Genomic DNA, 115,343 nt, shown 5'->3' with positions numbered 1-115,343 from the left:
CGGGTGCTGATGTTGAAGACGCGGCAAAAGTGACGTACATATCTTCTGCCGACAAAGTAGGGACAAGCAGTATCAGCTTACAGGCAAGGGAGTCTGCAACATCTAATGGAACAGGTACGGCTACCTGGCTGAAGAGGCAGGATTTGTTCCGGGTGGATGGACTTCATAAATATTACCCAGTGAAAAAAAGCTTCCTCGGTCGGAATGGTGCTTCCATTCGCGCGGTGGATGATGTATCGTTTTCGATCCGTCAGGGAGAGACCTTTGGATTGGTCGGTGAATCCGGCAGTGGAAAGTCAACCTTGGGTCGGCTGCTGATGCAGCTCGAACGGGCGACCTCCGGGCAGGTATGGTTTCAAAATCGGGAGTTGACTCGTTTAGGAACCTCTGAATTACGATCCGTTCGCCGTGATATACAGATGATTTTTCAAGACCCCTACGGGTCACTTGATCCACGGTGGAATGTGGGAGATATCATCGGGGAGCCACTTAAGGTTCATGAAGGGTTGAGTGGCAAGGCTAAGCAGGAACGGGTTGAGGAGCTGCTGAGCGCAGTTGGATTATCCCCCTCGCTGCTTACGCGTTTTCCGCATGAATTTTCGGGAGGTCAGCGTCAGCGGATTGCCATTGCCCGTGCGATTGCGCTGCGACCCCAATTTATTTTGGCAGACGAGGCAGTGTCCGCTCTGGATGTTTCCGTGCAGGCGCAGATTGTTAATCTGCTCCAGGATTTGCAGCGTAAGCTGAAAACGACCTATTTGTTTATTGCGCACGGATTACACATTGTCCGACATATTTCGGATCGAATTGGGGTTATGTACTTGGGAAAGCTCGTAGAAATTGCGCCTAGTGAGGAGCTATTCAGGCACCCGGTTCATCCGTATACCCGAGGACTTGTTGCTTCCATTCCCAATCCCAATCCGAAAATTCGACGGGAGCTGATTACGATACAAGGCGAGATTTCTTCGCCTGCGAAGCCACCGTCCGGCTGCCGTTTTCATACCCGCTGCCCGCTGGCGACTTCGCGCTGTCGTGAGGAATCCCCGGAGCTGACAGCGATCAGTACAGGACATTATGCTGCTTGTCATTATCCGGCTTGAACAAAAGAACTGACTCTGGTCTGATCGACTGATTGGCACGATAGGAGATTATTCCAGCAATCCGTGTTAAGCTATAGATAGAATCATATCAAATCAATAGGAAAAGAGGGTATTATGCTTGAAAAATGGTTTCAGGAACTGAAAGACAGCGAACAGGAGTTAATTGCGTGGAGAAGACATCTGCACCAGCATCCCGAGCTTTCTTTTGAGGAAACGAAAACATCTGCATTTATCGCCGATCAATTGCGCTCTTTTGGTATTGAGGTAAGAACGAATGTGGGCGGGAACGGTGTGCTCGGATTTTTAGAAGGTGGCCAGCCGGGTAGAACGATTGCGTTCCGTGCTGATTTTGATGCGCTTCCCATTCAGGATGAAAAGGATACGCCTTATAAATCGACTGTTCCCGGTGTTATGCATGCATGCGGACATGATGGTCATACGGCCGCCCTTCTGGGAGTGGCCCGCGTATTGAGTCATAATCGTAGTGCGTTGAAGGGGAAGCTTGTGTTTATTTTTCAACATGCAGAAGAAAAACCGCCGGGCGGAGCCAAATTTATGATTGAGGATGGTTGTCTCGATGGGGTGGAAGCGGTATATGGAATTCACCTCTCCTCTGAAATTCCTTTCGGTAAAATCGGTTTAAAGAGTGGTCCGGCAATGGCGGCTGTTGATGCTTTTACGATCCAGATCAATGGCAGAGGCGGACATGGTGCGCGCCCGCATCAGACGGTGGATTCGATCGTAATTGGCAGTCAAATTGTCAACGGATTGCAGCAGGTGGTCAGTCGCAGGGTGGACCCTATAGAGTCAGCCGTGCTGACAATAGGCGTGTTTCAAGCGGGAACTGCCTTCAATGTGATTGCGGACAAGGCAAAAATTGAAGGAACCGTGCGTACGTTCAATAAAGAAGTGCGCAAGGAAATCGAAAATGAAATCCGCAGTATCGTCAAGGGGCTGTCGGAAGCCTATCACGCCGGATACGAAATTGACTATCTGAACGGCTATCCAGCTTTGGTGAATGCTGAAGCCGAAACTGAACGTGTGCGGGAGCTTGTCGGCAGGTTGTACGGAGCAGACGCTTTTCTGGATTTGAAGCCTGTCATGGGGGCAGAGGACTTTGCTTATTATTTGGAGCATCGACCGGGAGCCTTCATCCATGTTGGTGCCCGTAATGAGGATGAACGAACCCATTATGCCCATCACCATCCTCATTTTGATTTCGATGAGCGTGCTCTGCTGGTGGCGGGCAGCATTTTTTTAGCATTGGCGCTTGAGTATATGTAATAATATGGAATTAATTGAATTCAGCCGGGGTATCAGCTACGGCCGAGAATCGCTTAAACCGCGCTATGCGCGGTTTTTTTGCATTTATCGAGGAATTTTGACATATGCAAAAACAAGAAATTTAAATGATTATTTCAATATATGAAAAATTATAAATAGAGAAAAATAGGTGGAATAAGCGGTAAATGGGGCGATTTAGCAGGAGTAAAAGTACATAAATTATATAGGTAATATTACATATTCTTGAATTTTTACACAAGGAAATAGGAGAAAAATGACGAATGTATTGAATGAGATGCACAATGTAAGCCCTTATTTGGAAAGGAAAGGCTTCTTTGGTGACTTCTTTTTACTATTTCATCGCATGATTGGAGGTGCAGTCGGAAGAAGTCAGTTTGAGTTGTGGGCTGAAACGAGATGAAACGGAGGATCGAATTGGCTAATTTTTGACAACAAGTATGAAGTATGTTCAAACGAAAAGGGAGGATGGCATTCATTGAAAAAGGCAAAAAGCAAATTGGGCGTTGCGTGTCTGGCGCTCATGATCGCAGGAGCTTCCTGGCCGGGGATAGCAGCGCAGGTGCATGCGGCACCAACAAGCGATGAGTACAGCTGGAAGAGTGTAGTTACAGGCGGAGGCGGCGGGTTTGTGCCCGGTATTATTTTTAATGAAAAGGAAAAGGATCTGATATATGCCCGTACGGATATCGGAGGGGCTTACCGCTGGGATGCTGCCAAAGAGAGCTGGATTCCGCTGACGGATTCCGTCGGCTGGGATGACTGGAACAAAAATGGGGTAGACGCGCTGGCCACCGACCCTGTCGATCCCAATCGGGTATATATTGCCACAGGTACGTATACCAATTCCTGGGACAAGGAAAATGGGCAAATTATGCGTTCGACCGACCGGGGCAATACGTGGAAGACAACCAAGCTTCCTTTTAAGGTCGGGGGGAACATGCCAGGACGTTCGATGGGTGAACGGCTGACGATTGACCCGAATAAGAACAATATTTTATTCTTCGGGGCACGCAGCGGCAACGGTTTGTGGAGAAGCGATGATTACGGGGTGACCTGGAGCAAGGTGGCCAGCTTCCCGAATCCCGGGGACTTCGTGCAAGACCCTTCAAATGAGTATACAAGTGATAACATAGGCTTGGCCTGGATTACGTTTGATAAAAAAACAGGCTCTTCCGACAAAGCGACTCAGACGATTTATGTGGGTGTAGCCGATAAGAAGGAAAGTGTGTACCGCAGTACGGACGGCGGGAAGACCTGGTCTGCTGTAGCGGGACAACCAACAGGTTATTTGCCGCATCATGGCGTTTTGTCCTCGGACGGAAATTTGTACATTACGTATAGTGATGGAGCCGGTCCTTATGACGGGACAAAGGGCGAAGTGTGGAAATTGAATACCGCGAGCGGGCAGTGGACCAACATAAGTCCTGTCGCCAGTAGCAGTTCGGACAATTATTTTGGATATGGCGGATTGGCAGTAGATGCGCAGAAGCCGGGTACTCTGATGGTGTCTACGTTGAATTCCTGGTGGCCGGATGCACTTATTTATCGCAGCACAGACAGCGGGGCAACCTGGAGCCCTATTTGGGAATTCGAATATTATCCAAATCGCAAGCTGAGATACAATCAGGATATCACAGCCGCGCCTTGGCTGACCTTTAATACGATTCCTGCCCCGCCCGAGGTTTCTCCGAAGCTTGGCTGGATGATCGGAGATCTGGAGATTGACCCATTCAATTCAGATCGTATGATGTATGGTACGGGGGCTACAATTTATGGCTCCAAAAATCTGACCAACTGGGATAAAGGCGGAAAGATTGACATTTCGGTGGCAGCCAAGGGGATAGAGGAAACGGCCATTCTGGATCTGGTGAGTCCTCCAAGCGGTGCCCCTTTGGTGAGCGGAGTCGGTGATGTCTCCGGCTTTAGACATGACGACTTGTTCAAGGCTCCAGCTAAAATGCTGGATAATCCAACCTTTACAAGCAGCGAAAGCATAGATTATTCAGAGTCAAATCCCGGCTTTATGGCACGGGTTGGCAAGGCGGATTACAAAAAAGATCCAAATGCCAAATCCATCGGATTCTCCCATGATGGCGGAGCGAACTGGTATAAAGCCAACAGCGAGCCTTCCGGAACTGCAGGAGGAGGCAGCATTGCCGTAGCTGCTGATGGCAACAGCTTGCTCTGGAGCACATCTGACAAAGGAGTATTTTACTCCAAGACATCCGGTAATTCGTGGACAGCGAGCACAGGTGTTCCGGCAAATGCCAAGATCGCGTCTGACCGGGTGAACCCGAACAAATACTACGCATTTGCGGCTGGAAAAGTATATACGAGCACCGATGGAGGGGCTTCCTTCAAGGCTTCTGCGGCAACTGGATTGCCAAACCAAGGCAATGCGGATATCGGTGCTGTCCGTGGTGTGGAAGGAGAAGTGTGGTTGGCCGGGGGCTCCGAGGATGGAGGACCGTACGGCTTGTGGCATTCCAAGGATTCCGGCGTCACTTTCACCAAGCTGGATAATGTTGAGCAAGCAGACTTTGTCGGCTTCGGCAAAGCGGCTCCGAACCGGACAAATGCAGCCGTATTCATCGTCGGCAAAATCGATGGTGTACGTGGATTTTACCGTTCGGATGATAGCGGCGCGAACTGGGTGCGCATTAATGATGACGAACATCAGTATGCACGGGTGACGACGATTATCGGCGACCCACGGGTATATGGACGGGCGTATCTGGGAACCAATGGACGGGGAATTCTCGTGGCGGACCGCTTGAGCGGCGAAGAGCCTCCGGCTCAGTCCACGATTACTCCTACGGCTGCAACCTATGGGCCGGACGACAGCTATGCTGATATTTCTGTCAAACTTACACTGAATGGCAATACGCTGGATGAAATCCAGCAGGGCAGCACGGTTTTAAAGAAAGGTGAGGATTATAAACTCGACGGCGAAAAGGCAACCCTTTCCAGTAAGTATTTGTCCACACTCCCAAAAGGAGACACATCATTGACGTTCCATTTCAATACAGGTGGCGATGCTCAATTTATCGTTACAGTGAAGGACAACACACCTAGTGACCCGGGAACTGATCCAGGGACGGACCCAGGTACTGATCCGGGAACCGATCCAGGAACAGACCCAGGCACTGATCCCGGTACTGATCCGGGTACTGACCCAGGGACTGAGCCTGGAACAGAGCAGGGCGTTCTGAAGGTACAGGCATACAACGGCAGTTTGATGGATACAACAAATACAATTAATCCTAGAATTAAAATCTTTAACACAGGCACTTCCCGCGTTTCATTAGCGGATGTGACGCTGCGCTATTACTTTACCATAAACGGGGAGAAAGACCTGAATTTCTTCACGGATTGGTCTAACTACGGCGCATCCAATGTATTCGCCAGCTTTAAGAAAATATCCAATCCAAAAGCAGGAGCGGATACTTACGCGGAAATCGGCTTTAAATCTACAGCAGGTTATTTAGAGCCTGGTCAAAGTGTCGAGGTGCAAACCCGGATATCCAAGGTGGATTGGACCAACTATTCACAGCTCGATGATTATTCCTTTGACAGTGCCTCAAGCAGCATGAAGGATTCAAGCAAAATAACCGCTTATTTATCTGGCAGCAAACAGTGGGGAATTGAACCGTAAATCTAGTTAGACATATTAGAGGCACACAAGGCTAGTTTTTCAGCAATAAGCCTTGCAAGTCCTGCAACTGTTTAAAGTTCGCAATGAAGCCGGCCACTCTGTATGAGTGAGCTGGCTTTTTGCGGTCCAGCCATTATTGCAGGCTTCGGACGGTAAACATTTTGGAGCATGTACAGCTTTTGAACGAGGCAAAATAAGAAAGTGTCAAGCTAGCCTTACCAATGTAAAAAGAGACGGTTGCAGATTTCTGTAATAACTATTTCACTATATGAAAAATTCAGAATAGAAAAATCATCTCTTGTTGCCTCATATCTCCATAAAACACACATCCACCATAAGAAAAAGAGAGAGAAGAACAGAACATACGTTCTTTATTTAGTGAAAAAAGAAACGCCCTCGTTCGAAAAGGCGTTTAAACTGTGGGATGGGAATACCCGTCATACAAGGTACCGGGATGCTGAAATTAACAGCGTCATCGTTATGACATTTACAATCGTGGAAAGCAATACCGTTTGTGCGGCAAAATCAGGTTCATTTTTATATTCTTCCGCCAGAATACTTGTATTAACACCAGTAGGCATACCGGATGCAATGAGCAGTGCCTGAGCTGGAATTCCTTTGAGACCAAGCAGCGATACAATCAGAAAACCGACTATGGGACCTGCGATCAGGCGCAGTATCATACTGATATACACGGCTGTACGGCGCAAGCGGAAGGGGTATTGCACAATTTGCGCCCCCAAGGTAAGCAGAGCAACGGCAACCATCGATTGGCTGATATAATTCAAAGGCTCAGTTAGTAAATGGGGCAATGGACTATGCAGCACATTCAGCAGCAAGCCCAGCGCAAGCGCGTAGGGTACAGGCATTTTCAAAAAATTAATTAAAATTCTTCGGGTATTGGCTTTGCCATTTTGTACAACAAATGTACCGTATGTAAACGTAACAAAGCTTTGAAAGGTCATGATCAGAGCTTGAACAGAAATGGCCAGTGGATCACCTTTGAACACCAATTGGTTGATTGGCAGACCGTAATTTCCTGAATTATCTAGCATAACGCTGTTCGTAAAGGCTCCGCGCATCCCGGGGGTGTATTTCAGAGATCGGGCGACGGTTGTGCTGATCACGTACAGAATAGCTATGTATAAGGCATAAAAAATCGAAACCTCACCCATGAGCATCAAGGATATTTCCGAATTATAAAGGCCCGTAAACACTACCGCAGGGGTGATGTAGTAAAAATTGATTTTAGCCAAGGTGTACAAATCCAGCCGGAAATAATATTGCATGATACACCCCAAGCCAATGAGTACAAAAATAGGTAAAACAACGTCCAAAAGAATAGTGCCAAACATGTCTGTTTCATCTTCTTTCTATTATGCGAATGTAAAGGCTGATGCTTAAAAATGCATGTGTAATTTTCATTATACTGTGGAAATCGGTTAGGCGTATAATAAAATTTTAGACTAGATTGGCAATCTACGCTGCGGCTCTATCGGCGTTTCACCCATTAGTTAAAAAATAGATAAAGAATCAGCTTATAGAAGCCGTTAATACATCTAGGGACATTGAAGCCCGGTCTTACTATAAGGAGGAATCGCATCATGAGAAACACTTGGACAGCCTTATTAGCGTGTATACTGGTCTTGGGATTGACAGCAGGAACCGCTGCAGCCAAGCAGGGGCGCGGAAATGGTCAAGAGAACAAGCAGGAAGCAAAGACGACTGTTAAAGACGTGAATGAAAAGAGCAGGGAAAAAGTAAGCAAACCGCATGATTTAGGCAATGATCAGTCCAAAAACCTCAACGATAAAGCACCTGGCAAAAAGGGTGAAGCTGCACCTGCTGCAGTAACGGATGATACATATGGGGAGCCCAAAGGCCACAATGGTCACAAGGGACACAACGGGTACAAGGGTCTGCTTAATGCGGTAGAAAATACGAAGGACAAGCTGGCAGGGGCGGTTATTGCGAACCTGCTGCTTACGAAATACCCGGACCGATTGACTCAGGAGCAGATTGCTGAACTCGAATCGATCCGGAATTCAGGTAAAGCACTGACTGAGGCAGCTGATCTGCTGGCTCAAAATGGAAATGTAACAGATGCCGTTTACATGCAAGAGGAGGCGGTGCTGGCTGATGTGACTGATCTGGACAGCTACAAAAAGCTAGGTGAATTCTCGAAGAAAGCTGGACGGCAGTCGGGTATGAAGCTGTTCGTGAACGGTAAACAATACGACACCAAACCGATTAATCGCAATGGAACCACACTGGTTCCGTTTAGAACAGCTTCCGAAGCTTTGGATGCGAAGGTTGCCTGGCTTCCGAAAGAAAAGGCTGTTATTGTCACTCGTAACGGCGTAACTGTCAAATTATTTGTTAACAGCTCCAACGTATATATTAACGGTCAGTCGTATTCTATCGAGCAGCCGGCATCCATAGTGGATGAGATGACAATGGTGCCTGTAAGGGTAATCGGAGAGGCCTTGGGAGCCAATGTTAAATGGGAGCCTGAGAGCCAGTCTGTGGTCATATACGAGCAGCCAACATCATCAACGCCTACATCAACACCCTAATGTGCTGTGAACACAAATTCTTGTAAAAGCGAAAAGGCTCTTGACTAAATCGTCAGAGCCTTTTCTATTTGATCTTGGAATCAAGGGTTTCGTCATTCCCTTTACTGGCGAAAAGCTAGTTTGACATCAAAGAATTTTCTGTGTTCAAAAGGAAAGGTTACTCGCATTACGTGCTCGGCATGTGTACAATTAAATTGAGATAACAGAGAAAAGGAAGTGGCAAACATGGATTTGGGATTGACGGGAAAGGCTGCCTTTGTTGCGGGTTCCAGTAAAGGGCTTGGCAAGGCAAGCGCACGGGAGCTGGCGCGTGAAGGAGCGAATGTCGTGATTTCGGGACGGAACGAAGCCGAGCTTCAGCGGACACAGGCCGAATTACAGGCAACAGCGAGTGGCCGGGTTGAATATGTAGTTTGTGATGTAACAAAACCAGAACATATTTCCGAGGCCATCCGCCGCACAGTGGATTTGTATGGTACCATCGACATTTTGGTTAACAATGCGGGTGGGCCTCCAGCGGGAACTTTTGATGACTTTACGGATGAAGTTTGGCTGCAGGCCTTTGAGCAAAATTTACTTAGTCATATCCGATTGATTCGCGAGGCTCTGCCATATATGAAAAAACAGCAAAGCGGCAGAATTTTAAATATTGCTTCCTCTTCGGTGAAGCAGCCGATTCCTGGCCTGATTATCTCGAATACGCTGCGCACTGGGGTTGCTGGACTGGCGAAGACATTGTCTATGGAATTAGCTCCTTACAATATTCTGGTACATACTGTAGCACCTGGGAGAATTGCAACAGATCGTGTTCGCAGCCTGGATGAGCTTCGGGCAGAGAAAACTTCCCAAACGGCAGATCAGGTTCGCAGGCAAGCAGAAGAGGGCATTCCGTTGGGACGATATGGGGAGCCTGAGGAGTTTGGTAAAGTCGTTGCTTTTCTGGCGTCGACAGCTTCATCCTATTTGACAGGCAGTACCATTCTTGTTGATGGCGGAATGATTAAATCGTTATAAAAATAAAAAAAAGCGTGCCAGCAGCGGAGTTCATCGACTGTTAGGCACGCTTTTTTGAAGCTTTATTTCTGGCGAGGAATTTCACAACCGTCGTCAGTACAAACACCGCCTGCATCATGTTCGGAGGAGTTTGCGCTTACCATCGTAAATGGGGAACGTTCGCTCCATGCTTTTTGCAGAGCATCATGGAACACTTCCTCCGGCTGAGCGCCCGAAACCGCAAATTTCCGATCAAACACAAAGAACGGCACACCTCGAACGCCCAACTCAGCGCCTTCGGCTTCATCGGCACGAACCTCATCCGTAAAGCGGTCGCTGGCCAATATAGCAGCAGCTTCTTTCTGATCCAAACCAACCTCGGCAGCCAATGCCGCCAGCACTTCATGGTCGCCGGTATGCTTGCCTTCTATAAAGACAGCCTGGAATAAACGCTCGCTCAGCTCCAGCATTTTGCCCTGTGTTTGAGCCCAATGTGTCAAACGGTGAGCATCAAGAGAGTTAGTCGGCACCATCGCGTGAATGTTGTATTCCAAACCTGCAGAGCGTGCATTTTCGTTCATACGGTCATTCATTGCTTGTGCTTCTTGCAGACTGACGCCATATTTACCTGACAGCTCTTCATTAATCGTCTTACCACTATCTTTTACAGCATCCGGGTTTAGTTCAAAGCTCTTAAACGTTAATTTCACCTCATCGCGGTGTGGAAATTGCTGCAGTACTTGTTCCAAACGGCGTTTGCCAATATAGCAGAACGGGCACATAAAATCTGACCAAACTTCAATATTCATAAGGAAAAGCCTCCATATCAAAGATGAAACTTATTCGGTTACAATATGGATTATAAGCCCAAAGTGTTTAACGTGCAAATAAATAATGCTTGTAAAAAAATAAATGCTGTGATATTTTATATCTGTAACCGGTTACACATTGGAGTTGAAACTACATTATGACAACAATTAAACAGGTCGCCAGCTATGCAGGTGTTTCTGTAGCGACCGTATCCAGAGTTATTAATGAAACCGGATATGTGCATGAGGACACACGCCGGAAGGTTGAGGCGGCTGTTAAGCAGCTGAATTACAAACCCAACGAGGTCGCTCGTTCTTTGTATAAAAAGAAATCCAGATTAATTGGTCTGCTTTTGCCGGACATTACGAATCCTTACTTTCCCTTGCTGGCTCGCGGGGTGGAGGATCGAATGCAGGAAAATGATTTTCGAATTATTTTTGGCAATAGCGATGAAGATCGCCAAAAAGAACTGGATTACATGGACACGTTTACGCAAAATAATGTTGTTGGAGTCATTTCATCTACCAATGATCCAGACGCCGACTGCTACGCCAAGCTGAAAATTCCTGTCGTTTTTCTTGACCGGACTTCCAGTGACAACCTTTCCGTATATGCGGACGGGGCCCATGGTGGTCGACTGGCTGCTCAGGAAATGGTTGCACGTGGCAGCAAACAAATTACAGTCTTGCAGGGTCCCGCACATATTCGTCCGGCGCAGGATCGTTTTCGTGGAGCGGTTGAAGAACTTCAGCAATTGAACATTACTTATCATGTCGTCGAGACAACGTCCTTTTCGTTCAAGGATGCGGAATCGTGGGCCAAAGAGCTGTTCAGCAAGCATCCGGATACGGACGGGGTTATCGCCAGTAACGATATTGTGGCTACAGCGGTGATGCATGAGGCACATCGATTAGGTAAAAAAATCCCGGATGATGTTCAAATTATCGGGTTTGATGATATACCATTAAGCAGCTTGCTGTTCCCGCCTTTGTCAACGATTCGCCAGCCTGCTTATGAAATGGGCTGGGAAGCGGCAGGTTTGCTGATTCAACTGATTGAGCAATCGCAAGCAATGAAGCCAAGCACACCAAATCTTCATTCAAATATACTTACTCATTCAAGCATACAGTTGCCCGTCAAATTCATTGAGCGGGAAACGACGAGAAAGGTGGATTTTCATGGCTAAAATTTCGATTATCGGAAGCAGTTCAATGGATCTCGTAGTTACTTCATCCAAGCGCCCTGGTGCAGGGGAAACCGTGTTGGGCGAAAGCTTTACAACCGTGCCTGGAGGCAAAGGCGCTAATCAGGCAGTAGCTGCAGCCCGTCTTGGAGCGGACGTAACGATGATTGGGCGTGTAGGGGATGATCATTTTGGACAACAGATTTTACGCAATTTTGAGGAAAATAATGTCCATATCGGCTGTGTGAAACCGGTTACACATATGGAAAGTGGTACAGCACATATTGTGCTGGCTGAGGGCGATAACAGTATTGTCGTGGTAAAAGCAGCCAATAATGAAGTGACGCCCGCCTATGTGGAAGAAGCGCTCGATGTCATCCGAAGCTCGGATATGGTGTTGATTCAACAGGAAATACCGGCGGAAACGGTTGTTTATGTAAGCGAAATTTGTGCAAAGTACCAAATACCGTTCTTGCTCAATCCTGCTCCGGCTCGTGAAGTGGAAGAAAGTGTGATTGCGAACGCGACATACATTACGCCAAATGAGCATGAAGCTGCCATCATGTTCAAGGATATGAGTCTTCAAGAAGCCTTGCGCAAGTATCCAAACAAGCTGTTTGTTACTGAAGGCAGCAATGGAGTACGGTTCTTCGACGGTGAACAGGAAGTTGTAGTTCCTACTTATAAAGTAGAAGCCGTTGATACGACAGGTGCTGGAGATACATTCAACGCTGCATTTGCGGTGGCACTGGCTGAAGGAAAATCGCTGGCTGACAGTGTGAAATTCGCTAATCGCGCTGCTTCATTGTCCGTTACCAAATTTGGAGCCCAGGGTGGTATGCCGACCCGACGTGAAGTGGAGGAGCAATTATAATATGAAAAAACACGGAATCCTGAACAGTCATATATCCAAAATTTTGTCGGATCTCGGCCACACGGACTATATTGTCGTGGCCGATGCCGGTCTGCCTGTTCCTGAAGGCGTTCCCAAAATTGATTTGGCCCTTAAGCTGGGCGTCCCTTCCTTTCAGGACGTCGTAGATGTCATCGCCGCGGATATGGTAATCGAAAAGGTAACGTTGGCTGAAGAAATCAAACAAGGAAATGAACAGGCATTACAGCAGATTACCCGTACGTTTTCAGGGGAGCAATCAGAAAATCTGCAGCTTGCGGCACAATCTGCAGTCATTGAATTTTGCTCACATGAACAATTCAAAGAGCTGACCCGGCATGCCAAGGCGATTATTCGCACAGGTGAAGCCAAGCCGTATGCCAATTGTATTTTACAAGCAGGGGTTAACTTTGGATAATCCATTTCGGCTAAGATATTTTTTGAATAAAAAGGAGGGTGCAGCATGCAGATTCAAATGAAGGGAATTCACAAAGCCTTTGGAACCAATCAGGTGCTGAGTGGAGTAGATTTTGATCTCCGTGAAGGAGAAGTACATGCCCTCATGGGTGAAAATGGTGCAGGCAAATCAACGCTGATGAATATTTTAATCGGATTGCATCAGCGTAATGAGGGAACGATCATGATCGACGGTCAGGAAACGTATTTTACTAATCCCAAGGAGGCCGAGCAAAAGGGAATTGCTTTTATTCATCAGGAATTGAATGTGTGGCCGGAGATGACGGTGCTGGAAAATCTGTTTATAGGCAAGGAAATGACATCCAAGTGGGGATTACTGAACAGTACTAAAATGAAAGCGTTAGCAAACACGCAATTCGCTAAGCTTGCGGTAAATCTTCCTTTGAATGGTGAGGCAGGCGATTGCTCTGTAGGCCAACAGCAGATGATTGAAATAGCCAAAGCACTGATGACGGATGCAAAAGTTATCGTAATGGATGAACCAACAGCCGCCTTAACCGAACGGGAAATTCAAAAGCTGTTTGAGGTTATTACTTCCTTGAAAAAGGATGGCGTTTCAATTGTATATATATCACACCGGATGGAGGAGATATTTGCGATCTGCGACCGGATTACCGTCATGCGTGACGGGAAAACAGTGGATACCCAAGCCATTCCAGATACCAATTTTGATGAGGTTGTACGTAAGATGGTCGGAAGAGAGCTGACCGAACGCTACCCGGTAAGAACACCTGCTTTGGGGGACGTGGTATTGGAGGTCAAAAACGCCTCGCATAAAGGTCTGTTTGAAAATGTGAATTTTTCGGTAAGATCGGGTGAAATTGTAGGTTTCTCAGGTTTGATGGGCTCGGGACGGACCGAGATCATGCGGGCACTTTTTGGACTGGATACTTTAGACAGCGGAGAGATACATCTACGTGGAAAAAAGGTGTCTATCCGCAAGCCGGATGATGCGGTGAAGTTGGGAATTGGCTTCATTACTGAAGACCGTAAAGATGAAGGCTTGGTGCTGGATTTTTCGATCAGGGAAAATATGGTGCTGCCCAATCTGTTTAGCTTTACATCAAAAGGATTGATCTCAGACAAAAAAGAGCTGGATTTCGTTAACACATTAATTAAGCGCTTACAAATTAAAACCCAGTCGGGCGAAACGCCTGTCCGCAGTCTGTCAGGTGGGAATCAGCAAAAGGTAGTTATCGCCAAATGGGTAGGCATTGGACCCAACGTTCTCATCCTCGATGAACCAACGAGGGGCGTGGATGTGGGGGCCAAACGGGAAATTTACCAGTTAATGAACGAACTGACTGAACGAGGAGTCGCCATTATCATGGTATCCTCAGAGCTCCCCGAAGTACTCGGCATGAGCGACCGTATTGTCGTGGTGCATGAGGGAAAGATCAGCGGAGAGCTGAGCAGGGAAGAAGCCACACAAGAAAACATTATGACGTTAGCTACAGGAGGACAGTAATATGACAACTATGAATGAAGCAAAAGGCAGCAAAGGCTTTTCGATGTCACAAATTACACAAAAGCTTGGTCCATTATTGGGACTCATTATTCTGGTGATCATCGTCTCTGTCTTGAATCCCAGTTTTTTGGAACCGCTTAATATTTTGAACTTGTTACGACAGGTGTCCATTAATGCGCTGATTGCGTTTGGTATGACCTTCGTTATTCTCACAGGTGGAATTGATTTGTCAGTCGGCTCCATATTAGCACTGTCCAGTGCCTTTGTTGCCAATATGATGCTGGCCGGTTTTGATCCAATTCTGGCGATTATCATTGGCTGTGCATTGGGTGGCGTGATGGGGATGGTCAATGGCTTGATGATCACGAAAGGCAAAATGGCTCCGTTTATCGCTACACTGGCAACCATGACCATTTTCAGAGGATTGACACTCGTCTATACCGACGGGAATCCCATTACAGGACTTGGGGACAGTCTGATTTTTCAATTGTTCGGTCGTGGCTACCAGTTTGGTATTCCGGTTCCAGCAATTACGATGCTCATTACGTTTGCAGTCCTGTGGATCATTTTGCATAAAACGCCGTTCGGTCGTAAAACGTATGCCATCGGGGGAAATGAGAAGGCTTCCATCATATCCGGTATTAAAGTACCGCGCGTAAAAATTTGGATTTACTCTCTCGCTGGAATGCTGTCTGCTTTGGCGGGTGCTATTTTGACCTCACGTTTGAACTCGGCGCAGCCGACAGCAGGAGCCTCTTATGAACTGGATGCCATTGCGGCCGTCGTACTGGGTGGAACAAGCCTGTCAGGAGGACGCGGACGAATCGTAGGTACGTTGATTGGTGTGCTTATTATCGGTACGTTAAACAATGGCTTGAATTTGCTGGGTGTTAATTCTTTTTATCAAATGGTGGTAAAAGGGATTGTCATCGCCATTGCTGTATTGATTGACCGTAAGAAATCCGCATAAACCACCTAATCTGTATAAAAGGAGACCACAACTATGAAAAAGCTTACATTAATCATGGCAGCCCTGCTGCTTGTGCTCATGACAGGCTGTTCCCTGGAGCCGCCGGAGTGGGCGAAGCCTAAAGCAGCCGCGAGCTTAAAGGACATTAAAATCGGCTTGTCGATCTCCACACTGAATAATCCATTCTTTGTTTCTCTCAAAGACGGAGTCGTTGCAGAGGCCAAAAAACAAGGACTGCAGGTCATAGTCGTCGATGCACAAAATGATTCGGCAAAACAAAGCAATGACGTGGACGATCTGATCCAGCAGGGAGTAAACGCTTTGCTCATTAATCCGACGGATTCCTCGGCAATTTCTACCGTGGTACAGTCTGCGAATGCTTTGAACATCCCGGTCATTACGCTGGATCGTTCTGCTGACAAAGGAGATGTAAAAGCGCTCGTAGCCTCGGACAACGTTGAAGGAGGACGAATGGCAGCCAGATACGTGATTGATCAGGTCGGAAAAGGTGCCAAGGTCATTGAGCTGGAAGGTGTGCCGGGCGCATCGGCCACACGTGAACGGGGGAAAGGCTTCCACGAAGTAGCGGACAAGGACTTGAAGGTCATTGCCAAGCAGTCGGCCGATTTTGACCGAACCAAAGGCTTGAATGTCATGGAAAATCTGCTGCAAGGCAATCCGGATGTTCAGGCGGTATTTGCCCACAATGATGAAATGGCACTGGGGGCCATTGAGGCCATCCAAAGCTCAGGCAAGAAGATTCCTGTCATCGGCTTTGACGGTAACGAGGATGCGCTTAAATCTATTAAAGAGGGCAAGCTGACAGCCACGGTAGCTCAGCAACCCGAGCTAATTGGGCAATTGGCTGTTCAGGCAGCCAAGGATGTACTTCAAGGCAAAACCGTGAAAAAATCAATTCCCGCGAAGCTGGAGTTAGTGGATCAATCGAAATAAAACGGGTGTATACCCGACATAGTTAAGGTCTTGGACTGATGCAAACATGTGCATCAGTCCTTTTTTATTTTATATTATTCCAAGTTAACTCATGAGGTTAGTTGACAAATAAAAAAAGCGGAATTATAATGACCTAAATTCCAAGTTCAGTAACAAGTAAACGGACACACAAGCAATTCGTTTTTTAAAGCTTTTAAGTTAATCATCACTGATTAGTAATAATGATTCAGATAAGCAACCGAACGATAACACAAAGGAGAAACGAATGAGAGCAAAGGAAATGGAACAGTTAAGAATGGAACACAAGCTCCTCTCTTACCTGGAGAAATATGATACTCCCGTAGGTGCTACGACACTGGTACTGGTTTTAGGCAAGGAATTTGGATTAAGCCAGGCTTCCATTGGACGGAAGTTGATGGAATTCGATGCCTTGGGCTATACGGAGAGCAAGGGGCGAAAGGGCAGGTTGCTTGCTCCCCCGGGAAAAGACCGCTTGACGGATATCGAGCGTCAACTTAATCAGTGGCGTGATCAGTCCAATTTGCTCGATGCGCTCAATGTTTCTGATGAGGATTCACTGCTTGATATGCTGATCGCAAGACGCGCGCTGGAGCGGGAAACAGCTTGGCTGGCAGCATCGAAGGCCAGTGGACAGACGATTCAAGAACTGTGGCATTCAATTGAAGCACAGGAAGAGGTCATTGCAGATGGACGTGTTCCGATTGAGGAGGACCGGGAGTTTCATGAACGGATCGCTCTGGCATCCGGCAATCGCGTGCTGCTGCATGCTTTGCGTCTTGTATGGGGAGAAGGGGCTCATCTTCCTGCAACAGCGCTGATTCGGAAAGCCGTTGGCAGCGAGCTTGTGGTAGACCATCGGCAGATTGTGGAGTGTATAGCACGCCATGCTCCTGATGAAGCGGCATCTGCGATGGTAACTCACATCAATCAACTGATTGAGGATGTTCGCATTTATTTTGATAAAAGCAAGGCATAAAAGAATTTCAATATCTTGAGGCGGGAAGTCGATTTAAGCAGGATACAGGTTATTCAACAGGGGAGGTAGTTATATGACAGTTACATATCGGCTCGGTATTGACATAGGTGGAACGTTTACGGATGTCATGCTAACGGATAACAACGGGATGGTAGCTGCCACATTAAAAACGCCGTCCGTCCCCTCCGCGCCGGAGCAGGCTATTTTAAATGCAATAGAACAATTGAAGGCCATCCCGATTGATATAGAGGCCGTTGAATTATTTGTACACGGGACAACGCTGGGAGTAAACACGCTTATTGAACGCAACGGAGCGACGACAGGACTTCTCGTCACTCGCGGATTTCGGGATGTTCTGGAAATTCGTAGACTCCGTCTGGAAAATACGACTAATCTTTATGGCGACAAGCCTGATCCACTTGTTCCGCGCTATCTTGTAAAGGAAATTGATGAGCGCTGCTTGGCTGACGGACGGATCTATCGACCTCTTGCAGCCGATGATCTGCGTCAATCTGTACAGGAACTGCTTGCCGAAGGTATTACGGCGATTGCCGTATCCTTTCTGCATTCATACCATAACCCGGAGCATGAGCGGCAGGCCGTGGAACTGATTCGCAAGGAATTTCCCGGAGTTTTTGTCTGCTCCAGCAGCGAGGTGTGGCCACAGCAACGAGAGTATGAACGTACTCTGGTAACGGTTATGAATGCGTATATTGGTTCCAGGATGAATGGATATTTCCGTAAACTGGAAGTTGGGGTGAAGGAGCGAGGCTTGCATGCCCAAGTGCTTTCCACGATGTCCAATGGGGGAATCATGACAGCGCAGCGGGCGGCTGATGAGCCAGTTAAAACGCTGTTGTCTGGTCCGGCATCGGGCGTGATCGGCGCGACCCATGTAGCCAGATTGGCTGCGATCAACAAAGTCGTCACCTTTGATATGGGTGGTACCAGTGTGGACGTGGCTGTCATTGATGGTGAACCGGCCTATTCAAGCGAAAATCAGATTGGCGATTTTCCCGTTATTATCCCGGCGGTGGACGTAACCGCCATCGGTGCGGGCGGTGGATCTATCGCCTGGGTTGACGGTGCAGGCGTGCTCAAGGTCGGGCCGCGCAGTGCAGGAGCAGATCCGGGGCCAGCTTGTTATGGCAGGGGAGGGATGAATCCGACGACCACCGATGCCTATGTGCATTTGGGGATTATTCGCCCTGATCGGTTTCTTGGAGGTCGTATGCCGCTGAACGAAGAACTGGCGGCAGCAGCTCTGAAGCGTTTGGGAGCAAGGCTTGGGCTGGATTCCAAAAAAACGGCTCAGGCGATTCTGGATGTGGCGACCGCCAATATGTACGCACAATTCACACCCTTGATGGCGCGCAAAGGGATTGATCCCCGTGATTTTACGCTTCTGGCATACGGTGGAGCTGGCCCGACACATGCCTTCCTGCTGGCGCGGGAAGTCGGTATACGACGGGTGCTTGTGCCACCATCTCCAGGCACGCTTTGCGCAACAGGCTGTGTCGTGGCTGATCTGCGTAATGATTTTGTATATACGCTGTACAAAACCGGACAGCAGCTTCAGGAAGGCGAGCTTGAACGTATTTTTAAGGATCTTGCCGAGCGGGGACATCATTGGCTGGAGACAGAGAGCAGCCGAGGAATTGAGCTGGAGTCCACCTATATGCTGTATAGCGCAGATATGCGCTATGAAGGACAGGCTTTTGATATTGAAGTATCCATCCCAAGTGAAAATCTGGAAGCAAACTCTGTTGCAAAGACTGCAGACGGGACTGCCTGCTTTGTTCAGGAAGCGGAGACGCGTTTTCATCGCCAGTATGAGGCCATCTTTGGAGTAAGCCAGCCGGAGTCTTCCGTCTCCTTTGTCAATTTGAGAGCAACGATTGTTGGGGTAACTCGCAAGGCGGATACGATGCAAATCCCCGACCATAACGATTTGTCCCATCAGCCCGGTCACGTTCCAGTTACGGAAGCCAGAACCATAAATTTTGATGGCGTGGAAATGAAGGCGCACATTGTTCGGCGTTCAGATCTGCCCACTACAGAAGCCTGGTCTGGTCCGGTCATTATTGAAGAATATGATACGACGGTCTTTGTTCCACCAGGTTACAGCGTTAAGATTGACAACTTAGGGAATATAATCGGGGAGGTGGAAGGATGAACAGTGAGCTTAAGACGGATCGCGTATTTCTGGAGATTTTCAAAAACAGGGTACAGGCGATCGTCGAGGAAATGGCTAATGTTGTTTTGCGCACCGGATTTACCGCTTTTGTCAAAGAAACAGGTGATTTCGGTACGTATCTGCTTTCACCCCAGGGCGAAACCTTTGGATGCCCACTCGATACAGGTTACAACCTGTCGTTAGGTATCCCCGCAGGGGATGTGATTTCATCCATCGGACAATGGAATGAAGGCGACATTGTCATTTGTAACGATCCGTATTCGACGGGCGGTATGGCGACACATCTACCGGATGTCTATCTGCTAAAGCCTTTTTTCTATGAGGGACAGATTATAGCCTTCGGGCTATGCTTCATTCACTCTTCTGACGTAGGAGGCAAGGTGCCGGGCAGCGTGTCGCCCAGTTCATACGATATTTATCAGGAGGGGCTGCGCCTTGCGCCGGTAAAGCTTTATGAGGCCGGTGTACTGAATGAAGCCATTTTGCGTATTTTTCTTGATAATTGCCGAATTCCTGACCAAAACTGGGGCGATCTGAGAGCTTTGATGGCTGCACTGAACCGCGGAGAACGACGGCTTCAAGAGCTGGTAGAGCGCTATGGGATATCCCGAGTAGAGAGTGGCATCGAAGATGTGCTTGTTTACGCCGAGACACGGGTTCGTCAGATGATTGAGGATATTCCGGACGGAGAATACGAGTTTTGGGATTATATTGAGAAGGGTCCGGGGGGCTATCCGGTTCGGTTGCGCTGTAAAATGGTGGTTCGGGGCGACGGAATATTTTTGGATTTTAAGGGGACAGACCCGCAAGTGAGAGCATCCTTTAATATTCCGACCCTTAACAAACAGGGGCATTACTATCTGGTGCCAGCACTCATTCGATATTTCAGGACACTGGACCCCTCGATTCCATGGAATTCGGGGATGGTGCGGATGATTACGAATGATGCGCCGTCGGGTACTCTGTTGAACCCGGAAGCTCCGGCTGCGATCGGAGCGCGTGCGGCTACATTTATCAGGCTGATGGATGTGCTGACAGGTACGCTAAGTCAAGCCCAGGAGAACAAGCTGCCCGCTGCTGGTGCCGGACAAGCGGCAATCGTCATGCTGGCTATGACTGATCCAGTCACTGGTGGGCGGAAAGTAGGCGTGGTGCAGCCGATATGTGGAGGCTCAGGAGCCAGACCGATGAAGGACGGCATTGACGGGATGGACTTTGCGGTCGGTCATCTGCGCAATATTCCTGCAGAAACGGTTGAAGCGGATATGCCTATCCTGATCGAACGGTACGGCTTGCTGCCTGATTCGGCTGGAGCGGGAACCTATCGGGGAGGCTGCGGAATTGATTTACAGTTGAAGGTACTTAGCCCCGACACGGTACTGACTGCCCGTAATATGGAGCGGATGGAATTTCAGCCGTGGGGCAGACTTGGCGGGAAAGCTGGTGCCTATGGAACGGCTGTTAAAAATCTGGGACAGCCATCTGAGGAACGTACCGGGCGAATCGACGAGCTTTTATTACAGCCAGGAGACACGGTGTCGTTCTTTTCCCAAGGCGGAGGCGGGTATGGAAGCCCTTATAAAAGATCCCCTCAGGCCGTCGCACGGGATGTACGCAACGGATTAGTATCCAAGGACGCCGCTTATGAACAGTATGGAGTCGTATTCCATGAAAGTAAGGTAGATTTGGACGCTACCCAAAAAAGACGCAGTGCCGTTTATGGTTCAACGGATGAACAGCAATCTTTTCATTTTGGCTCGGCTCGTGAACAATTTGAGTCCATCTGGAGTGATGAAATGCAGTTGGCTATCGGGGCGGCGCTAACGGTGTATCCACTGGCTCTTCGGGATTACCTGAAACGATGTGCAATGAAAGAGATTGATGATCGGTTCCACAGAGGTGAACAGGTCCAAGCTATTGAGGTGGCAGAGATTATGGCAGCCATTCATCGTACGATTGCTGCTCTCTAGGCAGGGAGCAGTGTTTTTTACAGTTAATAATCATACTTTACCGGGAGGTTTAATCAAATGAAACGATTTTCAAAAACGTTAGGTTCCGTCTCTGTGATTTTAGCTGCGTCCATGTTACTCCTGACAGCATGTGGAAGCTCGACATCCACTTCGCAGGCTACCAATGGAAATTCGGATGGAGGGCAAAAAATCAAGCTCAGCATGTTTATATGGGCGGGTGCCAATCAGGATGTGGTTCCTAAAGAAGTGGTTGCGGATTATGTGAAGAAACACCCGAACGTTCAGGTTGATTTTGTGGAATCATCCAATTCTGTTATGTACCCAAAAATGGTAGCAGGGCAAAAGGCTGATCCCAACAACCCGGTTGTCAACTTCGGTTACTTTAATGCAGATGCTTCTGCCAAGGGGCTGAACGATGATATGTGGGAGCCGCTGGACCCGACCATCGTAACCCATATGAAGGATATTCCCGAGCAATACCATACCAAGGACAATCGTGGCATCGTATGGGGAGTAACGAATTTTGCACTCGTATATAACAAGGATTTGGTTAAAACTCCGCCGACAAGCTGGAACGATCTTTGGGAAAATCCGCAATTTAAGGACAAAGTAGCTCTTTGGGATTACATGTTCTATTCCTACATCGCTCCAGTCATCGAATTGAAGGGCAAGGAGCTGGGTGCAACCTATGATAAGCCAGAGGCTGCCTTTGATTTCTGGGGAAAACATACGGATCAGGTACGCACGCTCGTAAACTCCAACGACCAATTGAAAAACTTGCTTATTTCCGGCGAGGCGCTGGTAGCACCATTCAGTTCGCAGACGGCCCAAACGTGGATTAATGATGAAGATGCTCCACTCGCAGTAGCTATTCCGAAGGAAGGTTTCGTTTCCTTCCCGTATTCCTTGCAAGTGGTCAAGGGCTCGACGCCGGAACAGACGCGTGTCGCTAACGAGATCATTAATGAGCTGTTGAAACCTGAGAATTTGACCAAGTATGCTGGGGCAACAGGTACTCCGGTAACAAGCACTGCTGCACAAGTACCTGATAAATATAAGAATGATCCATCTTTCTCTGTAGCTGAGCAGAAAAAAGGTCTGAATCCGGATTGGTCAGCCATGGCTCAAGGGGCCTCTGAGTGGAAGGACCTGTGGGATCGTCTGGTCAAAACAAAACTGCAATAATATCAGGCCATAGTTATAGAGGTGCCATTCGTGGCTAACCTACTAGGAGGGAATATATCCATGTCCGGAGTTGAACACCAGATTGCGATTGAAGTACGGGATGTCGTGAAGAGGTTCGGCGATCATGTGGCCGTCAATCAGGTATCCTTTCGCGTAAGACAGGGGGAGTTCATTTCTCTGCTCGGTCCCAGCGGCTGTGGTAAAACAACGTTACTGCGGATGTTGGGAGGACTTGAGATGCCGGATCAGGGTACTATTCTTCTCTCTGGAGCAGATGTGACCCGAATTCCGGCGTATGGACGAAATACGAATATGATTTTTCAACAGCTTGCACTGTTTCCCCATATGGACGTATTTAAAAATATTGCCTATGGCTTGAAAATGAAAGGAGTATCAAATGGCGAAATTCGGAAAAGTGTGGAGCGGGTTCTGGAATTAGTCCAGCTTCCCGGTTTCGGCACCCGCAAGGTTTCGCAACTGTCCGGGGGGCAGGCACAGCGTATAGCGATTGCACGCGCCTTGGTCAACCAGCCCCAAGTGCTGCTGCTGGACGAGCCTCTGTCTGCGCTGGATGCGCAGCTACGACTGGACATGCAACGGGAGCTAAAGCGGATTCAGCGGGAATCAGGGACCACCTTTATATTCGTGACCCACGATCAGGAGGAAGCCCTGAATGTGTCGGACCGGATCGGTGTTATGCGTGACGGAGTCATGCTGCAATATGGCACGCCGGACGAGATTTATGAGCGCCCCGCTGACCGATTTGTCGCAAAATTTATCGGCGATACCAATTTGTTGCCGGCCTGTGTGCTGGCGCATGAAGGAGATCTGACGATTGTGGAAACGGCAGGGGAAGCCATTGCCATCCACATTGGGCAGGATCAACAAACGCTGTCGTTGCGAGATCAAGGCCATATCTCGATCCGCTATGAATATGTGAGGATTGGTTCAGAGGCCGAGGGCTTGCGCAATCAGCTCACAGGCGTGATTCGGGATGTGCGCTATGGAGGCACGACGCTGCGCTACACTTTAGAGTTGGACGGTGTGAGCGAATTCCCGCAGTTAACAGCGCATGTCCCTCATTTTCCGGGCAAACCGCGATTTTCTCCCGGTGAAACGGTAACTATCGGCTGGGACCCGCAGGACGCTGTCTTTTTATCTGACCAGGGGGAGGGAGGCGTGTGAACCGACTGGCTCACCGTGTAATCGACTTAATTACGCCCAAGGGCAGATCATGGGTCACACCGCTATTGCTACTGCTGCCGTCCCTCCTGCTGATGGGATTCATTTTTAGCGGCTCGTTGCTTATTTTCGCTCGATATAGCCTGGATTCATTTGAAGGTGGGCGGTTGCAATCCGCTTTTCAATGGACAGCGTATCGCACATTTTTGACCGATCCTTACTATTGGAAAGTCATCAGGGATACCTTTTGGTTGACGATCAGGGTGACACTCATAACCCTGCTGCTTGCTTACCCGTTAGCGTATTATACAGCACATATTCGCAGCAGTGGCTGGAGACAAACTGTGCTATTAATTACGTTTCTTCCCCTGCTGGTCAGCGCGGTGGTCAAGTCTTATGCGTGGCTTGTTCTTTTGTCCAGGCAAGGGCTTTTGAACTGGTTGCTGATACGGACAGGCATTACAGAAACAGGGCTGGAAATGACCTTTAATGAGACGGGGGTCATTATTGCGCTCGTTCATATTTTTCTTCCTTTTATGGTTATACCGATTTTGAGCGTGCTGGTGCAGCAGGATCGTACGCTCAAGGCAGCAGCTCATGATCTTGGTGCTAGAAGCTTGCGCACATTCCTGACGATTATGCTGCCTTTGTCGGTACGCGGAATCGTATCCGGTGTGCAGATCGTATTTACGTTGTGTCTGACTGCTTTTACGACTCCGGCACTGATAGGAGGGGGGAGAGTGATGACCTTGCCTACCTTTATTTATCAGCGAACGCTGGATACCAATTGGCCGATGGCCGCAGTAGCGAGTCTGTTTCTGATTATCGCTTCGACTTTGGTTGCATGGCTGCTGAATCGGCTCGGAGACTTTCTTACGTTTCAACGCTCCGGAAAAGGAGGTGCTGCGGATGCGCCTTAAAGGTCTATCCTCATGCGGATATCATCTAATTCTCTTTCTCATTGCGATGATTGTGTGCCTGTTTCTCGTGCTGCCGCTCGTCATTGTTGTGATTACTTCACTCAATGCTGCTGCCTACAGCGTTTTCCCGCCCACAGGCTTGTCGTTGCGTTGGTATGAAAATTTGCTCTCGCAGCCCCAGTTTCTCCATGCGTTTGGCAATAGTGTTTTTTCTTCCGCTTGCGCCACATTGCTTGCGTTGGTTGCAGGTACGCTGGCTGCTCTGGCCATTCAGCGCTTTGAGTTTCCTGGACGCAGTCTGTTGCGTGCCATATTTATGTCCCCGATGGTGGTGCCTAAAATCGCACTGGGCATTGCCTACTTGATTTTGTTTTCAAAGCTTCGGATTGCGGGCGGTTTATTTGCCCTCATTTTAGGAGAAGCGGTCACGATTATGCCATTTGTATTGAGTATCATAGGCAGCACGCTGGCTAATGTACGCCGGGAACATGAGGAGGCTGCCTCTGATTTAGGTGCAGGTCCGCTGCGCGTATTTTTTACAGTAACACTGCCACAAATACGACTGGGGCTGCTAATGAGCGGGGCAATCGCTTTTATATTTACATTTGATCAGGTAGAGACGGCGCTGCTCATTTTGCGACCTGAAAATAACACGCTGCCCATTGAACTCTTCCTGTACATGGAAAAATGGCAGGACCCGACCATCGCGGTTGTTTCAACCCTCATGCTGTTGATTGCACTGGCGCTGTTTTTTGGCTTAAAGCTAATCCTGCGCTCTGTGCCTGAGGTACAGAGGGTGCTGGGACGGAAAGAAAATGAGTAACAAAATGAGTAACAGGTATTATTCATATCTAAAATGAATTCCAAAGGAGGAAGCACGATGACAAACACAAATACGGCCAACCGTGAACGGGCCCTACAGATTATGAAACGTGAAGGCTTACAAGCCCTTGTGGCTACAACACCCGAAAATGTCTCGTACGTAATCGGTTCCCAATTACGAACCACGAATTGGACGATGCAAATATATGCTGTTTTACCGCAACAGCCGCTCGCCCGGACACGCCTTATTTTACCGACTAACCGACTGGGCGTGATTGCCCAAATGGGCTTGCCGGATGCGGAGCTGTACTTGTACAGTGATTTTTTTCTGGAAGGATCACCGGAAGGCAAAGCTTCGACCCCTGACATTGATCTGTTTTACGATCTTCTCGGTCGTGTGCAAACTTATGCGGGACCTATTGAAGCGTTACAGGCAGCCCTGCGTGATCTGGATATTTCCCAAGGCCCGTTGGGAGTGGATGAAATGCGTATTGCACCAGCACTTTATGCAAGCTTGATAGAAGAACTGCCAAATGGAGCGATCAAGCCTGCCTATGCGCTGTTCAGGGAAGTTCGGCAAGTGAAAACAGAGGAAGAAATCAGACGGCTACGCCGTGTAGCTGAGCTTAACGAGCGTATTGAGCTTGAAATGATCCGCAAAATCGCTGAAAATGTGCATGAAGAGGAACTGGCCGATCATTATCGTCTGGAGATGGTAAAAGCGGGTGCGGTTCCGGCAATGGTTGCTGTGGGAGCTGGTCCACGCAGTGCGCTGCCATTAATAGAACGTTACTTTCACCGTGTACAGCCTGGAGAGCAGGTACGGTTTGATCTATGCTGTCACCTGGACGGCTATTGGGCGGATACCGGGCGCACAACTGTGCTGGGAGAACCGACAGACTGGCAGAAACGTCATTTTTCAGCTATTTATAGCGGTTGGGAGCGAGCGCTGGAACGGGTACGACCCGGAGCCAAAGCATCGGATATTTTCCAGGCTGCAGTTCAAACCGTCCAAAAAGAAGGCATTCCGCACTATCGTCGTCAGCATGTGGGACATGCTATTGGTCTGGAGCTGTATGATGATATTGTCCTGGCTCCCGGAGATCACCGAACGCTGGAGGAAGGCATGGTATTTTGTATTGAGGTACCATATTATGAGTTGGGTGCAGGCGGTTTTCAAATCGAAGATACGGTAGTTGTAACCAAGGACGGGTATGAATTTTTAACTCATATGGAACGAAAACTATATCGGCAATAAAGAGGGATTCTTATGACATATATTCAAAAAGGGTCCCGTTCGTTTCGCAAAACGAGCTTGGCTATGTTCGCGGGAGGATTCAGCACATTTGCCTTGTTATATTGCATGCAGCCGCTGATGCCCGAGTTTTCAAAAGATTTTGGCATTTCCCCAGCCACCGCAAGTCTTTCACTATCCATGTCAACCATCGCCATGGCGGTAACGATGCTGTTCGTTGGTGTTTTATCGGATCAAAAAGGAAGGAAAATCATCATGTGCTGCTCCTTAGTCGGAGCATCTGTCGTGGGGTTGCTGTTAACGGTTAGTCCGGGTTTTCTAACGCTGCTTATTCTTCGATTGATCCAAGGGATGATTCTCGCGGGTCTTCCCGCCATCGCCATGACCTATCTTAGCGAAGAAATAGATCCTGCTCATCTGGGCTATGCCATGGGTTTGTATATCAGTGGGAATTCCATTGGCGGGATGGGCGGGCGAATTTTGACCAGCACCTTAACCGATTTGGTGAACTGGAGAACTGCTTTGGGAATTTTGGCCTTGCTTAGCATCGTATCTTCTGTATTGTTTTGGCAGTGGCTTCCGGCTTCGCGTAACTTCAAGCGTCGAAAGGTCCGCTTTTCAGATACCATTCGTACGCTTTTTGTTCCCTGTAAAGACCCGGCGCTACTGTGCCTGTATGGGCTGGGCTTTGTGTTTATGGGCAGCTTCGTTACGCTGTTTAACTACATTGGATATCGTCTTTCTGCGCCTCCTTATCTGCTCGGATCCGGCCTGATCGGCTGGATTTTTGTTGTGTATATTATGGGAACGGTCAGCTCCACCTGGATGGGGAGACAATCTGACAGATATGGCAGATATGCCGTTATGGGGGTTGCGATTGGAATTCTGCTGTTCGGTGCCTTGCTGACATTAACAGGCAGTCTGTGGGTGATGATTATCGGTATTGCGTTGTTTACGTTTGGTTTTTTCGGGGGACACTCGATTGCAAGCAGCTGGGTGGGTCTTCTGGCGGTTGAGCACAGGGCGCAGTCGTCTGCGCTCTATCTGTTTTTTTATTATGCCGGCTCCAGTATTAGCGGTACCTTGGGCGGTATATTTTATGCAAGTTTCGGATGGAACGGTGTTATTCTGATGATTACGGGATATATGACGGTTGCTTTGATTCTGAATGTTGTTTTAAAGCACCGGGGAGCATCCAGAAATACAACAGGTAAACAGCCCGATGCTACGCATACAATATAAAAATGAACAAAGGCTGCCTGTCGAAGGCAGCTTTTGTTTTATACCATTTTATAGAGAGAAGGGAAGAGATTGAATAGAGCTTATCATTATACCAAGAAAAGGGTCAACAGATTATGGATTAAATAAATCTATTGCTGTATTTAAAGGTTCTATGGAAGTCATTCTCTAAAATTTGTATTGTAAGAAGGGTCGGTAAAATATAGAATAACAGTTATGTGATAATGAGAATCACTATCATTTTTTTGATGTATATATATTTAAGGGGGATTTATATCGTGCAGCAAAATAACAGATCGAAATTGGGAATCACGATTTGTCTGGTTGTACTGTTGACGTTGCTGTTGGGCGCATGCGGGAACGCAGGTAACAACAATCAGACGAACAAAGAGACGGGTACTAATGATTCTTCCGGGCAATCGAAAACGGTTGCTACGCGTGAATATACAGATGCTACTGGCAATAAGATCCGTATTCCTGTCAATCCACAGCGAGTAGTCACGACGCAATATTTGGATGCTATGCTGGCTTTGGGTGTTAAGCCAGTGGGAGTTACTTCTTATTTGCTGGAAGGTGACTATTTAAAAGGAAAGATTGATGGGATTGCTGGTATTGGGAACCCGACCAATGTTGAAAAGGTGTTGGAGCTCCAACCGGATCTGATCATTGCAACAGAAGATACCACGCCAGAAGTGAAGGAGCAGTTGGAAAAGATTGCCCCAACCGTGGTCGTTTCTTTTGGAAACGGGGATGTATTCAAGCAATTGCGGGATGTTGCAGCCGTGCTGGGTAAGGATAAGGAAGCTGAGCAGTGGATCGCCAGCCTCAATAAAAAGGCCGAAGAAGGACGAAAGAAGCTGGCCGGGAAATTTAAGAAGGATGAAACAATAACGATTTATATGACCTATGGCAAGGATGTGCTGAGAGTGTATGGGGCGCGAAATGTAGGGCATGTCATTTACCGTTCACTGGAATTGAACCCGCCCGAGTACATACGTCAGAAGCTGGCCCAGGACCCGAAATTTAATTTTGTTTATGATTCTATTTCGATGGAAAAGCTGCCTGAACTGTCTGGAGACCGGATTATTATGCTCGTTTATGATGAAGCGACTAAAGACGGGATACTTAAGGAAATTGAGCAAAGTGCTCTGTGGAAAAACCTGCCGGCTGTCCAAAACCACAAAGTGTATTTCATCAAGGATGATCCATGGTTTACATATTCACCTCTTGCTATTGATAAATCACTGGATGAAGCCATTCAAATGTTTTCTGCCGATCCTAAATGATCGGTGCAATTGAAATAAGAAGGGAGAAATCATAACTATGCTTAGACGATTTTTTGAATATTACCGTCCTTATCGGACTTTATTTATCATTGATTTCTCTTGTGCCTTGCTGGCTGCGCTGCTGGAACTAGCTTTTCCCCTTGCGGTTAACCGGGTGGTCGATGATTTGCTGCCCAGCGGGAACTGGAAATGGATTTTATTTGCCTGTCTAGCTCTGCTTGGGATTTATGTCGTGAGTGCCGGACTGAATTACGTGGTTACCTATTGGGGGCACAAGTTGGGAATTAACATTGAGTCAGACATGCGCAAAAAGCTGTTTGATCGGGTACAAAAGCAATCCTTTCGTTTTTTTGACAATAACAAAACAGGGCATCTGGTCTCCCGTATGACCAACGATCTGATGGATATTGGAGAAATTGCCCATCACGGCCCCGAGGATTTGTTCATCGCGCTGATGACTCTGGGCGGGGCCTTCGGTATCATGCTCAGCATTAACTGGAAGCTGGCTGTGCTGACATTTATTATTGTTCCGCTGATGATTTACTTGTCTTTGTATTTTAGCCGTAAAATGAATGCTGCTTTCCATCGTATGTTTTCTGATATTGCGGATTACAACGCCCGGATTGAAAACAACGTTAGCGGTATCCGCGTTGTTCAAGCTTTCTCTAACGAAGCACATGAAATGGAGCGGTTTGCTGAGAATAACGGACGGTTTCGTAAAACAAAGCTGATTGCTTATCGCATTATGGCGTGGAATTCTTCGATTAGTTTTATTCTGATGAAGCTGGTCTCATTGTTTGTACTTGTATGTGGAACATGGTTTGTTATTGAGGGGCAGATGACCTATGGGGAATTTATCGCATTTGTAATGTTGTCCAATGTATTTCTCGCACCAATCAAACAAATTAACTCTGTTATTGAAACATATCCCAAAGGGATTGCCAGCTTCCGACGTTACCTGGATTTGTTGGAGAGCGAATCAGACGTAGAGGATCTGCCAGACGCCAAGACCGTTAACCATCTTAACGGAGATATTAAATTTGAAGGTGTAACGTTTGGCTATGAAAACAAAGATAAGGTACTACGCAAAGTGGACCTATCTATTCATGCAGGAGAAACCGTAGCACTTGTTGGTCCTTCAGGAGCAGGTAAAACGACACTTTGCAGCTTGCTGCCTCGCTTCTATGATGTCGAGGAAGGCAGCATTACGATTGATGGCATGGATATCCGTGAAATGAAGCTGGATTCGCTGCGATCTATGATTGGTATCGTACAGCAGGATGTATTCCTCTTTGATGGAACGATTCGTGAAAATATTGCTTACGGCAAGCTTGATGCTTCAGAAGATGAAATTTGGGATGCTGCCCGGCGGGCTCAGATTGAAGATCTGGTTCGCTCATATCCGGAAGGGCTGGATACGATGATTGGCGAACGAGGCGTGAAGCTGTCCGGCGGTCAAAAGCAACGCTTGTCTATTGCCCGGATGTTTCTCAAAAATCCGCCAATTCTCATTTTGGATGAAGCGACATCGGCATTGGACACGGAGACAGAGGCCGCGATTCAGCAGGCACTGACGGAGCTGTCGCAAGGCCGCACAACACTCGTGATTGCCCATCGTTTGGCAACGATTAAAAATGCCGACCGTATTATCGTAGTCGCAGATCAGGGTATCGCCGAGCAAGGCAGACATGAAGAATTGCTGAGCGCAAAGGGGGCATATAGCCGTCTGCACCAAGCTCAGTATGGTACGTAATTAAATTTTTGAAAGCAAAAGTGAGAGGAATGAATTTATTGAAGAAGCAAATTTGGAGTTTGGCAATACTGCTTATACTCGTTGTAGCTCTGAGCGCATGTGCAGGCAACACGAACCCGTCTGCTGAAAAGCAGGATCAAACTTCTGGCGGTCAGAAGCCAGCGGCAACCAAAACAGTCAAAACCATTCATGGAGAGATTACGATTCCTGTTCAGCCCAAACGGATCGTGGTAGATTTGTATCAAAATGATTTATTGGCCCTTGGGATCAAACCTGTGGGAAGTGTAAAGTATTATCTGGATAATCCGTTCTCGAAGGAGCTTGTACAAGGTGTTGCAAGTATTGGAGACCGCGGTAGCGTGTCCATTGAAAAAGTCCTGGCTCTGGAGCCGGATTTGATCCTTATTGGTTCCAAAGATCCAGGCGAGTATGAGAAATACAGCAAAATTGCTCCGACCATCGTCATTCCTTATGGAACATACAAAAATGTGCATGAGGAGCTGACAGCTTTTGGTGAGCTTCTTGGAAAAGAACAGGAGGCCAAAACATGGCTTGCCCAGTATGATCAGCGGATACAGGCGGCGCGTGACAAGTTGAAGGGAATCATCCAGCCTGGGGATACATTTACCGTTATGGAGGCCACTGCCAAGGAATACTATGTATATGGTGACAATTTTGGCAGAGGAGGCCAAGCGGTCTATAGAGGTCTGGGACTGACCCCGCCGCCGCTTGTTCAAAAAGAACTCATGGGTGAAACTCAATGGAAGTCCGTTTCGAGAGAGGTGATTGACAAGTATGCAGGCTCTTATATTTTTCTGACAGTTAGTAAGGAAAACACCGGATATACGGGAGACAGCATATGGAAGTCACTGAGTGCCGTTCGAAAGGACAAAGTTTTTGAGCTTCAGGAGGACCGATATTGGTATTTTGATCCCATTGCTATTGTGGGACAAGCTGAAGAGCTTGCAGATCTTCTTGTGCAGCGGAATAAAGAGAACGCTCCACAGAAGTAGCAGCTCAGACGTTGCTGGAAGCCCTTTGGTATGTATACCGAAGGGCTTTCATTATTCCCAAATAACAGAGCTATACGAGATTGTCGAAATTAGCTATTGAAGCGATTGACGCATTAATTTACAATAATAAAGATTGCGTGATAATAATTCTCATTATCATATCTTCGTCAGCGCAGGTTTATGGAGAACCTACATACTATTCAACAGTTAGGGTGAACAATAGTCATGAAATTATCAGAATCATCGGATAATCCTGCTCGGAGTAGTCATAACCAGCCGCCAGCCCAATTCCACTCGCGGCCATGGGCGGCTTCACTTATTTTAACAGCAGGGGTAGTCCTTTTAGCGTTTGGTATCGCTTTATCCTTATCCTTTGGTGCAGCCTCGATTAGGCTGTTTGAGGTATGGAACGCAGTCTTTCATTTTAATCCTGCAATTCAAAACCATCAAATTATTTGGGAAATCCGATTGCCTCGAATTTTGGGCGGTGTACTAATCGGAGTCTGCTTTGCTGTTGCAGGGGCAATTATGCAGGGCATGACCCGCAATCCACTTGCTGACTCGGGCTTGCTTGGCCTGAATTCAGGAGCGAGTTTGGCGATGGCGATTTGCTTTGCTCTTTTTCCCGGCGCTTCCTTTTTACAGTTGATGCTGTACTCCTTTGTTGGTGCGGCCTTGGCTGTTGTGATGGTATATGGTACAAGCTCCTTATCCAAGGCCGGTATTACACCAGTGCGGCTTGTATTGGCGGGTGCGGCTGTGACAGCATTATTGTCTGCCTTGGGTGACGCGATCAGCTTGTATTTTAATGTTGGACAGGATCTGGCCTTCTGGTATGCAGGGGGACTGAGTGGAACGAAATGGGTTCAGCTGGGTATTGTCTTGCCTTGGGTAGTAGCTGCCTTTATCGGTGCTCTCATGCTGTCCCGCTCTATTACGCTGCTCAGCTTGGGCGATGAAATCGCACTGAGTCTGGGTCAGCGTACAGGCTTGGTTAAGGTAGCGGGAATGCTTCTTGTTCTAATTCTCGCAGGTGCGGCGGTATCGTTAGTAGGCTCCATAGGCTTCGTGGGGCTGATCATTCCTCATATCACCCGTAAGCTGGTTGGCGTCGATTATCGCTGGATTATTCCGTGTTCGGCCATTATGGGAGCTTTGCTCATCGTGTTTGCCGATCTGGCGGCCCGTATGATTAATGCACCTGAGGAAACACCAGTAGGTGTGCTTATTGCCCTCATTGGTGTGCCGTTCTTCCTTTATCTGGCACGTAAAGAAAGGAGAGCGCTGTAAGATGAACAATGTGATGAGTGGAGCTATTGCCAAAGCAAGTCACCGCAAAAAAATACATGACTGGATCGTTGTGGTCATGTTGATCATTTTGCTCATTGCCGCATTTACGTTAAGTGCGAATACGGGAACGATTCGACTGTCGCCAATGGAACTTTTTAAAACCTTATTGGGACAAGGGACTCCACAACAGGAATTAATCCTGTTTGAATTCCGATTGCCGCGAATGATTATTTCCATTCTGATTGGTTCAGGCTTGGCTGTATCTGGCTGCATTATGCAGGGTGTTTCGCGCAACGGTCTGGCGGACCCTGGTATCCTGGGGATTAATGCGGGAGCCGGGCTAATGGTGATGCTGTTTGTATTGCTTTTTCCATCCATGCAAACTACGAATTCATTATTCTTACTGCCCGGACTTGCGCTGATAGGATCGGGAGCGGCTGCCATTCTAATCTATGCGCTTTCTTACAAAAAGGGCGAAGGGATTTCACCGACAAGGCTATTGCTGAGTGGAATTGGTGTAGCGGCAGGTATCAGTGCTGCAATGATCATTATGACGCTAAAGCTGACACCTGAAAGCTACACGTTTGTGGCAAATTGGCTGGCTGGAAGCATATGGGGGTCAAACTGGAAATTCGTCATGGCTCTGTTGCCCTGGCTTATCGTATTACTTCCTTTCGTATACTATAAGGCGAATGTAATGAATGTACTTAACCTAGGAGATCAGACAGCATCCGGGTTAGGTACCCCTATCGAAAGGGAGCGTATTCTTCTCCTGGCTGCTGCAGTGGGCCTGGCTAGTTCCAGTGTGTCGGTTAGCGGTGGTATCGGTTTTGTTGGTTTGGTCGCTCCGCATTTGGCGAGAAAGCTAGTTGGCCCGAAGCATAAAATGCTGCTGGTAACCAGTGCTTTAGTCGGAGCACTTTTGGTGCTCGTAGCCGATACGATCACTCGATCCTTACCTTTGCAGAAAGAAATTCCTACAGGTTTGATTGTGGCCATTATTGGTGCACCATACTTCCTGTATTTGCTGAGCCGCTCCAAGGGATAACACGATAAATAACCTTCAACACCGCTAAGGAAGTGGGCTGAAGGTTATTTTTCATTTGCGTTTTAGCAGTCGTGCATCTCAACGGGAAGTATTCAAAGCATGAGAGGTCTGATGCAGTTCTCTGATCATTTTGTGCAACGTGTAATTTTCCTGACGTGTCACGCCGTGTTGATTTTCCTGAACCAGCAACTGATGGATATTACGTTTAAGAATTTCACTTCGACGTTCCAGCATTTCGGTACTCATAAATAAATGAACACTCCCTTTGTCATGAATAAACCTATATCTTTTGAAATGAGCATAGGCAGTAAATAAGCTTGGCTTTCGACTTCTTTAAGTATATCGTGCTGGATGATCAAGGGAAAATGGAGCAAGACAGCAAAATGCTTTTTCTCATCACCCTTGTCGTGGCAACGGCTACTCACCCCATGGATTCTTAGATATGCTGCCTAATGCTGGTGATAACAGGGGATTAGACGTAATTAGCCTATTCGAATATCAGACCAGTGAGCCACATACCAATGGGTGGATAAGCCGACAAAATACGAATATGTCCGATGAGAAATCAGCCATTACCCATGTAAACCGACATAAAGTAAAATTTCTAGGATTCGAATACAAAGTTGTCAAAGGGAATTCAAAAAAGGGATTTATCCATGAACTTCAATGTATTATTGGAACCTACGGAGCGAAAAATTTAAAATAGATCGTTGACTTGGAGTTAACTCCAAGTTCTACAATAAGTATCTCCAATATAAATAAACGTACTGATGTAAATTACTTGAAAATAGTTAAAAAATAAATATAAAGGAGAGATTGCATGAACATTGCAGAAGTATGCAGACTAAAGAATATCTCAGCAGACACCCTAAGATATTATGAGCGTGTAGGGTTAATCCCTCCTGTCCCTCGGACAAGTGGTGGAAAAAGAGACTAGAAAGAAACTGATTTAAAATGGATTGAGTTCATCATATGTATGAGAGCAGCTGGGATGCCAGTAGAAAGCCTCATTGAATATAATCGTTTATTTTTTGAAGGGAGTCACACGGTATCAGCGCGCAAAGAGTTACTCATTGAAGAAAGTGAAAACCTGAAAAAGAAGCTCGAGGAAATCCAATATTCTTTAAGAAAATTGGAAGCAAAGATAAGGAACTACGATAAGTGGCTTAATGAAAATACGAGGGAAGACGATCCGGATAACCTAGATGAATGCTAATTCACATCTTAAAACAAATAAGGGGCAGACACTTGACTTGGAGTTTACTCCAAATAGTAAGGTAAGTCTATCAAATTGAAAGAAGGTAGATTGATTATGAAACATTCTAAAGTTGTAGTCATTACAGGTGCTTCTAGCGGAATTGGAGAAGCTACAGCCAAACTATACAGGGATTAATGAAATCTTAGTACGTCCAACATCACAATCTCTATAACTATATATAACCAAGGTTCGTTACATAGCTTTAGAGTGTGTGATGAACCATTTTTCATAAGGAGGATTATCATGCGACCATACAGAGTGATCTGCCATATGGAAACGTCATTAGACGGAAAAATCAACGGCAACTACTTAGAAATTCCAAACGCTGATTACTTTACAAAACAGTACGAAGCTCTTCATCAAACCTTTAATTCAAAAGCATGGATATGTGGACGAGTTACCTTTGAACAACATATTACCTATGGCAAACAGATTGATTTGTCCCAATATCCAAATAGATTGGTTTCTCGTAAAGACTTTGTGGCTAACACTATTGCTTCAGCCTATGCCATAGCGATTGATCCATCCGGTAAATTAGGGTGGGAACAAGGAATTATAAGTGAAGATTATGAAGAACGCCATGGACAACACATCATCACCGTATTGAGCGAAAATGTTAGTAATCAATATTTAGAACATCTTCAAGCTATTGGCGTGTCATATATCTTCGCAGGAAAAAGCAATCAACTAGACTTAAGATTAGCCTTAAATAAAATCAGTCAAATTTATGAAATTGATCAATTTATGCTTGAAGGCGGCGGCTATCTTAACGGCTCTTTCTTAAGCGCTGGGCTAGTTGATGAATTAAGTTTAATTCTAGCTCCAATGGTTGAGGGCTGCTCATCAAATGCCTTGTCTCTTTTTGAATATGGAGACAACAGAAATCAACCGGTTGTGGAATTCACTTTAGATAAAATTGAACCTCTTGATAATAGTGGATTATGGTTACGATACAAGGTGAAGCACTGAGAAAAACTTGAGTTAATATTGAAAATAAAGAAAAATTCAAAGGAGACAATGAACTTGAATAATAAATACACAGCCATTACAGGAGCTAGTTCAGGGATTGGTTATTCAGTAGCAAAGAAGTTCGCAAGTGAAGGAAAGAATTTGATATTGAAACCTGGTTTAACAATGCAGGTTTTGGCTCTCATTCACTGATTAAACAACAAGATTTAAAGCAGGCTCAAGGCCTCCTTCATGTAAATGTAGAAGCATTAATGATATTCTCCACTCTATTTGTTCAAGACCATTATGATAATGAAGGAGCGCAACTGATTAATGTTTCCTCAGTTGCTGGATATCAAATGATGCCAAGTTACGTGCTAAAGTACTAGCACCAGCAGCAACACGCACTGAATTCGGTATGATTGCTAATAATGAGAATACATTTAACTTCACTTTCCAACTTTCAAGCCAAAAATTTGATTATTCAGGAGCGACTCGACATATTCCGAACACCTAAGAACTAAACAAAGAACGCTATCTAGTATCTTTTAGATAGTGTTCTATTTCTTTTCTACGACATTCTGACCAACTTCTTATACTTTATTGCTTATCCCCTTTATTTAGTAATAATCCAAGTTTATCAAAAAGCAACCTCTAAGCAACACGATAAATTAATTGACGAGTTTGAGAATTATATACCTGCCTGCTGGCGGACGGAACCATGAGCAAAGAACCGTATTGTTGCACAGCCCCCTTTAGGGGTAGCAAAAGAGGCAAAGGCACAGTAGCTTGAACGAAGTGAAAGCCAGCACCTTTAGACGATAGCCGGTGACAAAGGCTTATAGCCGTAGAGCAAACCACCCGTTAGACGGATGGTACTGATTTGATGTGACAAAAAAATGGAGAGCTTTCACAGCCACCCGTCTCTATGCGTCGGAACAGCATGGCAGGAAAATCCGGCTAGTGTAAACTGCGAAGTGGGCTACGAATACATAATGGCAATGGTAGAAAGAAGCATTTTTTCAATTTTCATATTAAAAAATACTTTTGCATATAGACGGAGAAAAGCTTGGATTTTTTTGAGAAAATTATCGTATAATTTCATTCTCGACACGCCGCGGCCTCGAAGGCATTGCTGCGTGATCCTCAAATATGGAAGGAAGATTATATTGACTACCAAATTAGAAAAAAACGAAACAAAAATCGCGATCATCGGACTAGGCATCCAAGGAACTGCGATCGCCGGCATGTTCCTCGATCTGGGATATAAAGTCATCGGTGCAGTAGATCCCGGCGAAAAGCTTGGTCGACCGCTGAACGACTATGTGCGACATGCGTCAGCTCCTGACACGAAGATTTTCGGTACAATCTCCGAACTGATCACAAATGTTGGCGCGCCGGACGTCTCCGTGATCTCTGCGTCCGTATCGGCGGAGGTCGTCGTCGATCTCGCGGTCGAACTCATGAAGGCCAAGTCTCAGATCCTGACTTTGAATGGATATTTATTCGAACCCTCTGGTGAGCTTTTCGAACGGCTCGATCGAGTTGCGAAGGAGGAAGGTGTTTCTGTCCTAGCTACGGGTATTCAAGATATGGTGTATGTCTATCTCCCAGCGGTTCTAATGGCTGCAAATCATAACCTCTCATTGTTTAAGATCGAAGATTTCGCTGATACAGCCGAGTTTTCATTTGACTCTGGACTGCAGGATGCAGGCATGGCTCTAGATGCAACTGAGTTCGAAAAATGGCGTAAAGAGCAGCTCGCTGGTTCGCCAATTCAAGGTGCACCTCTGAGAGAGGTTGCACGTCGCATGGGCCTGACGCCAGGTAAAATGAACTTCGACATTCAACCCATTTTCGCTAAAGAGCGTCTTGAATGGCCTGGTGCCAGCATGGTTCTTGAACCCGGAATGGTCATTGGCTCAACTGCTGTGATGTCATTCGATACAGAAGAAGGCGTTAGGTTCGAAGGGCTGCTGACGTTTAAGATCGCAGAAGGAAACGAGACATCTGGTCACGTCTATGTAGCGGAGGGTGCACATACTATCCGGGTCGCGATCACCGAAATAGACCAGCATGTCACCACAGATACGGCCGTTGTACGGCGTGTCCCTGACGTTCTGGCAGCAGCTCCCGGTTTCATCAGGCTCGCCATGTTAGAGCCAGGCCGCTACATTCATCCAGCTGTGTAGCCCGTCTTGAAATAGTTATAACTTGCTTCAAAATTATATAGATGGCTAGGTGAAGATATTAAATTTTTTACCACTGACCTGAACCCATTCAGGTGGTGGTTTTTTGTTTGGTTTAATTCAAGCAGAATAAGGAGGGATCGGTTAACGATGTAACTTATTGTTCTTTGACAGCTAGACAAGGCTATAGGGCTTTATTTATACTAAAAAAGTACCCAAAATAACTGCGTATAATATAAATTATACGCAGTTTAGGTTTAAAACGACTTTCTATAGCCTTCTTGAATAGGTGTCGATTGAATTGTCGATAAAAAGCAGACGAAATTGAACGTTTTACAGCATATTTCAGAATATGAATGGTAAAGGAGGTCATTGGAATGAGAAAAGAGCAGCGGCATACGGAGTCGGTCACAATAGATGAAACGGATGAAGTTTATGCTGAGGAGCTGGAAGCCTTTTTAATCTGGATGAAGGATGCGGGATATACAGTACATACGCAAAAAAACTATTTAGGAGATGTAAATCAGTTTTTGCGCACGTTACGGGATAAACCACTCGATCAGGTGAAAAAGATTCATGTCATGTCGTATCTGTCTAAAGCTCGGGAAGGTGGAGCTGGAGACAGTACCCGTAACCGGAAGCATGCAGCGGTGAGCAGCTTTTTCAAAGCACTGCAGGAGTTTGAATTATGCAGCACGAATCCGGCGTCCGGAATTAAAAAAGCAAAGACAGTAAGAAACCGTATGCCCGTGTACCTGGATGAACATGAAATCCGGCCATTTTTACTCGCGGTGGAAGGGAAATATGCTAGCCGGAATACGGCTATTTTTCTGCTCATGGTATATATGGGATTGCGGGTGGGGGAGGTCCACTCTTTGAATGTCTCGGATTACAGCCGGGAACGACGCACCTTGGATGTGTTCGGTAAAGGACGCAAGTGGCGTACTCTTCCAGTGCCGGATGCAGTGTGTGATATTTTAGACCGTGCAGTGGCGGAAAGATTAACGCCGTGGAGAGGGAAGGAGGATGCGATGTTCGTGTCGCAAAAAGGCCGCCGACTGGCAGTGCGCTCGATCCAGCAGATCGCTACAGAAACGTTCGAGCGATTCCAGCAAGATAAAGGTGCACAGGCTCGAGTTGCTTACTCCAGCCATAAGCTGCGGCATACGTTTGCAACGATGCTTTTGCGTAAGGGGGCCGATCTGCGTACGGTGCAGGAGCTGCTGGGGCACTCATCCATCCAGACAACCACCGTATATACACATGTCACGGATCGGGAGAAGGAAAAGGCGATGGATAAGCTGGATATTCAGATACCAGTAACGTGATTGTAAGCATATACCATGAGTGCATGGAGTAGATAAAAAACAGTTTACATAATTATTTTTATGTAAACTGATTGCAAGGGATTACACTCTAACTTAAAAATAGTACCAACGACTTTGGATTATTAATATATTTCGTGAACGGTTTACCCTTTATCATAACGCTTGGTCTTGTTTATGACTTATTTGCTCCAAATGATGCCGCATGTGCTGAATATAATCGTCAACTAACCACTGTAATGTTTCGGTGGATTGGTCCTCTTTTTGAAACCTTTTCTCAAAATCGAGTGATGAGCAGGAGTTTAACACATGTATGATTTGCTTATTTAAAAGTTTCCATAGATGTATGACATCCAAGTGAGAGAATGCTTCCTGGTACTGATTAGCTGCAACCCAATCATTTTGTGCATACGATTCAATTTTTACAGGGGATGTTGAATGCTTGATGATTATAAATCTTCGATGGTTATTCGAAGCGGAGTCGCACAGATGCCCAAGTATTTCTTTTTTAGACCATTTTCCCGGTAAAGGTTTGGCATTAAATTCATGTTGAGAGATCGAAAAGAAATCTTTTTCATGAATCTCGATGAGTCTGGTGAGTTCTTCAACAGTATTCTTCAATAGATGGTCCTCCTTATTTTTGAGCGCTTGACATATGATAAACCTTAGAATAATTCAGAATAAGCTGGAAAGCAATGGTGTTGCTGAGGATGAAATCCTGTCTTTTAGAGATAAAGAAAATGATGGATTTACAAAACCATTAAAACTAATTATCGTTATAGAAAGAAGCACTCCAAATTGCCCAATGAAAGGACTATACGTAGCATGAAAAATAAAATACTGGTTTTTGATATTGGTGGCTCTTTTATTAAATTCAGTTTATTTTTTCAAGGTGAGTTTATAAGCAAGGGTAAAGTTGCAACACCATTAGACTCACTTGAGAGCCTGCTTGCAGCTTTGAAGCAAATTCATAATGAATTTATGGATGAATGTGAAGGAATAGCCGTCAGCATGCCAGGCATTGTGAACTCGATCAGCGGTCATATGGTGCATGGAGGTTCATTAAGATATATAAATGATATAAATATGATCGAAGTTTTTGAGAAAGCGTTTCACTTACCTGTAGCGATTGAAAATGATGGAAAGTGTGCTGCTCTTGGAGAAGCATGGCGTGGCTCATTACAAGGGATTACCGATGGTGTAGTTCTGGTAGTTGGAACAGGGATGGGCGGTGGAATCATCTCTCAAGGGAAGTTGCTGAAGGGCCATCATTTATCGGCTGGGGAATTTTCTTTCATCAGAACGAACAACGAGCATGCAGACAAAGATGAATATCTGCTTGGTATGCAAGGGAGTAGTTTTGTTTTAACTAAAACCGTTGCGAAAGCCAAAGGCCTTCCTGCAGAATCTATGACAGGTGAAAAGGTATTCAAGCTCATTGAAGAAGGTGATCACACGGTCCAAAAGATTTTTCAAGAATACTGCAGGAACATCGCAACACAAATCATTAATTTGCAGACGATTCTTGACCCAGAAAAGTTTGTAATTGGGGGAGGCATATCAGCAAATCCTTTGCTGGTTAGTACCATAAGGGAAGAACTAGAGAAGCTTTATATGCATTCAACCTTAAATTTTGTACGTGCAGATATTGAACAAAGTAAATTAGGCAATGAAGCGAATTTGCTAGGTGCTATATATAACTACAAGCAATCGTTTCATCTTGAATGATGACAAAAATTATTTACGACGAGTGCCAGAAGAGTAATATAAACGAATAAAATACAAACAAAAGGGCGTGCCATTAACTTTAGACACGCCTTTTTTTGGCATCGAAGCTTATTTCGATATATTGGTTTACATAATAAATATTATGTTTACTAATTATCGATTTATGAGCCTTAATAATCGAAAGCTGCAAATGCGTCTACATTTCTTTTTCCGGAGGAGATTCAATGATCAATCCTTGGACATGTTTTCGTCCCAGAAGCTTCCGTTTTTTACGGTTTTCCTTGGTTTCGAAAATAATGTCCAGATCGTAGTCGTCAGGATACAATTCGGTAGCAGCGATGTGAAGGACGAGTCTCTTTTTATTTATGGTCAGCTTTTGTCCTTGTATCAAAATCCCTACATTACCCCGTTCATCCTCGGTTTTATAGACAATTCCAGTCCGATTCAAGTAGCCTATATAAACACTATCGCCAAGGGAAAATGGCGTGGTTGAAGGGTTTGAAGCCACTTTTTTAGGGGAAGGCTTACTTGCAACAACAGGCTTTTCATCATCAAGAGCAGGGGGCATAACAAACGGTTCCTGTGTGTTCCGAGACGTTCTGCCTGCAGAAATAGCCTGAGAACGCTCGATAATACGATTCCACATCCCCAGCTTCAAGGCAATTGCGTATGCGTAGCTTTCCCCGGCCTCGCCGATGCGAAGACGGTACAAGGGTTGCAGCGTTTCCGTATCAAACTCCATACGAGCATTTTGGAATCCCGGTGTTTTTTCAGCAAAATGCTTGATTTCGCTAAAGTGTGTTGTAGCCACTACCGTTGCCTGACGGCGGTGGAATTCTTCCAACAGTGCAATGGAGAGTCCTACGCCTTCGCCCGGATCGGTACCAGATGCCATTTCATCGATCAGGATCAGTGTGGAGTTGCCCGCCGTTTCCAAAATGCCAATCATATTGCGAATATGTGCTGAAAAGGTGCTCAACGCATGTTCAATGCTTTGTCCGTCCCCGATGTCTACCTCAATTTCCTCGAATACAGCCATTTGGCTGCCTTCCAAAACAGGTACGAGCAATCCGGATTGCACCATTAGAGTTAACAGACCAACGCTTTTGAGGGCCATCGTTTTTCCACCTGTATTGGGACCGGTAATAATGAGCGAGGAATAGCCTTGACCAATTGAAAAATCAAGCGGAACCATCGTATCTGCCATCAACGGGTGACGTGCACCATGGATATCTATAATCCCGTCATGGTTAAGCTCGACGGGCACAGCATCCAGAGTCGTGGCATATTTAGCCTTGGCTAATAAAAAATCCAGTACACCTACCGTCTCTGTGTTGATATTGAGCTCCCGGGTGTATGATTCGGCGAGGGCTGTAAGTTCTCCCAGCACTTTCATTTCTTCTTTTGATTCTTCCGCCATGTTTGCACTCTGATCAAATTGCAGGCTGACAATTTCAGCAGGTTCAACGTAAACCGTTTGACCGCTTCCTGATTCATCGAGGACGTTGCCTTTTACTTGTTTACGAAATTCTTTTTTGATTGGAAGCACATAGCGGCCGCCGCGCTGGCTAACCATATTTTCCTGCATGATAGATCGATGCCGGCTGATAAGAGAATCAAGTTTCCTCTTAATACGTTCTTCAGTGACCGTTATTTTTTTGCGAATTTTAGCCAGCTCTTTACTGGCGGTATCCGTCACTCGTCCTGAATAAATACATTTCTCGATTTCGGACAAAAGTGGCTCCATACCATACATGGAGGAAGCGTAGGCACTGACAGTTGGAGCGGCATCTGCTTTGGAACTCATGTATTTTATGAGTTGGCTGCAACTTCTTATAAACTGAGCCATGTGAGAAAAATCGCGCTCGCTGAACAAATACCCGGTTCCCAACAAGTGAATTATGTGTTCCATCCCTTCCAGTGAGGGGATGGGAACGCTTGCTCCGTAGCGTATTAACTGCAAGGCTTCGTTTGTTTCATTAAGACGAGTCCTGATTGTGTGAATGTCTGTCATAGGAACCATGGAAGCGGCGTGTTGCTTGCCAAGGTAAGAAAAAGCACATTCGGAGACTCTTGCTTTAATTCGGTCATATTCCAAACGCTGCATTGTGGTTTCATTCATGAGAAATCTCTCCTTTGGTTGTTTGTCAGGGATTTTTGGAACCTTGCTGGAAAAGAAAAAGGGCGGAGAATGAACAAATCGTTCATTCTCCGCCCATAAGGAAAGAGGGGAATTATCGACAAATAAGCCTATCCTTCAGCTTTTGCAGCCCAATCTCTACGACTCCAATTCATTCACGTATCAGCCCATTTGTAAGCTATTCAGCTCGTGAATGAAAGACGTTTAAAAGAAGGTTACAAAATCTGAAAACAAAAAAACCGCGCTGAACACAGCACGGAATAAGGCCTAGATGAGAATAATCCCTGAGGCGATTTATGATATCCGCATGTTCTTAACTAATATCAGGGGAAAAACACAGCAACAAACAAACCTGCCCCCGAAGGGTACAAGCGCCTGATGGTCTTCCCTGAATATGCAATTGCTTAGTTAAGAACGTTCACCGACATCAAAATCTCTCCCTTGATTGAGGATATATCCATACTATACGTTCAGACAAGTACAGAAGTCAAGGCCAACTCTTCAATCCGATACAAAGGTGATCAAGAGGACAAAGAAACATAATTTACGTAATAAATATTATGTTAACTTATATGAATTATGCGACGTAAAATATAGTTAGTAAAAGAGTAAAAAGGAGTCATTAAAATAAAATGAAATAGCTATTACAATCGAATTGTTAGCGCTATCACATTTTATTTACCGTAGAAAAAAAGGATATATAGGGGGAGACATCATGAATCAAGCCAAAGAATCATTAACGGATAAATTGCAAAAAATTGTCGGGCCATTTGCAAAAAAAGTTAATGGGAATATTTATGTTTCTGCAATTAGAGACGCAATGTTAGCATACATGCCATTTACATTTATCGCTTCAATATTTTTAATTATCGCTTATTTTCCAGTCACTCAAGTAACCGATTTTATAACAAAAGTTTTAGGGACTTCAGATGCAAGTGTGTGGCAAGAAAAGTTATTATACGTAAATAATGCAACGTTAGCAGTAGGAGGGTTAATCGTTGTAATTTCAATGTCAAAATCCATTGCAGATAAACTAAAAACAAACGTACTGCAATGTATAATTACAGCTGTTGTATCCTTTTTATTAGTTACACCACTTAATGTTGTAGATGGAGTCATGTACTTGGACATTTCTAGAATAAGTGCCAAGTCCATGTTCTTGTCTATTCTCATTGGGATATTCAGCACTCTTATTTATAAAAAAGTCACAGATAAGGGTTTTAAAATTAAAATGCCAGCCTCTGTACCACCAGCGGTAGCAGGACCATTTGAATCAGCTATTCCTTCTTTTATTGTTGTTACATTTTTTTTGTGTGTTAGATTAATTATTGAATTGGTATTCAATTCGAATGCTCTTGATCTAGTAAACAATATATTGGGAAAACCTCTAACTTATTTAGGAGGCTCTTTAATTGGGCTGGTTATTGTTAAAATTTTCGAGCAGTTTTTATGGTTTTTCGGATTGCATGGAACATCCATCATCCAAGCTGTTATGGATCCTATTCATCAGGTGCTTGAAGATCAAAATAAGGTGGCTTCGATCGCTGGAGAGTTACCAATGAATATTATAAGTATGAGCTTTAGAAATCACTTTGCTGGAATTGGTGTCATAGGTGCAGTGGTTTCAATTTTGATAGTAGCAAAAAGCAAGCAGTATAGACAAGTGGGGAAAATTGCAGGTGCGCCATATTTGTTCAATGTTGGTGAACCAGTTCTGTTTGGGGTTCCGTTAGTGCTCAATTTCAGTTATATTTTCCCTTTCATTTTTTCAAATGCAATCTCTACGGTAGTCGCATATTTTGCTTTTTCAGGCGGATTAGTTCCTTTACCTACCGGTTTGGCGCAAATTCCATGGACAACTCCTATAATCATTAGTGGTTACTTGGTTACTGGCAGTATTAAAGGAGCCATTCTACAATTAGTTCTATTGGCTATTACCACATTAGTTTGGCTGCCTTTTGTGAAAATGGCAGATAAAAAAGTGTATGAAGAAGAACAAGTAAGTTTATCAAAATAATAGAGCAATGGCCATTTAGGCCAATCCAATATTGATTGAAGAAAGGTGACTAGTGATGAAACTATTAAGTGCATTTTTAGCTCTTTTCTTGTTTGTCTCTTTTACGAATGTAAAAGCAACGGCTGAAGCAACATCCTTTCCCTTGAGTGAAGTAAATTCCTCAGGAATCACACCCCATTATTATAAGTATGATGCAAGTAAAAATGGATTTAAAAGTTCCCGGTCGGATATTCTTTCACCCAGCTACTATGTTTATGCCGGCAATCTCACCATAGATGAAGCCAAACATTTAATGAGCAATTTGGGCATCGTGGATAATATAAATGAATGGGGATCCACCATTCGTTTCATTGATCCGCTTAATCCGTCAGGATATGGTGAAAAAGATGCTGAAGCGTTTATAGATTTGTTATCAAATGAAATTGTGCGAAATGTAAAGGTTATCGGAATTGATGAAGGCGCAACTTTTGTGAATAATCACTTGTCAGACAAGGGTTATGCTTTAGCTGGCATTATGTTATATGGGGGTTCAATTGACGAAAATCGAAGCTTGGGTGTAGCCATTCCCGCCTATCTGAGCAACCCTTCTGAAAAAGTGCTTTCGTATTATGTTAAAGGAAACGCAGCTACCAAAAAATCATCACCGGATCAAAAGATAAAATCCTATGTGAATGAAAAGAATAAATACAAACAAGTTATAGCCAGTACCCAAAGTGAAAGTTTGTCAGAAGCCTTTCAAAACGCATGGAAAAAAGTTTTTTCAAAAAATTACCGCATGCACAATGAAGTTACAGAATTTTACAATTCAAATCCTAAGGATTATACGAATGAATATACTTTGACAAGCATTCCAATGTTTAAAGAATTGAACCTTACGTATAATCAAATGATTGATCAACCGGTTAATGGTACCGGGAAGTATATGTGGTATGAATATGTTCCTTCAGATATTAAAACATTTGCAGAAAAAACGGTTCCTCTGATCGTTACTTTGCATGGAACAGGCAATGATCCCCGAATACAAGGTGATACTAGCGGCTGGACAGAGTTAGCTTCCAAAGAAAAGTTTATCGTTGTTTCCCCTGAGTGGGAGGATAAGAGCAAGAATTTTAATCATAATGACGGTCTGGGAGATGCGGGAGTAGCAAACTTAGTCCAAGACCTTCAAAAGAAATACCCACAAATTGATCCATCAAGAATTTATATTACAGGCTTGTCAGCAGGTGGCTCTAAAACCTCCCTCTATGGAGTGAAGTACTCCAATATTTTTGCCGCCGCTGCCGCCGTGTCTGCTCCTGGTGTGGATAAGAAGGAAATTACTGAAATCTCAAAAAACTATAAAGGTGGAGCAGTTCCTTTTATGTATATGTGCGGTGATCATGATTACCTGCAAATGATTCCAGTGGATGGCTCCAGTAAGTACGGTAAACCAGGTAAATTTGAGGAAGATCCGAATGTTAGTATGTTTGAAGTCATTCAGGCCTATCAACGTATCAATAAGTTAAAAGTATCTGAAACGTATGATATGAGTGCGAATGAATACTATGGAGTCCAATTGGATAATCAGAAATGGTCCAAGCTGGGCGATAAGGATATCTATAATGGAACATTATCCAATGATCAAGGTGTAGTTGTTATGCAGTTAGCTGCGATTAAGGATTTAGCTCATTGGAACTATAAACCGGAGGCAGAGTTAATGTGGAATTTCTTGAAAAATTATCAAAGAGATGTTGATTCCGGAGAATTAATTGTCAGCAAGCATTGATCGAGCAAGCAAGCAACCAACTTTTAGCAAGGCCCGCCTTTTTTGAGGATTGCGTATATGTGATGAAGCAGCTTGAAGCAAGTAATCACAGCGACCTTAGAAGGCGTACCTTTTTTCTTTTAGTGTATTATTCCAGCTTTTTTGGGGTGTGTAGTTTGCGAAACTCATTTGGAGTCAATTGGTATGCTTCTCTGAATTTTTGGTAGAAAAAGGTGATATTATTATAACCCACTTGTTGGCTTATGTGCTCAATCGAATAGTTAGAGTTTTTGAGCAATGCGCAAGCATGGTTTAAGCGTATTTCTTGAATAATTGCAACAAAGGATTTTCCAGTGCTGCTCTTAATATATCTGCTTAAATAACTTGTATTGAAGGAAAATTTAGCAGCTACATCGCTTAAACTACAATCACCATAATGCTCCTCGATGAACTGTAAAACATCACCTATGTAATGATGATTAGTTTTTCTTAATTCCATTGACTTTTCTTTTTTGTAAGACTTTAACAACTCCGAAAATATAATAATCATGTAAGCATTAATTACATCAGCAGAGTAAAAAGACTTATCAAAGTAGCATGCTATTAAGCCGTTGACTGCATCAAATAGCGGTTCACTCTCTTGAGTATTAAAAATAATATATTGATCATGATATTGAGCTTCAGAAATTGAATTCACAATAAATTGGGAAATGATACTATTAGAAGCCAATCTGCTTAGCATGTTAGATGTAAAATATTCTTTTTTCATCAGTATATTGACGAGAAGATCATTCTCTGTAGTATTCAAAATTTGGTGAATTACATCCGTATCCAGTATGCATAAATCTCCCTTATTGAGCGTAATTGTCAGTCCATTTATATTTATTTGGACATTTCCTGCATAAACATAATTTAATTCAATAAAATCATGTGAATGCAGAGGAGTGTAGGAGAAACGATTGTGTTTATAAATTAAGAGGGGAGAGTTTTTGATGTGCTTTGAAATTTGGGGATTTTTTTCAATGAAGTGGTCAAGATGCTTCTCAAAAGTATATCTATAAACATTTTCTCCGTTAATTGTTCTGTAAATATCAAACTGGTTGGAGTTGTCTTCCATTTTATCAATCATGGATTCTTTAAAATATAGCTCTCGTTGTGTAAACATTTTCAAAAAATGAAACACCTCTTTTTTGTTCATAAAGCATTCCTCCGATGTAAAGAAAGGTTAGTCATTCAGTAAAAATAAGTCATTAAAAAAAACAATTTATTTGATAAAATGATAATTGTGAGCGCTAACATAATAATATTTTTTGCTTATTTAGTCAATGAAATATACTTATTAAAATTTATTATGAAATAGGCAAGTAAAAAAATGACAGTAGTTTAGCATTGCTGAACAAATGGAAAGAGAGATGTTATACATTGAATACGTACAGGAGTATTAAGATCAATGGTTTAGACACTGCGTTTTCAGTAGATTTGGAAAAAGACATTTTAGTGGATTGGAGCAGCTCTGACTTTAGTCAGAAAAGTTTTAATCTGAAAGTGATGTGTGAAGACGAAGTCATCTTTAAGCTGGAAAATAGGTTTAGTCCCATAAAAAGAGCATTTGTTACTATTCCATCAGCATTCCGATCGAGTGTTAGGAAGAAATACGTGCTGCAGATGGGTGTAACTGGTGAAAATGAAGAGCGGTATGATTTGGAAAGTGCTTTCTATTCTGAAAACCTGAATTTGAAGCGTGCAGAATGGATAACAAGATTAGACAATCCGATTGAGAAAGAGTATGAGTACTTTCAAGAAAAGGCGAATATTGTTTTAGAAAAAGAATTTGTTGTAACAAGTGATCTTAAAAAGTCTTTTATCGACATTTGTGGACTTGGATATTATTCGTTGTTTATAAATGAGGCAAGGGTACATGATACTTATTTGACTAGTGATATCACTAATTACGACAAGATCGTATATTATGACACGATGGATATCAGTAATTATGTTCACACAGGTAGGAATAAGGTGAGGGTTGAGTTGGGAAATGGTTGGTATAATCCCGCTCCTATTCTGATTCTTAGCAAATATAATATACGCAAACAGCTGGCCATAGGAAAACCATGTCTATTGGCTCAAATTAGCTTAACGATGTCTGATGGAAGCACGGAAATGATTAATACTGATAATACGTGGGTCTCCGGTTTTGGTCCATATTTGTCTAATGATGTATATATTGGCGAGCATTTCACGGATGCTGTTTCTAATGAATCAGCAACAACAACCAAGGTGTACGGCCCCAGCGGAAAGCTAACGCCGAGTTTGATTCCTAAAGTGAAAAGAAAGCAAGAAATTTGTCCTAAAATAATTGAATCAGCTCAATCTCATATCATTATGGATTTGGAAGAAATCATTTCTGGACAAGTTGCTTTTGATATTCAAAAAGAATTTATAGGAGAAATTACTCTTTATTATGCGGAAGATATGGGGAGTAATCATGAATTGAATTTTTCAACAACTATCAGTGGTCTTTATGGGATGTCAGATAAAAAGAATAATATTCGTTCAGAGGACCATGTCATTCAAAAGGATAAAATAACAAAAACCAAACCGGAGCAGTTGCATTTTGAAAATACCTTTACGTACCATTCTTTTCGTTATATTAAAGTGGAATTTAAACCTGCAAATCAAGTGAATCCAAATCAAGATCATAGTGGTATTTTGGAAAAAATCGTTTCGTATCGTGTCCATACGGATTTGCAAAAAATATCAACTTTTTCATCTTCCAGCACTGAACTGAATGCTTTGTGGGATGCAAGTACAGAGACTAGGTTGAACAACATTCATTCTTATTTCGAGGATTGCGCAAGAGAGCGATTTGGATATGGTGGAGATATTGTAGCACTTCTGGATACGCAAATGCTTACTCTTGATACAGAAGCCTTGCTCAAAAAAGTATTTTTAGATTTTGCAGCCGATCAAACGATACAAGGAGGAATTACACAAACAGCTCCTTATGTCGGCATCATGACTCATGGACCTTCAAATGGTTCAGGCTCAATCGGCTGGCAATTGGTTTTTCCTTCGTTAGCAGATGCGATCTGCAATAAGTATAAGGACGCAGGTTTTATAGAAAAAAATCGGGTCTATTTGGAAAAACATCTGGATTATCTATTGGGCTTTGATTATGACCATATCAAGCACTGCTGTCTTGGCGATTGGGGATCAGTGGACACAACGGTTGAGAATGGAAAGATTTATACACCGGACCAGAGCTTTTGTTCTGCATCCATGTATTTGATTATTCTAAAACGATATAAAAAATTGTTTGCATCACTGGGTGAATCAGGTTCAAGGTACAATTTGCTCTTGGAAAGAGTAGAATCTGTCAAAGCACGAATTATGGATGAATTTTATAATGAGAAAGGCTATTTTGCCACTGGCTCGCAATCCAGTTTTATGTTTGGCATTCAAGCAGGATTACTTGATCGTGAAATTCAGTCTCTTGTTGAACGGAATTTTCTGAAAAAGCTTGAACAAGATGCATGGATCTTTAAATTCGGGATTTTTGGCATGTCATGGGCGTTTGAAACATTGTCTCAATTAGGTGAAGAGCATCGCGTTTATCAGTGGTTGACCCGAATCGAAATGCCGAGTTATCGAGCCATGCTTTCAAGAGGCAATAAAGTTCTTAGTGAATATTTCCCGGAACAGGCTTCAAATCCATTGCATGCAGGTGCATCTTATAACCATGCTATGTTTTCATCGTACAGTAGCTGGATTATACGTAATCTTATTGGAATTAATGTTTCTGAATCAAATGATCAAGTCATTATTCAGCCTTACTTACCTGCTGAGTTGGATTCTGTATGTGGAGCTATCAATACATTGCAGGGTGAGGTTTCTCATGAGTGGAAAAAGCAAGGTGAAAGAAAATATGAACTGAATGTAAGTTTACCGTTGGGAATGAATTATTCTATAAAAAAACATTCGACTCATAACATTATATTTCAAGAGACAGAGGCAACTAAACAAAATAGGCTTATAACAATAGTCTATGAGGTAGTGGATAAGTATAAATGAAGAAAAAGGCTCTTTATCAGCAAAAAAAGATTGCATCAGTGTAACCATTTTAAGAAAACCGCTTGTTTTTGAAAAAAGAACGATTCAAGTCATAATTCTCATCAATCTGCAGCAAGGTCAATTGTTTTTGCACAAGGAAATAAGCAAAATGCTGCTTCACATAATGGAAAAAGACGACAGCAGACATCAGCTGCTGGCCGTACAAAATTTTGATCAGTTTATGGATGTACTAGACCATATAATATAGGAGATGTTGAGAAATGGATTACGAACAAGCAGTTATGCAATTAATTGCAAGCAGCGGAGAGGCTAGAAGTTTGAGTTTAAAGCTATACGAACAGCACGTGGTAACAATGTACAGGGTGCAGAAGAGGTACTGAAGCAGGCCAAAGAGCAGCTTACTAAAGCGCATAAGGTTCAAACAGGCTTGATTCAGGCTGAAAGCAGGGGAGAAAAAAACGAAATCTCCCTCCTGATGATTCATGCACAGGATCATCTCATGAATGCCTTGACTGTACGTGAGCTGGCTATCGAAATGATAGAGGAAATTAAAATGAGAATCGAGCTTGGAGACCAATTGAAAGGAAGAGTGAACTAATATGAAAAAAATATTACTTGCTTGCGCAGGAGGATTTTCTACCAGTATGCTGGTGGAAAAAATGAAAGAAGCGGCTCGTGCACAAAATGTGGAGATTCTAATTGAAGCATGTAGTGAAAGTAGTATAAGAGAGCATATGCCTGTTGATATTGTTATGTTGGGTCCCCAAATGGGACACGCGGAAGATGATGTAAAAAAAGAAGTCGGCAACGAGATTCCAGTCACCGTAATTAATATGATGGATTATGGAATGATGAATGGACCAAACGTGCTGAAAACAGCGTTGGATATGATTTAAGCCGTAAATTTATAAAGTGTTATCATTCCTCACATTTAAACCTTTTAGACTACTTATAAGCAGTCTAGGAGGTTTTTTACTCATGAATTGATAAGTTATGTGCAAGCATCCAAATACTGATAATTGGATAAAGTAAGGAACAAAAGTTAAATGTTAGATTATAAAACAACGACATAGAAAATTAGATTACGTAATAAATATTATGTTAACTTGATGTTGTTAGAACAGACACCATCTTTCAATTGAGAATGATAATCATTATAATTGTGATAATGAATGGAACTCGCATGCACTAAGAATTCAGCTAAAGGAGGAAGCTATAACAAGATGAAGAACCCTACCTCTCCGTCTACATTTAATGATTATTTCAATCAGATAGCCGATTCAAACCTAATGATCCATGAAAATGGCCCTACTCAAGCGTCAATACGGCATGAGCACATTTATCATATCCCTGAACAGTGGGGAGACGGTGTGCATCGCACACATTTTTTACGCAATGGCTTTGAGCTTTCGCATAGTGAAATGCTATTTCATGAGCCAGTCCAGATTTCAAGAAGTTTCGGTACGCCTTATCTGGAGCTGGCGCTGAACCTCGATTATTCCGCCGCCTGGTCCGTGGATGGCTATCGTTCAGAGCGTGAGCATGGAGGGCATGCGCTGCTCATTTACATGAATGATGTGAAGATCCACGCGGAGATGCCAGCAAGTAAGGCGATGAATCACATCGAGCTGCGCTTTAATCCATTGCTATGGGGAGAACTACTACAGGAGCTGGACATCCGTCTGGAGCAATCCTTTGCATGTATGGAAGCGCTCATTACTCCTGACATGCGAGCTATTGCTCAGGAATTGTCGTCTCACCCTTATCAGGGCATGACTCGGCAGCTTTTTATAGAGAGCAAGGCACTGGAGCTTATGGCTCTTTTTTTACAAGAAGCACGCACTGCTTCTCCTAAACGGACGACGTTGATCAAACTCAATGATGTGCAGTGTATTCATGAGGCGCGAGACATTTTACTTCGTACACTGGTTCAGCCTCCGAGTCTGATTCGGCTGGCACAGATGGTACATATTAATGAACAAAAACTTAAAAATGGCTTTAAAGAGCTGTTTGGCACGACGGTATTCGGCTTCGTGCGCCAGCAGAGACTGGAAAGAGCAAAGCAATTGCTGGAACAGGAGCGGATCTCCGTCAGTGAAGCGTCAGCGATGGTCGGGTATCGTAATTTTAGCCATTTTGCCGCGTTATTCCGTAAAACATATGGCTATAATCCGAGTGCCTACCAAAAGAACAATAATTTATCCTCTTTATGAAATCCTTCTTTTTATAAAATTCTCCTTCTAATGTTGGTGTTTCTCCCGGAATTGGCGGCGGATAACAGGAACAGAGCCGTACAATAGACGCAGGCTTAGCATTGTATTGCTGCCGTGACCTGAAAGGAGAAATGATTCATGCAACAAAAAGCGGGTATTGCCCGATTACTGCAAATCGCCGGTGAAAAGCGCGGATTATTAGCATTTTCCGCGTTATTTTCCGGTTTAAGCGCCATTCTGATGCTGGTGCCTTATGCTTCGGTGTATTTTGTGCTCAAGGAGCTGCTTGAGCATGCTGCACAACCAACAACCGCGGATGGGCCGTTTATGATTCAATGGGGGTTGATCGCTCTGGCAGGTTTGGTGGGCAGCCTCATTACGATGTACATCGGTGGAATGATCTCACACATTGCGGCTTTCCGTATTTTATACGGCCTGCGTGTCAAGCTGTCAGCGCACATCGGCAAACTGCCTCTGGGCTGGCTTAATGGCACTTCTACGGGGGCTGTCAAAAAGACACTGGAGCAGAACGTGGAAAAAGTAGAGACATTTGTCGCTCACCAACTGCCGGATATGGTGCAGGTTATCGTAACGACCGTGGTGATGATTGTCGTTATGTTTAGTCTGGACATATGGCTGGCTCTTGCTTGTATTGTGCCGATTGTGCTTGCTTTTACCGTCCAGATGACGCTGATCGGCGGCTCCAAGACACAGGATAACGTGAGAGAATATTATAATTCCTTGGAGCGTCTAAACGGGTCGGCTGTGCAATATGTTCGTGGGATGCCCGCGATCAAGGTATTTGGACAGACGGTGCATTCATTCCGTAAATTTTACTCCGATATGATGCATTATCGTGAGTATTGTGTGAAATTTACCGACCAATTCCAAACGGGCTTTCTCGTGTTTAAGGTGATTATTAGCTCATTCGCCGCTTTTGTGCTGCCTGTAGGCATCTATCTGTTAAGCGGTCATCCGGCAAATGCAGCATTTGCCTCGGTGTTGCTTTTTTTTCTGGTGATGGCCCCAGGAGTTACAGCTCCGATGTTTAAAATCATGCACCTCATGTCTTCAATGCGTGATATTAATGAAGGTGTTGATCGGATCGACCGTATTTTTAGCGAACCTGTAATGCAGGAGCCTGCACATCCACAGAAGCCGACTACCTATGATGTGGAGTTTGATCATGTTTCCTTTTCCTATGAAAATACAGAAGGAGCAAAGGAGCCTCAGGATGATGGAGAGACTCCATCGATCCAAGTGTTGTTTGGTATTACTTTTACTGCAAGACAGGGAAAGATGACCGCCTTAGTCGGTCCATCTGGCTCCGGGAAATCGACGATCGCTAATTTGGTGCCGCGTTTTTGGGATGTACAGGAGGGGGCCATTCGTATTGGCGGTGTGGACATCCGCCAGATGAGCACATCGAACCTGATGGACACGGTGGCTTTTGTATTTCAGGAGACCTTTCTGTTCTTTGACTCGGTGTTTAACAATATCGCGGTGGGTGATTCCAAAGCTTCTATGGAACAGGTCATTGCAGCAGCCAAGGCAGCCCAGTGTCATGAGTTTATCAGCAAGCTGCCGAATGGTTATGACACGCTCATCGGTGAAGGAGGAGTATACCTATCGGGGGGCGAAGAGCAACGGCTTGCGGTAGCACGAGCGATTCTTAAAAATGCACCCATCCTGGTACTGGATGAGGCCACGGCATTTGCTGATCCGGAAAATGAATACGAAATGCAGCTGGCCTTGAAAGAACTAATGAAGAGCAAGACGGTAATTGTCATCGCACACCGTTTGTCCACCATTCAGCATGCGGATCAGATTCTGGTGCTTCAGGAAGGGCATATTGCCGAACAGGGGCAGCATAGGGAGCTGCTTCATGCAGATGGTCTGTATGCTCGCTTGTGGCAAGCATATACGGATGCTGGACAATGGCAGATTGGTGCACCGGAAGAGGAGGCGGCAAAACGATGAGATTGATGCAAAATATAACGGCAGGTAATCCGCGGGTGCTGTTAAAGCCGGTATTATACACTACCTTAGCCAATATCGCAGGACTCATTCCATTTGCGCTGCTGGTAGGGGCGGCCCGTTTGATTTTCGACCCTTTCATTCATCCGGGGGCTTTGCTCCAATTGACTGGCTTATGGTGGATTAGCGGAGGGCTGCTTCTGTCACTGCTTCTGCTGTATCTGTGCGAGATTCCGGCTTATCGTTCCCAATACCGGGGAGCTTATGACGCCTCGGTAACCGGTAGATCACGTCTGGCTGAGCATTTGCGCAAGCTGTCGCTCGGTTTTTTGAACAAACGTGATCCGGGTGACTTGGCGAACATGATGATGGGTGATTTTACGCTGGTGGAGCATGGGATTTCTCATTTGGTGCCACAAATGATCGGGGCAGTAACGATGCCGCTGTTGGCCTTGATCGGGCTATCCTTCCTGGATTGGCGCATGGCTCTGGCATTGTTCGCCGCTTTTCCGGTAGCGATTCTGTTCGTATTGCTCACTTCCCGTATCCAGCGACGACTCGGTGCCAATCATATGCGGGCCAAAATTAACGCCGCCAATCGTCTTCAGGAGTATTTGAATGGCATTCGGGTGATTAAAGCTTACCAGCTGACCGGAGAGCGTTTTATACGGCTGGAGCTTGCGTTTAAAGAGCTGATGCGTCACAGTATCCGTATTGAAGGGCTGTTAGGACCCATTGTATTAGTTGCTGTTGCTTTCATGCGGTCTGGTTTGACGTGGATGATCATGATTGGAGTGTATCTACTGCTGGCAGGCCAGATGGATGTAATTATCTTTGTTTCTTTTTTAATTGTAGGAACACGTATTTATGATCCGCTGACCACTGCGCTTGTAAATTTCGCTGAATTCCGATATCACGAGCAAGCAGGGGAGCGTATCGTCCAATTGCTGAACGAACCAGTGATGCCAGGTGAGCAGCTGCCTTCGGAAAGACATGATATTGAGCTGAGACACGTAAGCTTCGGCTATAGTGGGCAGCCTGTCCTACGGGATGTGAGCATGTCTATGCCGTTCCGATCCTTCACAGCGCTTGTGGGTCCTTCCGGCAGCGGAAAAAGTACGGTCCTACGAATGATTGCACGCTTTTACGATCCGAATCAGGGCAGTGTGCTTCTGGGAGGGAACAACATGCAGCAGATGGACCCTGAAGCACTGCTGCGCAAGGTGTCTATGGTGTTCCAGGATGTATATCTGTTTCAGGATACCATTGCGAATAATATTCGATTTGGCAAAAGTAGCGCTACACAGGAAGAAATCGAAGCTGCTGCCCGCCAAGCATGCTGCCACGATTTTATATCCAAACTACCAAATGGATATAACACTTGGGTGGGTGAGGGAGGCAGCACGTTGTCCGGGGGCGAAAAACAGCGGATTTCTATTGCCCGCGCCATTCTTAAGGATTCGCCCATTGTATTGCTGGATGAGGCTACGTCTTCGCTTGATCCTGAGAATGAAAAGGATATTCAACAGGCCATTAACCGCCTGGTCCAGGGTCGAACAGTTATTGCGATTGCCCATCGACTCAAAACAATACGAAACGCGGACTGCATCGTTGTGTTGGATAAAGGCATAGTAGTGGAGCAGGGACGACATGATGAGCTGCTGGCTGACAACGGGCTGTATGCGCGATTGTGGAAAAGACAGTATGAGAGTAGAGAGTCATAGGCCGTATGAAATCATGATACAAACATTAAGAAACCGCCCCGGGAGGATGGCAAATCATACCTCCAGGGGCGATTTCTTGTGCTGTTATTCAGAATCATCGGCTATGACAGCTTGAACAGGCTGCCTGTCACGAAGCAATGGTAACAACAGCATCGCTCCGACTAAAAACAAGCCGGCGCTCACGGTATATACGGTGTCCAGGGAGGATTCGCGTTTGAGTGTTCCGCCGATACTCATACCTACGACCATCATCCCGGAGAAGAGGGGAGAGAGGGCGCCACCAACGCGGCCGATAAAAGCAGCTTCGGCATTTTTCATCATCATGGTGTTGATACCGATATGAATGCAAGGATAAAATAGGCCGCTGAATACTTGTAGTGCCATTGTCAGCACAATACTGTGCGACCATCCGACTCCAAAGGTGGCCAGTGTGCTGACCAAAAGTCCGGTCACCAGCAGCATTTGCGGCTGCACTTTTTTGGCAACTCCCATAATCATGCCGCCTCCTATCAACATAGCCGCTCCGTTCGCCATTAACGGCCATTGCAGAAATTCCTTGTTTTGTCCAAGGTTCTCGATGGCGACAAAAATCATTAAAGGCTGTATAAGTCCGACTGCCAGCCCAATTACGGTAAATGTTCCCCCAAGCGTGCGAAGTGTACGGTTATTCCATACATAACGTATTCCTTCTTTAAGCTCTTGAATGAAATGAGTTGGATGATCATGGATCTCCAGCTCTTGTTCATCTTGTGGAATACGAGTCAGAACAAACGCCGAGATGAGAAACAATATTCCTGTTATAGACAATGAAACGAAAATTCCAAAGTGTTGATAAATAAATGTGCCGATAACAGGGCCGATAACCATAAATAAAGCCATGAGAGACTGAAAAAGGGCCATGACTCCCTGAAGCTGTTCTGGTTCCACATGCTGCTTAAATAATTTCATTGCAGATGGTTGAGAAAATTGAGATAGAATTGCAGAGAAAAAAGTGGACAGTAATAGAACCTGCCATGAGCCGTACCACAACGCCAATAGCACGATGAAAATGGAAGCGGCCGATAACAGATCACAACTGATCATGGTTCGTTTGGGCCGCCAGCGATCCGCGAATGTGCCCCCAATGATGGCAAACAGAAAAATGGGTGCAAATTCCGCTACCGAAATGAGCGATACATACACGGGATCATTATGAGTCAGATCAGTTACATACAGCAGGATAGCAAAGTTTCGCACCCATATGCCTAAATTCAGGAGCGCATTGGAGGCGATGATGGTCCTTATATATGGATTTTTAAACAACAGACAACTCTCCTTTCATCCTCTCTCAGGGATAACATCCTTGAGTATGTTCAGTTCTTATTAATAAACAAAACATGATTTTGTCTACTCAACAATAGATAATATAATGAAATGTCATTGTTAAGTCAATTGTTTTTTTATAATCAGGAAGAGCTAAATGTACAAAAATTGATTTCATGAGTTGCACTTAAATGTGCAGCTTAACGATGAGGATTTGAATTGGATGTACCTTTTAAATTCATAGTGATATAATTACGCGTACATGCCTGAAAAGGAGCGTATGGAACGTAAATGAACTTTCAAGTGGACTTTTTATCTTTTTTTGTAATTCAGGTAGATGGAAAGGAAGGGCAAGGCGGTAAGTCCTACAAGCATTACGCTACGATGGATGACTATGATTATGACGAAAGCGATGTTAAAAAATTTCTGGACGGGGAATTTGCTCGTATCAGCAAACGCAAGGTCGAGAAAAACCCAAGCACGGAGCAGGCCCCGACCAAAATTGGCCGTTTTATCGTCGAGCCGGAGCATGATCTGAGCAGCAATCCGAATTTCAATATGTTCGCTCGGCTGCGAGCGGCAGAGGAGAAGGAAGAGTTTAAAAACGCATGCGACGATCTGGTGCGAATGTATCTGGATACAAGCGCGGTACGCGGTGGAGCGTTGATCATTGTACAGGCTACCTTAAATACACACTCGGACGATCCGTTTATTTTTGTGCTCAAATGCGACTTTGAACCCAAAATTGCTCGGATAACGGAAAGCAGTCTGGTCAGTGAAGTTGAAATGGCCATTTCAGCACGTAATATGAAATCCATTATGTATCCTTACATGCTGGAGGAGGGCATGAACGATGAATGGGAGCTTAAGATTCACCAATCTTCCCATGCCCGTTATTTTGAGGATTTTCTGAAATTCGTGACCTATGAGCAATCCATGCCGGAAATCGTCAATGACCATGTCATGGGTTTCGTTCAGAACTATGTAGAAACCAAATGGCCAGATGCTTCTAATGAGGAAAGACAGCAGGAAGAGCGTGAACTGGAGCTTTGGGCGGCCAGTGAAAAGCGTGATTTGCAAGGGAAATGGGAACCTCTGCAGGTCGTAGAGGCTGCACAGCACATTGTAGAGCTGAAACCGGAAATTGAAGTTCGCTTCAAGCTGGATGATACGGCTGTGCGCGGGCTGCTGTCCGACTTTGGGGCCAAGCTGCATATTACGAAGCTGCATGACAGATATGCGCTTATCATTGAAGGTGATGCATTTACCTTTGAAAAGGGCTTTTCACCGATTGAGCTGCTTCAACCGGAATCGTTTGAAACGGTGGCTGAGCGGCTGAAAGAGAAACGCCGGCAAGAAGCCGAGGATGGCGATACTCCGCCTTGGTAATTCGACTATCGTATGTGAAACAAGCTGGACTCTTATATAACTGGTCAAAAAACTGGCCTCTCGGGCGGATATTTCCGCTGCGGAGGCCAGTTTTTGTTTTCGTTTAGCTTTTTTTGCCTGTACTACAAATGCACTTTACTGATTTGATCTTTTAACTTGTCCGCCGATTGAAGCAGTCTTGCCCGTTCCTCATCATTGAGCGGAAGATCCAAAATTTCACGTACTCCGTTATGATCCACGATACTTGGGACACCCAAATATACGTCAGATACTCCGTTATAATCTTCCAGCAAGGTGGACACATTAAGTACAGACCCTTCGTCGCCAAGAATGGCGGCTACGATCCGGTCCAGGGCCAGCCCGATGGCGTAAGAAGTTGCGCCTTTGGCATCTATAATTTCATAGGCTGCATTTTTGGTGCTTTCGAAAATTTCATTTTTCGTGTCTTCGTTCAGCTCCAGTGGAGTCCCTGCAACGTTGGCCGTGCTCCATACAGGCAGCTCGGAGTCACCATGTTCACCAATAATATGAGCATGGATACTGCGTGGATCTATGCCTTTTTGCTTACCGATCAAATAGCGGAAGCGCGCGCTGTCCAATAGCGTACCTGAGCCGATGACTCTGCTTGAAGGCCAACCGCTGCGTTTCCACGAGATGTAGGAGAGAATGTCTACCGGATTGGTTGCAATCAGCAATATGCCGTGTGTATTCACCTTAACGATATTATCAATGATGCTTTCAAAAATTTCGGCATTCCGCTTGAGCAGATCGATACGCGTTTCTCCCGGTTTTTGTGAAGCACCTGCTGTAACGATAATGATGTCCGCATCACGGCAATCTTCATAATCACCTGCCCACACCTTGACACCGCCGAGAAAAGGAAGGCCATGATTCATGTCGAGCATTTCACCCTTCGCCTTTTTGACGTTGACATCAATAAAGACAAGTTCTGACATGCGTTGGCGCAGCAGCAGGGTATAGCCGGTCGTTGTGCCGACCGCTCCCATGCCGACAATGGCAACTCTACTTCGTTTGTAAGGTTTTAAGCTCATTAAATCCTCATCTCCTTCTCGGGTTGAATACCTTTTCATTTTAGAATAATCATTTAAAATTTATCTTTCCAACTTAGTTTACCGTATATGTGTACTCCACTGCAAAAAAATATGACATTTCTCCTTGACTTCAATGCGGGACTCGCCAATAATTAATCGAATGCTAGGAACATGCACTAAAGCGTTGCAGCAGCGATATTAACGTATGAAATTAGGGAAAGAGGATCATGGATATGGACTTATTTCGAAAAAAAACAGGACTACTCTCGCATGAGGAAAGCGGATCTACAGGACAGCTAAAGAGAACGATGAGCGCCTTTGACCTTACTATGCTGGGTGTAGGTTGTATCATCGGTACCGGGATTTTTGTTATCACTGGCAAGGCAGCAGCAGAAAATGCAGGTCCCGGTTTGATGCTCTCTTTTGTAATTGCAGGGATTGCCTGTGTGCTGGCTGCTTTGTGTTATGCGGAACTTTCATCTACAGTCCCCGCAGCGGGCAGTGCTTATGCATATAGTTATATTGTATTTGGAGAGATTCTGGCCTGGGTGCTGGGCTGGGACTTGATTCTGGAATACGGAGTGGCGGCCGCCTCTGTAAGCAGTGGCTGGTCTGCTTATTTTCAAGGCTTGCTGGCAGGGTTCGATATACATCTGCCCCTTGCTCTAACCGCAGCCTTCGATTCGGCCAAGGGGACCATTATTGATCTGCCTGCCGTGTGCATCATTATGTTAATCACGCTATTGCTGAGTCTTGGGGCAAGGGAGACCGTTCGATTCAATTTTATAATGGTTTGTGTCAAAGTCGGAGTTGTACTGCTATTTATTGGAATCGGAATCTTTTATGTTAAACCTGCCAACTGGACGCCATTTTTGCCTTATGGATTTTCCGGTGTTCTAAGTGCAGCAGCCATCGTATTTTTCGCTTATCTGGGCTTCGATGCGATCTCAACTGCAGCCGAAGAGGTACGTAATCCGCAGCGGACCATGCCAATTGGCATTATTTCTTCGTTGGCGATCTGTACGGTACTGTATATAGCGGTTTCGGTCGTATTAACAGGAATGGTGCCTTACACGCAGCTGGGGGTAAGCGATCCTGTTGCGTTTGCCCTACGTTTTATTCATCAGGACTTTGTGGCAGGATTGATTTCAGTCGGTGCGATTGCAGGGATGACTACTGTGCTGCTGGTGCTGCTGTATGGTCAGACACGGTTAATTTTCTCCATGTCACGCGATGGGCTTTTACCGCTATTTTTATCTAAAGTAAACGCCAAAACTCAAACACCGGTCCGAAGCACCTGGCTGGTCGGCAGCATTATCGCCTTGGCGAGTGGATTGTTTCCATTACATGCACTGACCAATCTGACGAGTATTGGAACCCTGTTCGCTTTTGCAGTAGTATCGGTGGGAGTTATCGTTCTTCGTAAGAAACGGCCGGATTTGAAAAGAGGATTTGTCGTGCCCTGGGTTCCGTTGATTCCGATTTTGAGTGCTCTCGTGTGTATCGGTCTGATGCTCCAGCTTCATATTAGCACGTGGATCGGATTCCTCGTGTGGCTCCTGCTCGGGCTGCTGATTTACTTCTTTTATGGATATCACAAAAGTTTGTTGAATCGTAAATCTTGATCGAATGATTATGGAAAAAGCCGGATTTCTGCATTGAAGTGCAGGTCCGGTTTTTTTTGTCATGACCGCGAAAAGTGTCACATAAGGTCGTTTATGTTATAATTTTGTTTCAGATAAGCTTTTGGCACGGGATTACCGCATGCCATTGAGGGAGGATTTTTATATATGAAACTGCGCTGGCGTGCGCTCCTGGGGGGAATAATGCTGTTGACTGGCATTCTGTTGACTGCCTGCTCTTCTGAACCCCCAAAAACTGTAACCAAACCCCCGGTAGAAGAACCAGATGACCAGGGACAGACGATCACGATTAATCCACCTTTAACTCCAAAGTTGGGCGATCCAAACGCCAAATATGTAGTACAGACGCGAATAGCCGATTTTCATTTGATCGATAACAATAAAGGCTTGGTTTGGGGAGTTACCCGCAATGAGTTTCGACTTTACTATACGCATGATGGAGGAAAGACCTGGAATAATATTTCTCCTTCCGAAAATGTTCAATTTCAAGACAAGCTTGAATATGGAAAGGACATTAGCTTCACTGATTCCCGTCACGGTTGGGTTGTCCGTCAAAATTTGGACAAAACAGCAACCGTTATTCTCCGAACGGCTGATGGAGGACAGAGCTGGGATGTGTCAGCACTGCCAAACGGGGAATATGTGAGTTCAATTCAATATGTGAATCCGTCTACAGGCTGGATCATGGCATATGTAAACCTGAATGAGCAGGATCAGCAAAAATTGTTGTATCACACCACGGACGGGGGAGCCACCTGGAAAAAGGTTGCGCAGAGTTCCGGTATGACATCCAGTGTACCAGGCTCGGGGCTGCCCGATCAGGGCAGTGTAGCGGGTATGAGTTTTTCTTCCGGCAATGAGGGTTTTGTTGCAATCAATCTCGATACCAGTATTAAACTGTATAGAACTTCGAATCAAGGGGAAACCTGGACTCCGGCAGTTAATAGATTGCAGGGTTGCCCACAGGTCCAGGCAGAAGCTCAACAGTCTCTTCAAGGAAGCAGCTCCTCGTATTGGGTTCCAGTCCTTTGCTACGGAGATAACGGCACAAAATATAGCGGGCTGTTTACTGCTGATGCAGGCACACAATGGAATGCTGTGTCTTTGGGCCTGAGCAGCAAAAGTAATTCTATTATCCCTGGGCGTACCTTCCTAAACGAAAAGGAAGGCTGGATCATAACCCAAACCGGAATGAGTCGCACGTTGGATGGGGGAAAGACGTGGAAAAGTCTCACAGGCAACAAAGTACTGGCTTCGAAGCTAAAAGATTACCCTCGATCAGTCAAGCTCCGTTTTGCTTCATCTTCGGTAGGCTGGCTGCTTTTGGAGCGTCTGGATGATAAGAAATCACTATTGCTGAAAACGACGGACGGCGGCGCAAACTGGAGAATTCTATAACCTTATAATGGTAATCGCCCTGGGCTTTTTTCCTAACTTTGCAGGTTCCCAAAAGACATGCAGACTCAGGGAAAAGGCGTGGGGCGTTTTATTTTTAAAAAATTTAAATTTTATACGACAATATGTGAAAATAATCACAATCTAACTGGTGAGCCGCTGTTATACTAAACCTGTAAACAACGATAGGAGTGATAATCATGAGAGCGAATCAGGATCATATGTTAACCCAATACTACCTTCAATTTTGTTACACTTGTCAGGATGCCTATGGCTGCACGACTGAAGAGGACTGCAAGCAGTGTGCAGAGCGTTACGCTGAAGCCGAAGATCATGAAGTTTTAGATGAGACGCAACATTATCTCCAGCTTGTACATGTGTAAATCGATGCACCATTCTGATATCGCCATATCTTGAGCCTCCCGGATCATTCCGTGGAGGCTCTTGGCGTTCTTAAGGAGTTGCTATCAAATTTGGGCAGGAACCTACATATACTATTACGGAAAGCTTAGGTCATGTGAGGATGCCCGGCGGGTTCCCTGTGGAATGCCTGGCGGAGAGGAGTGCGGTGCATGGGATTTGAGTCATTATGGATGTTCGATTGGCTGGGTACGGTACTGCCCGTTTTTTTCGTAGTCGTGTTAGGCATTGTCGTGTTGTCTGCGGGCAGAGAAGTCATGGAGTGGAGCCGAAATAAGAGGCAGCCTGTATTGACAGTCGGTTCCCGAATTACGGCCAGAAGGACACATCTCCAGCAGAGACGGCAGGAGGAGCAAGGGACTCGTACCTATACTTTCTATTACTTAACCTTTGAGGTGGAGAGCGGCGATCGGATGGAGTTTAAGGTAACCGGAGAAGAATACGGTCAATGTGCCGAAGGGGATGAGGGACGGCTTACCTTTCAGGGAACACGATATATCGGATTTCAACGTCTGAATCGCTATAGCCTGGAACAGGTTAAAATGTGATCACAGCCTATTCCCTCATTGGATCATTCACGGCCTTCTGCGATGCAACAGGGTAGGGGGCTGTGAGTGTTTCTTTTACAGCACATTTTGGTACATATATACTAGTAAAGAGTTTAGAGGGAGGAATGAGTCGTGTCATTTGAAGGACAAGTTGTTATTGTAACAGGAGCGGCGCATGGAATCGGGAAAGAGGTCGCTTTTGCCTACGCTGCACAGGGTGCCAAAGTCGTATTTGCGGACCACAATGAGGAAGAGGGTGCGGCCGCCGCTGCAGCGGCACGAAATGAAGGATATCAGGCCATTTTTATTCCTTGTGATGTGCGGAAAGAAGAAGATATTGTAATGCTAATTCGTACCACGGAGGAAGAATACGGTACTATTCATACACTGATCAACAACGCAGGTGTGTCTAAATGGAAGTCTCCGTATGAGTTAACGGTAGCAGAATGGGATGACATTTTGAATACGAACGTACGCAGCTGTTTTATTGCGACACGGGAAGCGGCCAAGGTGATGAAACGAAATCCGGAGGGTGGATCAGTGGTCAATATGACCTCTACACGGGCCTTTATGTCGGAGCCAGATACAGAAGCCTATGCGGCGTCCAAAGGCGCCATTGCGGCCCTTACACATGCGATGGCCATATCCCTAGGAAAGGATGGGATCCAGGTCAATTGCATCAGTCCAGGGTGGATTGAAACCGGGGATTACGGGCAACTGCGTGCAGAAGACCATCGGCAGCATCCGTCTGGACGCGTGGGGACTCCTAAAGACATCGCACGGGCCTGTCTGTATTTGACCCAACCTGGTAATGATTTTGTAACAGGTACAAATCTGGTGGTAGATGGTGGCATGACGCGCAAAATGATTTATGAGCCCTAATACTGACCGAATAAGTAGTTCCTAATTTGGGGGCTATTTTTTTTATTTGTTTTTTTGAAACTGTCACCTATTGGGCATTTGTACCATACGATACGGTATGTGATGAAGAACGAGGAGGGGACGCGTTGGCTGTTATTAATGTCAACTCAGGGGATGTAAGAACACTTGCCCGACTTATGCGGGCAGAGGCCGAAGGAGAAGGAGAGCAGGGGATGCTCATGGTTGGCAATGTCGGAGTAAATAGGATTTTGGCCAACTGTCTGGATTTTCAGGGAATTCGCCTCATGAACGACATGGTCTTTCAAAGTCCAGGCGGATTTGAAGCTACCCAAAAGGGGTACTTTTATCAAAGAGCCCGTGACCGTGACATTCGTCTTGCCCAGCGTGTCATTAATGGGGAAAAAATACGCCCGGCTTCGAATGCATTGTGGTTTTTCAGACCTGCCGGAGACTGTCCAGATACCTGGTATAACCAGGTCAATTCCGGGCGCTTCAAAGCGCACTGTTTTTTTATCCCTTCCGTACAGGATTGTCCTGCCGTCTATTAGAGCGCTTCAACGTGAGTTTGGATGATTTAAAACCATTTTAGGAGGAATTTACATGATTTCACAGCAAGCCTATCGCCCTGTCTCTTATCCTGCCGGTGGCGGGTATCCCGAATGGCCCAGAGGGATGAATCCAGTCGGAACCATGCAGCCCATCAGCACCTTCCCCCCTCAGGTTAACAGCGGTAGCGCGATGACACCGGCTGGTATGGTGGTACAGAGTCAGACTCCACAGTTTGAGCAATCATATATTGAAAATATTTTGCGCTTGAACTTGGGTAAAACAGGTACCTTTTATATGACGTATGAAAATAACCGGGAATGGAATGCAAAAATATTCAAAGGTATTCTGGAAGCAGCGGGTCGTGACCACATTATTATCAGTGATCCGGCTACGGGCAAGCGGACAGTGTTACTGATGGTTAATCTGGACTATGCTACTTTTGATGAGCCTTTACTGTATCAATATCCCGGCGTCATCGGGAATCCGGGCGTATCCCCGGTTCGCTGATGCCTTTATATATATGAGTCTGCATCCTCTGCCTGAAGGCAGGGGATGTATTTTGTTTATAATCTTTCTCAAATATAGTTGCTTCCTTTGTGGTAAGAGGCGAAAAATGAAGCTTTTTGACCTAAATAACAGGGGAAACTAATTTTTCTGACATTGCTTGTGGTTTGACTGTATAGAGTATAGTTATATAATTGAATATAAGCTGATAAAAATCTATTTAATCATGCGGAAAAATGCTTTTAGAAGCCGGAAGGAGTGAACGTGTTGGGAAGTTGACGCTGCTTATGATGTGTTATCGTTCTGTCTATGATGAAATTATCCGAAGGAGGTGCGCCTGTCTGCCGTAATGACGGCTGATGGGGAGCATATTGAGTGACCCTTTACCGAGTATGTTTAACTTGATTATTGTTTTTGCATTAGTATTATTGAATGGTTTTTTTGTATCTGCGGAATTTGCCATGGTCAAGGTCAGAAGCAGCCGTATTGAAACATTGGTGGAGGCGGGCAACAAAAAGGCCGTGTACGCTGCCAATATGCTACGCAATTTGGATGCATATCTGTCAGCCTGCCAGTTGGGCATTACACTAGCATCGCTGGGACTGGGGTGGATCGGAGAGCCGGCCATCGCACATTTGATCGAACCTGTATTTACTGCCGCCGGATTGGGAGCGGTATATGTGCACGGAACTGCCGTGGTCATTGCATTTATTGTCATTACGATTTTGCATATTGTGCTGGGTGAATTGGCGCCCAAGACGATAGCGATTCGTAAATCTGAAACCATTACGCTGTATTCAGCCATGCTGATGACTTGGTTTTACAAGCTGATGTATCCGTTCATCTGGGTGTTGAATGGAATGGCGAACAGCCTGTTGCGTTTATTCCGTATGGAGCCGGTATCCGAATATGACGATTCCGCGCATACGGGAGATGAAATACGCATTCTGATGAAAGAAAGCAATAAGAGCGGACTAATTGACAATACGGAATTGGCGCTTGTTGATAATATATTTGATTTTGCCGATACGACCGCCAGGGAAATTATGATTCCGCGTACCGAGATGATCTGCTTGTACAGCAATGAGTCCAGAGAGGAAAATCTCAGGATTGCGACGGAAAGCATGAGAACCCGTTATCCAATCTGCGCCGAAGATAAGGACCATATCATTGGCTTTATCCACATTAAGGACCTTCTGCGGGCTAACACACTGGATACCCGTACGATGATTCGGCCGATTCTGGCTGTTCCTGAATCTACACAAATTAGTGACCTGCTTAAGCGCATACAGCGTAGCAAGACGCAGATTGCGATCTTGATTGATGAATATGGCGGGACATCGGGTATGGTAACGCTGGAAGACATTATGGAAGAAATCGTAGGTGAAATTCAGGATGAGTTCGATCAGGAACGTCCTGGCTGTGAGCAGATTAATGACGAGGAATTTTCCATTGACGGTATGCTATTAATTGATGAAGTGAACGATCGCTTTGGACTGGAACTTGATCATGAGGATTATGATACGGTAGGAGGCTGGTTATACTCACATGTTGAGGTTATTCCTCCACAGCCGGGTCAGTCTGTCGTGTTTGAAGGATGTATGTTTGTTGTTGAGGAAGTTGAAAATAAGCGGATTTCACGTATTCGGCTGATAAAGCAACCTGTCATCGTGGAGGAAGCAGGAGTCTCATAATAAAATAACCTTGAAAGCGACCTTGAACGATATGGGGTCGCTTTTTAATTTGCCTTCTTTACAGAAAGGATATGAATTGATATGATTGTTCGTGTTATTGTCAACCAAAATAAAATATACAAAGTTGACAATCGAAAGATGAATTTAATTTATCCTGTGCATTTTATGATTTTTCATGATCAAAATAATGGAGGTATGAAGTATGGAATTATTCAATAAGGGATTAGAGTGGTACTCGTCGTTGGCAGATAAAGCGATCGACGGCAGCAGGCTGACAATAGAGGAAGGCATCGCGATATTGGAAGCGGACGATGAGGACATATTGCCCATTATGCAAGCTGCGTTCCGGGTACGGCATCACTTTTACGGCAAAAAGGTTAAGCTTAACATGATCATGAACGCCAAAAGCGGCCTGTGCCCGGAGGATTGTGGCTATTGCTCGCAATCTATTGTATCCACGGCGCCTGTTAGTAAGTACAGTATGCTGGACAAGGAATCTCTGCTGGCTGGGGCGCGTGAAGCGATGGCACGGAAAGCAGGGACGTATTGCATTGTCGCCTCTGGCAAAGGTCCAACGGATCGAGAGCTGGATCAGGTGATTGAGGCTGTGCAGGAAATTACCCGTACCATGCCACTCAAAATTTGTGCTTGCCTGGGGATTCTCAAGGGAGATCAGGCCCAAAGGCTGGCAGAGGCTGGGGTACATCGTTATAACCATAATTTAAATACGAGCAAGAACAACTATCCGTCCATTACTACCACACATACATACGATCAACGGATCGAAACTGTTAAAATAGCTCAGTCTCACGGAATGTCTCCATGCTCTGGCGTTATTATCGGTATGGAGGAAATGAATGAGGAAATCGTTGAAATGGCCTATGCCTTGCGGGAACTTGATGCTGATTCGATTCCGGTTAATTTTCTGAATCCGATTCCCGGAACCCCGCTGGAAGGAGCAAAGCGTGTATCGCCAATCCGAGCGTTAAAGGTACTGGCATTGTTCCGGTTCATTTGTCCATCCAAAGAGATACGTGTTGCAGGCGGTCGGGAGCTGAATTTACGCTCACTACAACCTCTATCTCTATATGCAGCTAATTCTATTTTTGTAGGGGATTATTTGACGACAGAAGGGCAAGAGGTCACTGCTGATCATCAAATGATTGAAGATCTCGGGTTTGAAATTGAGATGTGTGCCCTTTCCGCCGTATAATAAGAGTTGTACAAAACTTGAAAGGAGAGTTGAACGATGAGCGAAAAAGTATTTATTAGTCCAGGTAAATATGTGCAAGGGAAAAACGTGATTGATAAAACGGGTGAGTATGTCAAGCCATTAGGCCATACTGCCCTGGTTATTGCAGATAAGCTGGTTTGGGGCATCGCAGCCGACCGGGTAGTCAAAAGCCTGGAGCAGGCGGGGATTGCGGCGGTAAAGGTTGAATTTCAAGGAGAAGCGTCGAAAAATGAAGTGAACCGTATTGCTGATCAGGGACGAAGCGGTAAGGTTGATATTGTCATCGGTGTTGGTGGTGGCAAAACGCTGGATACCGCCAAAGCCGTTAATGAACTACTCGGTTCCTCGGTTGTGATTATTCCTACGACTGCTTCCACGGATGCACCGACCAGTGCGCTATCTGTCTTGTACACGGATGAAGGTGCGTTTGATACGTATTCCTTTTTTAGTAAAAATCCAAGTTTGATCCTGGTCGATACGAAGGTCATTTCCCAAGCACCGCCACTATTCCTCTCCTCAGGTATTGCAGATGCTATGGCAACGTGGATTGAAGCTCGTGCAGTCATCGAAGCTCGTGCAACGACCATGGCTGGCGGTTTGCCAACCTTGGCAGCCGAAGCCATTGCGTCCAAGTGCGAGGAGGTTCTTTTCGATTACGGACTGCAGGCTTACGAATCTGTAAAGCGTAAAGTCGTCACACCTGCGCTGGAAGCGGTGGTGGAAGCCAATACACTACTGAGCGGTTTAGGTTTTGAAAGCGGTGGCTTGGCAGGCGCACATGCGATTCACAATGGTTTTACCGTGCTGGAAGGGGACATTCATCACCTGACGCATGGTCAGAAGGTAGCTTTTGGCACCTTGGTTCAGCTTGCCCTGGAGCAAAGACCTCTGACCGAGGTGGAACGATATATCGACTTTTATCTAAAGCTGGATCTGCCCGTAACGCTGGAAGACGTGAAGCTTCAGGAAGCTTCACGCGAGGATTTGTACCGGGTAGCTCAGGCGGCCACGAAAGAAGACGAAACCGCTCACAATCTGCCATTTGCCGTTACAGCGGATGATGTACTGGATGCGATTTTAGCTGCTGATCAGTATTCACAGGCTTATAAGGCTAAAATTGGATATAAGAACTAACCTAAAAAAACTAACTTTTATAATATAAATGAACGCAAAGGCCGCTGACAAGCGGTCTTTTTTCCATTATTTAACTTGTAACTTATGTTATGATCTTATTGATACATAATCAGGAAATGCCGGTAGTGCCTCTGCGGCTTACCTAAAACTTGAGAGGAGTTTAACAATGGCAAAATGGAATGTGGAAGACAACGGGACTCAATATAGTATTGAGTACAAGCGTGGCCTGAGTGGCGGCAAAATCATTGTGAATGGGAGCGAGCAAAAAGTTAAAAGCCAGAATGCATTTTTGAATTTGATTGATTTTCCAATCAAATTGAATAATAAAGCTGTGAATGTTGTGGTCATCGGCAACAAAGCGGATTTGGCCGTGGATGGTGTGTATCTCGGGTCCAATCAACCTTATGTTCCTGTGAGCAAAGTTCCCGGCTGGAGCTGGGCCTTTGTCACACTCAGCTTGGCTATCGGCTGGCTATTTGCGGGAATCTTGGGTGTGTGCTTAGGAATCTTGGGCAGTATGTTTTATGTGAAATCATCTTTATCCATGCATCAAAGCACCAAACGAGGAGTCGTAAGCTGCTTTATCGTCTTCTTCATCATCAGCGTGGTACAAATTGTATTTGGAATTGCTGTAAATCAGTGGCTTAATACACTATAAAATATTTGTGACATCACCTGCTCAGAAGTAAAAAGGCTCCCCCGCATGAAGCGGCGAGAGCCTTTTTTTGTCATTTTAGATCGCCCAATTTCCTTTACGGAAGATAGGCTCCTCCGTGCCGTCCTCGGTAACACCATTAATGTCCATTTCACCTGAACCAATCATAAAGTCGACATGTGTCAGACTGGAATTCAGACCGCTCGCAGCCAGCTCCTCCGGAGTCATGTTCTTGCCGCCCTTAATGTTAAATGCATAGGCATTGCCAATCGCCAGGTGGTTGGATGCATTTTCATCAAACAACGTATTATAAAACAAAATATTTTTGTCAGAGATAGGTGACTTGTGAGGTACGAGAGCAACCTCACCCAAGTAGTGGGAGCCTTCATCCATTTCTACGAGATGCTGAAGAGTCTCCAATCCTGTTTCAGCCTGTACATCGACAATGCGTCCATTTTCAAAGGTCAACGAAAATTTGTCGATAATATTGCCACTGTAGCTAAGTGGTTTGGTACTGCTGACTTTGCCGTTCACTCCTGTTTTAAGTGGAGCTGTAAATACTTCTTCGGTAGGCATGTTGGCTACGAAGGTATGTCCCTGTTGATTGACGCTTTCAGCAGCTACCCAGAGGTGATCCTTGGCCAACTCGATGGTGAGGTCGGTTCCTGGGGCTAAATAATGAAGTTTTTTATAGCGTTTGGCGTTTAAAATATCGGATTTGCTGGAAAGGGTTTTCAAATGCTCATTCCACGCTTCCACAGGATTGTTCAGATCCACACGCACGGTGCTGAAAATAGCGTCCCACAGCTGTTCCATTTGCTCGGAAGCAGGCAGATTCGGGAATACTTTGGCAGCCCACTCTGCAGAAGGATAAGCTACCAGAGACCAACTGAATTTGTCGGCCATTTGATATTCACGGTATTGACGCAACTCATGTGACCGCACCCGCTGAGCGGCAGTAATTCGGCTGGAAGGAATGCCTTGAAGCAAATCCGGATTTTCTGCAATGACATGGAGTACCGCTGCGCCGTTTTCGGCCTCTTCCGTCATTTCGGCCGCGTACCATTTGGGAGGGATATTAAAAGTTTCGTCAGGAGCCAGTTCATACTGTAACCGGGTGATGGTCTCATCGCTCCATTTTACTTTAACCAGCTTGGCCCCGACCGTATAGGCTGATTTGACAATCAGTCGCACGAGTTCGGCGGACAAGATGGGAGCATGAACGATGAGGGTCTGTCCAGGCTGGACATTGACGCCCACTCGAACGGCTAATTCGGCATATTTTTGCAATTTTTGTTGAAAATCTGACATGTTACATTCCTCCATTTCACGAAAAAGCCTTAAACAGGCTTGGGTCGCTTGCACAGTTTTTTTGCAAATTCTACGCATAGCTTATATATTGTACAATGTAACGAAAAGGTTCTCAAATTAGTTTTGGTACATTTTTGTAAAAATGAAAGGGCGGATCAATGAATGACAGAGCAAAATTCACCTCAGGAAGTGAAGGAAGTACATATTCAACAGGCACAGATGACGAGAGATGAAAACGGTGTTTATTTAGGCCAAGTCGTATTTGGAGTAAATGGACATCAGTCTGTATATGAAATTACCTTCCACAGTAAAAGGGGGAAGGAATGGGACTACAGTCTTCATTTTGCGGGGGAATCGCGGGTAGAGGAAGAAATGCTGGAGATGGATAGCTGGATTGAAGAAAATGATGATTTGTTCGATTATTTGCTGGATGCGGCTTGGAGCAAATTACCCGAGTAACGTAAACAGGTCTATTTTCGTGACAAGCGGATTATATTTAGCAGTGTCCGCATAATCTGCTGACATGGGGGAAGCCTATAGGTCGATAATAACAGGAAATTCCATGTGAATAGGAGGGTGACGCTTTGGCAAATCATCTGTTCACCGAAGGAATGACGGCAAATGAAGAGGCTGCTCCCGATCTCTTGAGCTTACGGACGCTGTTTGTAAATATGTGTTTTATCGGGGAGCCGGGAAGCCGATCCTGGGTGCTGGTGGATACGGGGATGACAGGATTTACAGATTCGATTATTCGCCAGGCTGAGGAACGGTTCACGGGTCCTCCGATTGCTATTGTGCTTACTCATGGTCATTTTGATCATGTAGGCTCTGTTATTGAGCTGGTACAGCATTGGGGGGCGCCTGTTTATGCACATCCGCTGGAATTGCCTTATTTGACGGGAATGAAGGATTATCAGAAACCTGATCCCAGTGTGGGTGGAGGTTTGCTGTCGGGTATTTCTTTTCTGTACCCCAATGATGCTATAGATCTCGATGATCGCATTGCTCCCTTGCCTCAGGATGGCAGTGTCCCTGGTGCTCCCGGTTGGAAGTGGCTGCATACGCCAGGACATACACCTGGTCATGTATCGCTTTTTCATGAGCGAAGACGGCTGCTGGTGGCTGGAGACGCTTTTATTACGGTGAAGCAGGAATCGGCACTGACTGTTATTTTACAGGAAAAAGAAATTTCACAGGAAAAAGAAATACACGGGCCGCCTGCGTATTTTACGACAGATTGGCAGGCTGCGCAGCGCTCAGTGGTAATGCTGGCCGGTCTAAAACCTGAGGTTGCAGTTACAGGGCACGGTCATTACATGCGTGGAACTAAGTTAAGAAATCAGCTGGAGCGGCTGGCCGCTGATTTTGAGCGCATAGCTGTACCCAAACAGGGGCGTTATGTGTAACAATGTGAAAAGGACGATGTCTTGCGAGGCGTCGTTTTTTTGTGTTGACGTGGAATTTTTTTGCTGAGCATGGTATAGTCAAGCCAAAAGCAAAACGCTTTCATTAATCATCGTCATTTCATCAAGGAGGATTTTTGATGACACAACAGCATGCTGCAATTGGTGATCTTTATTACGGAATCCCCGCCATTCGTCTTAAATTTGGGCGGTATGAAGCGGTAGCCTTGCCGGGAAACGGTGCGAATCTGATTTCTTTTCGTGACAATGAAACGGGATATTCTTTTTTGCGTGAGCCGGATGCCGACAGCATAGGTGCTTTTAAACAAAACCCGTCGGTCTACGGAATTCCTTTTTTGTATCCTCCGAATCGGTATGAGGACGGGAAATTCCTGTGGAATGGAGTTACATATGAGCTGCCGATTAATGAAGAGAAGACCCATAATCATTTGCACGGCTTTTTACACACCGTTCGGTGGGAGGTTGAGGATTACGGTTCCGGGGAGCAGGGCAGCTATGTGGTAATGAATCAGCATGTCAGGGAAGGGCATCCCATGTTCCGATACTTGCCGTTTACCTTTACCATGAAGTTGACGTACAGCCTGGATGAATTTGGCCTCCATCAGCGTTATGTGATCCATAACGAGGGAGATCAACCGATTCCCAACTTGTTTGCCTTTCACACGGCGATTCGGGTTCCGTTCGTACCCGATAGCTCGCCTGAGGATTACAAGATTAAGGTCACGATCGGAGAGCGTCGTGAGCTGACGGAACGGTTGCTGGCCACCGGACAGTTCCAGCCTTTATCACCGGAAGAGGAACTGCTGAAGACGACGGGAGTTAGTCCTTATTTTGCTTCTATGGATAATCATTACACGGCAGTTCCGCAAAATGGACGCAACTACATGGAGCTGTCACACAGCAAGACAGGTGCTACCCTCGTATATGATGTAGGCACAGCCTATAAGCATTGGATGATCTGGAACAACAAAGCGAACAAGGAATTTATTTGTCCTGAGCCGCAAATGAACATGATCAATGCACCGAATCGTACGGATTTGTCTGCGGAAGACATCGGATTGATTGCACTGGCGCCGGGTCATATTTTTGAAACAACCAGCCGTCTGTATTGTGTTACACCTAATAATTCGAAATCCTAGCCTTATTGTATCGAAATAATATTGTATCGAAATAAGCCTGCATCGTGTCTGACGGTGTAGGCTTTATTTGGGTGGACATAAAGCTGAAGCTGGCGGGTGCCAGGACAGTAGCCTGGTGCAGAAGGGGATTGAAAAACAGTTGCAAAACGTGAAGTGGTCATAGTATGATACGAAACAGGAGATGATCAGATGAATGATGATATGGTGCCTTTTCAAGCCGTCAAACGCAAGCAAATTGCCGATGAAGTGGCTGAACAGTTGCAGCGAAAAATAACAGCCGGTGAATGGAGCGTAGGTACAAGGATTCCAACAGAGCCTGAGCTCATGAAGCTCTTTGGGGTTGGTCGATCCACAGTACGTGAAGCGGTTAGCGTTCTGGTGCATGCCGGTCTATTAGAGAAAAAACAAGGACATGGAACCTTTGTCTGCCAACCGACGACCTCTCAGGAACCATTGGATTACCGTCTAAGCCGCGCTGAAATCATCGAGGTTTATGAGGTGCGGAGTGTATTGGAGCTGGAGATTGCCAGATTGGCTGCCTTACGCCGTAATGACGAGGATTTACGCTTGATGCGGGAGGCACTGGACCGTCGTGCAGCGACATTGGCCGCTGGAGATATGAACGGGTATCTGGCTGCGGATATCACTTTTCACTTGGCTGTTGCCGGGGCTACACGCAATAAAGTGCTTACAGACGTATATCGCAGCTTTGTAGAGGCGATTCGAAAGGCGCTGAACAATCTCGTTACCGATCCGGCAATGCAAAATCATTTTACATTACAGCATGAGAAAATATATGAAGCGATCCGGGATCAGGATGGTAAGGCTGCCGAGCTGTATAGCATTCAACATTTGGACGGTACCAAGCTGGAGCTGCAAAAGCTTATGGCTAGTTCATAATTTTTTTAATTTTAAACATCTGATGATCAGATGAATGAAGCGATCTGTAAACCTATTTTTTGAGCATCTCCTAAAACTAAAGCAAAGGTGGTATCTGTATGCGCAAAATATGGGTGTTGGACACAACATTAAGAGATGGGGAACAATCACCGGGTGTTAGCCTGACCAGCACAGAAAAGGTGGAGATTGCCCTTCAGCTTCAAAAGTTGGGCGTAGATCGGATTGAGACCGGTTTTCCGGCTACCTCGCCTGGTGAGATATCCAGCATGCAGGAGATTGCCAAACAGGTTACCCAGGCCACACTGGTTGGTTTTGCACGCTCCAAAGAACAGGATATTGATGCGGTGAGAGAGGCGCTGCGGGGAGCCGAGGATGCCTGTCTTCATTTGTTCCTGGCCACCTCACCTATTCACCGCCAACATAAGCTGCGAATGGATAAGGAGAAGGTATTAGAGACCGCTGCCGCTGCCATTCGTTATGGGCGCAAATATTTTTGCAAGGTAGAATTTTCGGCAGAGGATGCCAGTCGTACCGAGCTGGACTTTATTTGTGAGGTCGTGGATATGGCGATTCGCGCTGGGGCGACAGTCGTCAATCTGCCGGATACGGTGGGCTATGCCTCGCCCGATCAGTTCGGTGAAATGTTCAGGGTCGTCAAACAGCAAGTGCCCAACATCGAAAAAATACAGCTTAGCACACATTGTCATGATGATCTTGGAATGGCTACAGCCAACACACTGGCGGCTATCCGTAACGGTGTAGACCAATTTGAAGGGACCATCAATGGCATCGGTGAGCGGGCAGGAAATACACCGATCGAGGAGGTTGTACTGGCGCTTGATACCCGAACGGAGCTATATCAGGCACATACAAGTCTGGTGCTGGAGGAGCTGTATACTACCAGTCGGCTGGTAAGCAAACGCACAGGAATGTTTGTCCCCGGAAACAAGGCCATCGTTGGAGCCAATGCTTTCTCGCATGAGTCCGGTATCCACCAGGACGGTATGCTTAAGGAGCGTACAACGTACGAGATTGTCTCGCCCGAGCGCATTGGTGTGAAGACGAGTAAGCTTGTGCTGGGCAAGCATTCGGGTCGACATGCGTTTAAAGAAAAGCTGGCGGACATGGGATTTGATGCTCTTACAGAGGAGCAGCTTCAGGAGGCGTTCCACAAATTCAAAGCTTTGACCGACAAGAAAAAACAGGTGCTGGATGAAGATCTGCTTGTCCTGATGGACGAAAGCCGCGATGTCTCTTCACGGATTTTCACCCTGGACTCCATTCAAGTATCCTATGGCAATCAATCAGTTCCGGTAGCATCTATTCGGTTGAGCAAGCAAGACGGAACCGCAATTGATGAAGTAGCGATGGGTAACGGTTCCGTAGACGCTATTTTCAACGCTATAGATAAGGCGAGTGGTGAAGAGGTGGAGTTGGAGGATTATTCAATCCAGTCTGTAACGTATGGCAAGGATGCACAGGGGGAAGTACATGTCGTTCTGAGGCAAGGAGAGTACACAACTCGCGGAAGAGGTACAAGTACAGATATTCTGGAAGCTAGTGCTAAAGCCTATATCGATGCACTGAACAAGCTGTTGGGCAGAAAAAAAGCCTATGCCAGAGGCAATATCACCATTAGCTGATTTGGAGAACAGACGGGTAGCTGATATTCTTTTCCTCCTCCGGCTTTATTGTAAAAAAACGCTTACAAAATAAATGATATCATTTGAAATATAATGTATAATAGGCAAAGAAGATCATGATATTTTGTCTGAATTACATAGGCCAAGAGGAGGAAATGAGTTGAACTACCGCATCGAAAAGGATACGTTGGGCGAAATCAAGGTACCGGCAGACCGTCTATGGGGCGCGCAAACACAGCGAAGCAAAGAAAATTTCCCGATTGGTTCGGAGAAAATGCCATTAGAGGTTATTCAGGCGTTTGCGGTGCTTAAAAAGAGCGCAGCGATCAGCAACTATAAGCTGAGCAAGCTGTCACAGGAAAAGCAGGACGCCATTATTTACGCAGCAGATGAAATTCTCGCTGGACAAGTCGATGACCATTTCCCGCTGGTTGTATGGCAGACGGGGAGCGGTACGCAGTCCAATATGAATGTGAACGAAGTCATTGCTCATCTGGGAAGCCAATGGTTGCAAGAGCAGGGAAAAGATGCGAAGCTGCATCCCAATGACGATGTGAATATGTCGCAAAGCTCAAATGATACGTTTCCCACGGCGCTTCATGTGGCGGGCGTCATTGCAGTTGAGGAGCGCTTGCTGCCTGCCATTGACAAGCTGAAAGAAACCTTCCAACAAAAGTCAGAGCAATTTAAGGATATTATTAAAATCGGACGGACTCATCTACAGGATGCAACGCCGCTTACACTGGGTCAGGAAATCAGTGGCTGGACTGCCATGCTGGACAAGAGCAAGCGAATGATCATCGACACGGTTCAATATATGAAGGAGCTGGCGATTGGTGGTACTGCCGTAGGTACAGGTATTAACGCCCATCCAGAGTTCGGTACCCGGACCTCTGCCGAAATTTCCAGCATCACTGGCAAAACGTTCACTTCTGCACCGAACAAGTTTCATGCACTCACCAGCCATGATGAAGTTGTAGCCGTACACGGTGCAATCAAAGCGCTTGCCGCCGACCTGATGAAGATCGCCAATGATGTCCGCTGGCTGGCAAGTGGTCCACGCAGTGGCTTGGGTGAAATTACGATTCCTGCTAACGAGCCAGGCAGCTCGATCATGCCGGGCAAGGTGAATCCGACTCAGAGCGAGGCGCTGACGATGGTCGTTACGCAGGTCATGGGTAATGATGCAGCGATCGGCTTTGCTGCCAGTCAGGGGAATTTTGAGCTGAACGTGTTTAAGCCGGTTATTATTTATAATTTCCTGCAGTCCGTGAATCTGCTAGCCGATTCCATTGTGGCCTTTAATGATAACTGTGCAATCGGCATCGAGCCGGATCTCGCTAAAATTGAGCACAATTTGAACAATTCGCTGATGCTGGTGACGGCATTGAATCCATATATCGGATATGAGAATGCCGCCAAAATTGCCAAGCTTGCCCACGCGGAGGGATTGTCTCTAAAAGAAGCGGCTCTTCGTAGCGGCCTGCTGACCGAGGAGCAGTTCGACCAATATGTCGTACCGGCTCAAATGATTCAGCCTAAAGCCTAAAACGCGACGCGTGTCGCAGCTAAGTCTATAAAAAACATACATCCAGCTCATGGAGTGCTATTTTAGCACAGATCGTGAGCTGGATTTTTTCGATTTCTAAACATTTTTTGATCAGAAATTAGTATTCTGCATGATTTGAGGGTATATAGATAGAAGGCGAAAAATGAACATCTATTTTCAAGATAGGAGAAGCCGCATGGAACAAACAACCGTTATTAATTTTATTGTGCTTTTGCTATCCGGCTTACTGCTGGTCGGTGTTCTAACCACTAAATTTTCCAATCGTTTCGGTATGCCTGCGCTTGTTTTGTTTATTGCCGTTGGCATGGTGCTCAGTCAGTTTATTTATTTTGATAATGCCTTTATTACGCAGCTGGTGGGTATTCTCGCACTGATTGTGATCTTGTTTGAAGGCGGGATGCAGACGAAGTTTGCAGATATTAGGCCGGTTATTCGACCTGCGTTGTCATTATCAACGCTTGGGGTCGTTATTACGACTGTAGTTGTTGGCGTCTGTGCCAAGTTTATTTTAGGCGTAGGCTGGATGGAATCTATGCTGTTCGGCGCTATTGTCGGATCGACGGATGCAGCGGCTGTGTTTTCCGTTTTGGGTGGTAAAAATATCAAGAAACGAATTACCTCTACGCTCGAAGCGGAATCCGGCAGCAATGACCCGATGGCTGTATTCCTTACAGTTACGTTGATTGAGCTGATCCATCACCCTGAGCAATCCATTTGGATACATATTTTATTGTTTTTATGGGAAATGGGCTTTGGTCTGGTTATTGGTTTTGCACTTGGACGCTTAGGCGTATATGTCATTAATAAAATGAATTTTGAGTCATCCGGCCTGTATCCAGTGATGGCCCTGGCATTTGCGGTCTTGACGTATGCGGCGGCCTCCTTGCTGGAAGCAAGCGGGCTGCTGGCGGTATATGTCATGGCCATCGTGCTGGGTAACTCCGACTTGACCTACAAGCGGTCCATTATTCATTTTAACAATGGCTTCGCCTGGATGGTGCAGATTATGATGTTTGTCCTGCTCGGACTGCTGGTTTTCCCCGATCAGCTGCTGGGCACTGCATGGCAAAGTTTGGGGCTTTCCTTTATCCTGATGCTGATAGCTCGTCCGATTGGCGTCTTTCTGAGCTTGCTTTTCTCCAGGTACTCAGTACGCGAAAAGACGTTGTTATCCTGGGCAGGGCTACGAGGAGCGGTTCCTATTGTACTGGCCACCTATCCTCTGCTGGATGAGATGGATGTAGGGCCCATGTTTTTTAATGTTGTATTTTTCGTCGTGCTTACCTCTGCAATAATTCAAGGCACAACTATTTCGTGGCTGGCAGTGAAGCTTGGCTTGATGGACCCTAACGAGACGTCGTCCCCTTCACTGCTGGAGTTGGTTTCTCTGGGGAAAACTACTTCGGAAATCAATCATATTCAGGTGCAAAAGGGAATGTCAATTACAGGCAAGGTGATCCAGGATATGCAGCTGCCTGATGACATTTTATTTACCGCCATTATTCGAAACGAGCAAATTATCGCCCCAAGAGGCACGACTGTGATTGAACCGGGGGACACGTTGTATGTGCTTAGTCCTAAGCTCAAGCGACAGCAGATGAAAGAACTGTTTATGCTTCGATAATAGTCCTTCACATCCGTGTGGAGGGCTTTTTGCTGTGTGATGTTACAGGGTGGATGAATCTGTTAAAAAATTGACACTATCAATCTACAAATTTAGATTATGATATTGTCGTTAGATGTTGCTGTATAATAGATAACAGTGAATCTTAAAGATTGAAGTCACCATAACAGGAGAGATGTTGAATGAAACCGGAAATCTTGCCACAGCGTGCAGCAGCTCGCAGGCAGAAAAATAAAAAGAAGAAACGAAAAGGTAGATTCGGCCGCTTTGTGCTGCGACTTTTTATAGTATTACTGCTAGCAGGAATAGGGGGCGGGGCATGGTTATTTTTAACCCCTTCCGGCAAGGACATGCGCTATTTGGCTGCGGATACGCTGATTACTACACAGCATCGCCACTGGGCGAAATATTTTATCGGTGAAGCGGAGGCGCAAAAACGTGTGGCCGAATATTCGGCTCGTTTTGAGCAGATGGGTGAGGAGAAGGATAGACATACGATCAAGCTGCCTCTGATATCGACCAAGTTGCAACAAACGCCGTTGGTTGAAGTGGAGGAGGTATCGGGCCGGAATTATCATGGCTACGTGATGACTGTGCATGACCCCACTAAAATCAGACTCGGGATTCCTGCCACGGTTGGCAGGGGAGAACGGGTGTCCAGCATGGTAGAGCGCTTAGGGGCTGTTGCTGGCGTAAATGGCGGCGGATTTGCCGATCCCAACTGGAACGGGAATGGCTTTAAACCGATCGGCGTTGTCATTTCCCAGGGTCAGATCTACTACAATGATATGGGTAAAAATGCGTCTGTCCAAATCGTAGGTATTGATAAACAGGGGAAAATGATTGCCGGTCATTATTCGCTGTCTGAATTGTCCAAAATGAATGTGCAGGAGGCAGTCACTTTTCAGCCCCGTTTAATCGTGAATGGTAAAGGTCTGATTCGCAATGCCAGTGAAGGGTGGGGAATTGCTCCCCGTACCGCAATGGGGCAAAGAGCTGACGGCGCGATTATTTTTGTGACAGTTGACGGGCGTCAGCCGGGTTACAGCATCGGTGCTAATTTGTACGATATGCAAAATATTTTACTGAAACACGGAGCGATTATCGGTGCTAATCTGGATGGTGGATCATCGACCGTGCTCGTTAAGGATCACGCCATTGTCAATAAACCTTCTTCCGAATACGGCGAACGGTATTTGCCGACAGCGTTTCTCGTATTTGAACATCCGGAAACCGTAAATATCCCGAACATCTGGGCAGGTCTAAATCCTACGGACATTGACGCAGCCAAAAAGAGATAGATCCTGATTAAAGTCCATGAAATTGAACGGAGACTGATGATGAAGCTAAATCGAGGAAGATTTCAACGATTGCTTGCCGCCTTGTTTACGCTACCCATACTCCTTATGACTATGCAGCAGGGGGTTGTCGCAGCTGCTGGACATGAAGCCTCAGCGACTCAATCAAACCAATCGACACAGTTAACGAATGTAGTCGTCAGCGGACAGCCATTAAATTCAAAGACCAAACCTGTGTTGATTAACGGAAAGCTGATGGTTCCGCTTAAACCTTTTGCCGATGCAGTGGGTGCGACCTATCAGTGGAATGCTAAAAAGAAGCTGGTTATGCTAAAAAAGTGGGCAGAACCCGTGCAGCTCAAGGAACGATCACGTAAGGATCAGCAACAACTTACCTATGAGGTGCTGGGCAAAGAGCTCTATATACCGTTGAGAGATGTATCGCTTGAATTAGGTTATACGTTGGAAAAGACCAACACACAGATACAGGTACAGCCGCCGATCCATGGAGAAATAAAAGAACAAATATACAAGGGGGATCTAGTGACAGCGCGTGAAGCTTTAATCCGTTTAGACAGACGTTCTGTCCATCCTTATATCGAAGCCCATTTTCCCAACACCGAGCTTCTGTCTAGTGTCTATATGTTCCCCCAAGGTGAAGCATTACGGTATTTTACTGTGAATGGGGATGTGCTGAGTCTGGTTGAAGTGAAGGACGGTTTTCCGCTTGTTACCTATCAAGGGTATGTGGGAGCCCCCTTTGATAAAAATTTTACGATGGAATACGATCCGCTGGAGCTTTTTTTGAAAAACAAAGCCAAAAGTCAGTGGGGAACTTATCCTAAATTGAATAAGCCGCTGACCTATAAGTTCACTACTGGGTGGGGGGATAGCAGCAGCACCTTTTTGGGACGCATCACTGTGGAGCGCAAAGATGAGCTGCTGGGTACTGTAGGTGATCCGATTACTGGACTCGCAGCTGATACCAAACAGATCATGAAAAGCTTCAAGCTGCCATGGGAATCGCGGACAGATGCTCAGCAGGCGATGGAATAAATTAAGAGTCAGACTGAATGAAAACATACAAAAAGCGTGTATCGTTGAAGTTAATTTAACTTCCTGGTACACGCTTTTTTTAATGAAATTTGCGATTCATATTGCGTTATGCTCAAGCTTTTATTAAGCGTCATTTTCTGCTTCGAGAAACATGGAGATCAGAATGCGAGCGTTGTTATCTCCCACGTTTTTGACATAATGGGGAATGGCAGCTCTCCAGCTAAAGGAATCTCCCGCTTCGAGGGTAACTGAATCCTCACCTTGCTCTACATACACCGTGCCCTCCAAAATATAATGAATTTCATCTCCCGCATGAGCATGCTCTTCTTCTGTTGATGAGCCCGGCGGCATGTCCACCAGCATCATTTTAATGTTACCCTGACCACCTAAATGGTCGACCTGAAGGTTGCTTTTACCATACACCGTTTTACGACGCTCGTCTTTGCGAGTCACCTGCATTCGTTCCTCTTCTTTAAGAAGCAGAAAAGCAAGAGGGACCTTAAGCGCACTAGCGATGCTGTCCAGTGTAGCAATGGAAGGAGAGGTTTTATTGTTTTCCACCTGGCTCATGAATCCTTGAGATAGTCCGGTTCGTTCACAAATTTGCTGAATGGATAAATTTTTACGTTTACGTGCAGCTCTTATGTTGCATCCTATACCCATATAGCTTTCCTCCTTTAAAAAAATATAATGTATACTAATTTAATATTTATCATACCAAATATTTTGTTGACAGACTACAGTCTCTTATGATAAATTCACACTACAAAATAATTATTCCTATTACTAATAATTTGAGCGCGATTCACACCAATATGCTGCAGCATAGATCCGAACAGTATTATTTTTTAGACAAATTATTAGTAATATAAATTAATTATCTATATGCACTTGTGAGTGCAGAAAAACAAACAGAATGGAGAGATAAACATGAGTTCAGCAAGCAGAAGCATTTCTACAATTATGCGGGTTGCGCTGGGGATTTTGTTTTTGGCACACGGAATTGCTAAATTCCAAATGGGATTGGGTAATGTAGCAGGCTGGTTTTCGAGCATTGGGGTTCCAGGATTTTTAGGTTATGTCGTTGCGGTGATTGAGGTGGTCGGCGGGATTGCATTAATCCTCGGACTGCTTACTCGTTATGTATCCGCACTTTTTGTGATTGTTTTGATCGGTGCGATTTTTACAGCCAAATTGTCGGGTGGGTTGATGGGGAATGGTCAAGGTGCCGGGTATGAGCTGGATATTGCTTTTATTCTGGTAGCTCTTCATCTGGTTTTTGCACCGACGACCCGCTTGTCTCTCGATTCTTTGTTCAGCCGTCGTACGTCAACAGAACAATAATGTCTGATTAGCCAAGTCGTTCAATCCATGTAGAAAGAGGGAAATCCTATGACAGCACATCTTCCTGACAATACCAAAATCGGGCAGGTTTCATTAAAGGTTAGTAACCTGGAGCGCTCGATTCAATTTTATACAGAGGTCGTTGGCTTTCAGTTGCTACGTCAAACGGCGGATACTGCTGAATTAACTGTGGACGGGGAGCATCCGCTACTAACCCTAAAATATATTGAAAATGCAGTCATTCTTCCGCGCCAGTCCGCAGCCGGACTGTACCACTTTGCAATTTTACTCCCAAATCGCGTAGCTCTGGGTTTGTCTTTGCGCAATCTGCTGGCTCATAAGATTGAAATCGGGCAGGGAGACCATGATGTAAGTGAAGCACTATATATCCACGATCCCGATAATAACGGAATTGAAATCTATGCAGATCGTCCTCGCGATCAATGGAAAAAGGATACCAATGGATTTTATATCATGGGAACAGATCCAGTGGATGCGGAAGACTTAGTAGCAATTTCCGAAAACATACCTTGGCAGGGACTGCCGCAGGGAACTGTAATTGGGCATGTTCACTTTCATGTGTCTAATTTGCTCAAGGCACAGCAATTTTATTGCGATGTGCTTGGGTTTGACATTACGTCCCGGTATGGCTCCTCGGCGATGTTCATCTCTGCAGGAGGTTACCACCACCATATGGGCTTGAATATATGGGCAGGGGAAGGCGCACCCCCGGCTCCTGAGAACGCAGCCGGACTGGATTATTTTGAATTGATTGTGGCGGATCAGAAAGAATTGGGTGGGATTGTCGCTCGTTTGGTGGCAGCAGGCTATGCAGTACAAGAGCGAGATGGTGCCAAGTATGTAGCTGACCCGTTCCGCATTAACATTAAACTGGTGAGCGGTCAGAACGAATAATATATTAGAAGCACAACAAACAGGGGATTCCCATAAGCCATTAGGCCGGAAATCCCCTGTTTTCGTATACTAAAACAAGCTCCAATCCAAATCCCGGGACATGGTCTCCAGCAATTGTACACCCGCTGTACTGTTGCCCATACGGTTCAAGGAAGGTCCCACCAGTCCAATGCCATATCGTCCAGGCACCATCGTCATAATGCCGCCGGATACACCGCTTTTGGCGGGGAGTCCAACCTGAATGGCGAACTCTCCAGAGGCGTCATACATGCCGCATGTCGTCATAAAAGTTTTAGCGATCTGCACATAGCGGCGGGGGATCAGAGGTACGCCTGTAACTGGATCACGGCCGTTGTAGGCGAGTACGAGTCCCATACGTGCCAAATCCGTACAGTTCATTTTTACAGCACAATGTCTGAAATAAACCTCCAGCACGTCCTCGACATGACCTCTTAGAATCCCTTTTTCCATCAGAAAATAAGCAAGGGAACGGTTCAGGTGGCCTGTGGCAGATTCCGAATCGTAGACATCCTGGTCATATTCCAGCGTGTCGTTACAGGTAAGCAGACGGAAAAATTGCAGGACACGGGCAAATCTTTCCTCCGGGCTGTTTCCGCGAATCAAAGAAGAGACGGCGATCGCTCCAGCGTTAATGAGCGGATTAAACGGAATACCTGGCTCGACCAGCTCCAGCTTCAACATGGAATTAAAACGATCTCCCGTAGGCTCCATACCTACCTTGGAAAAGACAACGTCCTCTCCATTATCCATCAAGGCCAGGATGAGCGTAAATACCTTTGAGATACTCTGCATCGTAAACTGGAGCTCCGTATCCCCGGCTACCACGGTCTCACCCGCACCGTTCATCACAACGACACCCAGCGCGTCTGCCGGCGCTTTGGACAATTCGGGAATATACGCCGCTACCTTGCCATGTATGTACTCATGACGGCTTTGCTCCACCCATTCCGGCAGTTTGGTTTGCAGTCTCTGCCACTCCGATGTCATTTCTTTTCCTCCAGTCAAGTAACCATCCTGTGGTATTGTTATTGTAGAGCAAGAAGTGATAGCTATACACTTATTCTAAAGAAATTTTCGGTCGAAAGACAAGCTTAAATTGGACCGATTGAGAGGAGCAGATGACTTGTCATCTAACAATAAAGCAAATTTTGATGAAGATTATAATGAGATATCAAATGGTGGAAGGCTTAGAGGCTTTGTACATAGTGTGCTGGAGCGGGCTATAGCCTTATCGGACAGAAATCCTGAATGGGCTAATTACATATTGGAGCAGTGGGCAAACAATGTGGAGGCAAGCCGAAATGAGCGTTTGGAGCGTGAGCGCACTCGGGAAAGGCATATACACCTACTGTTCTCTCAGTCTGCAGCGGGCTCGATGAAGCAAGGCCTTTCGGGAGCAGGGTTGCGGTATGAGAGTAAGGTGCTGTCTTTTAATGATCTATTTTCCATAGGGCCGTTATGGAAGCTGGAAACACAAGAAGGACAAGAAAACCGTCACAACTGGTTGGCTGAACGGATGGTTCATTATGAATCTTTCCATTACGCCAATTGGGAGCACCGCATTGAACCGATGATGGCTACTCTTAGTGAAATTTCTGATGATAAGTCGATCACGATCTGGTGTGGGTCTAATGCTCATGAGCAGATCGGATTACGGTTTGCATTATATGTTCTGCGAAAAAGAGCTGCACCTGTTCAGGTCATCAATGTTACGGATGCCATGGAACGGGAGTCGAATGATCGTTTAAATGCTGATACTGAGAATCCATTCCCATTATCCATGAGTGTGGTGCATTCAAAAGAGATCGAAGGGCTCATTAAGCGAAATGAAGATAAAATTCATGTTGTGTGCATGGAAGACCGACGACGATACGAACAAGAGTGGCTGGAGCTTAGTGAACAGGATAGTGTGCTGAGACTTTGGGACAATGACCAAATCGTTCATGTACCAGAAGATTACTTTGACCAGGCTTTGCTGGATTTGATTGGCGAACTACATTTAGAGAATAATCAGCAATTTGTAAACACCGGAAAAATAATAGGTGAGGCGTTAACACAATGGTCACAGCTAAGAAGCGACACCTTTTTGGAATATCGGATTCAATATTTAATCGCTCATGGTGAACTTGAATTTCTGGGGATGCCGGGAATGCTACATCGTTATGCTGTTAAATTAAAGAGGTAAAACGAAAGAAAATAGAAGTGATAGCCAGATAGCGGATGCCAATCGAATCACGGTGCTCCTCATTGGAGCTATGTCTGAGAAACCCGGTACATATAAGACCTGGGTTTCTCTTTTGCTTTTTCAGACATAGGATTGCAATCCCCCTTATGAGATTGACTACGGATTTCATGGGGATGCTGTTGACGAAGCCGGAATTATATATTACTATGTTGATATTAACATTTTGTTTTTATCATAACAATAAAATTAAAAATGTGTTACATAAGCTATTTTTGCTTTTGAAAGCGACAATTACTCATAAATGAACAGGAAGGTGACATAAGTGACAGAAATATCAAAATACAATCCTAACGGCTTGACGGAGGAGCAATTTCTGGCCGCCTATGATGCAACTCAATACGAGCGTCCGTCAGTAACGGTAGATATGCTGCTTTTTACTGTAATGGATCAGCTCCAGCATAATTATCGCAAGTTGCCGGAGAAGACACTCCAGCTTCTTTTGATCCAAAGAGGGGAGCACCCATTCATAGGACAGTGGGCGTTGCCGGGTGGTTTTGTAGGTATGGATGAAAGCCTGGAAGAAGCTGCACGACGCGAGCTTAAAACCGAAACGAATGTAGATCAGATTTATATGGAGCAGCTATACACTTGGGGAGATGTAGCACGTGATCCGCGTATGCGGGTCATCAGCTGCGCTTACATGGCATTGGTAGACCACGATTCATTGGAGGTACGAGCCGGGGACGATGCTGCGGATGCCCAATGGTTTGAGTTGGATTACAGTGTAGCTCAGGAAAAGCGTACGAATCAGCCGGAAGGTTACACGTGGGAACAAGACATTGACATTACTCTTAAGCATGGGGACATTCGCCTGTCAGCCAAGGTAAAAGTGACCGAAATCCTGAAGGGGAAAACGATTGAAATCAAGCGAGAAGTGCTGGATTCACAGGGAATTGCCTTTGACCATGCCAAAATTATTGCGTACGGCATCGAGCGTCTGCGCAGCAAAATTGAATATACAGATATCGCATTTCATTTGATGGCATCCCTATTTACATTGGGTGAGCTTCAACAGGTGTATGAAATTATTTTGGGCAAGGAGCTGCTCGCTGCGGCCTTCCGCCGTAAAATAGCGGATCTCGTGGACGAGACAAATGAATATAGAAAAGCGGCTGGACACCGTCCATCCAAGCTGTACCGATTCAAGCCTAGATCACGTTTTATATAGTTTAAAGGAATATGAAATGAGGAATTATCATGGAAAAGTTTACATTTTTTTATCGCAGTCATTCGCCATTTTCACAATGGTATCCTTCTGATTTTGTTGTAGATGGATTGGAGTTTAACTGTGCGGAGCAATATATGATGTTTAAAAAGGCGCAGCTTTTCGGGGATGAAGAGGCGGCCCGGAAAATTATGCTGGCACCTACCCCTCGGGAGCAAAAGGCTCGTGGTCGTAGTGTGCGTGGGTTTGACCAATCCTTGTGGGAGGCGAATTGCCGACAATTTGTGTATGACGGTAATTACGCCAAGTTTTCACAAAATCCGAATCTGCTCAAGCACCTGCTTAAGACGAAGGGAACTACACTGGTTGAAGCTAGTCCGACAGACACCATTTGGGGTGTAGGCTTGGCTGAAAACGATGCCCGCATAAACAACCGCAAGTCATGGCGAGGCACGAACTGGCTTGGGGAAATATTGACGAATTTACGTGAGGATATATTGCAAAAGGAGGAATTGTCATCATGACAAGTACGATGAATCACCGGAGCAGCCGGAATGCTCGATCACAGATGGCACAGGAAACGCTATCCATTGTAGAGAAAGGATATTACACAAATACCCAACAAGCACAAGTGAATATGGCAAAAGAGGTGGATAACGCGATCACAGACTCGAAGCTGTATACACCTTCTCAGCTGGTGGCTGTAAAGCAAGAGGCAGAGCAAAAGATAAAAAGCGCACCGGAGACTTCCTCATCCATAGACGAACAGGCGCTTACTGCAAAGCTGGAAGTTACGGGAGAAAGCACGTTGCAGGCTGCATTTAGGCTCCGGGCCCAGGAGAAGCTGGAGCACGTGGCGTGTTTGAATTTTGCATCAGCTAAAAACCCGGGTGGTGGATTTCTCGGAGGTAGCCAGGCCCAAGAGGAAAGCTTGGCTCGTTCGTCAGCCTTGTATCCCTGCATTTCACAAATGGAAGAAATGTACCAGTATAACCGAAAGCTACGAAGCTGTTTTTACTCGGATTATATGATTCATTCGCCGGAAGTTCCGGTATTTCGGGATGATCAGGGAGCATTGCTGGATGAGCCGTATCTGGTCGATTTTCTGACTGCTCCTGCTGTTAATGCCGGAGTCGTGCGAGAACGGGAGCCAGAGCAGGTCAGCCGAATAGGTGAAGTGATGCTGGAGCGTATCCGCTATATTCTTGGAATGGCCAAGCAAAACGGGGTAGAGCATCTCATACTTGGAGCCTATGGTTGCGGGGTATTCCGCAATAAGCCGGAAGAGGTCGCAAACTGGTTTAAGCAAGTGCTTGTAGATGAGGGCTATGCCTTATTGTTTGAACGGATTGTTTTTGCAGTATTGGATCATTCAGCAGGGCAACGTACCTTAAGCAGCTTTAAAAAAGCCCTTTCCTGAAGCTGGAGATCATGCTATAAAAAATGCTTATGATAATATCTCATGAGAAGTAATTCATCATGATAAGGAGAGTGCTGAATGAATCCATCTCGGAACATTACCTGGCATGCATCAGATATTAATAGGCAAGCGCGTCAGCTTCTGAATGGGCATAAAAGCCCAGTGCTTTGGCTGACGGGGCTGTCTGGCTCGGGAAAGTCAACGGCATCCTCCACACTGGAAAAAGCATTATATGCACGCGGCATACGCACGTTTATTTTGGATGGGGATAATGTTCGACATGGCTTGAATCGCAACCTGGGCTTCCTGCCCGCTGACCGTAAGGAAAATATCCGCCGTATTGCTGAAGTGTCAAAGCTAATGGCACATGCGGGTGTTCTAACGATATGCGCCACCATTTCCCCTTACCGTGAGGATCGTAAAATGGTAAAGGAGATTTTACAGCAGGAAGGCTGCTATGAAATCTATATAGAATGTAGTCTGGAGGAATGTGAGCGACGTGATCCAAAAGGAATGTACAAGAAAGCGCGAGCGGGAGAAATTCGTCATTTTACAGGTATTGATGCTCCTTATGAAGCACCGCTGGAGCCTGATCTCATCGTATCTACTGAAGGTCGGGAGGTAGCCCAGTCGGTTCAGGATATCCTGGATTTTCTCGACCGGGAATCCTTGCTATTTTAATCTTCGTCAAACCTTTTTCAAATCTTCCTGAAATCTTCATTATCCAATTTGGAATCCATGTTTAAATAGAATAGACCTCTCCATTTTGAAGCCGTCTGAATCTTCCCCTGGCCTGGTTCTTTCAGATATATGGTGTCAGAGGTGGGAGGTCTTTTTGATTACAACACATCGTCAACCAATTCATTCAAGAGGTGATTTCAATCATGAGTAAACAACCAACTAATCTGACTACAAGCTGGGGTGCTCCTGTCGGAGATAATCAAAATTCCATCACTGCCGGATCACGTGGACCTACACTGATTCAGGATGTGCATTTGCTGGAGAAGCTGGCGCATTTTAACCGCGAACGTGTGCCGGAGCGTGTTGTTCATGCCAAAGGTGCGGGAGCGCACGGATATTTTGAAGTCACGAATGATTTGTCTGCATATACCAAAGCAAGCTTTTTGTCCGAGGTAGGCAAGCGTACACCGATGTTTATCCGCTTTTCTACCGTTGCGGGTGAGCTGGGCTCGTCTGATACGGTACGTGATCCTCGTGGCTTTGCGGTGAAGTTTTACACAGAGGAAGGCAACTATGATCTCGTAGGCAATAATACGCCGGTCTTTTTTATTCGAGATGCGATTAAATTCCCAGACTTTATTCATACGCAAAAACGTCATCCCCAAACTCATCTGAAAAACCCGAACGCGGTCTGGGATTTCTGGTCCTTATCTCCTGAATCACTGCACCAGGTAACGATCCTCATGTCTGACCGCGGAATTCCTGCTACACTCAGACATATGCATGGTTTTGGTAGTCACACGTTCAAGTGGGTGAACGCCGAGGGACAGGCCGTATGGGTAAAATATCATTTTAAAACAGAGCAGGGCGTACAAAATCTCGATGTCGATTTGGCTGCGAAAATTGCCGGCGACAATCCGGATTATCATACAGAAGATTTGTTTAATGCCATTAAAAAGGGCGATTTTCCTGCATGGAGGCTTCATGTGCAGATTATGCCATTAGAGGATGCGGACACTTACCGCTTTGATCCGTTTGATGTGACAAAAGTATGGTCGCAAAAGGATTACCCGCTGATTGAGGTAGGACGTATGGTGCTGAATCGCAATCCTGAGAACTATTTTGCAGAAGTAGAGCAGGCGACGTTCTCTCCGGGTTCATTTGTGCCGGGTATTGAAGCATCTCCGGATAAAATGTTGCAAGGACGCCTGTTTGCCTACGGTGACGCACATCGCTACCGTGTAGGTGCTAATCACAATTCACTGCCGATCAACCGTCCGCATGCGGAAGTACACAACTACCAGCGTGATGGTGCATTGCGCAGTGATAGTAATGGCGGTGGCTCTGTCTACTACGAGCCTAACAGTCTCGGTGGACCCAAAGAATCCCCAGCACACAAAATCGCTCCTTTTGAAGTGTCCGGCGAAGCTCAAAGTGTAGCCTATGATCATCATGATCACTACACACAGCCGGGAGACCTGTACCGCTTGCTCAGTGAAGATGAGCGTATACGTCTGGTGCAAAATATCGTAAATGCGATGAAGCCCGTAGAAAGCGACGAAATTAAGCTGCGCCAGATCGGACATTTCTACAAGGCTGACCCTGAATACGGACGCCGTGTAGCCGAAGGATTGGGATTGACCGTTCCTCAAGGCGAATAGAGAGGTATCTATAACTCCTAACAGAAAACCCCATGTGTAATATAAAAAGGATATCCCAACGCCACGTACATGGTTGATGGGATATCCTTTGCTTTTGAGTACGATATAAAGCAGCTGTTTTTGGTGGACGCTCCGCGAACGGAACGTTGCTCCAATCGCTGTTGTCTCCAGAAGGCGACCGCTTCCGCTTTTCCACAATCGTTCCGTTCTCTCCACTGCTTCTAGGTGTTCCAGTTTAACAAACCAAAGGAAAAATTCTAAAACTAGAAAGCCGCAAGCCCCCAATAATACGAGGTTTTGCGGCTTATTTTGGTGTGTTTATAATGATATTAAACAGCATAAAGCAAGCGGAGAGGACGGAATCATTCTGTAGAAGCGTCAGCGATCGTAAGAATGATCCGTCCGCGTAGCGGTCATAGTAGCACGTATTGACGCGTTCGTCAGCACTATAAGCTGCTATATCCTCTTCAAGCGAGGCAAATAGATCACAAGAAATAATGACCTTCCCAAAGCAAATACGATAAAGGACAGCCATAAGCCATGATTACCATAGTGGGGAACACACCAGAAGAGAGCAGCCAAAAAGAAGACCAGCGAAATCAGCATGGAATTACGAATTGGATACGTTACCGTCATCCCCGTAAACACACCGTAGAATACCAGCCCTAGCCCGGCAGCCAGCGGAAAGACGACAAGCCAGCCATTGTATGGACCTGTCAGGCTAATCACTGTAGCGTTATCTGTGAACAGTCGGATAAGCGGTTCCTTCAGTGCAAAATACAGTCCGCCTGATACCACGCTGGTGAGCAGTGTCCAGAACCAGGACAACTGGATCACTCTTTGCAGCATGTTCCGATCTCCGGCACCACGAGCTTGTCCCGTCATGATGCTGCTGGCATTGGCAAATCCGTCAAAGAAGTAAGCCATAATGTAGTGAATCTGCAACAAAATCGCATTTGCAGCAAGCTGATCGGTTCCAAAGCTCGCACTATGTGATGTAAACAGATTAAACATCGTTAGCAGACAGGCTGTACGGATCATAAGGTCAAGATTCGTTGCCATGACACTTTTCAGCTCTGATACTCCAAACCAGCCCTGCCAATCTTTTTTTCCACTCTGCCGCCATTCTCTCCAGACCGAGGAACGAAGTACAAGAATAGAACCGAGCACACAGGCGAGTATCTCTGCAATGAGTGTAGCACCTGCCACACCGGCTACGTCCCATTGCATGATTTGTGTGAACGCAATGGCCAATACCATATTGGTCACATTCATCGTAATTTGCAGAAATAAGGTAGCCTTCACGCGGGATAATCCCATCAGCCAGCCGAGCAGCACATAGTGTACCAGCGTAAGCGGCGCTCCCCAAATACGAATGTTAAAATATATCGCTGCCTGCGCAGCTACATCCTGAGCAGGATGGATTAACTGTAAAGAGGCCAGCAGGATCGGCTTTTGCAGTACAATGAATAACCCGCCGATCAGTAAAGCGATGGCCAGTGGGCGCATGAGCGCGGCTATGCTCTGATCGTTATTTTGGGCCCCCGCTGCCTGTGCGGTAAATGCCGATGTGCTGACGCGCAGAAAGCCAAACATCCAATATATAGTATTAAAAATAAGAGTACCCACAGCCACACCGCCTAAAAAGGAGGCATGACTCAAATGACCGATTACCGCAGTATCCACCGCACCGAGCAGTGGGGTTGTAATCGTCGAAAGAATTAAAGGGATAGCTAGAGCAAGATAGGCTCGGTGGGTAGGCAACATGTTGAAAAAACCTCCAGTAAAGATTGGGTATATGGATGGCGATCAGACTGGAATAGAGCTTCCTTGGCAAAATCCTCAAGTACACTGCCATCTTTCATGACCATAATGCGGTCACTCATGAAGTGTACGGCCGCCAGATCATGGGAAATGAACAGATAAGCCACTCCCAGTTCATCCTGTAAATCCTTGAGCAGATTTAAAACCGTCGCCTGCGTTGTCACATCCAGACTTGCTGTTGGCTCGTCGAGCACGATAAAGTCCGGCTCTGTGCTGATTGCGCGCGCAATGGTTACGCGCTGTTTCTCCCCGCCGCTGAGCTGATGCGGGTACTTGTCCATATAGCTGGCTGGGAGCTTGACCATCCCGAGCAGATGCGCTGCTATTTCCCGACGACCCGAAGGCATGCCCTTCATATAGGAGGGGACATAGCCCTTAAGCTGATCTAACGGTTCCAGCAAGGATTGCAGAATGGTCAGTCTGGAGTTTAAAGCTGCTGCGGGATGTTGAAATACTGCTCCCAGCCTGCTGCGGACCCGTTTTAACTCGTTTCGCTTTAATCCCCGGACCGCTTGCCCATCCAGCATAAGCTCACCCTCATCAAACGAGTCCAGCGTTAAAATACAGCGAGCCAGCGTGCTTTTCCCACTACCACTTTCTCCGACAATGCCCAGACATTCTTGGGGTGAAATCGACAGAGAAACATTGCGCAGCACCGTTTTGCCTCCGGTGAAAGCCTTCGTCAAACCGGAGACGGTGACAACAGGATTAGATGTGTCTACATGTTGAAGAGAGGAGACGTGATCATCCATGTAAACCGCTCCTTTCTGATATGATTTGTTCTTCGGTGCTGTGCGGTAAACGTGCCGGAGCATTTGGAGCCAGCGGCGGAATCGCTGCCAGCAGACGACGTGTATACGGATGTGCCGGATGATCCAGCACCGCTTGTGTCTCGCCACTCTCGACCAGCAAGCCAGTACGCATCACCGCGATTCGATCCGCATACTTGCGGACATGGCGGAGATCGTGAGTGATCCATAGGACAGAAATCCCGGTTTCCATCCGGACTTGGTTGATGAGCTGGAGCACCCGGTGAGCTGTCAGGGTGTCCAGCGCGGTTGTTGGTTCGTCGGCAATCAGAAGCTGTGGCTTTAGCAACAATGCGGCCGCAATAGCCGCTCGTTGCAGCTGACCGCCGCTGAGCTGGAACGGATAGCTGCGGTATACCTGCTCGGCGGGAAGCTGTACGTGCTCAAGGACCTCTATACAGCGCTGTTTACGCGCCTTGCGATCTGGACTGCCATGAGCGTGCATTAGCTCGTCCAGTTGACTGCCTATACGCAGAAAGGGGGTAAACGCTCCGTGATAGTCTTGAAAAATATACGAGATTTCATTGCCAAGCAAGGAACGTCTTTGTCTGGCGGACAAGCTCAGCAAATTGTTGCCCTTCCAGGCAATAACCCCGTGCGCTGTAAAAGAAGAGGGGAGCAGCCCACCGATTGCGGAAGCCGTCATGCTTTTGCCGCTGCCGCTTTCTCCGGCAAGGGCAAACCACTCCCCCGGACGAACGGCGAGCTCCAGTTGGTCTACAACGGTTTTTGCTTTTGATCGAATCGTTAAGCCTTCAATAGACAGCATATACGGCTCACTCCTCCGTCCGTGTTTTAACATCATATTGGTCACGCAGCTTGTCTCCCAGCATATTCGCCAGTAGCACCGTGAGCACGACAGCCATTCCGGGAACCAGTATCAGGTGGGGAGCCATTTGAAAATATGCTCGTCCTTCATTCAGCATGGCACCCCATTCGGGTATCGGCGGTTGCGGACCTAAGCCTAAAAAGGACAGGGAGGCAATCATTAAGATGATCTTGCCAATATCCAGTGCAGCCAGTACCAGGACATTCCCAATTGCATGGGGCAGAATATGCCGCATGACAATTTGCAGGGAGGATGTGCCTGCCAGTATGGATAACGAAATATAATCCTTTTGCTTTTCCGCGAGTACGGTACTGCGTACCAGCCGTGCATAACTGACCCATTTTACCGCAGTCACCGCGAAAATAAGATTTATCAAGCCTGGTCCAAGCAGACCGCTCAGCACAATCGCAAAAATATAATCGGGTAATGTCATGAAAGCATCGACCACTCGTTTGAATATACGATCAACCCATCCCCCGACAAATCCTGACAGCAGGCCGAGCGGAACCCCGACAACCAGTGAAACAGCCAAGATCAACAAGCTGGTCCCTACAGTCGTTCGAAGTCCTGTCATCACTCTTGATAGCACATCTCTGCCCAAATGATCGGTTCCCAGCCAGTAGGCCGCACTGATCGGCTGGAGCCGATTCCCCATCTGAATACGGTACGGATCTTGGGGAGCAAGGAGCGGAATCACTGTAATTGCTGCAAGAATGAGCAGGATAGAGAGCAGCATAATCCAAGTTCTGGACCGTTGCGGACTAACGAACTGCCTGCTTTCCGCATGAGAGGATTTTATCATGATTGACGTTTCTCCTTCAAAGCTATTTCGGGATTAATCCAACGGTAGGATAGCTCTACCGCCATATTGATACATACAATGAACACGGCCATAAACAGTGTATAACCCTGAATAATGGGATAATCCCTTGCGGCAATTGCATCCACAATCCATTTGCCCAGCCCTGGATAGGCGAATAGTACTTCAATTACAACCGTACCTCCCAATAGACTGCCTATGCTCTCACTGAATACGGTAATGAGTGGGACAAGACTGTGCCGGAACATATGTCTGAAAAAGATGCGAGCCGGACTGATTCCCCGGGCTTGCGCCGCCTTGATAAAATCTTGTCCCGAGCTTTCAATTAGACTGGCGCGGATTATTCGTACATAAACGGCCGCCATCGCCAGTCCCAAGGTAAGGGAAGGGAGCACCAGATGAAAAATAGTTCCTTCACCCATTGACGGCAAAATACGCAGTTTAACCGCAAACCACTCGATAAACAAGAGACCCAGCCAAAAGCTGGGAATCGAAGAGCCGATCAGGGCAAACATACGACTGGCATTGTCAATCCAGCGGTTACGATACAGCGCAGCCATCGTTCCCATCGGAAGCGCAATGAGCAGCATGATGAACAGAGAGCCTCCGGTCAGCAGGAGTGTATAAGGCAGTTTTTCCATAAACTCTGCAAATACCGGACGATGGGTTAAATAAGACTGTCCAAAATCAAACTGAAGCAACTGAACCAGCCACTTGCCATATTGCACAGGTAACGACTGATCCAGTCCGAGCTGACTGCGCATATCCGCTAATTGCTGATTGGAAACAGCTACATCATCTACCCGGAGAATGCTCCGGACGGGATCGCCCGGAACCAGCTTGAGCAGACAAAAGCTTATAAAGGAAAGAATAAGAAAGAACAATACCAGTTCAAGAAGCCTTTTGGTGATGGATTTGAGCATGCTAGTCCACATCCAGGTCCTGGGTCAGCAGATAGTACTCACTTTGGCTTGTTACCCAGTTATGTACGTAATTGCGGTAGGCCACTACGTTGTTCGGATGAACGAGAAAGGATTGCAGGGTTTCCTGATCAATCATCGAGACAGCCTTCAGCGCCAGCTTGCTGCGCTGTTCCTCATTCACCGTTGTATTCAGCTTCGTAATAATAGCCTCCAGTTCTGGTACATGCACATGTCCATAATTCAGTGCTCCCTCAGGCATGTAAGCCGCATTCAGATAATAGCTCGCATCGCCGCGCGGAGCCGTAATGCTGCTGTAAGTTGCCAAATCCCAATCCTGATGAGCGGCAAGATATTCGTCGATATTATCGACCTGCCGGATATCAATCGTAATACCGAGCTCCTTGGCGTTAGCCTGGATTAGCTGTGAAATGAGCGGAAGCTCTGCCCTTGACTGATAGGTCAATAACGTGAGATGAAGCGCTTGTCCATCGGGCGCTTTCACTTTGCCGTCTTGCACTGAATATCCAGCTTGCTTGAAGCTGTCTCGTGCAGCGCTCAAATCAAACTTTTTCATAGCATATGCCGGCGAAAAAGGAAAGTCGGACAGGAACGGACCCTGAGCGGGAGTCCCCTGACCAGACATGATGCCATTGGCAATCTCGTCACGATTAATCAGATGGTCGAAGGCTTTGCGCACGGCCGCCTTTTTCAGATTGATGTTGTTCATATTGTAAATGAGCTGATGCGTCCGCAAGCTGGGCAGAGAGTCCACCTTGACCGTGGAATCGGCTTTCAGCAGGTCCAGGCTTTCAATCGGCGGACGATATACAATATCAACGTCCTTGGCTTGAAAAGCAAGCTGACGTGCATTGGCGTCTTCGTTAAATACGAACTTGGCCTGCTTCAATTTCACTTCACCGTTCCAATATTGATCGTTGCGTTCCAAATTCAGTTCACTACCGGCACGAAAGCTGGCAGCCTTGAACGGCCCCGTCCCCGATGGGAGGGCATCTGTTGAGGAAGTATCTATGACTGCCGTATTGGGATGAACCAGCTCAGACGCAAATTCCGGGAAAGGCCTGTCTGTCGTGACCTTCAAAATCTGTCCGTTCGCCTGGATGTCACGAATATGCAGCGCATTTTTAACCGATGGGTTGAGTTTTTGCGCTCTTTCCAGGGATGCTTTTACAGCAACGGCATCAACGGGCTTACCACTATGGAATTTCACGCCCGGACGGATGTTAAAGGTCCAGTGCTGTCCATCCTTGCTGTTCCATTTCTTTGCAAGCCAAGCTTCCAGCTTGAGGTCTTTGTTCACTTTGATCAGTGTTTCACCCACTCCAGCGCGGACGGCTGTATAGTTCACATCCGTATGCGGATCTATGGAGGAGCTTTGTACATTGAACAATAAGGTGACACTTTTATCTTGCGGTGCGTTTGCAGCAGATGAAGAGAGTGAACCTGATGGTGATGATGAGCAGGCCGCCACCATCACCGCTATGACTGTAGGTATGAATAGCTTCAAATACGGGCGCTTAAACAACTGGTAATCCCCCTTAATGGTAATCGTAATGTTTACAATTTACTTCATAAAGCATATCGTAACCAAATGGGGGAGCTTTGTAAATATGTAATTGCATGAATATGTATATCGATTCATAGAGAAAAAGGCTGCTTGACCGTGGAAATAAGGTCAGCAGCCTTTACTGTGGGCATGTCAATTAGTGCATCGGAGCTTGAGTTGCTCCTTTTTTGACATGAACTCTGCGGATAAAAAAGGCAATGAATAGGCCGATCACACTGACAATCATGGCAAAGAAAAATGAATGCTGGGATCCGAATACCATGGCATTCGCCATTTCGTTTACGGATTCAGGCATACTGGATTGGCTCAAATAGCTTTCCATGCCTTTGGAGAGAATGCTTACTGCTACGGCTGTACCGATAGCACCGGCGACTTGCTGGAGCGTGCTCATGATGGCTGTTCCATCCGGGTAAAGCTCCAGAGGCAGCTGGTTTAGACCATTCGTCTGAGCTGGCATCATGATCATGGAAATCCCGATCATCAGGCAGCAATGAAGTACAATAATGAGTACGATAGCTGATGTCGTCGTAATGCCGGACAGGAAAAACAAAACAGCGACAACGATCGCAAGCCCTGGGATGACGAGCCATTTGGGACCAAATTTATCGAACAGGGAGCCCATAACGGGAGACAAGAGACCATTGATAATCCCACCTGGCAGAAGCACCAAACCAGCTGTCAAAGCGGACAGGGCCAGCCCTTTTTGCAAAAAGAGCGGAAGAATTAACATCGTAGAAAGGATGGTCATCATACACAGGAAGATCATCACGACTCCGATGACAAACATCGGATATTTAAAAACACGCAAATTCAGCATAGGCTGCTTCATTTTTAACTGGCGCATCGAAAACAGAACCAACGCGATCAGCCCGATGATCACAGGAAGAAAAACAACCGGGCTGGCCCAGCCTTCGCCGCCTTCTCCGGATTTACTGAACCCGAACACGACACCGCCGAAGCCGATGGAAGACAATAGAATAGATAAAATGTCAATTTTCGGCTTGGTAATTTTCGAAACATTTTGCATAAATAAAATGCCGAAGATTAACGAGAGCACCAGGAACGGAAGGGAGATCCAGAAAATCCAGTGCCAGGACAGATTTTGTAGCACCAGTCCTGCAATGGTAGGTCCAACCGCAGGTGCAAACATAATCACCAATCCGATGATCCCCATAGCCGCGCCTCTCTTTTCAGCCGGGAAAATGATCAAGATGGTATTAAACATCAACGGCAATAACAGTGCTGTACCGACGGCCTGAAGAATACGCGCGATCAATAGTACTGAAAATGTAGGTGCGAGCGCAGCAACAATACAACCTGCAATAGAAAAAAGTAACGATGCAACAAATAACTGTCTAGTAGTGAAGGTTTGCAGCAGCAATCCAGATACAGGTACCAAAATACCGAGTGTCAGCAGAAAAGCCGTAGTCAGCCATTGGGCTGTTGCTGTCGTAATGTGCAAAATCTGCATCAAATCATTTAACGCAATGTTCAGCGCCGTCTCACTAAACATCCCGATAAAACCGCTAAGCAGCAGGGCAATCATAATAGGCAGCACCTTGAACGTTTTGGGTTCAGAAGGAGCGCTTGTTTGACTCATTGTACTCATGTTGTTTTTGTTCCTCCAATATATTGATGGGTATTGAATTATAACGATCGGTCTATATATAATAAACATGCTGTTATTTTTTTGTCAAAGTAAAAATTTAAATATTATACAATGAAGGATGCTGTATATGGCTGCTAAACCCGAATCATATGAGAATATCGTACAAACCGCGTCGAAGCTCTTTTTTCATCAAGGGTATCACGCCACTGGGCTTAATCAGATTCTTGCAGAAAGCGGGTCCCCGAAGGGGTCTCTATACTATTATTTTCCACATGGTAAAGAAGAGCTGGCGTTGGAGTGTATCAGAAGAGGGAATGAGCTGATTAAGCAAAAGCTAAAAGAGTCCCTGGCCGGGAACGATGATCCTGTATTAGCCATCCAGGAATTTATTCGCAACACAGCTGAAGCGGCAGATCGTACCAGCTTTAACGGATTCATGCCGATTGGCTTTTGGACTGCTGCAGAAACTTCCTGCATTAGTGAATCTCTCCGCCATGCCTGTGTGAATACGTTTACAGATTGGCAGCATCTCTATGTGGAACGCCTTCAGGCAGCAGGCTGGATGGAAGAAAAGGCGCGTAGTCTGGCAGTGCTTATTATTTCCATGTTGGAAGGAGCTTTAATACTGGCCGTTACTCAACAGAGCAGTGCTCCCATTTATAATGTAGTGGATTATATTCCACAGCTGATCAAATAACCAGAACCTTCAAAACGCTCCGAAATAAGCTCTAACCAATGACTTTAGAGAGCCGATTTTCTTGTCTTGAGAAATCGGCTCTTTTTATGTACCCGTGGATGAAATTTTACTCAGATTACCAGCACCAAATGATGAAAAGTATGGTAAAATGGAATGAATTTGATTTTGTACGAAAGAGAGGGTGAAAGCAAGTGGCAAAGGCGAAGGTGGCCAAACGGCCTACTCGGGATGAATTTGTGCTGGAGGAAATCGGAAATCAGCTTGTAGAGGCACAACAAGAGCAATCCGAAGTTGTATTGACCGTCTGGGGGCGTGAAGAAGCAGTCCGCGGACAGATCGTCAAATTGGACCCAAGAACGGGAAGAGTTCATGTAGAGAATAATGGTGAAACGGATAAGGTTCCTTTTATGGACATTATGAGTGTCAATTACCCGAGAGATTAGTCAAGCTTACATAGTTAAGTAGAAGGCAAACCTAAAAAAGCAGCATTTTATAATCTTTATACAAAAAAACAACCGAGTGGTTTGAAGCCATCGGTTGTTTTTGTATATATGTCGCATGAGAGAGGAAGAAACCTCGTACATGCTTATGTGGCCTTTATAGGAGTCGTGTTATTACCGCGTGCTTCAGCTTTCTTCAGCACCTTACGATCAAAAATGAAAGGCCCGAATGGCAGCAGTGAGGCAATCAAGGCCATAAGCCCTTGCAGTATTGTTATTTTCCGTAAAATCAGCATGACTACAGTCGCAGCCACATAAGCCACGAACAATACCCCATGAATCATCCCCACCCAGCTTACCATTTGCGGCATTCCGGCTGCGTATTTAAGAGGCATGGCGATACATACGAGCAACAAATATGAAATCGCTTCAACATTACCGATGAAACCAAAGGTCTTCAATGCATTTCTGAACATCATAAATCTCCTTTCTTTTATTAATTAAAATTTAATATAACCTACAAACCGATGTTATAAAACGGTAAAAAGTTACGATATATCGAATATTTACAGCATATCCAAGGGGCTGTCTGAGTTTTCACCTAACATCAAATAAGGTGAAGCCCTAAACATTCTCTATGATAATTCCGATAACATTTAAATGAACATGTAACCATTAAGGAGAGCATTGACCATGAATAAAAAGCGTTTGCGCCAATGGATGGCTCCGTTCGCAACGGCTACACTGATTTTAAATACGGGATATGGCATCTGGGGAGGAACGGATGCGTTGGCGAGCCAATCCGCTGCTCTGAGTGTTGCACCAGCGGAGGTAAGCAATTTGAATGCGGCTGCGCTAGATACAACAAGGGTGAATTTGTCTTGGACTAACCCGTCGGACATCAATTTTGACCATGTACAGGTGATCGGTGTCAGTAACGCTGTGTATGTAGACAACATTCGAAGCAACTCTTATACGTTGAGTGGCTTACAGCCGAATACGGCATATACCTTCCGGGTAAAGACGGTGGATAAAAGTGGGAATGATTCTCCGGGCACTATAATACAGGCCAAGACTGCTTCCGTGGATGCTCCTGTAGATAAGACGCCTCCAGGAGAGGTAAGCGGGCTGAGCGTGACGAATTTGGGGTACAACGCTTTTACCGTAAATTACATAATGCCCAAGGATGCAGACTTGAGCCAAGCTATTATCTATTTAAATGGCAAGGAAATGCAGCGAACTACAGGGACGTCCTATACGTTTAGTGGATTGATTGCTTCCACAAGCTATACAGTAACGATCAGGACTATAGACAAATCCGGCAACATATCTGGAGGCATCAGTATTCCGGTTACGACCTCAGCGCTCACCGTCGATACAGTGCCGGAAGTGACAGGAGCTTCAGTGACATCAGTTAATAACTATAGCGTTACTGTTTCCTGGACGAGGCCCAGCGGAATTAGTACGGTCAGTTTATATCGGGACGGAACACTGATCACAGACTCAACAGGCACGTCTTACACATTCAACAATCTTTCATCAGGAACGTCGTATTCATTTACGATTAAATCCAAACGAAGCACAGGTGCATTGTCCTCCGGTGTAAGGCTGACTGCTACAACGAACAGCACGTCTTCCAATTCGTCGGAAGTTTCCAATCTTGATGTAGATAGCAAGAGTGATACCTGGATCAAAATCACCTACGATATGCCGAGTTCGGCTGAAAAAGTGAAAATATATGCTGATGGTGACTACAAGGGGACTACATCCTCCGAATCCTATAAAATTACGGGTTTGCGTGAAGGACGCTGGTATGAGATTAAGGTCACAACGGTAAATAGCAGTGGAAGGGAATCTGACGGTGTAAAGATCTCGGAACGCGCAGACAGTTATAGTGATTCCTCGTCGTCGTCATCCTATTCATCGAACTATGAGAAAGCAAGAGATTTGATGCGAATTGCGGAAAACAGTCTGAATGCTTCCGACTGGCGCTCTGCCAGAGACGCAATCAGTGATCTGCCGAGCGGGACACGTAAAAGCGACCTGCTGGATCGGCTGGAAGCTATTCGCAATCGAGCGATTGGTACCAGTAGTTCATCGTCCGGGACGAGCACTACTACAACCACTTCCGGTACAACGTCCTCAAACTCTAACAATGCGGTTTCCTCATATTCAACTTCGTTCACCCTGACACCAGGAGCTAAAGCAGCTTATGTCGATGGTCGTGCTACGACGATGGCTCAGGCTCCGCGAATCATAAATGGGGTAACGATGGTCCCGTTGCGCTTTATCAGTGAACGGGTGGGCTACCAGGTAAACTATGATAAAGCGACCAAAAAAATCATTATGAATCGCCCTACTGACGGCAAACAAGTGGTGCTCCAAGTCAAGAATTCGACCCTTGCCGTGTATGAGTTAAACAACTCCCGGAATTACTCGACGAACATCACAGCTCCGGTTATTATTAACGGCTACACGCTTGTTCCATTACGAGTGATTAGCGAACTTTCGGGCTATCAGGTGAACTATAATACTGCATCCAAGCAAATTACGATTACAAAATAATACTTCTCTAAAAAGAGTTCCATAGTTTTTACTTTGGAACTCTTTTTATGAGCTTATATAATCAATAAATCGCTTGGCCGCTGGAGATATATAGCGGTCTTTTCTCCATTTCAATCCTACTTCCCATTCCCAGCCTTCCTCCTGAATCGGAACCCATACAAGTCCATCGAGCATTAAGCCGAAGGTTTTGGGAAGCACCGATACCCCAAGCCCGGCTTTAATAAACCCCGCCACTGTGGGCAAATCTTCTGCATCAAAAGTGGAACTCAGCATAAAACCTGTATTTTCGAAGCGGGACGTTATGGTGGCTTTTAGCCCGCAATTGTTCTTAAGACCAACAAAGGGTTCACCGGATAAATCAAACAAACTTAAAGAGGATCGGTTGGCGAAAGGATGCTGATCAGAAACGACAATATACAAAGGCGTTTTCTGTATAACAATCCATTCATGATTGTCTACGGTGGACTCTCTTGAAGTAATCATCAAATCGGAATGGCCTTTATCAAAATGCTCGTTGATGTCGCCAAGGTTACCTTGTGTCAAATCAAAACGCACATTCGGATTGGTGATCTGATAATCCCTGATTAAAGCTGGAACCAGATCAATACCCAAAATGTTCAAATAAGAAATGTGTATGACACCATAATCGGGATTGGACGATTCTTCAATCTCCTGTTTTCCCTTTTCAAGATTATTCAGGGCTTCCTCGACCCATTTGCTAAATATTCTCCCGTATCGGTTGAGCTCTACATTCCGGCCATTCCGTTCAAATAGTGGAATTCCGAGTTCATTTTCCAGTTTGGAAATCGCATGACTTAATGCAGGTTGGGTTATGTTAAGCGCCTTGGATGCGCTGGTCATATGTTGGAGACGGGCAACCGTTAAAAAATACTGCAATTGTGTAAGCTCCAATAGGAACACCTCTTGAATTATGAATAATAATAATAGATTTCATTAAAACTATAAATTAGACAATCAATTCATGTCAAGATTACAATAACTTTGGGTTTGGGAGACTTCACAAATAACGAAAGGAGTTGTAATCCAGTATGACGGCCTATGTCATTTTTATACGGGAGAAAACGAATGATCCGGAAGAACTCAATATTTATTCCGCTAAAGCTCCAGCTGGGTTGGAAGGACACCCTGTTACACCACTAGCCGTGTATGGCATGCATGAAGTCATCGAGGGACCTGAAGCTGAAGGAGCTGCGTTGCTGGAGTTCCCTAGTTTTGAGGAAGCAAAAGCTTGGTATTATAGCCCCGCCTATCAGGATGCCGTGCAGCACCGATTGAAGGGCGGAACCTACCGTGGAATGATTATTGAAGGAATTCCGAAAGAGGAGAAGGGCGTTTGAATAAAAGGAGGAGATCAAATTTAATGGCTATCACTTATGCAAACCCAATGACTGAATTCGAAGGTAAGAAAGTGCTTGTAACAGGCGGTACTAAAGGGATGGGGGAAAAGATCGCTCAAAGATTTGCGGCGGCTGGTGCTACCGTCCTGACGACTGCACGTTCCATTCCGGATGAGCTTGCTGATCCTAACTTGTTTGTTCAAGCAGACATTTCAACCCTTGAAGGTGTAGGAAAAGTTGTCCAGGCAGTTCAAGAGCGTTTTGGAACCATTGACATCTTAGTCAATAATGTTGGCGGTTCTAATACTCCTCCAGGTGGGGCTCTGGCAGCAACAGATGAAAACTGGATGGAAACCTTAAATTGGAATTTACTTGCTGCTGTTCGTCTGGATCGTGGATTGCTTCCGTTGATGCTGGACAAGGGCAAAGGTGTAATTATTCACATTTCATCTATTCAAGGCAAATTGCCGCTGTACGAGTCAACTGTACCTTATGCTGCTTCCAAAGCTGCTTTGACTAACTATAGCAAAAGCTTATCCAAGGAGTTTTCTCCCAAAGGAATCCGTATTAATACCGTATCACCAGGATTTATCCAAACCACTGCTGCTGATGCAATGATGGAGAATATTGCTAAAGTAACAGGCAGTGTTGAGAGCGCGCTTCAATCCGTAATGGATGCTTTGGGAGGCATTCCTTTAGGCCGTCCCGGTTATCCGGAAGAAGTTGCCGAATTGGTAGCATTCTTGGCTTCTGACCGTGCCGGCTCCATTACAGGCGCCAACTATGTCATCGATGGTGGAACGGTTCCTACTGTCTAAGGCTATAAATATAGCCGATTATATCTGGTTCTTGGGTAAATTCCGATCATGTCGATATTCGACTGATCGGAATTTCGATGTTTACACCCATCCCGCATTGATGAGCAGTAGGTGATCGAAGAAAAATATGTACTTTTTTACATATATAAATGGGGGAGCTCATGATTTATATTGAATATATTTGCATACGAACATTTATTTTTTGCCCAAACGTACACACGATCTCGCCCATGTGTACGTTTTTTTTAACTCCATTATTTTGTAAAATGGCTAGAGGAATCGTTTTATTTTTTTAACTAAAGCCGCAAAATGATAAAATATAAAAGTTGAACCAAAGACATAAAGAGGTGGACTATGGACAAAGAATCCAATGAACATGATCAAGGTGTAAATTTGAAGATAAACGACGGCGATAGAGAGCGAATTAGCACATCCAGAGTTCCCATTATAATATGGGTCATTTTGATTCATAGTGAAGGGCTTATTTTTGAGAGTAAATATACATTACTACCGTTTCAAAGTATTTTGTTTTCCTTGGCCCTGATTGTGCACATACTTTTGTACTGGCATGTTCGTAAAGTTCTACACTACTGTTCATGGTTTTATTTTATTATTCAAGGAGCCATCATCTTTTCAAGCGCCTTTCTTCTGCCTAAAAGCTTTCCAATTGTGCTGGTTGGATTAATCCCGGTTTTAATCGGTCAAAGCATAGGTGTTTATTATCAAGCGAAAAAAGTTGTATTGGTGTTTATTAGTTTTTATCTTCTTTTTTGTTCTTACATGATATGGAGCTACGATAGCGATAGCTCCGTGTTATTTATTTCAGTGCTCATTCTGCTAACCATTATCGTAGCTGCCTACGCTAATCTTTTCTACAGGCAGGTTAATGCACGGATTCGTACCCAGAACTTTCTTGCTGAGCTGGAGCTTGCACATCAAAAAGTGGAAGAGCTTACACTAGCCAATGAACGGCAACGCATGGCCCGGGATTTGCATGATACACTGGCTCAAGGTCTTGCCGGGCTTATTATGCAGCTGGAAGCCATAGATGCTCACCTGACAAAAGGCAGCGCGCAGAGAGCTCATGAAATCGTTCAGCAGTCCATGTCACAAGCACGCAAGGCGCTGGCTGACTCACGACGGGCAATAGACAATCTGCGCTCAAAATCAGCCTCGGAAGTCGACTTTGCTGATGCAATCCGGGAAGAAGCACAGCGTTTTACGATGGCTACCGGAATTCAAACATCGCTGGACATCAAGATTAAAGCCTCGGTATCCAGGGTGATGATTGAGCATGGACTACACATCATAAGTGAATGTCTAACGAATGTAGCCAGGCACTCGCATGCCAAGAACGTATGGATCCATATTTTAGATCATCAAGGCATACTTTCTATAGAGATCCGTGATGATGGAAAAGGATTTAATACAAATATCATTGCAAGACAAACAGGACATTATGGACTAATAGGCATTTACGAGCGTGCGCGTCTGCTGGGCGGAACCATCAAGATCAACAGCACAGCTCAAGAAGGAACAACTGTTAAACTAGAGGCACCCCTTGCTAAAGGAGACATTTTATGAAATATAAAATATTAATCGTAGATGATCATTGGGTGGTTAGAGAAGGGCTAAAGCTTGTTATAGAGACAAATGACAGCTACGAAGTTGTTGGTGAAGCGGAAGAAGGAGCAACAGCGCTTGCCCTGGTTGAGGAGCTTCAGCCAGATGTAATCCTAATGGATCTATATATGCCACATATGAGCGGATTGGAAACAATGAAAGCTTTAAAAGAGAAGCAAAATGAAACGCCGGTTATTATCCTGACCACCTATAACGAGGATGATTTAATGATTCAGGGACTCTCTTTGGGGGCCAAAGGATATTTATTAAAAGATACCAGCCGTGAAAATTTGTTTCGGACGATTGAATCCGCATTAAGGGGAGAGACACTTCTTCAGCCGGAAATTACAGCCAGAGTTTTTGCTAAAACAAGTAAGAGAGAGGTCAAGAACGAGCAGCATGAAGATACTTCCATTCTGAGCGAAAAAGAAAGGATCGTATTACAGTCCGTTGCACGAGGGCTTAGGAGCAAGGAAATAGCGTTTGACATGGGGATTTCGGAGCGGACAGTGAAAGCGCATTTAACAAACATTTATAACAAACTTGGTGTCGATTCCCGGTCTGAAGCGGTAGCCGTGTCTCTGGAACGTGGAATCCTGCATCTTTAAAAATAGCTAATAAAAGCCTGTATATATTCGAAATTGCCCTATCGTACATGAGGTGCTTGCCCTTATGTACGATTTTTTTGTTTGTTAATTGTTATAACATGATGAAAGGAATGAAGAAAATTTACTTGACCCATGGGTTGCTGATAGCACCTTTAGAGGAGAGAATCAGGGAGGATGACATTAGTTGAAGAGAAAAAGAATCAGAATAATGATTGCAGGGGTTGCATTAGCCATAGTAGCTTCCGGTTGCTCCAGTGCATCGGAGAACTCTGTAACAGAAGCCAGTCACCCGGTAAAAATTGAAAAACTTGTAATGAAACCTTTGGCCAATGATTTTAATTTGGCGGGAACATTGCAGGCAAGTAATGAAGCCAATGTTTCCTTTGAAGCGGATGGACGTATATTGAACACCATGGTTAAGGTTGGGGATTCAGTAGAAAAAGGGAGTGTCCTTGCGAAGTTAGATACATCGGTTTACCAATTACAGCTTGATCGGGCAAAGGCAACCATGGAAAAGGCAAAGGCCGGTGTTAGCCAAGCGGAGGCTTCTGTTCAATCGGCACAGGCGGGCATTCATAATGCACAATCCCAGATTAATGCGGCCCAATCGAAATTGCAGGAATTGAACAACGGCGCCAAAAAGCAGGAAATTGCACAGTCACAAAATGCGCTTACTGCGGCAACCAATAATTACAACAAGAAGAAAGCGGATGCCGCACGGACCCAAAGTCTATTCCAGGCAGGTGCAGTATCATTAACGGAAAATGAGAATGCACAGCTGGAATTAACGAACGCACAAAAAAGCTTAGTTGACGCGCAAGAGCAATTGTCTCTCTTGCTTGCAGGGGCCTCTCAGGAACAGCGTGCACAGGCTTCGGCTGGCGTAGATCAGGCCAGGGCAGGGCTGGAATCGGCTAGGGCTACTCAACAACAAGGACAAGCCAGTATAGCACAGGCGCAGGCTACCTACGAGGATGCATTGGCTGCTTATGAACAAACATCCTTATCACTTAAAAAAGCCACTTTAACATCCCCGATAACTGGTGTTGTGATTGAAAAAAAGGTATCTGATGGTCAACTGGGCTCCACTGGGAGTGAGGCATTTGTTGTCGGGAATATCAAGACTCTAAAGGTACTCCTCCCCGTACCGGATAGTGAAATCTTATCGTGGAAGAAAGATCAAAAAGTAAATATATCTCTCTATGATGAAATCAGAACAGGGACCGTTACCCAGATCTATCCATCGACTAATTCCAAAACGGGGAGCATCAATGTGGAAGTTAGCATTCCCAATCCTGAACTGAATTGGAAGCCTGGTCAAGTCGTAAGTGCATCTAAAAGCATGGATCAATCCAAAGCACTGTTAGTACCCGTAGAGTCAGTGATTAGCACTGGAAATGACCCTTATGTCTTTAAAGCTATAAATGGAAAGGCCGTTAAAACAGCGATTAAACTGGGAAAAGTGACTAATAATCAGCTCGAAGTTGTCTCTGGACTACAGGCAGGTGATCAAATCGTTACACAAGGAGCAGGAACCTTATTTAATGGTGATTTAATTGGGAATGATGTACTTGGGAAATCGGAGGAGTCGTCCGAATGATTAAATATATCGTTAAAAAACAAAAGATTACACTTATTTTCTTTGGTATGTGCATTGTGCTAGGACTCTACAACTTTACATCGTTACCTAAACAGGAGCAACCTGATGTTATTCCCTTGTCAGCCAGTGTTACAACCGTCTATCCGGGCGCCTCACCTGAAAGAATCGAGCAAACCATTACTAAGGTAATGGAACAGAAAATTAAAGCAGTACAAGGTGTCAAAACGATTTCTTCCACTTCATCTAAAGGCCAATCCAGTATAACTATAGAAGCTTTTGAAGATGCGGACCCGACAAAGGTGTGGGCTGATCTTCGTACCAAGGTACAGGATGCACAGTCCGAGCTTCCAGATGATGCGATGCAGCCTATTATCAATGATAGCATGACAAGCTCTTTCATTGGTTCATATGCGATTACTTCTGATAAAGTTGAGAATTTATACTCGTTAAATGAATTGATGAACAAATGGAAAGATCAATTAAAAACGGTCTCAGGTGTTTCGCAAGTTAATATTCAAGGAATACCGGATCAAGAAGTACGAATCAGTTTGGACACACAAAAGATGCAACAATATAACATCTCCTGGGAGCAGGTTGTTCAAGCGATCAAAAATGAGAATGACAGAGTTCCTACAGGAAGTATGGATTTCAATGAGCGTACTTATCAGCTGACGGTAAATGCCTCTACTGATCCATCTATTCTAAATAACGTCCAGATTTCAAGCAATGACGATGGATTCCCGATATCTCTGAAAGATGTAGGTACAGCCTCACTTGTTTTTAAAAAAGCGGCTAGTTATACGTATGTAAATAACAAACCTGCTATTTCGATCAGTGTGAGTGGAGATACAGGCACAGACGTGCCAACGGTATCTAAAGCGACAACAGCCAAAATCAATGAACTTGTGAGCAGTTTGCCGAAGAACGTGCATTTTGAGCTGCTTTTTGCGCAAAATGATCGAGTAAATGAAATGTTCGGGAACCTGACTAAAGAGATGATAATCGCTATTTTATCGGTCATTGTTATATGTACATTAGGTTTGAATTTGCTGACTTCTGCATTTGTGGCCTTGGCAATTCCTGTTTCCATCGCCATAGGCTTTATTTTCTTGCCCACAACAGGAACCACGCTGAATCAAATTTCAGTCATCGGATTAATCATCGTGTTAGGGATATTGGTTGATGATGCCGTCGTGGTAAATGACAACATTGAACGCCGACGCTCTGAATTTGGGGAGGATGCTACGGAAGCGGCCATTAAAGGGACGAAAGAGGTATCCTTATCGATCATTACAGCTACGCTAGCTACGGTTGCAGCATTTGCCCCGCTTTTATTCCTGCCGGGCACTATTGGAGACTTTATTAAACCAATACCTACCGTTATTTCGTTAACGATGCTGGCTTCCATGATTATGTCTCTAACGATCATTCCTATTTTCCGTCAATGGTACGATCAACGTCGTAAAGGAAAAGAGAGTAGTAAAACAGTTAAGCCACCTGGGCTTCTTGGTAATCAAATACAGTCTCTATCCAATGTGTACTCTAAAAACTGGATGCCAAGAATACTGCGACGTCCACTTTTAACAGCGCTTATTGGTCTTATGATTGGTACAGCAGCTTATGGACTACTTGCTATTGTTCCCATTGAATTATTTCCAGATTCCGATAAAGCGGATGCCACGATCAGCGTAACGATGCCAGAAGGAACGTCGTTGCAGGCAACCAATCAGGTTGTAAGCGAGATTGGGACCTGGGTCAAAAAACAGCCGGAAACAGAGCGGCTGGCGGCAACGGCAGGTGGAGGAGCGCCTCAGCTGTACAGCGATGTTGCAGGTGGTCACGGCTCTGGGGGAGCGGTAAACGGTCAACTTGCTGTCGTTGGAAAAGAGGGGCTATTTGATCTCAAAAAAACAGTGGATAATTGGACCAACACGTTACAAGCTAAATATCCATCTGCATTAATAAGCATTCGTGTTCCTCAATTAGGTATTCCGGTCGGCAGTGCGGTGTCTATCCGTATTAAAGGAGAAGACATTGGAAAACTGCAAAATATGACAACTAAAGTAAAAGAAATCGTTGCGGGGACCCCCGGAGCTGTAGATGTGACCGATAATATGGGTATGCAAAGCTATAATCTGAATTTCCAAATCAATCAGCAAGCCTTGGATAAATATCAGGTTAGCTATTCCGATTTAACGCGTACTTTGCTATTAATGGGTGACGGGGTGAATGTAACGGATTTTGATACGGGTAAGGAATTGCTTGATGTAAATGTATACATGAACAAACCAAACAATGATCCTGAGGTATTATTCCAACAATTAAGTGTGACCAATACGGCAAGGGAGCAAATCCCCTTATCCCAATTAGCCACGATGAAACCGGACTTTTCCATCCAGCAAATCCACCGTTATGATTTGGAGCGGACTGTAACGATTTCAGCCAATGCAAATGGGCGTACGGCTACGGAGCTCACCCAGGACATCCGTAGCAAGCTTACAAATACTCAGTTTGAGCCGGGCTACACTTGGGAGATGGGAGGGGAAACATCTGCGCAGTCCGATATGTTTAAGGATTTGGGCAAATTAGCTGTTATTGTTATTTTTCTTATTCTCCTCTTAATCACAATGCAGTTTTACTCGGTTTCCACACCGCTAATTATTATGACCACTGTTTATCTGGCAGCGGCAGGGGGAATCCTGGGAAGTTTTATTTCAGGCATGCCAATTGGATTCATGAGTATTATGGGTATCATTTCACTTGCCGGTATCGTCGTGCGCAACGGTATCGTGTTGATAGAGTTTATTGAAGATGCGCGGCGTGAAGGAGCTAATTTAACAGACGCGATTCTAATGGCATGCTCTGCCCGTTTCCGTCCAATCTTGCTTACTTCGTTAACTGCGATTGTCGGTATGATCCCCATTGCCACAATAGGGGAGATCTTGTTCAAACCGTTGGCAACGACCATTATATTCGGACTGATCTTTTCAACCATTTTAACGTTGTTTGTAGTTCCGACTCTTTATATGGTTGTAGCTAATCTGAAGCTGAAGCGGAAGCATAAGAAGGAAATGCAGGCAAATAGCGATAGCTCATTGTCTCTGTAGATGTTACAAAAGATAGATTATAGTGCTGCTTGAATCCTACCCGGTCGTACATTAGGCTATTTGCCCTAATGTACGATTTTTTCTTTTGCTGGAGTAATACAAAATAGTAAGAGTATTCATGAAGTAGCATCGTATCGAAAGGGCATGAGTCCGGTACAATACCGAGCACATGCCCAACAGGTTGCCTAAATAATACGTGTCTAACTTTAAGGGGTCACTTCAAATCGGCCTGCCTTACATTATTTTTATCCTTATTGACTGTATCCGTAATTATCGGGGAATAGCTTTTAGGCGGAAGGTAGAGCTGACAAAATCCCCTGCCAGGTCCGAGATAACAAGCCCAATTCTTATGAGGCGGTCACCTCCAAAGATTTCACCGCCGAACGCTGGACAGAAAGGGGAAACGCCGTCTTCCGCCAAGGTATTCCCCCCATGA

Annotated in this window: 98 protein-coding genes and 2 pseudogenes (2 of these 100 cut by a window edge); 79 read left to right on the top strand and 21 right to left on the bottom strand. The window is 45.5% G+C overall.

What is annotated here, in order from left to right:
- The 3 genes from BAZ21_RS20425 to BAZ21_RS20415 all read left to right on the top strand — a co-directional run.
- A protein-coding gene (locus tag BAZ21_RS20425) for an ABC transporter ATP-binding protein (RefSeq protein ID WP_068504608.1) crosses the window boundary here: on the top strand, positions 1 to 1,100 show its 3' portion. It extends 1,018 nt beyond the left edge of the window; only the last 1,100 of its 2,118 coding nucleotides appear in the window; its start codon lies off the left edge, out of view; the stop codon is at positions 1,098 to 1,100.
- A gap of 114 nt (positions 1,101 to 1,214) precedes the next feature.
- On the top strand, positions 1,215 to 2,384 hold the full coding sequence (locus BAZ21_RS20420) for a M20 metallopeptidase family protein (protein ID WP_068504606.1): 1,170 nt from the start codon (positions 1,215 to 1,217) through the stop codon (positions 2,382 to 2,384).
- 496 nt (positions 2,385 to 2,880) lie between these two features.
- A complete protein-coding gene (locus BAZ21_RS20415; RefSeq protein WP_068504604.1) occupies positions 2,881 to 6,060 on the top strand; it encodes a X2-like carbohydrate binding domain-containing protein in 3,180 nt (1,059 codons plus the stop codon).
- 437 nt (positions 6,061 to 6,497) lie between these two features.
- Here BAZ21_RS20415 and BAZ21_RS20410 read toward each other — a convergent pair whose 3' ends face one another.
- Positions 6,498 to 7,415 (bottom strand): AEC family transporter, encoded by a 918-nt coding sequence (locus BAZ21_RS20410; RefSeq protein ID WP_068504602.1) that lies wholly within the window; start codon positions 7,413 to 7,415, stop codon positions 6,498 to 6,500.
- A 249-nt stretch (positions 7,416 to 7,664) separates the two neighbouring features.
- Here BAZ21_RS20410 and BAZ21_RS20405 point away from each other — a divergent pair, with 249 nt between their 5' ends.
- Positions 7,665 to 8,636 carry a copper amine oxidase N-terminal domain-containing protein gene (locus BAZ21_RS20405; RefSeq protein ID WP_068504600.1) on the top strand — a complete coding sequence of 324 codons (972 nt, stop codon included), beginning with the start codon at positions 7,665 to 7,667 and terminating at the stop codon, positions 8,634 to 8,636.
- Positions 8,637 to 8,861: 225 nt separating this feature from the next.
- Positions 8,862 to 9,650: an SDR family oxidoreductase gene (locus BAZ21_RS20400; RefSeq protein WP_068504598.1), complete on the top strand. Its 789-nt coding sequence runs from the start codon at positions 8,862 to 8,864 to the stop codon at positions 9,648 to 9,650.
- A 62-nt stretch (positions 9,651 to 9,712) separates the two neighbouring features.
- Here the strand turns inward: BAZ21_RS20400 and BAZ21_RS20395 are convergent, their stop codons facing one another.
- Positions 9,713 to 10,438 (bottom strand): DsbA family oxidoreductase, encoded by a 726-nt coding sequence (locus BAZ21_RS20395; RefSeq protein WP_068504596.1) that lies wholly within the window; start codon positions 10,436 to 10,438, stop codon positions 9,713 to 9,715.
- A gap of 158 nt (positions 10,439 to 10,596) precedes the next feature.
- On the opposite strand from BAZ21_RS20395, the gene BAZ21_RS20390 reads away from it, so the two are divergent.
- From BAZ21_RS20390 to BAZ21_RS20295, 20 genes are all read left to right on the top strand, one after another.
- The gene (locus BAZ21_RS20390) at positions 10,597 to 11,625 is read left to right on the top strand and encodes a LacI family DNA-binding transcriptional regulator (protein WP_068504594.1); all 1,029 of its coding nucleotides are present in this window, start codon (positions 10,597 to 10,599) and stop codon (positions 11,623 to 11,625) included.
- Complete coding sequence (gene rbsK, locus BAZ21_RS20385) at positions 11,618 to 12,496, top strand: ribokinase (RefSeq protein WP_068504592.1); 879 nt, start codon at positions 11,618 to 11,620, stop codon at positions 12,494 to 12,496. The genes BAZ21_RS20390 and rbsK overlap by 8 nt, the downstream gene beginning before the upstream one ends.
- A gap of 1 nt (position 12,497) precedes the next feature.
- On the top strand, positions 12,498 to 12,932 hold the full coding sequence (gene rbsD / locus BAZ21_RS20380) for a D-ribose pyranase (RefSeq protein ID WP_068504590.1): 435 nt from the start codon (positions 12,498 to 12,500) through the stop codon (positions 12,930 to 12,932).
- A 45-nt stretch (positions 12,933 to 12,977) separates the two neighbouring features.
- Complete coding sequence (locus BAZ21_RS20375) at positions 12,978 to 14,459, top strand: sugar ABC transporter ATP-binding protein (protein ID WP_068504588.1); 1,482 nt, start codon at positions 12,978 to 12,980, stop codon at positions 14,457 to 14,459.
- Position 14,460: 1 nt separating this feature from the next.
- Entirely contained in the window at positions 14,461 to 15,429 is a 969-nt protein-coding gene (gene rbsC, locus BAZ21_RS20370) for a ribose ABC transporter permease RbsC (protein ID WP_068504586.1), read from the top strand.
- A gap of 33 nt (positions 15,430 to 15,462) precedes the next feature.
- A complete protein-coding gene (gene rbsB / locus BAZ21_RS20365; RefSeq protein ID WP_068504584.1) occupies positions 15,463 to 16,383 on the top strand; it encodes a ribose ABC transporter substrate-binding protein RbsB in 921 nt (306 codons plus the stop codon).
- Between the two features lie 265 nt (positions 16,384 to 16,648).
- Positions 16,649 to 17,380 (top strand): FadR/GntR family transcriptional regulator, encoded by a 732-nt coding sequence (locus BAZ21_RS20360; protein ID WP_068504582.1) that lies wholly within the window; start codon positions 16,649 to 16,651, stop codon positions 17,378 to 17,380.
- Positions 17,381 to 17,453: 73 nt separating this feature from the next.
- Positions 17,454 to 19,556, top strand: coding sequence for a hydantoinase/oxoprolinase family protein (locus tag BAZ21_RS20355; protein ID WP_068504580.1), 2,103 nt, complete (start codon positions 17,454 to 17,456; stop codon positions 19,554 to 19,556).
- Positions 19,553 to 21,547, top strand: a complete 1,995-nt coding sequence (locus BAZ21_RS20350) for a hydantoinase B/oxoprolinase family protein (RefSeq protein ID WP_068504578.1) — start codon at positions 19,553 to 19,555, stop codon at positions 21,545 to 21,547. Before BAZ21_RS20355 ends, BAZ21_RS20350 begins: the two co-directional genes overlap by 4 nt.
- A 57-nt stretch (positions 21,548 to 21,604) precedes the next feature.
- Positions 21,605 to 22,732, top strand: coding sequence for an ABC transporter substrate-binding protein (locus BAZ21_RS20345; protein WP_068504574.1), 1,128 nt, complete (start codon positions 21,605 to 21,607; stop codon positions 22,730 to 22,732).
- Positions 22,733 to 22,792: 60 nt separating this feature from the next.
- Complete coding sequence (locus BAZ21_RS20340) at positions 22,793 to 23,917, top strand: ABC transporter ATP-binding protein (RefSeq protein WP_068504572.1); 1,125 nt, start codon at positions 22,793 to 22,795, stop codon at positions 23,915 to 23,917.
- On the top strand, positions 23,914 to 24,834 hold the full coding sequence (locus BAZ21_RS20335) for an ABC transporter permease (protein ID WP_068504570.1): 921 nt from the start codon (positions 23,914 to 23,916) through the stop codon (positions 24,832 to 24,834). The genes BAZ21_RS20340 and BAZ21_RS20335 overlap by 4 nt, the downstream gene beginning before the upstream one ends.
- Complete coding sequence (locus tag BAZ21_RS20330; protein WP_068504568.1) at positions 24,824 to 25,657, top strand: ABC transporter permease; 834 nt, start codon at positions 24,824 to 24,826, stop codon at positions 25,655 to 25,657. Before BAZ21_RS20335 ends, BAZ21_RS20330 begins: the two co-directional genes overlap by 11 nt.
- Before the next feature lie 57 nt (positions 25,658 to 25,714).
- A complete protein-coding gene (locus BAZ21_RS20325; protein WP_068504566.1) occupies positions 25,715 to 26,914 on the top strand; it encodes a M24 family metallopeptidase in 1,200 nt (399 codons plus the stop codon).
- 12 nt (positions 26,915 to 26,926) lie between these two features.
- On the top strand, positions 26,927 to 28,153 hold the full coding sequence (locus BAZ21_RS20320) for an MFS transporter (RefSeq protein ID WP_068504564.1): 1,227 nt from the start codon (positions 26,927 to 26,929) through the stop codon (positions 28,151 to 28,153).
- Positions 28,154 to 28,428: 275 nt separating this feature from the next.
- On the top strand, positions 28,429 to 29,436 hold the full coding sequence (locus BAZ21_RS20315) for an ABC transporter substrate-binding protein (RefSeq protein ID WP_068504562.1): 1,008 nt from the start codon (positions 28,429 to 28,431) through the stop codon (positions 29,434 to 29,436).
- Between the two features lie 37 nt (positions 29,437 to 29,473).
- A complete protein-coding gene (locus tag BAZ21_RS20310) occupies positions 29,474 to 31,189 on the top strand; it encodes an ABC transporter ATP-binding protein (protein WP_068504560.1) in 1,716 nt (571 codons plus the stop codon).
- 29 nt (positions 31,190 to 31,218) lie between these two features.
- A complete protein-coding gene (locus BAZ21_RS20305; RefSeq protein ID WP_068504558.1) occupies positions 31,219 to 32,202 on the top strand; it encodes an iron-hydroxamate ABC transporter substrate-binding protein in 984 nt (327 codons plus the stop codon).
- A gap of 225 nt (positions 32,203 to 32,427) precedes the next feature.
- On the top strand, positions 32,428 to 33,492 hold the full coding sequence (locus BAZ21_RS20300) for a FecCD family ABC transporter permease (RefSeq protein ID WP_068504557.1): 1,065 nt from the start codon (positions 32,428 to 32,430) through the stop codon (positions 33,490 to 33,492).
- A gap of 1 nt (position 33,493) precedes the next feature.
- Complete coding sequence (locus tag BAZ21_RS20295) at positions 33,494 to 34,540, top strand: FecCD family ABC transporter permease (RefSeq protein ID WP_068504555.1); 1,047 nt, start codon at positions 33,494 to 33,496, stop codon at positions 34,538 to 34,540.
- 78 nt (positions 34,541 to 34,618) lie between these two features.
- Here BAZ21_RS20295 and BAZ21_RS29100 read toward each other — a convergent pair whose 3' ends face one another.
- Entirely contained in the window at positions 34,619 to 34,786 is a 168-nt protein-coding gene (locus BAZ21_RS29100; protein WP_007432475.1) for a hypothetical protein, read from the bottom strand.
- 574 nt (positions 34,787 to 35,360) lie between these two features.
- On the opposite strand from BAZ21_RS29100, the gene BAZ21_RS30295 reads away from it, so the two are divergent.
- The 6 genes and pseudogenes from BAZ21_RS30295 (at position 35,361) to BAZ21_RS20270 (ending at position 40,263) form a co-directional block, all read left to right on the top strand.
- The gene (locus tag BAZ21_RS30295; protein WP_256022139.1) at positions 35,361 to 35,477 is read left to right on the top strand and encodes a MerR family DNA-binding transcriptional regulator; all 117 of its coding nucleotides are present in this window, start codon (positions 35,361 to 35,363) and stop codon (positions 35,475 to 35,477) included.
- A gap of 39 nt (positions 35,478 to 35,516) precedes the next feature.
- A complete protein-coding gene (locus BAZ21_RS30290) occupies positions 35,517 to 35,756 on the top strand; it encodes a hypothetical protein (protein WP_256022136.1) in 240 nt (79 codons plus the stop codon).
- 312 nt (positions 35,757 to 36,068) lie between these two features.
- The gene (locus BAZ21_RS20280; protein WP_176718184.1) at positions 36,069 to 36,767 is read left to right on the top strand and encodes a RibD family protein; all 699 of its coding nucleotides are present in this window, start codon (positions 36,069 to 36,071) and stop codon (positions 36,765 to 36,767) included.
- A 48-nt stretch (positions 36,768 to 36,815) separates the two neighbouring features.
- Positions 36,816 to 37,197, top strand: a pseudogene (locus BAZ21_RS28115) (SDR family NAD(P)-dependent oxidoreductase); the annotation flags it as partial.
- A gap of 718 nt (positions 37,198 to 37,915) precedes the next feature.
- Entirely contained in the window at positions 37,916 to 38,938 is a 1,023-nt protein-coding gene (locus BAZ21_RS20275) for a hypothetical protein (RefSeq protein WP_068504552.1), read from the top strand.
- Positions 38,939 to 39,312: 374 nt separating this feature from the next.
- A complete protein-coding gene (locus BAZ21_RS20270) occupies positions 39,313 to 40,263 on the top strand; it encodes a tyrosine-type recombinase/integrase (RefSeq protein ID WP_068504550.1) in 951 nt (316 codons plus the stop codon).
- Positions 40,264 to 40,416: 153 nt separating this feature from the next.
- On the opposite strand, the gene BAZ21_RS20265 is transcribed toward BAZ21_RS20270, so the two are convergent.
- Positions 40,417 to 40,881, bottom strand: coding sequence for a DinB family protein (locus BAZ21_RS20265; RefSeq protein ID WP_068504548.1), 465 nt, complete (start codon positions 40,879 to 40,881; stop codon positions 40,417 to 40,419).
- A gap of 204 nt (positions 40,882 to 41,085) precedes the next feature.
- Here BAZ21_RS20265 and BAZ21_RS20260 point away from each other — a divergent pair, with 204 nt between their 5' ends.
- Complete coding sequence (locus BAZ21_RS20260; protein WP_068504546.1) at positions 41,086 to 41,988, top strand: ROK family protein; 903 nt, start codon at positions 41,086 to 41,088, stop codon at positions 41,986 to 41,988.
- Between the two features lie 196 nt (positions 41,989 to 42,184).
- On the opposite strand, the gene BAZ21_RS20255 is transcribed toward BAZ21_RS20260, so the two are convergent.
- Positions 42,185 to 44,110 carry an endonuclease MutS2 gene (locus BAZ21_RS20255; RefSeq protein ID WP_068504544.1) on the bottom strand — a complete coding sequence of 642 codons (1,926 nt, stop codon included), beginning with the start codon at positions 44,108 to 44,110 and terminating at the stop codon, positions 42,185 to 42,187.
- Between the two features lie 733 nt (positions 44,111 to 44,843).
- Here BAZ21_RS20255 and BAZ21_RS20250 point away from each other — a divergent pair.
- Positions 44,844 to 46,145 (top strand): PTS sugar transporter subunit IIC, encoded by a 1,302-nt coding sequence (locus tag BAZ21_RS20250; protein ID WP_068504541.1) that lies wholly within the window; start codon positions 44,844 to 44,846, stop codon positions 46,143 to 46,145.
- A 55-nt stretch (positions 46,146 to 46,200) separates the two neighbouring features.
- Complete coding sequence (locus tag BAZ21_RS20245) at positions 46,201 to 47,910, top strand: PHB depolymerase family esterase (protein ID WP_068504539.1); 1,710 nt, start codon at positions 46,201 to 46,203, stop codon at positions 47,908 to 47,910.
- A 127-nt stretch (positions 47,911 to 48,037) separates the two neighbouring features.
- On the opposite strand, the gene BAZ21_RS20240 is transcribed toward BAZ21_RS20245, so the two are convergent.
- Positions 48,038 to 49,087, bottom strand: coding sequence for an AraC family transcriptional regulator (locus tag BAZ21_RS20240; protein WP_068504537.1), 1,050 nt, complete (start codon positions 49,085 to 49,087; stop codon positions 48,038 to 48,040).
- Positions 49,088 to 49,278: 191 nt separating this feature from the next.
- Between BAZ21_RS20240 and BAZ21_RS20235 the strand changes: the two genes are divergently transcribed.
- The 7 genes and pseudogenes from BAZ21_RS20235 to BAZ21_RS20210 all read left to right on the top strand — a co-directional run bounded on the left by BAZ21_RS20235 (position 49,279) and on the right by BAZ21_RS20210 (position 57,874).
- Positions 49,279 to 51,960, top strand: coding sequence for a family 78 glycoside hydrolase catalytic domain (locus tag BAZ21_RS20235; RefSeq protein WP_256022127.1), 2,682 nt, complete (start codon positions 49,279 to 49,281; stop codon positions 51,958 to 51,960).
- Complete coding sequence (locus BAZ21_RS30285) at positions 51,947 to 52,207, top strand: PTS sugar transporter subunit IIA (protein ID WP_084011779.1); 261 nt, start codon at positions 51,947 to 51,949, stop codon at positions 52,205 to 52,207. Before BAZ21_RS20235 ends, BAZ21_RS30285 begins: the two co-directional genes overlap by 14 nt.
- A 13-nt stretch (positions 52,208 to 52,220) precedes the next feature.
- Positions 52,221 to 52,558, top strand: a pseudogene (locus BAZ21_RS20230) (PTS lactose/cellobiose transporter subunit IIA).
- Between the two features lies 1 nt (position 52,559).
- A complete protein-coding gene (locus BAZ21_RS20225; RefSeq protein ID WP_068504534.1) occupies positions 52,560 to 52,856 on the top strand; it encodes a PTS sugar transporter subunit IIB in 297 nt (98 codons plus the stop codon).
- A 327-nt stretch (positions 52,857 to 53,183) separates the two neighbouring features.
- Complete coding sequence (locus BAZ21_RS20220) at positions 53,184 to 54,173, top strand: helix-turn-helix transcriptional regulator (protein WP_068504533.1); 990 nt, start codon at positions 53,184 to 53,186, stop codon at positions 54,171 to 54,173.
- Between the two features lie 138 nt (positions 54,174 to 54,311).
- Entirely contained in the window at positions 54,312 to 56,153 is a 1,842-nt protein-coding gene (locus BAZ21_RS20215; RefSeq protein WP_068504531.1) for an ABC transporter ATP-binding protein, read from the top strand.
- Complete coding sequence (locus BAZ21_RS20210; RefSeq protein ID WP_068504530.1) at positions 56,150 to 57,874, top strand: ABC transporter ATP-binding protein; 1,725 nt, start codon at positions 56,150 to 56,152, stop codon at positions 57,872 to 57,874. Before BAZ21_RS20215 ends, BAZ21_RS20210 begins: the two co-directional genes overlap by 4 nt.
- 84 nt (positions 57,875 to 57,958) lie before the next feature.
- On the opposite strand, the gene BAZ21_RS20205 is transcribed toward BAZ21_RS20210, so the two are convergent.
- A complete protein-coding gene (locus BAZ21_RS20205) occupies positions 57,959 to 59,176 on the bottom strand; it encodes an MFS transporter (protein WP_068504528.1) in 1,218 nt (405 codons plus the stop codon).
- Between the two features lie 291 nt (positions 59,177 to 59,467).
- Here BAZ21_RS20205 and BAZ21_RS20200 point away from each other — a divergent pair, with 291 nt between their 5' ends.
- Complete coding sequence (locus BAZ21_RS20200) at positions 59,468 to 60,565, top strand: DUF3900 domain-containing protein (RefSeq protein WP_068504526.1); 1,098 nt, start codon at positions 59,468 to 59,470, stop codon at positions 60,563 to 60,565.
- A gap of 122 nt (positions 60,566 to 60,687) precedes the next feature.
- On the opposite strand, the gene BAZ21_RS20195 is transcribed toward BAZ21_RS20200, so the two are convergent.
- A complete protein-coding gene (locus BAZ21_RS20195; protein ID WP_068504524.1) occupies positions 60,688 to 61,617 on the bottom strand; it encodes an L-lactate dehydrogenase in 930 nt (309 codons plus the stop codon).
- 233 nt (positions 61,618 to 61,850) lie between these two features.
- Between BAZ21_RS20195 and BAZ21_RS20190 the strand changes: the two genes are divergently transcribed.
- From BAZ21_RS20190 to BAZ21_RS20140, 11 genes are all read left to right on the top strand, one after another.
- The gene (locus tag BAZ21_RS20190) at positions 61,851 to 63,242 is read left to right on the top strand and encodes an amino acid permease (protein WP_068504522.1); all 1,392 of its coding nucleotides are present in this window, start codon (positions 61,851 to 61,853) and stop codon (positions 63,240 to 63,242) included.
- A 165-nt stretch (positions 63,243 to 63,407) separates the two neighbouring features.
- Positions 63,408 to 64,658, top strand: coding sequence for a WD40/YVTN/BNR-like repeat-containing protein (locus BAZ21_RS20185; protein ID WP_068504519.1), 1,251 nt, complete (start codon positions 63,408 to 63,410; stop codon positions 64,656 to 64,658).
- 197 nt (positions 64,659 to 64,855) lie between these two features.
- Positions 64,856 to 65,038 (top strand): hypothetical protein, encoded by a 183-nt coding sequence (locus BAZ21_RS20180; RefSeq protein ID WP_068504517.1) that lies wholly within the window; start codon positions 64,856 to 64,858, stop codon positions 65,036 to 65,038.
- A gap of 189 nt (positions 65,039 to 65,227) precedes the next feature.
- Complete coding sequence (locus tag BAZ21_RS20175) at positions 65,228 to 65,623, top strand: DUF2500 domain-containing protein (protein WP_010348196.1); 396 nt, start codon at positions 65,228 to 65,230, stop codon at positions 65,621 to 65,623.
- A gap of 132 nt (positions 65,624 to 65,755) precedes the next feature.
- Positions 65,756 to 66,505 (top strand): SDR family NAD(P)-dependent oxidoreductase, encoded by a 750-nt coding sequence (locus BAZ21_RS20170; RefSeq protein WP_068504514.1) that lies wholly within the window; start codon positions 65,756 to 65,758, stop codon positions 66,503 to 66,505.
- A 125-nt stretch (positions 66,506 to 66,630) separates the two neighbouring features.
- Positions 66,631 to 67,053, top strand: a complete 423-nt coding sequence (locus BAZ21_RS20165; protein ID WP_068504512.1) for a cell wall hydrolase — start codon at positions 66,631 to 66,633, stop codon at positions 67,051 to 67,053.
- Between the two features lie 52 nt (positions 67,054 to 67,105).
- Positions 67,106 to 67,561 carry a spore coat protein GerQ gene (gene gerQ / locus BAZ21_RS20160; protein WP_068504510.1) on the top strand — a complete coding sequence of 152 codons (456 nt, stop codon included), beginning with the start codon at positions 67,106 to 67,108 and terminating at the stop codon, positions 67,559 to 67,561.
- A gap of 389 nt (positions 67,562 to 67,950) precedes the next feature.
- The gene (locus BAZ21_RS20155) at positions 67,951 to 69,252 is read left to right on the top strand and encodes a hemolysin family protein (protein WP_176718183.1); all 1,302 of its coding nucleotides are present in this window, start codon (positions 67,951 to 67,953) and stop codon (positions 69,250 to 69,252) included.
- Between the two features lie 202 nt (positions 69,253 to 69,454).
- A complete protein-coding gene (gene bioB / locus BAZ21_RS20150; RefSeq protein ID WP_068504508.1) occupies positions 69,455 to 70,465 on the top strand; it encodes a biotin synthase BioB in 1,011 nt (336 codons plus the stop codon).
- Between the two features lie 36 nt (positions 70,466 to 70,501).
- Positions 70,502 to 71,620, top strand: a complete 1,119-nt coding sequence (locus BAZ21_RS20145; protein WP_068504507.1) for a glycerol dehydrogenase — start codon at positions 70,502 to 70,504, stop codon at positions 71,618 to 71,620.
- A 166-nt stretch (positions 71,621 to 71,786) separates the two neighbouring features.
- Complete coding sequence (locus BAZ21_RS20140) at positions 71,787 to 72,278, top strand: hypothetical protein (RefSeq protein WP_068504505.1); 492 nt, start codon at positions 71,787 to 71,789, stop codon at positions 72,276 to 72,278.
- Between the two features lie 75 nt (positions 72,279 to 72,353).
- Here the strand turns inward: BAZ21_RS20140 and BAZ21_RS20135 are convergent, their stop codons facing one another.
- Entirely contained in the window at positions 72,354 to 73,586 is a 1,233-nt protein-coding gene (locus BAZ21_RS20135) for an aminopeptidase (RefSeq protein WP_068504503.1), read from the bottom strand.
- Positions 73,587 to 73,748: 162 nt separating this feature from the next.
- Between BAZ21_RS20135 and BAZ21_RS20130 the strand changes: the two genes are divergently transcribed.
- From BAZ21_RS20130 to BAZ21_RS20090, 9 genes are all read left to right on the top strand, one after another.
- Positions 73,749 to 74,045 (top strand): hypothetical protein, encoded by a 297-nt coding sequence (locus BAZ21_RS20130; protein ID WP_068504501.1) that lies wholly within the window; start codon positions 73,749 to 73,751, stop codon positions 74,043 to 74,045.
- 125 nt (positions 74,046 to 74,170) lie between these two features.
- On the top strand, positions 74,171 to 74,992 hold the full coding sequence (locus BAZ21_RS20125; RefSeq protein WP_068504499.1) for an MBL fold metallo-hydrolase: 822 nt from the start codon (positions 74,171 to 74,173) through the stop codon (positions 74,990 to 74,992).
- A 137-nt stretch (positions 74,993 to 75,129) separates the two neighbouring features.
- On the top strand, positions 75,130 to 76,149 hold the full coding sequence (locus BAZ21_RS20120) for an aldose 1-epimerase (protein ID WP_068504498.1): 1,020 nt from the start codon (positions 75,130 to 75,132) through the stop codon (positions 76,147 to 76,149).
- A gap of 189 nt (positions 76,150 to 76,338) precedes the next feature.
- Positions 76,339 to 77,049 carry a FadR/GntR family transcriptional regulator gene (locus tag BAZ21_RS20115; protein WP_068504495.1) on the top strand — a complete coding sequence of 237 codons (711 nt, stop codon included), beginning with the start codon at positions 76,339 to 76,341 and terminating at the stop codon, positions 77,047 to 77,049.
- Between the two features lie 98 nt (positions 77,050 to 77,147).
- Complete coding sequence (locus tag BAZ21_RS20110; protein ID WP_068504493.1) at positions 77,148 to 78,692, top strand: 2-isopropylmalate synthase; 1,545 nt, start codon at positions 77,148 to 77,150, stop codon at positions 78,690 to 78,692.
- 160 nt (positions 78,693 to 78,852) lie between these two features.
- Positions 78,853 to 80,241, top strand: a complete 1,389-nt coding sequence (gene fumC / locus BAZ21_RS20105) for a class II fumarate hydratase (RefSeq protein ID WP_068504491.1) — start codon at positions 78,853 to 78,855, stop codon at positions 80,239 to 80,241.
- 196 nt (positions 80,242 to 80,437) lie between these two features.
- The gene (locus BAZ21_RS20100) at positions 80,438 to 81,886 is read left to right on the top strand and encodes a potassium/proton antiporter (protein ID WP_068504488.1); all 1,449 of its coding nucleotides are present in this window, start codon (positions 80,438 to 80,440) and stop codon (positions 81,884 to 81,886) included.
- 182 nt (positions 81,887 to 82,068) lie between these two features.
- Positions 82,069 to 83,187: a phosphodiester glycosidase family protein gene (locus BAZ21_RS20095; RefSeq protein ID WP_068504486.1), complete on the top strand. Its 1,119-nt coding sequence runs from the start codon at positions 82,069 to 82,071 to the stop codon at positions 83,185 to 83,187.
- 39 nt (positions 83,188 to 83,226) lie between these two features.
- On the top strand, positions 83,227 to 84,240 hold the full coding sequence (locus tag BAZ21_RS20090; RefSeq protein WP_068504484.1) for a stalk domain-containing protein: 1,014 nt from the start codon (positions 83,227 to 83,229) through the stop codon (positions 84,238 to 84,240).
- Between the two features lie 123 nt (positions 84,241 to 84,363).
- On the opposite strand, the gene BAZ21_RS20085 is transcribed toward BAZ21_RS20090, so the two are convergent.
- A complete protein-coding gene (locus BAZ21_RS20085) occupies positions 84,364 to 84,903 on the bottom strand; it encodes a helix-turn-helix domain-containing protein (RefSeq protein WP_068504482.1) in 540 nt (179 codons plus the stop codon).
- Between the two features lie 267 nt (positions 84,904 to 85,170).
- Between BAZ21_RS20085 and BAZ21_RS20080 the strand changes: the two genes are divergently transcribed.
- Together BAZ21_RS20080 and BAZ21_RS20075 are read left to right on the top strand one after the other, a co-directional pair.
- Positions 85,171 to 85,584, top strand: a complete 414-nt coding sequence (locus BAZ21_RS20080) for a DoxX family protein (protein ID WP_068504480.1) — start codon at positions 85,171 to 85,173, stop codon at positions 85,582 to 85,584.
- A gap of 48 nt (positions 85,585 to 85,632) precedes the next feature.
- Positions 85,633 to 86,499 (top strand): VOC family protein, encoded by an 867-nt coding sequence (locus BAZ21_RS20075; RefSeq protein ID WP_068504478.1) that lies wholly within the window; start codon positions 85,633 to 85,635, stop codon positions 86,497 to 86,499.
- A 69-nt stretch (positions 86,500 to 86,568) separates the two neighbouring features.
- On the opposite strand, the gene glsA is transcribed toward BAZ21_RS20075, so the two are convergent.
- A complete protein-coding gene (gene glsA / locus BAZ21_RS20070) occupies positions 86,569 to 87,507 on the bottom strand; it encodes a glutaminase A (protein WP_068504476.1) in 939 nt (312 codons plus the stop codon).
- A gap of 136 nt (positions 87,508 to 87,643) precedes the next feature.
- Here glsA and BAZ21_RS20065 point away from each other — a divergent pair, with 136 nt between their 5' ends.
- The 6 genes from BAZ21_RS20065 (at position 87,644) to katA (ending at position 93,692) form a co-directional block, all read left to right on the top strand.
- Positions 87,644 to 88,705 carry a DUF1835 domain-containing protein gene (locus BAZ21_RS20065; RefSeq protein WP_068504474.1) on the top strand — a complete coding sequence of 354 codons (1,062 nt, stop codon included), beginning with the start codon at positions 87,644 to 87,646 and terminating at the stop codon, positions 88,703 to 88,705.
- A gap of 322 nt (positions 88,706 to 89,027) precedes the next feature.
- Positions 89,028 to 89,933 carry an NUDIX hydrolase gene (locus tag BAZ21_RS20060; protein WP_068504472.1) on the top strand — a complete coding sequence of 302 codons (906 nt, stop codon included), beginning with the start codon at positions 89,028 to 89,030 and terminating at the stop codon, positions 89,931 to 89,933.
- Between the two features lie 29 nt (positions 89,934 to 89,962).
- The gene (locus BAZ21_RS20055) at positions 89,963 to 90,454 is read left to right on the top strand and encodes an NADAR family protein (RefSeq protein WP_068504470.1); all 492 of its coding nucleotides are present in this window, start codon (positions 89,963 to 89,965) and stop codon (positions 90,452 to 90,454) included.
- The gene (locus BAZ21_RS20050; RefSeq protein WP_068504468.1) at positions 90,451 to 91,350 is read left to right on the top strand and encodes a TIGR02452 family protein; all 900 of its coding nucleotides are present in this window, start codon (positions 90,451 to 90,453) and stop codon (positions 91,348 to 91,350) included. The genes BAZ21_RS20055 and BAZ21_RS20050 overlap by 4 nt, the downstream gene beginning before the upstream one ends.
- 78 nt (positions 91,351 to 91,428) lie before the next feature.
- Entirely contained in the window at positions 91,429 to 92,031 is a 603-nt protein-coding gene (cysC, locus tag BAZ21_RS20045; protein WP_068504466.1) for an adenylyl-sulfate kinase, read from the top strand.
- A gap of 203 nt (positions 92,032 to 92,234) precedes the next feature.
- A complete protein-coding gene (katA, locus tag BAZ21_RS20040; protein ID WP_068504464.1) occupies positions 92,235 to 93,692 on the top strand; it encodes a catalase KatA in 1,458 nt (485 codons plus the stop codon).
- Between the two features lie 456 nt (positions 93,693 to 94,148).
- On the opposite strand, the gene BAZ21_RS20035 is transcribed toward katA, so the two are convergent.
- The 7 genes from BAZ21_RS20035 to BAZ21_RS20005 form a co-directional block, all read right to left on the bottom strand.
- Complete coding sequence (locus BAZ21_RS20035) at positions 94,149 to 95,459, bottom strand: MATE family efflux transporter (protein WP_068504463.1); 1,311 nt, start codon at positions 95,457 to 95,459, stop codon at positions 94,149 to 94,151.
- Positions 95,426 to 96,268, bottom strand: a complete 843-nt coding sequence (locus BAZ21_RS20030) for an ABC transporter ATP-binding protein (RefSeq protein WP_068504460.1) — start codon at positions 96,266 to 96,268, stop codon at positions 95,426 to 95,428. Before BAZ21_RS20030 ends, BAZ21_RS20035 begins: the two co-directional genes overlap by 34 nt.
- Positions 96,261 to 97,094 carry an ABC transporter ATP-binding protein gene (locus BAZ21_RS20025; RefSeq protein ID WP_068504458.1) on the bottom strand — a complete coding sequence of 278 codons (834 nt, stop codon included), beginning with the start codon at positions 97,092 to 97,094 and terminating at the stop codon, positions 96,261 to 96,263. Before BAZ21_RS20025 ends, BAZ21_RS20030 begins: the two co-directional genes overlap by 8 nt.
- A gap of 7 nt (positions 97,095 to 97,101) precedes the next feature.
- On the bottom strand, positions 97,102 to 97,956 hold the full coding sequence (gene nikC, locus BAZ21_RS20020) for a nickel transporter permease (protein ID WP_068504456.1): 855 nt from the start codon (positions 97,954 to 97,956) through the stop codon (positions 97,102 to 97,104).
- Positions 97,953 to 98,897 carry a nickel ABC transporter permease gene (gene nikB, locus BAZ21_RS20015; RefSeq protein WP_068504455.1) on the bottom strand — a complete coding sequence of 315 codons (945 nt, stop codon included), beginning with the start codon at positions 98,895 to 98,897 and terminating at the stop codon, positions 97,953 to 97,955. The genes nikC and nikB overlap by 4 nt, the downstream gene beginning before the upstream one ends.
- Position 98,898: 1 nt before the next feature.
- Entirely contained in the window at positions 98,899 to 100,440 is a 1,542-nt protein-coding gene (nikA, locus tag BAZ21_RS20010) for a nickel ABC transporter substrate-binding protein (protein ID WP_068504453.1), read from the bottom strand.
- Positions 100,441 to 100,618: 178 nt separating this feature from the next.
- Positions 100,619 to 102,082 carry a DHA2 family efflux MFS transporter permease subunit gene (locus BAZ21_RS20005; RefSeq protein ID WP_373441564.1) on the bottom strand — a complete coding sequence of 488 codons (1,464 nt, stop codon included), beginning with the start codon at positions 102,080 to 102,082 and terminating at the stop codon, positions 100,619 to 100,621.
- A gap of 136 nt (positions 102,083 to 102,218) precedes the next feature.
- On the opposite strand from BAZ21_RS20005, the gene BAZ21_RS20000 reads away from it, so the two are divergent.
- Together BAZ21_RS20000 and BAZ21_RS19995 are read left to right on the top strand one after the other, a co-directional pair.
- Complete coding sequence (locus BAZ21_RS20000; protein ID WP_068504448.1) at positions 102,219 to 102,788, top strand: TetR/AcrR family transcriptional regulator; 570 nt, start codon at positions 102,219 to 102,221, stop codon at positions 102,786 to 102,788.
- 191 nt (positions 102,789 to 102,979) lie between these two features.
- A complete protein-coding gene (locus tag BAZ21_RS19995; RefSeq protein ID WP_068504446.1) occupies positions 102,980 to 103,231 on the top strand; it encodes a YolD-like family protein in 252 nt (83 codons plus the stop codon).
- Between the two features lie 143 nt (positions 103,232 to 103,374).
- On the opposite strand, the gene BAZ21_RS19990 is transcribed toward BAZ21_RS19995, so the two are convergent.
- Positions 103,375 to 103,704: a DUF3817 domain-containing protein gene (locus BAZ21_RS19990; protein WP_068504444.1), complete on the bottom strand. Its 330-nt coding sequence runs from the start codon at positions 103,702 to 103,704 to the stop codon at positions 103,375 to 103,377.
- A gap of 217 nt (positions 103,705 to 103,921) precedes the next feature.
- Between BAZ21_RS19990 and BAZ21_RS19985 the strand changes: the two genes are divergently transcribed.
- On the top strand, positions 103,922 to 105,793 hold the full coding sequence (locus tag BAZ21_RS19985) for a fibronectin type III domain-containing protein (protein ID WP_068504443.1): 1,872 nt from the start codon (positions 103,922 to 103,924) through the stop codon (positions 105,791 to 105,793).
- A 45-nt stretch (positions 105,794 to 105,838) separates the two neighbouring features.
- On the opposite strand, the gene BAZ21_RS19980 is transcribed toward BAZ21_RS19985, so the two are convergent.
- Positions 105,839 to 106,705: a LysR family transcriptional regulator gene (locus BAZ21_RS19980; protein ID WP_068504441.1), complete on the bottom strand. Its 867-nt coding sequence runs from the start codon at positions 106,703 to 106,705 to the stop codon at positions 105,839 to 105,841.
- Positions 106,706 to 106,842: 137 nt separating this feature from the next.
- On the opposite strand from BAZ21_RS19980, the gene BAZ21_RS19975 reads away from it, so the two are divergent.
- The 6 genes from BAZ21_RS19975 (at position 106,843) to BAZ21_RS19950 (ending at position 114,907) form a co-directional block, all read left to right on the top strand.
- Positions 106,843 to 107,151, top strand: coding sequence for a DUF1330 domain-containing protein (locus BAZ21_RS19975; RefSeq protein WP_068504439.1), 309 nt, complete (start codon positions 106,843 to 106,845; stop codon positions 107,149 to 107,151).
- 23 nt (positions 107,152 to 107,174) lie between these two features.
- A complete protein-coding gene (locus BAZ21_RS19970; protein WP_068504437.1) occupies positions 107,175 to 107,969 on the top strand; it encodes an SDR family oxidoreductase in 795 nt (264 codons plus the stop codon).
- A gap of 354 nt (positions 107,970 to 108,323) precedes the next feature.
- The gene (locus BAZ21_RS19965) at positions 108,324 to 109,553 is read left to right on the top strand and encodes a sensor histidine kinase (protein ID WP_068504435.1); all 1,230 of its coding nucleotides are present in this window, start codon (positions 108,324 to 108,326) and stop codon (positions 109,551 to 109,553) included.
- Positions 109,550 to 110,200: a response regulator gene (locus BAZ21_RS19960; protein WP_068504433.1), complete on the top strand. Its 651-nt coding sequence runs from the start codon at positions 109,550 to 109,552 to the stop codon at positions 110,198 to 110,200. Before BAZ21_RS19965 ends, BAZ21_RS19960 begins: the two co-directional genes overlap by 4 nt.
- A 208-nt stretch (positions 110,201 to 110,408) precedes the next feature.
- Positions 110,409 to 111,800 carry an efflux RND transporter periplasmic adaptor subunit gene (locus tag BAZ21_RS19955; protein ID WP_068504432.1) on the top strand — a complete coding sequence of 464 codons (1,392 nt, stop codon included), beginning with the start codon at positions 110,409 to 110,411 and terminating at the stop codon, positions 111,798 to 111,800.
- A complete protein-coding gene (locus BAZ21_RS19950) occupies positions 111,797 to 114,907 on the top strand; it encodes an efflux RND transporter permease subunit (RefSeq protein WP_068504430.1) in 3,111 nt (1,036 codons plus the stop codon). The genes BAZ21_RS19955 and BAZ21_RS19950 overlap by 4 nt, the downstream gene beginning before the upstream one ends.
- A gap of 270 nt (positions 114,908 to 115,177) precedes the next feature.
- Here BAZ21_RS19950 and BAZ21_RS19945 read toward each other — a convergent pair whose 3' ends face one another.
- Positions 115,178 to 115,343, bottom strand: the 3' portion of a protein-coding gene (locus BAZ21_RS19945) for an alpha-galactosidase (RefSeq protein WP_068504428.1). 2,111 nt of this gene lie beyond the right edge of the window; 166 of the gene's 2,277 nt are visible here — the last part of the coding sequence; its start codon lies off the right edge, out of view; its stop codon occupies positions 115,178 to 115,180.

It is taken from the genome of Paenibacillus kribbensis, assembly GCF_001705305.1.
Lineage (GTDB): Bacteria > Bacillota > Bacilli > Paenibacillales > Paenibacillaceae > Paenibacillus > Paenibacillus kribbensis_B.
Note: the sequence above shows the minus strand (reverse complement) of the source record. Positions and strands in the feature narration are given on the sequence as shown.

Excerpts from the sequence above, each read along its gene's own strand:
- BAZ21_RS20280 (WP_176718184.1), top strand. The coding sequence starts at position 36,069 with ATGGAAACGTCATTAGACGGAAAAATCAACGGCAACTACTTAGAAATT.
- BAZ21_RS20055 (WP_068504470.1), top strand. The coding sequence starts at position 89,963 with ATGGAAAAGTTTACATTTTTTTATCGCAGTCATTCGCCATTTTCACAA.
- BAZ21_RS20395 (WP_068504596.1), bottom strand. The coding sequence starts at position 10,438 with ATGAATATTGAAGTTTGGTCAGATTTTATGTGCCCGTTCTGCTATATT.
- BAZ21_RS20155 (WP_176718183.1), top strand. The coding sequence starts at position 67,951 with ATGTTTAACTTGATTATTGTTTTTGCATTAGTATTATTGAATGGTTTT.
- BAZ21_RS20250 (WP_068504541.1), top strand. The coding sequence starts at position 44,844 with ATGAATCAAGCCAAAGAATCATTAACGGATAAATTGCAAAAAATTGTC.
- BAZ21_RS20175 (WP_010348196.1), top strand. The coding sequence starts at position 65,228 with ATGGGATTTGAGTCATTATGGATGTTCGATTGGCTGGGTACGGTACTG.
- BAZ21_RS19985 (WP_068504443.1), top strand. The coding sequence starts at position 103,922 with ATGAATAAAAAGCGTTTGCGCCAATGGATGGCTCCGTTCGCAACGGCT.
- rbsK (WP_068504592.1), top strand. The coding sequence starts at position 11,618 with ATGGCTAAAATTTCGATTATCGGAAGCAGTTCAATGGATCTCGTAGTT.
- BAZ21_RS20000 (WP_068504448.1), top strand. The coding sequence starts at position 102,219 with ATGGCTGCTAAACCCGAATCATATGAGAATATCGTACAAACCGCGTCG.
- BAZ21_RS20140 (WP_068504505.1), top strand. The coding sequence starts at position 71,787 with ATGGCAAAATGGAATGTGGAAGACAACGGGACTCAATATAGTATTGAG.
- BAZ21_RS20345 (WP_068504574.1), top strand. The coding sequence starts at position 21,605 with ATGAAACGATTTTCAAAAACGTTAGGTTCCGTCTCTGTGATTTTAGCT.
- BAZ21_RS30290 (WP_256022136.1), top strand. The coding sequence starts at position 35,517 with ATGAGAGCAGCTGGGATGCCAGTAGAAAGCCTCATTGAATATAATCGT.
- BAZ21_RS20050 (WP_068504468.1), top strand. The coding sequence starts at position 90,451 with ATGACAAGTACGATGAATCACCGGAGCAGCCGGAATGCTCGATCACAG.
- BAZ21_RS20180 (WP_068504517.1), top strand. The coding sequence starts at position 64,856 with ATGAGAGCGAATCAGGATCATATGTTAACCCAATACTACCTTCAATTT.
- BAZ21_RS20375 (WP_068504588.1), top strand. The coding sequence starts at position 12,978 with ATGCAGATTCAAATGAAGGGAATTCACAAAGCCTTTGGAACCAATCAG.
- BAZ21_RS30295 (WP_256022139.1), top strand. The coding sequence starts at position 35,361 with ATGAACATTGCAGAAGTATGCAGACTAAAGAATATCTCAGCAGACACC.
- BAZ21_RS19975 (WP_068504439.1), top strand. The coding sequence starts at position 106,843 with ATGACGGCCTATGTCATTTTTATACGGGAGAAAACGAATGATCCGGAA.
- BAZ21_RS20355 (WP_068504580.1), top strand. The coding sequence starts at position 17,454 with ATGACAGTTACATATCGGCTCGGTATTGACATAGGTGGAACGTTTACG.
- katA (WP_068504464.1), top strand. The coding sequence starts at position 92,235 with ATGAGTAAACAACCAACTAATCTGACTACAAGCTGGGGTGCTCCTGTC.
- BAZ21_RS20325 (WP_068504566.1), top strand. The coding sequence starts at position 25,715 with ATGACAAACACAAATACGGCCAACCGTGAACGGGCCCTACAGATTATG.
- rbsD (WP_068504590.1), top strand. The coding sequence starts at position 12,498 with ATGAAAAAACACGGAATCCTGAACAGTCATATATCCAAAATTTTGTCG.
- BAZ21_RS20260 (WP_068504546.1), top strand. The coding sequence starts at position 41,086 with ATGAAAAATAAAATACTGGTTTTTGATATTGGTGGCTCTTTTATTAAA.
- BAZ21_RS19950 (WP_068504430.1), top strand. The coding sequence starts at position 111,797 with ATGATTAAATATATCGTTAAAAAACAAAAGATTACACTTATTTTCTTT.
- BAZ21_RS20245 (WP_068504539.1), top strand. The coding sequence starts at position 46,201 with ATGAAACTATTAAGTGCATTTTTAGCTCTTTTCTTGTTTGTCTCTTTT.
- BAZ21_RS20420 (WP_068504606.1), top strand. The coding sequence starts at position 1,215 with ATGCTTGAAAAATGGTTTCAGGAACTGAAAGACAGCGAACAGGAGTTA.
- BAZ21_RS20035 (WP_068504463.1), bottom strand. The coding sequence starts at position 95,459 with ATGTTGCCTACCCACCGAGCCTATCTTGCTCTAGCTATCCCTTTAATT.
- BAZ21_RS20120 (WP_068504498.1), top strand. The coding sequence starts at position 75,130 with ATGACACAACAGCATGCTGCAATTGGTGATCTTTATTACGGAATCCCC.
- BAZ21_RS20410 (WP_068504602.1), bottom strand. The coding sequence starts at position 7,415 with ATGTTTGGCACTATTCTTTTGGACGTTGTTTTACCTATTTTTGTACTC.
- BAZ21_RS20135 (WP_068504503.1), bottom strand. The coding sequence starts at position 73,586 with ATGTCAGATTTTCAACAAAAATTGCAAAAATATGCCGAATTAGCCGTT.
- BAZ21_RS20330 (WP_068504568.1), top strand. The coding sequence starts at position 24,824 with ATGCGCCTTAAAGGTCTATCCTCATGCGGATATCATCTAATTCTCTTT.
- BAZ21_RS20340 (WP_068504572.1), top strand. The coding sequence starts at position 22,793 with ATGTCCGGAGTTGAACACCAGATTGCGATTGAAGTACGGGATGTCGTG.
- BAZ21_RS20110 (WP_068504493.1), top strand. The coding sequence starts at position 77,148 with ATGCGCAAAATATGGGTGTTGGACACAACATTAAGAGATGGGGAACAA.
- BAZ21_RS19965 (WP_068504435.1), top strand. The coding sequence starts at position 108,324 with ATGGACAAAGAATCCAATGAACATGATCAAGGTGTAAATTTGAAGATA.
- gerQ (WP_068504510.1), top strand. The coding sequence starts at position 67,106 with ATGATTTCACAGCAAGCCTATCGCCCTGTCTCTTATCCTGCCGGTGGC.
- BAZ21_RS20130 (WP_068504501.1), top strand. The coding sequence starts at position 73,749 with ATGACAGAGCAAAATTCACCTCAGGAAGTGAAGGAAGTACATATTCAA.
- BAZ21_RS20080 (WP_068504480.1), top strand. The coding sequence starts at position 85,171 with ATGAGTTCAGCAAGCAGAAGCATTTCTACAATTATGCGGGTTGCGCTG.
- BAZ21_RS20310 (WP_068504560.1), top strand. The coding sequence starts at position 29,474 with ATGCTTAGACGATTTTTTGAATATTACCGTCCTTATCGGACTTTATTT.
- BAZ21_RS20405 (WP_068504600.1), top strand. The coding sequence starts at position 7,665 with ATGAGAAACACTTGGACAGCCTTATTAGCGTGTATACTGGTCTTGGGA.
- bioB (WP_068504508.1), top strand. The coding sequence starts at position 69,455 with ATGGAATTATTCAATAAGGGATTAGAGTGGTACTCGTCGTTGGCAGAT.
- BAZ21_RS20255 (WP_068504544.1), bottom strand. The coding sequence starts at position 44,110 with ATGAATGAAACCACAATGCAGCGTTTGGAATATGACCGAATTAAAGCA.
- BAZ21_RS20025 (WP_068504458.1), bottom strand. The coding sequence starts at position 97,094 with ATGCTGTCTATTGAAGGCTTAACGATTCGATCAAAAGCAAAAACCGTT.
- BAZ21_RS20075 (WP_068504478.1), top strand. The coding sequence starts at position 85,633 with ATGACAGCACATCTTCCTGACAATACCAAAATCGGGCAGGTTTCATTA.
- rbsC (WP_068504586.1), top strand. The coding sequence starts at position 14,461 with ATGACAACTATGAATGAAGCAAAAGGCAGCAAAGGCTTTTCGATGTCA.
- BAZ21_RS20210 (WP_068504530.1), top strand. The coding sequence starts at position 56,150 with ATGAGATTGATGCAAAATATAACGGCAGGTAATCCGCGGGTGCTGTTA.
- BAZ21_RS20350 (WP_068504578.1), top strand. The coding sequence starts at position 19,553 with ATGAACAGTGAGCTTAAGACGGATCGCGTATTTCTGGAGATTTTCAAA.
- BAZ21_RS20305 (WP_068504558.1), top strand. The coding sequence starts at position 31,219 with ATGAATTTATTGAAGAAGCAAATTTGGAGTTTGGCAATACTGCTTATA.
- BAZ21_RS20215 (WP_068504531.1), top strand. The coding sequence starts at position 54,312 with ATGCAACAAAAAGCGGGTATTGCCCGATTACTGCAAATCGCCGGTGAA.
- BAZ21_RS20295 (WP_068504555.1), top strand. The coding sequence starts at position 33,494 with ATGAACAATGTGATGAGTGGAGCTATTGCCAAAGCAAGTCACCGCAAA.
- BAZ21_RS29100 (WP_007432475.1), bottom strand. The coding sequence starts at position 34,786 with ATGAGTACCGAAATGCTGGAACGTCGAAGTGAAATTCTTAAACGTAAT.
- BAZ21_RS20005 (WP_373441564.1), bottom strand. The coding sequence starts at position 102,082 with ATGAGTCAAACAAGCGCTCCTTCTGAACCCAAAACGTTCAAGGTGCTG.
- BAZ21_RS20240 (WP_068504537.1), bottom strand. The coding sequence starts at position 49,087 with ATGAACAAAAAAGAGGTGTTTCATTTTTTGAAAATGTTTACACAACGA.
- BAZ21_RS20090 (WP_068504484.1), top strand. The coding sequence starts at position 83,227 with ATGAAGCTAAATCGAGGAAGATTTCAACGATTGCTTGCCGCCTTGTTT.
- BAZ21_RS20220 (WP_068504533.1), top strand. The coding sequence starts at position 53,184 with ATGAAGAACCCTACCTCTCCGTCTACATTTAATGATTATTTCAATCAG.
- BAZ21_RS20195 (WP_068504524.1), bottom strand. The coding sequence starts at position 61,617 with ATGAGCTTAAAACCTTACAAACGAAGTAGAGTTGCCATTGTCGGCATG.
- BAZ21_RS20190 (WP_068504522.1), top strand. The coding sequence starts at position 61,851 with ATGGACTTATTTCGAAAAAAAACAGGACTACTCTCGCATGAGGAAAGC.
- BAZ21_RS20145 (WP_068504507.1), top strand. The coding sequence starts at position 70,502 with ATGAGCGAAAAAGTATTTATTAGTCCAGGTAAATATGTGCAAGGGAAA.
- nikC (WP_068504456.1), bottom strand. The coding sequence starts at position 97,956 with ATGATAAAATCCTCTCATGCGGAAAGCAGGCAGTTCGTTAGTCCGCAA.
- BAZ21_RS20200 (WP_068504526.1), top strand. The coding sequence starts at position 59,468 with ATGAACTTTCAAGTGGACTTTTTATCTTTTTTTGTAATTCAGGTAGAT.
- BAZ21_RS20085 (WP_068504482.1), bottom strand. The coding sequence starts at position 84,903 with ATGGGTATAGGATGCAACATAAGAGCTGCACGTAAACGTAAAAATTTA.
- BAZ21_RS19970 (WP_068504437.1), top strand. The coding sequence starts at position 107,175 with ATGGCTATCACTTATGCAAACCCAATGACTGAATTCGAAGGTAAGAAA.
- BAZ21_RS20270 (WP_068504550.1), top strand. The coding sequence starts at position 39,313 with ATGAGAAAAGAGCAGCGGCATACGGAGTCGGTCACAATAGATGAAACG.
- rbsB (WP_068504584.1), top strand. The coding sequence starts at position 15,463 with ATGAAAAAGCTTACATTAATCATGGCAGCCCTGCTGCTTGTGCTCATG.
- BAZ21_RS19955 (WP_068504432.1), top strand. The coding sequence starts at position 110,409 with ATGATTGCAGGGGTTGCATTAGCCATAGTAGCTTCCGGTTGCTCCAGT.
- BAZ21_RS20400 (WP_068504598.1), top strand. The coding sequence starts at position 8,862 with ATGGATTTGGGATTGACGGGAAAGGCTGCCTTTGTTGCGGGTTCCAGT.
- BAZ21_RS20225 (WP_068504534.1), top strand. The coding sequence starts at position 52,560 with ATGAAAAAAATATTACTTGCTTGCGCAGGAGGATTTTCTACCAGTATG.
- BAZ21_RS20360 (WP_068504582.1), top strand. The coding sequence starts at position 16,649 with ATGAGAGCAAAGGAAATGGAACAGTTAAGAATGGAACACAAGCTCCTC.
- BAZ21_RS20030 (WP_068504460.1), bottom strand. The coding sequence starts at position 96,268 with ATGGATGATCACGTCTCCTCTCTTCAACATGTAGACACATCTAATCCT.
- BAZ21_RS20390 (WP_068504594.1), top strand. The coding sequence starts at position 10,597 with ATGACAACAATTAAACAGGTCGCCAGCTATGCAGGTGTTTCTGTAGCG.
- BAZ21_RS20095 (WP_068504486.1), top strand. The coding sequence starts at position 82,069 with ATGAAACCGGAAATCTTGCCACAGCGTGCAGCAGCTCGCAGGCAGAAA.
- BAZ21_RS20320 (WP_068504564.1), top strand. The coding sequence starts at position 26,927 with ATGACATATATTCAAAAAGGGTCCCGTTCGTTTCGCAAAACGAGCTTG.
- BAZ21_RS20100 (WP_068504488.1), top strand. The coding sequence starts at position 80,438 with ATGGAACAAACAACCGTTATTAATTTTATTGTGCTTTTGCTATCCGGC.
- BAZ21_RS20300 (WP_068504557.1), top strand. The coding sequence starts at position 32,428 with ATGAAATTATCAGAATCATCGGATAATCCTGCTCGGAGTAGTCATAAC.
- cysC (WP_068504466.1), top strand. The coding sequence starts at position 91,429 with ATGAATCCATCTCGGAACATTACCTGGCATGCATCAGATATTAATAGG.
- glsA (WP_068504476.1), bottom strand. The coding sequence starts at position 87,507 with ATGACATCGGAGTGGCAGAGACTGCAAACCAAACTGCCGGAATGGGTG.
- BAZ21_RS19990 (WP_068504444.1), bottom strand. The coding sequence starts at position 103,704 with ATGTTCAGAAATGCATTGAAGACCTTTGGTTTCATCGGTAATGTTGAA.
- BAZ21_RS20185 (WP_068504519.1), top strand. The coding sequence starts at position 63,408 with ATGAAACTGCGCTGGCGTGCGCTCCTGGGGGGAATAATGCTGTTGACT.
- BAZ21_RS19960 (WP_068504433.1), top strand. The coding sequence starts at position 109,550 with ATGAAATATAAAATATTAATCGTAGATGATCATTGGGTGGTTAGAGAA.
- nikB (WP_068504455.1), bottom strand. The coding sequence starts at position 98,897 with ATGCTCAAATCCATCACCAAAAGGCTTCTTGAACTGGTATTGTTCTTT.
- BAZ21_RS20115 (WP_068504495.1), top strand. The coding sequence starts at position 76,339 with ATGAATGATGATATGGTGCCTTTTCAAGCCGTCAAACGCAAGCAAATT.